Genomic DNA, 107,636 nt, shown 5'->3' with positions numbered 1-107,636 from the left:
TTTAACTGCTGGCTCCGATGAACTACACCCTGTTAAAACAAGCGTCAAAAACAATAGAAATCGAGACATTATTGTACTCCCCCAGCAGGTATTGGGTCAGGTGTCTTCTCACTGGTAAATATTAATGAGTTAGGTTTCTCATTTAACTGCCTTAACACAGGTTGAAGCTCTGCCATGACATGCTCAAACTGGGCTAATGCCTGCTCTAGATTTTGATAGGGCTGAGCATCAGGTCCAAAGCCATTTAAGGTTTTCTGGATTTGCTCTAAACTATGACGAATATCGCCTGGTATTGCTTGAGTATCTTTTTGCGCGAGTAAGCCCGTTAGTTCTTTTGCTACGCCTTCCGCTGCTGCCAACGTTTTCTGAGAGGTGCTTAATGTCGCATTTAAACTCTTTAATGTGTCCTCAACCGGTAGCTCATTTACCTTATTCAAAATCGCCATAATTTGCTTCTGTATTTGAGCAAAGCCACCCGCTTTCGTTGGGAATAAATCATAACCGCTATATTGCCTTGTATTTGGCATTTTCTCATCGGGGTATTGTTCTAAATCGATAAGTAGCGCCCCCGTTAGAATATTCCCCGTCTTTAAAGACGCCCTTAAACCAGCGCCAAACTCTTTCTCTAGGTTTAACTTCAATTCATCCAACGAGCCATAATTGATGTGTTGAAGTACCCGGCCAAGTTCAATACGCACTAAGACTGGAATTTGCTTATTCGTGAAACCTTCTTCCATCGTTGATAAGCTGAGAGGCACTTTCTGCACCGTACCCACTCGAATACCACGGTATTCAATTGGTGCACCTTCATTTAGCCCCCTCACCGACTCATCAAAAAACATGACATACTCAAGATACTCATCGAAAAACCGCTCTTTGACTTGCTTGAGGTTGTTATAAAGTCGAAATTTTGAAAGCTCAGCGGTAATTAGCTTGCCGGGATCTCTGCCTTTAGGTACACGGAAACTGACCCCCCCTGTAATAAGAGATTCTATCGAACCAATTTTTAAGTTAAACCCTTCAGCCGACATATTAAGATCAACCCCTGACGTTAGCCAAAAGCGACTTCTCTTACGAATCAAACCGTTATACGGTTCAAAAATAAATAATTGGTAGTGCGCTTTCTTTGTATCTGGGTCAAATGTTGCTTTCTCTACTCGCCCAACGGTAAAGCCTTCATATAAAACCGGGTCGCCAACGCCCAACTTTCCGGCCTCATTATGGGTTAGAATTAATCTAATACCTTTCGCATCAGGTGGGGCAACTGGCGGTATTTCTAACACAGTAAAGTCTCGCTGCTCTTTTCCACTTCGTCCCGGCCTTAACTGGATATAGGCACCAGAAAGTAATGTTTCTAAGCCCGATACACCTTCTTTCCCTATTCGTGGTTTAACCACCCAGAATAGTGTGTCGTCTTTCAGCATTCGGGCTGCATCTTTGTCCATTTGAACAATCACCTGAATAGCGCTGTAATCATCATTCAACGTGACGTCTTTAACGATACCCACTTTGACATTCAGCGCTTTAATTTCGGTTTTCCCAACCTCAATACCCTCAGCGGTATCCATCGTTAAAGTAATTTCAGGTCCTTGGCTCGTGATAAATTGATAAAACATCCATATCCCAATCCCAATAGCGACAAGTGGTACAAGCCATATCGAAGAAACTTGCTTCACCGATTCTTTACTCGCCTTAGGCGATTGTTGTTCACTCATGAGCATTGTTCTCATTGTTGTTATTGGTCATTATTTCTGTTCTTTCCGTCTTATTAGTTTCTTCTCCCTGCGCCCAAAATATACGAGGATCAAATGTCATTGCCGACAACATGGTTAGCAACACAACACAGGCAAATGAAAGTGCAGCAGGTCCGGGGAAAATAGCCATTAAGTTTTGCAATTGAACAAGAGCAACTAATATGGCGACAACAAAAATATCAATCATTGACCACCGGCCAATAAACTCTGTCACTCGATAAAGCTTTAATTGCTTAATAGCTTCACGTTCACCTTCAGAGGTATTACGGTGCGCATGAAAATAGAGCCACGTTAAAGCAAACATCTTGGCTAATGGAATCACAACACTCGCAATAAAAATGACCGCAGCAATGGGGTATGATTTCAATTGCCACAGCAACACTACCCCACCTAAAATGGTAGAGCCTTCAGTATTACCAAGACTTACCGTATACATCATTGGATACAGGTTTGCTGGTACAAAAAACACAGCAGCTGCAATTAATAATGCCCATGAGCGCTGCAGCATTTGTGCAGGGTTGTAAGGATGAAGCGAAGCATGGCAACGAAAACAAAGAGCACTGTTATGATTTGTAGATATTGGGTTTATTTGCGCGCAAATATGGCAATTAATATGGTTATTTGAATGGTGACTATCGCCCGCAACAATGCCTTTTATGGGTACAAGCGGAAGGAACTGCATCCACAGCCAAGTTCGGTCAACCATTGAAACGCATTTAACAACAAGTACGGTGTAAATACAAAAAGCCCAAAATGACATCCCTAAACCGACATCAGCCAATGCCGCTATTTTAATCAAACTGACTAACACCCCGATCAAAAACACATCAACCATTAGCCATGGTTCAATGCGTATCATCGCTCTGCATAATCGCTTTTCCATCGTAGAAATAAGTTTCTTACAACCCGCGACACTTTGTCCTGCACGAACATATAAATACAATAAGACGCTCAGATATATAGCAGGCAATATCACGACGGTGGCTAATAGCAGAAGCGCCAATAAGCTATTTTCGTATTCACTCAACATTTTGACAGAATGCATCAGCGTAATTTCTTGGCTAATACCTTGTACACTGAATGACATAAAAGGGAAACTGACGCTAGCAACGAGCATCACTAAACTCGCAACCCCATAAGAAAGAGGCCGCTGAAATGGCTGTGCCACACGTTTAGCTAAAGTATGGTGGCAGCGTGGACATGATGCTTTCTCTCCATCATCTAACGATGGCAGCTCAACAACAAGCCCACATTCTTCACAACTAACAAGCGTTTGTAATGACAGTGATTTAGACATTTCCTTTCCAAAAAACTCACCTTGGTTCAAGTATAGGAAGGATTTGTCTTAAAGTGCCCTGAATATAATCACTCTGTATAAATAACCGTTTTTTACCAATCAATTAGGGTAAACGTAAGGCTAATGGATTTACGGATGAATATTAATACAATAGATCTGTTTTAGCCGCGCAAATGAAGTCGTTTTTGTGCAAGCCTTTAGCTGAATGGCTCCACCATCGAACGGTTACCTTCCCCCACTCTAACGTAATCTCCGGATGATGAAACTCTTGTTCAGCCAACTCGGCAACGCGATCAGTAAATACCCATGCATGTTTGAAATTTTTAAAGCTAAAGATACGCTCTAACTGCATAGTGCCACCAACATCTATTACACCCCATTCAGGCACTTGAGTTAAAAGCTCTGTGACATCTTCCTCTGCTACTTTTGGTGCTCCTGCTTGGCAAGCCTCGCACTTTAATTCATGTAAATCTGCCATTGGCTATTATCCTACTCTTCTGATTATTAAGATTATTGAAACAATGCATTAAGCAACAATTTAAACGGCATACTTAAAGATAGGCGAATGCATTCCCTTTTTTCGAGCCTCATTTACATATTTCATAATATCTTGCTGTGCGAGCTCATAAAGCTGCTGTATATCATCCAATATAAAATAGATTGGCTGCATAATATCGATACGGTATGGGGTTCGCATGATCTCAACAGGATCAAACTTCGCGTACCTTGGGTGTTCTTGAGCACTCATACGTGCTTGCTGACCGCCTGTAAGTGCATAATGCGTTTCACCAGGGGATGATAATATTCCACCACCATAAATGCGTATTTCACCCTGCTGGCGTAATAAACCAAACTCAACGGTAAACCAATATAGCCGCGCCAAATACACCCGATCTTCGGGTGTTGCCGCCAATCCTAACTTTCCATATGCATGCGTAAACTCTGCAAATGCAGGATTGGTTAACATTGCACAGTGGCCGAATATTTCATGGAAGAAGTCGGGCTCTTGCAAGTAATCGAACTCTTCTCGGCGCCGTATAAACGTTGCAACAGGAAATTGTTTATTTGCCAACAATGAAAAAAAGCGATCGAAATTAATCAGCGCTGGCACTGCTGCACATTCCCAACCTGTTCTGCTGCCGAGTACACGATTAACTTCCGCTAGTTGCGGTACATGCTCTTTGGGTAAGTTCAGTAGTGTCAAACCATACAAGTATTCATTGCACGCCCGACCATCTAAACAACTTAATTGCCGCGTGACTAAATCTTGCCAGACGCGGTCTTCTGTCTCACTCCAATCAACGTGGCCATCATCGCCAAGTTTTTTCGATGTATACTTAGTCGCACTACCCATAATTAGTCACCGATCTACCGTCACTGCCTCTCCGTGGCACAAATTCAAAAATCTGCATTTCAATATTTTCTTATTTAAGGGTAGATGCCTTACTCAACTCACCGCCTTCATGACTCGATAATTAAGCCCTGCCCAGCGTAACAATAAATTTACATTTAAATGTTTTATTCACCTTACCTATTCGACTTCCATTTATCTCTGCACTTTGTGTTATTACAACAACATGTAAAGTCTTCAAGACATATCATCCCATTTTGCCATCAGGGCAAAAAGTTGCTTGTTCTCGCTTGTTAAGCCAGAGTTAACACATTCCTTAACTAAATAGAATCCACACTTGAAACGTATCTAGCTCATCATTTTAGGTACAACATGGCTGTTAACTACCGTTAAAAACAGGAGTTCTTATGCGGCAATGGTTTCAATTTCCTATCACGGAAGGAAAAGCCTCTAAACAAGCGCATTGCGACCTTCCGGAAGGTACATATGAAAGAGAGTGTGGAAAAGAAGGCTTCTTTGGCCCAGCAAGCCACATGTATCATGCTCACCCCCCTACAGGTTGGATTGAATGGGAAGGCACGCTACGACCTCGGGCCATAAACACCAACGCGATAAATGCATCGACAGCAACACCTTGGAGTGCGCCACTCTTATTGTTTAACAGCAACCTCAAGCTTCGAGTTTGGCAAACCAATACCGCAATGGATCACCTCGTCCGCAACGGCGATGGCGATGAAGTGCTTTTCGTCCATCATGGTTGTGGTGATCTTTACTGTGACTATGGGCACCTAAGCTATAAAGATGGCGATTATATCGTCTTACCCAGAGCAACCAGCTGGCGAATTACCCCCCATGCTTCGACGACTATACTACTGATTGAAGCAACCAATAGCGGTTTTCAAATGGCAGATCGAGGATTAGTGGGTCAACATGCTATTTATGATCCTGCGGTACTTGAATACGCTAAAATTAACGACCAATTTCTTGCACAGCAGTCGTTTCATCAAGTTAAAACAGCAGAGGGCTATAAGCATTGGCAAGTATACCTAAAGGCCAGAAACAGCCTTAATACGATTACTTACCCGTTTAACCCGCTCGACGCACAGGGCTGGAAAGGCAACCTAACCGCATTCAAATTAAACTGGCGCCATATTCGCCCTCTCATGAGCCACCGTTACCATTTGCCGCCATCCGCCCACACCACATTTGTTGCCGACGCATTTGTGATATGTACTTTTGTGCCAAGGCCAATCGAGACCGATCCTGATGCATTAAAAGTCCCTTTTTTTCATAACAATGATGATTATGATGAAGTGCTATTTTATCACCGAGGTAATTTTTTCAGCCGCGATAACATTGAAGCAGGCATGATTACCCACCACCCATGCGGTTTCTCTCATGGACCTCACCCTAAAGCACTGGCAGCAAGTAAATCACAACCGAAAAAAGACACCGATGAAGTTGCAGTCATGATCGATGCCCGTTACCCACTTGAAATTGCAGAACTACCTGAAGGGGCAGAAAACACCGACTATGTTTACTCATGGCAAGAGAATAAATAATCATTCGGGCTAAAGGCCGTCAATTTACATTGTAAACAAGGAGCCAAACGTGAAACTCGCATCTCTTAATCATGGCCGTGATGGTCAACTCATTGTGGTATCACGTGACTTAAAGGTTGCTGTTCATGCTCACGATATTGCGCCCACCCTACAGTTTGCCTTAGATAATTGGGATCAAGTCGAAGCCGACCTTCAACATATTTACCACAACCTCAATAACGGTGATATATCCAATAGTTTTACTTTCAACCCGATGTTTTGTGCCTCCCCGTTACCTCGCGCTTACCAATGGGCTGACGGCAGTGCTTATGTCAATCACGTCGAATTAGTAAGAAAAGCAAGAGGGGCTAAAATGCCTGAAAGCTTTTGGAGCGATCCTCTGATATATCAAGGTATGTCAGATGGTTTTCTAGCGCCAAATCAAGATATCAGTATTGAAGATGAAAGCTGGGGCATTGATTTTGAAGGTGAAATAGCCATTATCACTGATGATGTACCTATGGGAACTCGGACAGAAGAAGTGCATGGCCACATTAAGTTACTCATGCTGGTAAATGATGTATCACTGAGAAACCTTATTCCTAATGAACTCGGAAAAGGGTTTGGTTTTTTCCAATCTAAACCTTCATCTTCGTTTTCACCCGTTGCGGTTACACCCGACGAGTTAGGTGATAGTTGGCATGATTTTAAGCTACATCACCGTTTACACGTACATTTAAACAATAGCCTCTTTGGTCAGCCTCACGCAGGGGTTGATATGACATTTAACTTCTCTGAATTGGTACAACATGTCGCTAAAAGTCGCCATATCGCGGCGGGTACGATTATTGGGTCAGGCACAGTATCAAACAAAGACAGAAGCAGTGGCTCTTGCTGTATTGCAGAAAAACGTATGTTAGAAGTCCTTGAATCTGGCGAAGCTAAAACACCATTTTTGCAATTTGGTGATACGGTGCGCATTGAAATGTTCGATAACAACAATGCTTCAATATTTGGCGCTATCGAGCAGAAAGTCGTTAAATATCAACATAAATACTGCGATGACGACCTTAATCACCACAAGCCACATTAGTTGGATTTATTCATTCGGGGTATAAAGGATTAAATGATGAAGCTTTACGACTACTACCGTTCATCGGCTGCTTACCGAGTTCGCATCGCTTTAAACATAAAACAATTGTCTTATGAACAGTTACCCATATCATTAATAGACAATGAACATAATAGCGACGGCTATACCTCCGTGAACCCACATGCGTTAGTACCTGGATTACAGCTTGAAAGGTCGGGAGATACCAGCGTACTAGGTCAATCAATTGCGATTATTGAGTACCTTGACGAATGCTACCCTGAGCCACCTTTACTGCCTGCCCTCCCCCTAGAAAAAGCACGATGTCGTGAAATATCACTTGCCATTGCATGTGATATCCACCCTTTAAATAACTTAAGAATATTGAACTACCTCAATACCGAACTGGGTGTTAATCAGAATGAAAAAATGGTGTGGTATCACCATTGGTTAAGCCGTGGGTTCCAAACGCTTGAACGACTAATTTCACACCAGAACACTTCTTTTTGTTGTAGTGAACACCCAACAATGGCTGATTTATGCCTAATTCCACAGCTCTATAATGCCAAACGATTTGGTTTTGATACTAGCTCTTACCCTGCGCTACTCAATATTGAAAGACGGTGCTTCACATTAACCCCGTTTATTCAAGCCCACCCCGATAATCAATCAATATAAACCAACAATAAAAGCGAAACGCTATCAATCGAGCATTCAACATATTAAGCCGCTAAATAGTTAAAGGAAGAGGTTATGCGAACACAACAAGCACATAGCACTCACAATGAATCGACAATGTTATGGATGCCGGATAAAGATAGGCTGCAAAAAAGCAAATTATACCAATTCATGGTTGAGTTAAGTGAACAGCAAGATATGTTGTTTCATGATTACAACCAGCTACACCGTTGGAGTGTTGATAATAACGAGCACTTTTGGGAGTTGGTATGGCAATTCTGTGGCGTAGTCGGCGATAAGCTACCACCTGTTACTTTTTGCCCTCCTCATTCAACGAATCAGCCGAAGGAAACTCAATGGTTTCCACTTTCTACACTTAATTATGCTGAGAATCTGCTAAGAAATTGGCATACACATGCCGCAGCTGATGCCATCATTTTTCATAGCGAAGGCGAGTTCACGAGAAAGCAGCATTTAAGCTGGCAGCAATTATATCGCCAGACCTCGCAAGTCGCAGCTTTCCTAAAAAGTTACGGTGTGTCGGAAGGAGACGTTGTGGCAGGTTATCTACCCAACCTACCGCAAACCATCGTTGCAATGCTCGCAACAACATCACTAGGGGCGATCTGGACATCAACCTCCCCCGACTTTGGATCCGAAAGTGTCATTGAGCGGTTTAATCAAACAAAACCTAAAGTCTTATTCTGTGCAGATGGTTATTTTTATAATGGTAAGTCAATTTGCTACAACGATAAAATTAACCAAGTTGTGTCGAATTTACCAAGCTTAGAGTGCGTCGTTGTTATTCCCTACATTGAGGGTGAACACGAGCCATTGTCTCCTTCAATTGAAACGATAGCGGTAACTCACTGGGATTCTATCCTCAAAACATTTGAACCGAATGAAATCACCTTTCAGCCTGTCCCTTTTAATCATCCGCTCTACATTTTGTATTCATCAGGCACTACAGGCCAGCCTAAGTGCATCACCCACAGCGTTGGCGGTACACTTCTCAACCACCTAAAAGAGCATCAATTACAATGTGATATTAAACCTCGCGACAAGGTATTTTACTTCACAACGTGTGGCTGGATGATGTGGAACTGGATGGTGAGTGCACTGGCATCAGAGGCTTCGTTGGTAATATATGATGGTTCGCCTTTCTACCCTTCTGGAAACGTACTCTGGGATATGGCTGAGCAGGAAGAAATAACGCATTTTGGCACTTCCGCTAAATATCTTGAAGCGCTCCAAAAGCAGAATTACTCACCCAAAGAAAACTACCCATTAAAATCTCTAAGAACCCTATTTTCAACGGGTTCAGTTCTTGCCCCTGAGCAATTCGATTTTATCTACCAACACATCAATAATGATATTCAGCTTGCCTCGATATCGGGAGGAACCGATATTTGCGGGTGTTTTGCCATTGGTAATTCTATAAGCCCTGTACTTCGCGGCGAGTGCCAAGGCCGAGCATTAGGTATGGATGTCCGGGTATTTAACCACCATGGTGAGCCTATTATTGACCAGCAAGGTGAGCTGGTGTGCTGTAACAGCTTTCCCAACCAGCCCTGTGGTTTTTGGAACGATGACGACGGAAGCCGATATCATGATGCCTATTGGAATACCTACTCTAACGTATGGCATCACGGTGATTTTGTTGAGCTAGCCTCGACTGGTGGAATGATATTTTTCGGCCGTTCAGACGCAGTATTAAATCCAGGGGGCATCCGTATCGGTACCGCTGAAATATACCGTCAAGTTAACCCCATGGACGAGATTGTTGACTCATTGGTAATCAGCCAAAATGTCGGGAGTGATAGTCGCATTGTACTCTTTGTACAATTAGTCGACACTGCGAAGCTTGATGATGTACTTATTTCAAACATAAAACAGGCCATAAAAACACAATGCTCACCAAAACATGTGCCTGAAATCATTCTTGAGGTAAGTGACATTCCGCGAACAAAGTCAGGCAAGCTGGTTGAACTTGCGGTTAAAAATATTGTCCACAATTTACCAGTTAAAAATGTCAGCGCGCTTGCTAATCCACAAGCATTAGAAGCGTTTAAAAACCGGCCAGAACTCAAACAATAAGCCAGTAACAACACTCAATTTCGACTAATTTACCAAGATATTATCAATTGGGTGATATGATAATGCCACCAAAAAGGAGAGTGACACTGAGTATGAAGCGCATTCCAACAAATATCATTACCGGCTTTCTTGGCGCAGGTAAAACAACCTCTATTTTGTCACTATTGGCGCGTAAGCCTGAAAATGAAAAATGGGCCATTCTAATTAATGAGTTCGGTAACGTCGGCGTCGACGGTGCAATTTTGGACCAACAAGGCGCGATCGTTAAAGAAGTACCAGGTGGCTGTATGTGCTGCGTGGCTGGTTTACCCATGTCGGTCGGCATCAATGCCCTTCTTGCTCAAAAACCAGATCGCTTAATTCTAGAGCCAACAGGTTTAGGCCACCCAAAAGAAATGATCAACAAGATGATCTCTGATACATACAGCGATTACATTGATTTAAAAGCGACTATCACCTTGGTTGACCCTCGCCATGTGTCTGATCCGCTCTACACTGATAACCATAACTTCCAAGATCAAATCGCGTTGGCTGATATTGTCGTTGCCAATAAAGTCGATGAATGTACCGACTACGATTTGTTAGCCTTCGACGCATATGTCAATCAAGCGGAGCCCAAAAAAGCCGCTATTGCTAAAGTAACTCAAGGTGAGCTTGCGCTTGATTTACTCGACCTAGAGCGTATTGAACGTGAAGCTGAACATAGTCACCACCATCATCATGGTGACGGTGACGATATCGCCCCGCTGCCGGGGTTCGAGTTAGCACCTGGGCAGTTATTTATTCGTAAAGAAAATAGCGGCCAGGGCTATCACAGCTGCGGTTGGTTCTTTGCGGTAGAGCAAGAGTTCGATTTTTCAAAAATGTTCTCTCTGCTATCGAACATCAATGCTCAACGCGTTAAAGCCGTTGTTAATACCGAACAAGGCTGCTTTGCATTTAACGTGGTTAACCAAGTCGTTTCGGTTAACGAGTTGTCATTAGAAGGCTTTGAGTCTCGTATTGAAATTATCGATAAAGACAGACTACCTTGGGATGAACTCGAAGAGATTTTATGCTCTCTTGCGAGTGAAAAATAACTCAATAAGCCGGTATGTATATTTAAAAATCGCTATAACCTGCTAATAATTAAACCAATGTAGGCAAATTTTTGATGAAACTTTGCCTAGGTTGGTATAACGATAACAACTGATCAACGTTTTCACTGAATGACTTTGGGGAAACAAGACTGACGTACCATTTTGGTTATGCCCACGCAGCACCAAATTGCTATCACGCAAGGAGCAACTATGCTAAACCCTGCTACTGCACAAACGGTTATCGATCACGCACTTTTTCTTGGTGCGGATTTTGCCGAATTGTTTGTTGAACATCATCAATCAAGCTCCGTAGAGCTGATCTCTGGTGATGTTGATAAAGTAAACTCTGGTATCGACTTTGGTATCGGTGTACGCCTCTTCTTTGGTCATAAAGTACTTTATGGTTACACCAATAGTACCGATGAAGAAGAATTAAAGCGCGTGACTAGCCTACTTGCCGCAAAGGATAAACGCGATCAAATCACTTCCGCTGGTTCACTGAATTTAAGCCGTTATACCAATAAACACCAATGCCAACTTCCTTTGGCTCAAGGTGCAAATTTAGAGGCTAAAATTGCCTTCTTACGTCAAACCAATGATGCTGCGCGTCATGAAGACGATAAGATATCGCAGTTTATTGGCCGTATCCTCCAGCGTGAACAACAAGTTGAAATCTTCAATTCAACGGGCTTGCACATTGCCGATACACGTCATTATACCCGTGTTGCTGCAACTGCAATTGCACAAAATGGCAATGAGCAATCTACTGGCTTTGAAGCGCCTGGCGCATTAACCGGTTGGGAGTTTAACTCACAGCTCAATGCACAAGAGCTAGGTCAAAAAGTGGCCAAACAAGCCATGGTCAAATTGTATGCTGAACATTGCCCTTCTGGCGAAATGCCCGTCATTATCGGTAATGGCTTTGGTGGCGTCATTTTCCACGAAGCATGTGGACATTTACTAGAGACCACATCTGTCGCTAAAAAAGCATCTGTCTTCCATGACAAAATGGGCGAGATGATTGCCAACCCTGTCGTAAATGCGGTTGATGATGGCACTATGAGCAACGAATGGGGCTCTATCAATATTGATGATGAAGGCATGGAAACCCAGCGAACTCAACTTATCAAAGACGGTAAGCTGACTAGTTTTATGGTTGACCATATGGGCTCATTAAAGACAGGTTTTGCACCAACAGGTTCTGGCCGTCGTGAATCATACAAATATGCACCAACTTCGCGTATGCGTAACACATTTATCGAAGCGGGTGATAGCTCTCTTGAAGCAATGATAAGTAGTGTGGAACGTGGTATCTATGCCAAGAAAATGGGTGGTGGCTCTGTTCAACCAGGTACGGGTGAATTTAACTTCGCAGTACAAGAAGCTTATCTGGTTGAAAATGGACAAATCACTAAACCTCTCAAGTCAGCAACATTGATCAGCACTGGGCCTAAAGTGCTCAAAGAAATTTCAATGGTTGGCAGCGATTTCGAACTGGCTGCCGGTATGTGTGGCTCGGTCAGTGGCTCGGTCCCTACTACGGTGGGACAGCCAGCTCTGAAAGTCGATAACATTCTTGTGGGAGGTGGTAACTAATGGCCGATCAACAACAACTTCAAAGTGCAATTGATCACGTCCTTGAACGTGTAACGGCATCTGGCGCTGAAGCCGATGTTATTGCCAGCGGCAGTAACAATTTTTCACTTAAAGCGAATGCTGGTGAGTTGGATGAATATAAAGTCACATCAGGCCAAGTAATTGGCGTGCGAATCATAAAAGATCAGCATGTCGCCACCAGCTACTCTGAATCTATTGAGCCAGCAAGCCTTGATATGATGGTTGAACAGGCATTACAAAATGCACTGTTCACCAAAAAAGATGAGCATCAAACCATCAGTTGCGTAAATAGCCAACTGACGACGAACAACCCAGAAATTTATCAACAAGATAATGCCTCAGTCGATGATAAAATCGCACTGGCCTTGGCACTCGAAAGTGGCGTCGTCGCTAAGCCTAATGCGACGTCTGCACCTTATAATGGTTTTGGTGAATCAGACAGCCAAGTGATCTTAGCCAATACACAAGGTACCCGCTGCTATCACCAAGAACGTTCAAGCTATTGCTACGCGTATACCTTGTATGAGCAAAAAGGTAAACAAGCTATGCATGGTGGTATGTCGTCAGGTCGTCGTTTCGATGAACTAGACCCAAGCTACTGTATTGAGCATGGCTATGAGATGGCCAAAGCTCTGCTTGACGGCGCACCGATTAAAACAGGCAATTACAGCGTCATTTTCGACCTAAGTTGCTTAAGTAATCTCTTTGGTGCATTCGGTATGTGTCTATCTGGCCAGTCTGCCATGAAAGGCATTAACCCATGGCGTGACTCCATAAACCAAACTGTCGCAAGTTCACTGCTGACTGTTTCTGATGTTGCTTATATTGAAGGCGGCTCTGCAATTAAAGCATTCGATAGTGAAGGCTTTACAACATGCGACACCATTTTAATTGGCGAGGGTCAATTACAGAGTTTGCTGCATAACAGCCATACCGCTAGCTTCTTTGGTATTGAAAATACAGCCAACGGTTCTCGCTCGGCAAAAGGCGGGTTAGGTGTGTCTTCACGTCATACTGTCATCGCAACGGGTACAAGCTCTGAAGCCGAAACGACTGCAGGTGAGTACCTAGAATTAGTTGAGTTGCAAGGCGTGCACTCTGGCGCTGATGCGGTAAGTGGTGATTTCTCATTTGGTGCGAGTGGCTTCCTTTGCCGCGATGGCAAGCGAGTTCAGCCTGTTCGAGGCATTACGGTAGCAGGTAACTTCTATCAAATGATCAAAGAGATTGATGCCGTTGGCAATACACTAACACACGATTATGAACGTGATTTTTACGCGCCTACTATACGTTTCAATAAACTGAGTATTGCGGGTAAGTAAGATAATCCTCAATCGTAAAACCTAAAAATGGGTGGTTAATAAGCTCTTACTCGTTAAGAGCATATAGCCACCCTTTTTTTACTCATTCTACTTTGATATTTAGCCAATCGCATTGTCAGGGTCAACTTGGCAATAAGTACTGTTACTTGCTCCCCCCAGCTCAGGTTCAAGAAAATCACGAATGGCATCGATAGATTCAGCTTCCCACATGCTTTGGCAAAGTGTATGTCTTTCTACGACAAAGGTTGAATGTAAACGCATGCCAGAAGGCGGATGCGTTAACGCCCCACCCGCTTTTTGCCAGAACAATTCGGGGTTGGTAATGTCGTGCTGTATAACAATAAACATGGCCTACCTCTATCTTGAACAACTTGTCTGAGAGAACACCTGACGATAGTAAGTATAGCCATAACAATCGTTATCAGGTTTAGGTCAACTCTCTAAATGCACGTAAGTACGCTTTTTCAGACTCAATGTATTCTAATGCTTTTTTGGCCCTATTCCATTCAGGGTAAAGCTCTCGGCGCTGTTGATTCAGGTGTTCGATGTATTTCTTTTGTTCACTCGTTGCAGGTGATTTTGTTTGAACCCTCTCCACTTCAAACATCACATGAGCTTCATTCACAATGAGATCAGCATAACGTTTAAATTTAAATTTGGTTAATGAGGGCCAAATTTCATAGTGTGCACTCAGCAATGATTGCTCAATGGGCTGTATTTCATCATTGAGTACCTGATACCAAGCATATGCCTGCCCCAACCTTTCATACATTACTCGCTCACGCTCAGTATAATAAAGCGGGGTTGTTTTCTCACTAATCACAGCTGAGATACCAGACATTTTTGTCGTATTGGATACTTGAGAGTTACTCAGAATAGCATCATGCTTTTGATTGCTGTTCACATCTGTTCTGCCATCAGTCTCAGGGATAACTAATCATAATAAGATTTTATGACTAATTTATTGCACTACCCTATATTCTAACGCCAGCTCTGGCTGTAACGCGATAATCCGCTGCTTAACTGTTTCACTCACCCCCGCTTTGCAATTGTTCTTAAAATCGAACATCACACCTTCTGCCTTACCTATTGTTGAAATTTTGCCTAATTTTTTGCTCACAATAAGGTATTCCATTTCAATGCGATCTTCTTTGATTTCAACAACGCGGCTACCGACAAGTAGTGTGTCAGGGTATGTGATAGGCAGCTTATAACGACAACTAGTCTCACTCAATACAGGGCCAACCTGCGTTTTGGCCAACTCTTCCATTAGGCCAATATGTGAGAAGTACTCCAATCGTGCCGTTTCAAAATAACGAAAGTAGACTACGTTGTTAACATGATTAAGTGCATCCATTTCTCCCCACGCAACAGGGATCGTTGTAATCACAGGGTAGTCATCCAATAGTGCTTTCATACTGCCATCCTTGAACGTGCATTGGTTTTAAAAAATTAAACAGCCGTTTACCTTAGAGTAATTAACCTAGACCGCCTTCAACAAATTTGCAACATTCGTTATCAAAAGCGAGATCTAACCAGTCCTATTGTACAAAGTTCTAGCACGTTAACTGGGTAGTTACATTGTAAGTTGAACAACATTTCTCCAGTTGTGACAACGCCGTGTAAAATTTCGGCGGGGAAGAGCTAAATGCCTTAATTTATAAGGGTTGAGCGGTAATTATAAGGTATGCTTAGCCACCTTTTTTTATAGAGCGGGCAACCAACGCGGTATGCTAATTGCCGTCTCTTATCTGGGTTTACCACCCACCGAAAGATGATAACTTATGCTTTACAATGACAATCTTCCAGTTCGCTACCCAAAGGGAACATTTGCAATGTGGTCGGTGTACAGTTTTACTGGCGCCTCTATTCTTGCTTCCATTATCTTTTCACTTCTGCTGTTCTTATCGATCGATGAAGATCCCGTCATGCAGATTTTATTTGGCGGGCTTGCGGTTATTTTTGAACTAGGCAAGTTTTTTGCGTGGTATGAATTTGGCGAACGCCGAGCACGCCGTAACTATACGGGCGCATTTTCAGCATTTGGGTTCTATGCTGTGTTAGCTGCAATATCAATTGGTGGCTCTGTTGGGGGGATCAACAGCGCAACTAACCAAGCACAAAGTCATGTGAACGTTCAGCAAAGCCGAGTTAATACCTACAATATGCAAATCGAAGCAATTGATAAGCAAATTGAGCTCAATAATGTTGCCGCTGAAAAGTATATCCAAATGGAGCGTATCGCCACAGGCGTAACACGTATTCAGCGGGAAAATGAACAATTACGTCAGCAGCAGCAGGCACTCGCAGCTGAACGTGACAACTTGCCAGTTGTAAACCAAGGTTCGGTTATTGGCTTAATTGACAGTTTAGCGAAATCGATGCAGATTCAAACACAAACGGCTCAATTGGGTTTGGTGATTTTCCTATCGGTATTACTCGACTTTTTTGCTGCTTTCTTTGTTGGCCTTATTGGTGAAGAGTTACGTTTTCGAAATCAATTCCGTCGCTTAAACCCTATTACTATTGATTCGTTTAGAAATAATAGTGAACCCAAAGAGCCGGAGTTTTTAACGCATCAGCAGCAGGCCGAAGGAGCCACCATACAAATGGAGGAGAATAAAGAGCCAGTAACTCCTGCTGAACCAGAAAAACCAAAAACACTTTATGAGCAGGCCATCGAAGCACTTACCAATAATCAGGTGAACTGCACCAAACGCGCTGTGACACGTCATTTGAAGGTTGGCAGCGATGAGGTTGATGATATTTTCAAACAGTTTATGGAAGAAGGCATCGTAAGTAAAAAGCCTAACAATCACTATCAATGGCACGGTGTCGCTGAAAGTTAATCACGTTAACGTGTATGCAAAAAAGCCCGAGTAGCAAACTATATCAGTTAAACTGCTCGGGCTTTTTTCTGTTTGTATATACCCAAGTTACTTCGGTATATATCGTTTTTCTTTAGCCTTGCTGACGATGGAAGGCCATCGCTTGTTGCAACACCTCTTGTGCAACTGGAGCTTCTTCATATCCCTGCACTTCCATGCCGCCATTTGCGCCTTTATAGTTGCTAAACCAAAGCTGAATAATGTCAGAGACACCGCTAAATTCACGGTCTAGCTGCTTCATTGACGTAACGTCCTGAAAGGGTGAGTCATTCGCAATAACAGCAATCAGCTTATCGTCTTGCTCACCGTCATCTAGCATTTTCAGCACTCCAATCAAGCGAGCTTGCACCACTTCTCCACGAGGTACAGCTTGACCAAGAACAATGACATCTAATGGGTCACCATCACCACCAAATTCTTTTGGTAATGCGGTTTGAGGAATCGTGCCATAGTTACCAGGGTAACCTAAGTAGTTCACAACTCTTGGCTTGCCTTTTTTAAACTCCCAAATCACTTGATTAGTATTGTCTTTATTTAGCTCCCACTTTGCAGATGTCCCCGTAGGGATCTCAACAATGGCATTTATTGTACCTTCCGCGCTCATTGCAGGAAGTGCCATTAAGTCATGACTCGCCTCGATACTAAATTCATCTGGCGATAACAATGCTTTACTGTGGTTTACCGCTTTATCATAAGCCAAGCCATTTGACGTGGATGCTGTTTTATAACGTAACATGTAATCTAATTTGCTATTACGTTTGCTCGCCTTCGCTAGCCCTTTATCATTGAAAACATCAAACTGCCCCATTTCAGTAACCGACTTACCTGAACCACCTAAATTGGTATCGGTTAAAGCCAAAATAGCCTTACTGTTTGCTTCAATAGCTGCCAGGTAGCCTGCTTGAGATTGCAAGTCAAATTGGTCTAAATCAATATTCTCGCGTAATGCTTTTGTCCAATAGAATTCTAAAAATGGTACAGGGGCTTTAGGCTTATCCCAGCCAACACCACGAGAGAAATACATTAATGCCCTGTACTGGTCATTCGAAAAATTCTGTAAGCCTAACGATGTAGGTAAAACATCGGTACCGATGGCTTCACCATCTTGGTTGAATAACCAAGTATTTTTATCCACTTCCATCTGCTGCCAAAATGCATCCATTGTTTCAAGCGCTCGGTAGTCTTGATCAACAACAACATTCACTTTAAAGGCTGCACCACCTCCTTCCATATGCCAAAAAGTATTGAAGGTATGATGGCCATCCGTTAGATACAAGTTGTTATCTGGCGCAATAACCACTGTTTTCATGTCACCCTTTTCTTTACCAACGGATGATTCACATAAGAAAGAGCTTGGAATATTAGGGTGTGATTGTGAATTAAAATCAGTAAGTCCCTTCTGACCATTCGCTTCACACACCTCATCAAACTGCTTTTTAACGTCATATTGAAAACGCCCCAGTTTATAATAAACCTGATCGTAGCCAACTGAGGGTTGAGTGGGTTTTAACTGATGTAAAGTAGCACCTATTACGTCCCCCTGCTTGACACCCTCATAGTCTTCAGCAAAAAGTGGAAAAGAAAGTAATATGGCTACAGAGGAGAGTCCAATTTTATTCAACACATTCATTTTTTAGTTATTAATCCATCAATTAAAGTTATACAAAATATACGAGCACTTTTTGACAGATTGATGAAACAATTGTCAACAAGTGCTTGGCACATTAAACTCTTGTTAATAATGGAATGAAGTTAACTATAAATTTATGACAAACCCGATTATGGCGATTCTTACATCGCTGCTGTTAATATCAAGTGGTGTACTTACTGGTTGCAGCACCTCTACTAACATTAAAGCGGTTGAAAAGGCATCAAGTTATTCCATTCCAATGGCAGACAACACCAAACTGGCTTCAATTGCTTCCCCTTTCGTAAGCAGTAACCCAGATCTTACTGGATTTTACCCTCTCGATGACGGTCAAGAAGCATTAATGGCGCGACTTGCCATTATTCACGCAGCAGAAATAAGTGTTGACCTGCAGTACTATATTTATCGTAACGACGATACCAGCTCTTTACTCACATATGCTTTATATCAAGCCGCCGAGCGTGGGGTAAGAGTTAGAATTCTCTTGGATGACATGCAATCTCGAAATGATAATGCGATGGCATCTTTGTCTAGTCATCCAAATATTGATATTCGACTGTTTAATCCTTTTGAAAACCGAGATTTTAAACTGTTTGGATTTATCGGTGATTTTGATCGTTTAAACCGCCGTATGCATAACAAAGCGTTAATCGCCGATGGTACTTTTGCCATCACTGGCGGACGGAATGTTGGTGATGAATACTTCTCAGCAAATGGCGCTATTGATTTTGGTGACTTTGACATCCTAACCTTAGGTGAGGTTGTTCCAGACATCGCAGTACAATTTGATCTTTATTGGAATAGTGCTCCCTCTATACCCGTTGAAGCATTAGTCAGTAATATCACACCACCATCGAGTAACGATGTCGAACAATGGGAAGCAACACTAAGGGATACCTTCGAAGGTTCAAGTTACACCGAAGCACTTGCCGAGTTGCCTTTAGTTAAGCGAATCCTCAATCAGGCAATTGACTTCTACTGGGGAGAAGCTGAACTCTATTATGATACACCCTCTAAAGTGTATGCTCCCGAAGAAAGCACCTTCTTAATGCATGAGCTTGGTAATGTTATAGATCGTGTTGAGTCTGAGTTTTTACTCATCTCTCCCTATTTTGTTCCAACAGAAAAAGGAACTGCAACACTTATTCGTGCAGCAGAGAATGACATTAGCGTCACCATCATTACCAACTCACTCGCATCAAATGATGTCTTTGCTGTACACGGCTGGTATTCTAAATACCGAGAACAATTGCTTCGTTCTGGGGTAAAAATATATGAAGTGAAAATTGATCCTAGTGTAAAAAAGAATCACTCTTGGCTCGGTAGTTCTCGTACTAGCCTGCACGCAAAAACATTCATCATTGATAGAAAAGAAGTGTTTGTTGGTTCATTCAACTTCGACCCCCGCTCTGCATACATCAATACTGAAATGGGCATTCTATTACAGTCACCAGAATTTTCAGCCGAAGTGTATAAAGATGCAGATCTCAGCCTAAGTAAGAGCACATACCGATTGGCACTCGATGAAAATGGTGATATTAAGTGGCACAACGACTTTCTAGGGACAAGTTATAAAACTGAACCAGATGCGAGTATCTGGCTACGAATGGGGGCTTGGCTATCTAGTATTCTTCCAATAGAAGATCAGCTCTAAAATGCTTACTAAAAGCCATTATGAGCACAATAAAGCAAGCCTGTTAACCAATGATTTCTCACACAATCGCGGGTATTTTTACATTTAAATGAAAGAATTGTAAACGATGCCTTACCCGATTAAACTTATCAATTAATAAAATAGGTTAACGCTAATTACATATGGGTTCCAAGTTTAAAGTTTTTATTGCCTTGCTGTTTGTGCTAACTATTGGCGCTATTCTCGGTTGCAACAAGCCTACAGCTTCATTAAAAACGGTCAGCCAATCAATACCATTTAACAAAGATACGGAGCTTGCTTCTCAAGCATTGCCCTATCTTAAAGCGAACCCAGAACTCACGGGGTTTTACCCTTTAGTTGATGGGCAAGAAGCCTTATGGGCTCGTTTAGCTCTTATCGATTCAGCACAACAAAGTATCGATCTTCAGTACTATATATACAGCGATGACAATACCAGTTCGCTACTGACATATACACTCTACCAAGCGGCTGAACGAGGGGTTAGAGTTAGGTTGTTACTGGATGATATGCAGTCACGTAATGATAAAATTCTTGCCTCACTCTCTCGTCATCCGAATATTGAGGTTCGACTGTTCAATGCATTCAATCAACGCTTTTTCCGGATTTTTGGGCTCAAAGATTTTGATCGCCTAAACCGTCGAATGCATAATAAAGCATTGATAGCCGATGGGGCGTTTGCCATTACTGGTGGGCGAAACATAGGCGACGAATACTTTTCTGCTAATGGGTCGATTGATTTCGGTGACTTTGATATTCTGACTCTTGGCCCGATCGTTCCTGATATTTCAGCCCAATTTGATCTTTATTGGAACAGTGAACCAGCTTCCCCTATTGAGTCGATTATTAAAAATATTGATCCCCTTTCGCCAAACGATGTCGTTCGTTGGGAGCGTGCATTAAAAGCTGCATTTAAGGGGTCTGACTATATAGAAAAATTTTCTGACTCTCCTCTAGCACAACACGTTAAAAATCAAACTATCAACTTCCATTGGGGCGAGGCGAGGCTCTACTATGATTTACCATCAAAAGTCTACGCGCCTGATGAAACCAATTTAATGCTTCATGAGCTGGGTGAGACACTAAAAAATGTCAACTCTAAGCTTCTGCTGATATCGCCATATTTTGTGCCAACAGAAGTAGGGACAGCCTCATTAATTAAAGCCGCTGAACAGGGCATTGAGATCACTATTATTACCAATTCATTGGCATCTAATGATGTATTTGCCGTACATGGTTGGTACGCGAAATACCGTAAAGATTTACTCGCTGCAGGTATCAAACTCTATGAAGTAAAAGTTGACCCCAGCCTAAAGAAAAAACGATCATGGCTCGGTAGTTCACGTACAAGTTTACATGCTAAAACCTTTATCATGGATAACCGGAAAATCTTTGTAGGATCATCAAACCTTGACCCTCGCTCTGCCTATTTGAATACCGAGATGGGTGTACTCATTGATGCTCCGGGCTTTACCCGGTTGCTCTACCGTGGTTTTGAGTCGGCATTGAAAAAAGGCACCTATCGACTTTCACTCAATCAAAACAACGATATTGTATGGCATAACGACCTGTCAGGTGCCTCTTTTAATTCAGAACCTGACGCCAGTATCTGGCTTCGAATAGGTGCTTGGATGGCTGGAGTCTTGCCGATAGAAGATCAACTTTAAGGCATTCGAGAAGTATATTATTTAGAGACTTTTTCTCTAACCATTTTTACGAAAAAAAACCATAAAAAAGCCCTGAATGCTTACGCTATCAGGGCTTTCAAGTCATCACAGTTAAAGCCCTATTAACAAGAAGATCCTTTGACTGATGCCATTGCCCCTTTACCTACACCTTCATAGGCGAGTACATCTAACGTTTTACCGTCAGCGACTAAAGGTGCAACCTGCTCGGCAATATAATGCGCAAGTAGCTCTACTGTTGTATCGGTATCAAGCATTTCAACCTCTGCGCGTGAAATTGCTAACTGGAACTCTCCCTGAGGAGCGGTATAGCGAAAGCCGAAATGCTCGCTGTCAGAAACGTCTTTCGCTGCAGGACTTAAAGCAAGTGCGCTAACAGCACATTGGTCTTCAGCACTGCCAAGGTAAATATCCGTCCAGCGTTCAGCCCAAAGCTGCTCAAGTTGGCTATCGCGCTTGCCCTCAACAATCAGTTCGATAGGTGAGCGATGACCATGCGCAATGCGCTGACAGTTTCCATCATGCTTTTTCAAACCATGCGAGTAATGGTAAAGAGCACCATCGATATTCTCATGGCGAAGGGTTATTTCTAAGCCCTGAACATTTTCGGGTAATTTACCCTTGAGTACCTTGTACACATGCTCAGTCACTGACTCGATAGTCACATCGGCTGCATCAATAAAACAATACGCTTCATCGGGGCAATTTAAGTACATGCTTTTGTCACCGCGAAGTAAATCAACCGTTGAATAACCAGCCTTACTTTGGGCGACACTAACGGCCTGATTCAAGCTTGGGACAATTAAACGATGATCAATATACTCATCCACAATCTGCTTGATCTGCTTCTTAACCCGACTGAAATCAAGCACCATGCTCATTTCATTTAATTCGCCCGACATCACCACATCGAGAATCCAACTCTCCCCCACCATACCTCGCTGTTCACACAAATAAGAGGCATCGATGACGGTAAGATCTCTAACAAATAGCTTCAACGTGAAGTCCTTACTGATAATGGTTGTCGTTAAACTAGCAGGGCATTATACGCAGCTAAACATGGGAGTAAACAGCCAGTTAAAAACGATAGTTTGCGCCTAAATAAGCAGATGTTAGTGTTTTAAGCTGAGATTCGACTTTCGCACTATTACCTTGCCCATCACTAAAGGTCCATGAGCGTCGGTCTGAAGGTAAAGCGGTATGCTTAACCCCCATCTCAAAATCCAGCCCTTCAGTAACTTGCCAAGCGACGCCAGCTTGAACACCAAACGCATAACCACTCACATCGTTACTTTGACCAGAGTTTGATTTAGACTCTGCAGATGCATAGCCAATATGTAAACCAGCAAAGGGTTTAATCTTTTTATCATGGCGATAAATGTAGTCGGCATTTAATAAATGCAAAGAGAGATCTGTTTCTAGCTGGTCTTGCTGATTAAATTTAGAGGTTGATTCATGATGTTCATAGCTGTAATACACCCTGTTCTTGCTGTTCTTTGTGTACAAGCCGACATCAACTGCAACAAACGCCTCGAAATCAGAGTCTCCGGCATCTACCGTGTTACCACTTAGCGTTATGCTATCAGAGTTCCCCATCAAGCTCGCACCACTTCGAAGTCCAATAAAGTACTTTGATGTTGGGGCAATAGTATCCACATCCATTGGGTTTGCTTCTGCTGACTCATTACACATTGCTGTTAATGGCAAAAATGAAAGCAACACACCAGCAGCTGTCATCCTTTTTATCATGTATTTTACACCTATTGGGTGGCTGCATAGCGATACCTTCAAAAATGATACGTTAAGGTATTAACACGCTATGCCCTATCAAAAATAATAGGGCAATTTTAATTCAGATTAATAATCAATACCATATAATCCCAAGTAAATTATTCACGAAGCCAAGCGATAGCATCGAGTGGCTCTTCGAAAAACTTCACCTCTCCCGTTACAAACCACCCACCGACTTTACTCATAACTTCTTGCCAATCTTGATTGCCATAGATTGCAACTTTGTGGAATTTTTTACCATGCTTCAAACCAAGCTTGAGATCATCCCAAGCAGCATGTAACTGCCAACCTTCAAAGTCTGTACCATCGATGTAAACGTCAACAATCGGGTTATCTATACCATCTAACGCTTTATCAATAAGCGGGGTTATTTTTTCATAATCTTGATGCGTCAACGTCCCTACGGCTTTGAACTCCATAAACACCTTGTCATCTACTGTATCAATCTCTGCATAAATACCATGTACATAACTCATCGACGAACCTCACTAAAATGATTCGAGCATACACTCTCAGCTATGACACAAGTGTAGCCGTTCTCTCACAACAGCAAGTATATGTAAGCAAAGCAGCATAAGGTGATTGAAGAAAGGTTAATTTTATCAAGGAGAAAAGGGAGGAATAGCCCCGTAAAATACAAATTACTCTTACGGGGGGGAAACTTGCTTAGTGTATAACCATCGCCTCAATGGATATTAGTTTTTCCTTGCCAGTATCTTGATACTCTTGATGACTGCTGAAAGCCACGACAATAACTTCGATTTCACCGGGCAACTGCTCAATTAATCGGTATATTTCATCAAGTTGCTCATCGGGAATAAGGGAAGACAACCTCACTTCAGTCTGAATAATTTCACTTAATTGATAGCCATTTCTATGGAGTTCTAGCTTCAATGAATTAATTTCATCCTGCACTTGTGAAGCTAAGTCACATGTTTCCTTGGAGTTGGAAGGTCTGCTACTCGGACGAATAACAGTCACCTCATCGGTTTGAGCAAACAGACAGGCTAGCGGCCATTTTAAAAGCGGGAAAAMTTCATTCGAACGCCCTAGTTTCATTAGCTGCTCCTTCTTAAATAATTRAACCCATAGCTCTAATAAAAATAGTATTAAAATCCTAATTTGTAACTTTTTTGCTGCTGATATATTTAACACCAACGCCTTACCTGCTGACAATACGCGCGATAATCATCACCAAACATAGCTTCCAATACCGCTTCTTCAGGCTCAATTTGGAAACTGTTGATAAAAAACACAAAGACTATAATCATAAATAAAGCTGAAAGCGCCGACAGATAGAAAAAAGCAGCAAGTAATAAGCACAGCAATCCTAGGTACATAGGATTACGTGTATATTGATAAATCCCCGTCGTTACAAGTGTTGAGGCTTTGTGTGGGTGCCTGGGGTCAACGGTTGTTTTCACTTTTGCGAAAGACATTATTGCCGCTAAACCAATGACCGTACCGAATAGAAGAAAGAGGAATATAATTGCCCTTTGCCCTATAAAATTAAATTCTACCAACGGCCAGTAAATCGAAAGCATATACATTGCCCCCAACGTAAAGACTAACACTAACGGTGGTGGTAATCGCAAACTCATAGCGCCTCCCATGCGTCACTTCCGATTATTTAGATATAGCAGATACTCAACTAACCTCAAGATGCTCAAGTCACAGTTTTGATTGCGTGTTTGATAACAGGCAGATAAAATCAGCACCATACCGTTACCGCCAAAGCCTTTTCTCACTATGTCTACGCAACACTTAAAGTACCTTCAGGGTTACCCTTCACCACTATTGGATCAAATTGATCATTTAATTAAAAATGACAAATTGAAAGATTACTTACTTAAAAAGTACCCAACTGGGCACAGCATTCAGTCAGAAAAAGCACTCTATAACTATGTTATTGAACTAAAAAATGCATACCTTAAGAAGTCATCACCTTTAAGCAAAGTTGCTTATGACAGTAAAATCCATGTTGTTAATCACGCACTCGGTCTGCATACCTTTATATCACGCGCTCATGGCGGAAAGTTGAAGGCTAAAAATGAGATTCGTATCTCTGCCATTTTTAAGCATGCCCCACTCCCTCTGTTAAAAATGATTGCTGTGCATGAGTTAGCGCATATCAAAGAAAAAGACCACAACAAAGCTTTTTATAAGCTCTGCTGCCACATGGAGCCTGACTATCACCAGCTGGAGCTAGACACTCGACTGCTGCTTACCCAGCTTGATCTTGATGGTCCTATTTATGCCAGCTCCTAACGATTGCACTCATAAGTAAGCAATGCTGAGCTGCGTGATACATAAATGGAGAAGCTTAGGGTATATGACTGAAAAAATCTGACATTTGCCAGAGTTTTCCCTACAATAGTGTGCTAATAAGATATTTAGGTGTTTACATGAAAATTTGTGCTGTTGAGCTACGAAGCAATGAGGCGATTATTTGCCTTCTAACAAAAGAAAATGGTCTATTCGACATCCCTGAATGCCGTTCTCAAAAGTTCATCATGCAAGATATGCTAGATAATGAGCAAATGCGTAAATTCCAAGCGACGTTTGCTAAATTACTAGAAGACTACCAAGTCGATCGCGTTGTTATTCGTACTCGTGAAACTCGTGGCAAATTCGCGGGTAGTGCAATTGGTTTTAAACTTGAAGCTGCAATTCAGCTTATTGATGGTGTTGAAGTTGATTTCATGACCAATCAAGACATCAAACAAAAAATGAAGCGCAATCCTCTATCAATTGAGTTCCGTGCAACCGGCCTACGCCAGTTCCAAGAAGCGGCATTCACAACAGGTTACGCTTACCTTAGCTAATCAGCTGTTTAGGCTCAATTAAGCGCTGCGGTTAGTAACCTATACCCTCTTTTCTTTCTGGAAAGAGGGTATTTTTTATCCCGCGACCTGTTGCCCCTTATCTAAATACGCTTTGTATAAAATCAGAGTAACTTACGTAAATATACTTTAGCCTTTTATCGCCCCTGCCGTTAAGTCAGAAAATCTAAACAATAAAAAATACCGTTCAATTCACAAAACCAAATAAACATTAAATTTCAACAATCAGAACAAAAAGATACAACCTTTTTAATATCAATAAGATAAAGCAATAAAACAGAATTCGATAAATCTCGCTAATCACACGTATTCATAATAGTAATTATATTAATCCCACAAATACATGATAAAAAACACTGTATATTTATCGGGTAACTTGAAGCTGCTCGTATAAATTAACCCATACTTTTTAAATGGTGAATTAATATGAAAAAAATCTCCACCTTCATTATGATTGCGTTGCTAGCAGGTTGTAATTCATCGAGCAACAACACTGACGATAAAACACTACCACCAAGTACACACCTGCCAGAGATTGAGGTACCAGAAAAACCGCAACCTCAATTGCCGCCAGCGCATTTACCCGATGGTGATATGTCACCCGATCGTCCAATGCCAGATACTTGGTATCCCGAAGCCTCTGCTCGTTACGGCATGAGCATTGCTTCACTACACCAAGCTTGTAGCTTTGAAGGTAACCACCCACAGATTTCAGTAACAACGGCTTGTTACTGGCAGAATGAAACACTGACGATTACTTATAACGCCGTGAAAGAAACAGCGGATGATGACCCCGGCCACAGTAGCACAGATTTCAAGCATCAGTTTAAATGGGTTATTGATCAGAATCATATTGATGCAGGGCGAATTTGGCCTCAATCTAGTCACCTTGCAACAGGGCTTGCTGGAAGTGACACCTATGTTAAGTACGGTGATACGTGGTATTCCCTCGGTTTTTGCCAGACAGAGAGTTGTCAAGAAGATGAATTTGATTTCATTGTTCACCCACTAAACATCATTGTTAATGACAATCATATTGGTTCTGATGGCACACCACTTGATGGTGGCAACACTGAGTTTTCGATGGATTCATATAAGAATACGGAAAGGCTGTTCTTTGTTGTTAACTTTACGCATTCGAATAGCGGCAAAGAAGAAGACAGTTTCTTGATGATGGAGCCAAGCTATCCCGCAATCATTTATGATGTATTAAGCCCTGCCTTTGGATACTAAATAAACGCGAAGCCATTTCTCTATAAAATATTAAAGCGTTTACAACCATCGCAGCTACAGTACTGAAAAAGCCAGAACAGTGATACTGTTCTGGCTTTATTACATCGACCGTGAATCTAATTTAGTCCATTGTCGGCATCACAAAACTGCTGCTGTGTTGCTCTAGGCGAACACTTGTCGGCCAACGGCTGGTTACTGTTTTCATTCTAGTGTAGAAACGTACTCCATCGTTACCGTGTACATTCAACGGCCCAAATACTGAACGTTTCCAACCACCAAAACTATGGAACGCCATTGGTACAGGAATTGGTACGTTAATCCCTACCATGCCCGCCAGTACATCTTCGCTGAACTGGCGTGCAGTTTCGCCATCTCGAGTAAAAATAGCCGTACCATTGCCGTACTCATGGCGGTTGATTAACTCAAGACCAGTCTGATAATCAGGCACGCGCACAACGGCTAATACCGGACCAAAGATCTCTTCTTGGTAGATTGTCATTTCTGGCGAGACACTATCAAACAATGTAGGGCCAACGAAGAAGCCATTTTCATGACCATCGATACGAATATCACGACCATCGACAACTAACGAAGCGCCCTGCTCTACACCAGAGTTGATGTAATCACAGATCTTCTCTTTATGCTGAGCAGAAATCACTGGACCCATATCATTTTCAGGCCCTTCAATTACACCTGGCCCAACATTCATAGCACCGATTTGGCTTGTTAATTTGGCGATTAGTTCATCTGCTGTTTCATCGCCGACAGCAACAACAACAGATAACGCCATACATCTCTCACCAGCGGCACCATAAGCCGCCCCCATAATCGCATTCGTCGCCATATCTAAATCAGCGTCAGGCATGGCAATACAATGGTTTTTCGCCCCACCCAATGCCTGACAACGCTTGCCATGGGCTGATGCGGTTGAATAAATGTATTCTGCGATTGGTGTCGAGCCTACAAAGCTCACGGCCTGAACTCGAGAGTCGGTAAGAAGCACATCTACCGCTTCTTTATCACCATTAACAACGTTAAATACCCCATCAGGCAAGCCTGCTTCTTTCAGTAATTTGGCCATCATAATCGCCATCGACGGATCTTTTTCCGATGGTTTCAGTATAAAAGTATTACCCGTTGCCAACGCGATAGGGAACATCCACATTGGCACCATCGCAGGGAAGTTAAATGGTGTAATCCCAGCGCAAACACCTAGCGGCTGCATTAATGAATGGCTATCAACGCCAGTACCAACATTGGCTGAATGCTCACCTTTTTGTAAGTGCGGAATACCGCAAGCAAACTCAACCACTTCTAAACCACGGGTTACTTCGCCCACTGCATCTGAATAGACTTTACCGTGCTCATTAGAAATTAACCGTGCCAGCTCATCCATGTTTTGTTCAAGTAACGCTTTAAACTTAAACATCACACGAGCACGCTTTAGTGGTGATGCTTTTGCCCATGCAGGAAAAGCTTTATCGGCTGCTGCAATAGCTTCGGCAGTTTCTGCAGCAGAACTCAGCACAACCTGACGGGTTTGCTCGCCTGTCGCAGGGTTATAAATTGGTGCAAATCGCTGGCTATGGCTTTCGCTGATCTGACCGTGGATGAAATTTTGTACAGTTTCCATTTTTCGCTCCTGAAATTATTTTTGTTCTTGGCCGATTAATAACCCAGCTTCGCCAGCAAGTTGTTGTAAATTATTGAAGCCTAAAGAGGCATAAGTCATAGGGTGAGCGATGGCTGGGTCTTGCTCTGCCTCAACCACTAACCAACCTTGGTAATTCGCTTTTTTTAACGGTTCGAAAACCGCAGGGTAATTTACGCAACCATCACCCGGTACCGTAAACACACCATCCAATACTGCATCTAAAAAGCTGGTTTTGCGGTTTATCACATCCGCTAGCACATCTGCGCGTACGTCTTTGGTATGCACATGATTAATACGGTGGGCCCAGCGAGTAGCGACCACCACTGGGTCAGCTCCTGCAAATGTTAGGTGTCCAGTATCAAGCAGCAAACCAACATCTTCTGTGGTGTAGTCCATCAGGTTATCGATGTCCTCTGCACTTTCGATCACCGTTCCCATGTGGTGGTGATACGCAACCTGTACCCCTTGGCTCTTGGTGTATTTGGCAAATTCACTCAGCTTTTTACCGTACTCTTGCCATTGTTCTGCTGGGAATTGAGGGCGTAGTCGCACAGGGGTATCCTGTTGACCATGAATGCAATCGGTCACTTCAGCAAAAACCATCACGGTTGCACCTAATTCGCGCAATAAGATCAAATGAGATTGCACAGCTTCGATTTCTTCCTCTACCGAACGCGTCAGCAATTCACCCGAATACCAACCCGAAACCAGCTTTACATCATGGTTAGCCAAAATAGGGCCAAGTACACTCGCATCGCGTGGGAATTTATTTCCCAGCTCGAATCCTGTAAAGCCAGCTTGTCGCCCTTCGCTCAAGCAAGTCTCAAGTGGTGTTTCAGCACCAAGAGATGGCAGATCGTCATTAGTCCATGTCAGCGGGTTAATACCTAGTTGAACAGTCATACTACTTCTCCTTAAATTACTTGCTGCTGCTTGGCGAGTTCGTAACGCTTTCTGGCTTGGCGAACTTGTTCACGCTCAGATACTTCTGGCACAGCAACTTCCCACCATGAACCGCCTGATTCCGTCGTACTTAACGGGTCAGTATCTAGGGTGATCACATAAGTCGACGCTGCTTGCTTGGCACGAACCAGTGCTTGTTCCAATTCAGCAATATTCCCGACTTTTTCTGCTTGTGCACCCAGTGATCGAGCATGGGCGGCAAAATCAGTTTTCGGCGCACCTTCTTCGACAGTATTGCAATCTTTCAGCAGGTTATTAAACCCTGCACCACCACAAGCATGCTGTAAGCGGTTAATACACCCGTAACCTCGGTTATCAAGCACCACAAGCACCAGCTTTTGCCCAAGCATTACTGATGTTGAAATTTCTGAGTTCAACATCAGGTATGAACCATCACCCACCATGACAAAGACTTCAGAGTCTGGCTTTGCCATTTTGACCCCTAAGCCACCAGCAATTTCATACCCCATGCATGAAAAGCCATATTCAAGGTGATAACCCTTGTCATAACGCGTACGCCAAAGCTTATGAAGCTCACCTGGTAAACCACCTGCGGCGCAAACAACAATGTCTTTCTCGTTAGCAGCACGGTTAACCGCACCGATCACTTCTGCATCAGTTGGCAAATCAGTTTTACGATCTGTCATGGCAATAGACACTGTTTCGTTCCACTGCTGACGCAGCGATTCTGCTTTCGCCTGCCAGCTAGAGCTCACCTGCCAATCTGCTAACTTCGATGTTAATTGAGGCAGCGTGACTTTGGCATCTGCCACCAGCGGCGTACCATAATGTTTTGTCGCATCGAAACCATTGATATTCAAAGACACAATCTTTGCATCAGGCTTAAACAGTGCGCGCGAGCTAGAGGTAAAGTCTTGCAAACGGCTACCCACAGCAATAACTACATCGGCTTCTGCTGCTAATGTATTTACCGCAGCCGATCCCGTTACCCCAATAGAGCCAAGGTTAGAAGCGTGATCCCATGGTAACGCCCCTTTCCCTGCTTGTGTTTCACCCACCGGTATCTGGTAAGTTTCAACAAACTCTCGGAACTGCGTTAATGCACCTGAGTAATGAATACCGCCACCTGCAATCACTAGAGGCTGCTTGGCTTCTTTAATTAATTCAATAACTTCTGCCAGCTCATGCTCATCAGCCCCTGGGCGGCGAACACGGTGGACTTTCTCTTTAAAAAAGGGCAATGGATAGTCAAACGCCATCGTCTGGACATCTTGTGGAATAGCAATAGTCGCAGGGCCACACTCAACCGGATCTGTCAGTACGCGCATCGCTTGCGGTAAACTATTAAGTAATTGCTCTGGGCGAGTAATACGGTCAAAGAATCGACTGACTGGTTTGAAACAATCATTCGGGGTAATTGTCGCATCACTCCAGTCTTCGACTTGCTGTAACACCGGATCGGGTTCACGGGTCGCAAAGGTATCTCCCGGTAACAGCAGTACTGGAAGCCGATTTACATGGGCTAAAGCCGCCGCTGTTACCATATTCAGTGCACCGGGCCCTACAGAGGTTGTCGCTGCCATCATTTGCTGACGGTTATTTGCTTTGGCAAATGCAATAGCACTGTGTGCCATCGCTTGTTCATTGTGGGCACGATACGTTGGCAAAGTTGCATTAGCGTGATAAAGTGCTTCGCCGAGCCCTGCCACGTTGCCATGCCCAAAAATAGCGAATACGCCAGCGAACATTGGTTGAATTTCACCATCGATTTCAACTTTTTGAGCCTGAAGGTACTTTACCAGTGCCTGAGCCATCGTCAGGCGAATAGTGTGAACAGTCATGATTTTTCTCCTAGCCGCGCTGACGCCATAGCGTGATGAGGTTATGGTAATTTTGCTTGATTTGCTCAATCAGCCCCGCATCATCAATCTCGTTGGCAAGCCATAACCGAGATGGCTGACCAAAGATGGTACGCCCAACCGCAAACCCCTTAACAACATCGTTATTTGCAGCAGCATTGAAGCCAGCTTTCAACTCATCTTCCGGCGCATCAAGGCCAAGTAACACTACACCACGACAATGGTTATCCCGCGCTTGGATCAAGGCATCAACCGTATTCCATGATTCAGACGTCATCGGTGGTAGTTTCCACCAATCAGGTTTCACCCCTAAGTTGTAGAAACGCTGCATGGCACGAATGTATAACTCATCATTTCGCTCCATATCTGCAGGTAAAATCACTTCAAGCAGTAATTCATGCCCAGTCTTACAACATGCTTGGTATACTTCACGTACCTGTTTTTCTTGCTCTAAACGCAATGCGTGATGGTCATCTGGATGGAAGAAGACTAGGCACTTCACAACATGATCTAAAGGCCAGTCAATTAACTGAGATCCTATATTGCCGTGCTCTAACTCAAGCGGGCGTGAACCTGGTAGCTCGACAGGGCGGCCAATCCACCAGCCTTCTCCTGTTATCTCATTCAGTACATCTTGACCAAATGTACTGTCACAGAGTAAACCCGCTTTGCCAGCCAAACCTGCTTCTAGTGCAACTTCACAGCTTGCTTGAAGAATCAACTGTTTCAGTGGCTTAATACGAGCAATATCGGCATTCGCTTCGCGGGCCATATCAACAAACTGAATGCGGTGGTCGAAGGCTAATACGCAGAGCTCATCCCAGTCTTTATCTCTCGTCGTTACACGATGAAGGTGATTTAATCGCTCATCAAGATCTGGTCGTGGAACCTCATTGGCACGAATCAAGTAATCATCCAATTCTTCTTTAGATGGCATGGCAGGTGCGCAGCCATGACGAGAAACAACTAACGCACCGCAGGCATTCGCATAGGAACAGGCTTTCTCCCAGCCCTCTTCATTGAGGTAGCCACGTAATAGACCCGACATAAAGGCATCGCCTGCACCGAGCACATTAAGCACGTCGACACGCACCCCCTGTACGGTAATACCATCATCTAAGTCATTTGGAATATTATCAGTAAATACAGAACAGCCTAATGGACCACGCTTGCACACTAATTCAGCTTGGCTAACCGCTCTAACAGCCTTCAATGCATCAAGGGTGTCTGTCGAACCACCTGCAATATGAAATTCTTCTTCCGTACCAACAATGAGATCAAATAAGCCCAGTACTTCTTGAAGTTGAGCTGTCACTTTCTCAGATTCAACAAAACGCGACTCACCGTCTCCCAGCGAAGTTAACCCCCACAAAACAGGCCGATAATCAATATCAATCGCGGTTTTGACACCGTGTTTACGTGCATAACTTAACGCGGTTAATACTGCTTCTCGAGTATTGGGGTGTGATAGGTGAGTACCCGTAATAGCAAGGCAACGAGCAGATGCGATATAATCTTCATCAATGTCATCAGCTGTTATTGCCATATCTGCGCAATTGTCACGATAGAAGATGAGTGGAAAAGTATCTTCATCTTTAATACCCAAAATAACCAAAGCAGTTAGGCGATCTTTATCAGTAATAAGATTACTTGTATCGACCCCTACTCGCTGCAGCTCTTCACGAAGAAAGCGCCCCATATGCTCGTCACCGACTCGTGCAAGCATGGATGACTTAAGCCCTTGCCTTGCTGTACCGTAGGCTACGTTACCTGATGATCCACCAAGGTATTTAGAGAAAGTGCCCATATCTTCAAGGCGGGCACCTATCTGTTGTCCATATAAGTCAACAGCCACTCTCCCCATACAAATAAGATCTAATTCCTTATTGTTGGTTTTCATCCTTTCCACTCCCTCTATAACTACCTTAACTAGCTAAGAACCCAACCGGATAATGACTAAATTGATTATCTGCGACTGTGTTGATTAAAAATCAAAACACACATCGTTTCGATACAACCACTATACGAAATATTCATTTCATTTCAAATGAAATGCGAAATGAATGAGTTTATTTGTGACCTAGGTAGCCTTTTTATTTCCAGTCGAAAAATCAGTAACAACTAATATCAACCCTTGCGAGACGAAAAATATTTTTCATAAGTGCACAACACTTATTTCACATTGCAACCACGAGCAAGCAAAGCAATAAAGATCAATGACTTAGCGATAAAGCAATCAATTCCCAATATTTATACCAATAAAAACAATAATTTATAAATATTTCAAAATGTGTTTGCGTGATTTCAGTGAGACGTAGTTAACAGATTTGTTATTTTGATGTCTTTTGGGGTGGTCATTTTTCAAGCTCAGACTTATAGTCGTTAACATAAAAACAATAAATTTATTTCAATTTACGCGAATAGGCTTTCTGAACAAAATTTTCGTTTAAGAAAGTTGATTGCACAATAACACCGTACTTTGTGAAATGAACATTTCACAAAATAAGATGGTGTAGTTACCAATAACAAGGAGGCAATAATGCCATCACAGAAGCATGGATTTACTTCTCTACTCACACTTTGTATTTCAACAACAAAAAAACTATCCAAAGGATTTATACGTAAACTTGCTTTAGTCGGCACCGTTGCCCTACTTGCTGCTTGTGGTGGGGAAGAAGTAGACAGTAACGTTAAGCGTATTGGTGTTGCTATTCCGAATTTTGATGACACTTTCTTGGTGACCATGAAAGATTCAATGGAAGAATATGCAAAAGAGTATGATGATGTAGAGCTTATTTTCGTAGACGCCAAAGAAGATACGGTAAAGCAACTTGGTCAAATTCAAAACTTCATTATCCAACAAGTTGACGGCATTATTCTTGTGCCAGTAAATACCGATGCAACACAACCGATGACTGACAATATTCAAAAAGCGGGTATTGATTTAGTGTACCTAAACCGCCGTCCTTCTTACCTACCAGATGGCGTTTCTTATGTTGGTTCAGAAGAACTTCGCTTTGGTGAAGAGCAAGCAAAGTATGCTGCCGATAATACTGAAGGCGGAAACATTGGCATTATCATGGGAATGATGACAGTTGAAGCGGCAATTATGCGAACTCAAGGTGTTGAAGACTTTTTCAAAGATAAGCCTGAGTACAACATTATTCGCAAGCAAACTGGCCTTTGGCAGCGCTCTCAAGGCATGATCGTGATGGAAAACTGGATCAACTCTGGTGATCCACTCGATATCATCATTTCTAACAATGACGACATGGCGCTAGGCGCAATCCAAGCATTACGCGCTGCAGGTAAACTAGACGAAACAATCGTAATTGGTGTTGACGCCACACCAGACGGCATCATGGCAATTAAAAACGGTGCACTTGATGCAACTGTTTTCCAAGATGGCGCAGGCCAAGCTCGTGGTGCTCTTGATGCTGCAATTAACGGTATAAACAAAACTCCCCGCGAAAAAATCACTTGGATCCCTGCTGAGCTCGTGACTAAGGATAACCTTGCAGCGTTCGAAGCTAAGCAAGGTTAATAACCCCCCGCCCGCACTGACATGGTCTATGTGCTGAATCATTAGCACACAGACCATCCTAAAAGGAGCATAAAGCATGCACAACGTTGTATTAGAAATGCGTGGAATTACCAAAACATTTCCCGGCGTTAAAGCACTTGATAATGTGCAACTAACTTTGAAAGAAGGCCGAGTTATGGCTTTGATGGGAGAGAATGGCGCAGGTAAGTCCACTCTAATGAAAGTACTATTTGGTATTTATCAACGTGACTGTGGCACAATTCGTTATCTTGGGGAACAAGTTAATTACAATGGCGCAAAAGAAGCCCTTGAAGCTGGTATCTCAATGATCCATCAAGAATTATCCCCCATTCTCCACCGTAGTATTGCAGAAAATATTTGGTTAGGTCGTGAGCCCGTTAAAGGGCCATTGAAGCTCATCGACCACAAAAAAATGTACAGTGATACCTCAGAATTATTAAAACAATTAGACTTACACCTCGATCCTCGCACGCCAATGAGTGAGCTTACGGTTGCAACCATGCAAATGATCGAAATTTCTAAAGCGATTTCCTACAATTCAAAAATTATTATTATGGATGAACCAACTTCAGCCTTAACAGGAAAAGAAGTTGATCACTTATTTGAAATTATCGAAAAGTTAAAAGAGCAAGGTGTATCAATTGTATATATCAGCCACAAGATGGATGAAATATTCCGCATTTGTGATGATATTACCGTCTTCCGTGATGGCAGTTACATTGGTGAGCGTGAAGCTAAAGATACGAATAACGATGAACTTGTTCATATGATGGTTGGTCGTGATCTTGGTGATGTATTCCCTCCTGCAACGGCAAAACCTGGAAAAACACGATTAGAAGTTAAAAATCTTTCAGTTGATGGTGTTTTTGAGAATATCAACTTCAAACTCCATGAAGGTGAAATTCTTGGTATAGCCGGTCTTGTTGGGGCCGGACGAACAGAACTGATAGAAACCTTATTTGGTGTTAGGCAACATAATGTCGGTGAAATTTGGATTAACGGCGAGAATGTCGAAATAAAAACACCGCAAGATGCTATCAATCATAAAATGGCTTTTCTTACCGAAGATCGACGCCATTCAGGTCTTTATTTAATGCTCGATATTTTTGCAAATACATCCATTGCTCACCTCGATGCCTATCGAAATAAAGTGGTTAACGTGCTCGATGTACGTTCGATGCAAAAAGACTGTGAAAGCCAATGCACCAAGTTAAAAGTAAAAACACCAGGCATGTCTGAAACCATTGATAACCTTAGCGGGGGCAATCAACAAAAAGTCCTCCTTGCGCGCTGGATGCTCACAAAACCCGATATTTTATTTTTAGACGAGCCGACCCGCGGTATAGACGTCGGTGCTAAATCTGAAATCTATAAGCTTATGCGCCTGCTTACAGGCATGGGGAAAAGCTTGGTCATGATCTCATCTGAACTGCCTGAAGTTATTGGTATGAGTGATCGAATCTTGGTCATGCACGAAGGTCAATTAAAAGGTGAGCTAGACGGTAGTGAAGCCACCCAACAACAAGTTATGTCAATGGCTTTCAACTAAAGTAGCCATTAGCTAAACCAGAACAAATCAAGGAATGTTGTTATGATAGCTAAAATTCTTCAAGCGACGTCGGATCAACCGAAAGTCACGAGTACAAAGCGCTTTTTATCAAAGTACGCCATTTATTTTGTTTTTATCGCCATGTGTGTGGTGATGTCTATTTTGTCCCCTGTTTTCTTAACAGTCGCCAACCTTCTTAACGTAATGACACAAATGGCCAGTATTGGTCTACTTGCTCTTGGCGTGACCATTATCATTATTACTCGAGGCATCGACCTGTCATCTGGCTCTGTTCTTGCCGTTGCAGCGGTAGTCTCAGCAAGTACTGCACAAACATTGGATTGGGGGATGAGAATGTATCCTGCAATGCCAGAGTTACCTGTCATTGTGCCAATCCTTGTCGCACTTGCTGTTGGTGCATTATGCGGTCTTATTAATGGTGCTTTAATTGCTTACACTGGTATCCCTCCATTTATTGCAACCCTAGGTATGATGATCATCGCTCGCGGTGCTGCACTTCTCTATTCTGACGGTCGCCCTGTAAGTAGCCTAATTGATTCATATCAATGGATTGGACAAGGTACAATCGCAAATATTCCAGTACCTGTCGTGATATTCCTCGTTATGGCACTGATCACGTACATTTTGCTTAACTATACCCGCTTTGGTAAATACGCTTACGCGATTGGTGGTAACGAAACAGCTGCATATGTATCCGGTATTAACGTCAAAAAATACAAAATTTTAGTCTACGTATATGCTGGCTTACTTGCTGGTATTGCAGCGCTTATTCTAACTGCACGTATTAACTCGGGCCAACCAGGGCTCGGCGTGATGTACGAATTAGACGCCATTGCAGCAGCAACCGTTGGTGGTGTAAGCCACGCCGGTGGTATAGGTACGATACAAGGTACAATTGTCGGCACCATGATTATGGGTGTACTACAAAACGGCCTCGACTTATTAAATGTCTCTGCTTATTGGCAACAAGTCGTTAAAGGGTTGGTCATTGTGGTTGCTGTTGTTTTCGATATGAAACGACAAAAGAAAAGTAAATAATTAAATCAATCCCCCCCAGACATAGCTTTACTGTAGGACTTCACGTTGAAGCGCCACACTCCCCCAGGGTGTGGCTTTTTTTCGGTTGGAATATTCATTCCAGATAGGCATATAAAACAGTGATTATGAAAAAAATGTTTCATAGTTGAATTCAAAACCTTACAATAGATAATAGAATCAGCTTAGGAGTTAAACATGTCTGCCGCTACCAACCTTACTGAATTACAAGATCAAATTCGCACTCGTTATGGTGATTTGAGTAAGCGTTTACAACAAGTTGCTCGTTATGTATTAGACAATACTAATAGCGTTGCATTCGATACTGTTGCCGTTATCGCTAGCGAAGCAGAGGTGCCTCCATCGACGCTAATCCGCTTCGCTAATGCGTTTGGTTTTAGTGGTTTTAATGACATGAAACAACTATTCAGACGTAATCTTGTTGAAGAAACCACTAGCTATACCGAACGGGCTAAGTTATTCAAAGAACTTGAAGTTGAAGAGAGCTCGGCAGAAAAGCCGGCAATGATTCTACAGGAATTTGCCCGAGCGAATACACAAGCAATGAACCACCTGGTCGCTCAAACTCCTGAAGATAAGCTAGAAGAAGCAGTCGAAATCCTAAGTAAAGCTGACAATATCTACCTAATCGGCCTCAGACGCTCATTCAGCGTTGCATCATACCTAACCTATGCCCTGCGTCATCTTGAGCGACGCGCCTTTCTTATTGATGGTTTAGGCGGCATGTTTAAAGAACAGCTCTCAATGATTGGACCAAAAGATGCCGTGTTGTCCATTAGCTTTTCACCTTACGCTCAAGAAACTGTCACCCTTAGCGAAGTCGCTTCTAAAGCGGGTGCGAAGCAGATCGTCATTACCGATAGCCAAGTCAGCCCACTAGCGGCATTTAGCGATGTTTGCTTCGTTGTTAAAGAAGCACAAGTCGATGCCTTCCGATCACAATCTGCTTCTCTGTGTTTAGCACAAACTCTTGCTGTATCCCTCGCCTACAAACAAGATTCAAACAGAGATGTACCACTGGCACCAGACAGCTAAGCCTCAAATAACGCAACGCCATAACGTATATGTTCAACTAAAAAAGCCTCGCAGATGCGAGGCTTTTCAGAAAGAATGATAAGAAAATTAATGATTGTTCTGGGGGTACATTCCAATTCAAATTTTACTATCACTCAGGAACACGTTCACGTTAAAGCTTAATTGTTTTGCCGAGTTTCATTGACTCAAGCGCAGCATCAGCAAGCACAAGTGCAAACTCACCATCAGCACCACTACATTCAGGCTCTACGCCTTCCAGAACTTCAACAAAGTGTTGCCACTCTGCCACATAAGCAGCTTGGTAGCGCTCTAGAAAGAAGTACTGCGGCTTAGCTGCAATACATCCGTCTTCGCCCCAATGCTGCACCAAGTTTTCCTTTGCATTATGCGCTTGTAGCAAGCCCTTCGAGCCATGTAGTTCAAGGCGTTGATCATAGCCATAACCCGAACGACGGCTGTTATTGATGGTTGCAATTGCACCAGATGGAAAGCTCAAGACTAAAACGGCAGTATCAATATCGCCTGCTTCACCAATCGCAGGATCAACCATGCAGCTACCGTGCGCGGTGATCGACACCGGATCTTCGCCCATGATAAAGCGTGCCATGTCCAAGTCATGAACGGTCATGTCTCGGAACATACCGCCCGATACTTTAGTATATTCTGCTGGTGGTGGTGACGGGTCTCGCGATGTAATCACTAACGATTCTGGCTGACCAATCACACCTGCATTTAGCTGGTTTTTCAACGTGCGGAATTGTGGATCATAACGGCGGTTAAACCCAAGTAGCATTGGTACATCATACTGCTTAACTGTCGCTAAACAATCTCTAACGCGACTGATATCTAAATCAATAGGCTTTTCACAGAAAATAACCTTGCCATGTTTGGCTGCAAGCTCCATTAAATCGGCATGCGTGTCAGTTGCAGAACAAATACAAACCGCATCAACTGCTGGGTCTTCCATTGCTTGTTCAATACTTTGCACCATTGCATCGTATTCTTGTGCCAATTTATTTGCCCCTTCAACATAAGGGTCAATAATAGAATACAAACGCGTTTTAGGGTGACTCGCAATATTTACTGCATGTACCTGGCCAATCCTGCCAGCTCCAAATAGAGCTATATTAAACATGACTTACTCCTTAGCCGGAAATTAATTATTGGTGTTTTCTTGCATATTGATCTTCATTAATCCATTGATGATCATCTTCCCAAGTGAACAACCATTTACGCGTTGGCCCCGCCATTACATTTAGGTAATAACTGTCATAACCAGCGATGGTAGCCACAGGGTGATAACCTTTTGGTACTTGGACAACATCTTTGTTATACACCGCCATGCATTCATCCAATGAACGATCATCGGTATATACACGCTGCATACAGAAGCCTTGCTCAGGGTTCAAGCGATGATAATAAGTCTCTTCGAGGTAGGTTTCATTTGGCTCTGAATCTTGATCGTGCTTATGGCTCGGGTACGAACTTGTACAGCCTTCGTCGGTGTACACTTCAACCACCAGCAAGCTATCTGCATCTTTATAGTCAGGCAAAATGTTATGAACATAACGTTTGTTATTACCCACACCACGCTGTTCAGCATCAATATCATCAGGCTTTATTAAGCGAGTCGGATAATTACCTTTACCCGGAGCCTGACAAACCGCGATTTCCAATGCTGTATTTGCTACGACCGAAATTGACTCACCTTTGGCAACATAAACTGCATACGGTTTTTTTCGCTCAAACGGCCCCATTCGATCGCCAATGTTCTCAAATGTGTCATTCGCGGTTGTCACTGTGGCAAAACCACCAACCAATACAACGCATACTTCATTGTCACTGGCAGGCAATTCAAGTTTTTGTCCGGTTTTAAGCTCATACGCCTGAAAACCTACATAGCCCCACTCTGCCGATTCAGGGGTAATGGTTTGGGTATTGCCATGCTGGTCTGGCGTTTGATATTTGGAAAGCAATTTTGACATGATCCGTCCTCGCCGTCTGACATGGTATGGAATTTATTTTCCAAAAATCATAATCGAACGAAAAAATCTTTTCAAAGCAAATTTGAAATAAATAGTTCATTTTGTGGGCGAGGTAACACGCTGAAAACTTCATCAATTCCGCGTAAATAATTGGCATAAAAAATGGCTCTTCTGATATAGAAGAGCCATTTTTTTAAATGATTTCGAGTAACTAAGTTGGCTTATCTTGGGTAATATCCCACCGCAACTAACTTGTTATCTAGAATACGGTAGTAAGTGTGTTTACTTTCCACTTTTCCCGATGTCGGATTAAGCCAAGGATAGTTAATTTCGCCGCGGCCAGTTTCTTCAGCCAATTTCAGCATCTCCTCTATCATCGGCTTTCCCTTAATATTAAACACCTTGCCGACTAAATTTGGTGTCGCGCCATGAGCAAGAAAAACCCCTGTCCGTTTATCTAACACAAAAACGTATAAGTCATTTTTTACGAACTGACTATCATGATGATTAAACTCGGCCAAGGCATCTTGCTCATCATTGATTAACGCTTTAGTTGCTTCATCCAAGAACCCCCTTGCCTGATAGTCCGTTGAACGAGATGGGTAGTAACCTACAGCCACAATAGCATCTCCGATCCGCTTGAACATCGTTCGCTTAGGTTCACCTCGACTATCAACAGGATTAGTCCAATAATACTCGACAGTACCACCTCCCTCTTGCTTAGCGATTTCTATCATGTCTCGAAAGAAAAGCTTTCCATGCATGTCTGCCGTATTTGTTACATTGTCACCTACAAGCACCGCTGACGAGCCGCCACTAGAAAGAAACACGCCATCGATATCGAGGCTGAATACATACAACTCTTTATCGGTAAATCGGGATTGGTTAGAAAAATCTGATATCGCCCCTGCCCCTCTGCTCTGAACATGTGATATAGCCTTATCTAACAACTTCTGAGCTCGTCGTGCATCTTCAGTAGTAATTGGTGGAGAAACTACCTGTGTACTCTTCTTTGATACTTCCTCTACATCCAATGCTACAGCTCGACCAATAAACACAATGGACATTACAATAATGACTAAACTACTTACTTTATTCATAAACCTACACCAAGCAATTAATAACCAACCAAAGACGGTAACCAGAGGCTAAGTTGGGGGAAGAATGCAATCAGGAACACTCCGATAACAGATGCAATTACAAACGGGTGGATCCGTGAGGTAATTTGTTCAACCGTCGAGCCGCCAATGCCCGAGGCGACAAATATGTTCTCCCCTAATGGTGGCGTCGCAAAACCAATAGAAAGTGCACACACCACCACAATGCCAACATGCGTTGGATCAGCGCCAAGCATATACATAATGGGCAGCAATACTGGGACAATGATCATTATCGCCGCCAAGGTTTCCATGAACATACCGACAAACAACAACAACATAATGGTGAGCGCCCAAACCATGTACATATTGTCTGTCAGGCTCAATAATGAATCGGCAACGACAACGGGTATTTTCTGTTCAATTAACAGACGACCAAATACCGTGGCTGCAAACAAGATGAGTAATACACGACCAGTAATCCAGGTCGTTGTTGTTAACGACTTGATAATGCTCTTAAACACTAATTCGCGGTGAAGGAAGAAACCAACAAATAGTGAATAGAATATCGCTACAATGGCTGACTCCGTTGGTGTGAACATACCACTGTATATACCACCAAGAATCAAAAAGGGCGCCATAATTGACCATACACCTTTACGTAGTGATCCTCTGATATCGCCAAATGACCAGTCTTCAGTTAATCCTTTATAACCGCGTTTCTTGGCAATGACATAATTAGTAAATATCAACGTAGAGGCCATGATCAACCCAGGTACAACACCTGCCACAAATAACTTTGGAATAGACAATGACGCAAATTGACCATGCTGGGCAACCGCTTCAGGTGGCGGCATTAACCCCATTGCAGAGATACCGAAAATAACAACGGGAATTGATGGCGGAATTATGATCCCTAGCCCGCCAGATGCAGCTGTCACTGCCGAAGCATAACTACGTTCATAGTCTCGTTTCACCATGGCAGGAACCATTAACATCCCCACGGCAGCCGTTGTTGCAGGCCCAGATCCTGAAATTGCACCAAAGAAAAGACATGCTACAACCGTAGCCGCTCCTAAACCGCCTGTTACAGGTCCAGCCAAGCTTTCGGCAATATCGACCAACCGCTTTGAAATTCCAGCTGCCTCCATTAATGCACCCGCCAGTACAAAAGCAGGTAATGCCATCAGTGGGAAATTCCCCACCGAAGTAAACGCAATTTGCACTAATGCTATCGGGTTTTTGTCGAGTATCAGGTATGCCGCCATCGAGGCACCTGCCAACGACACCGTAATTGGCGCACCTAAGATCAGCAAAACTAGAAAGCCGCCGAATAAGATAAGTGTTAGATAATCTTCCATGGTTAATCCCTAGCCTTGGTTTATGCCGCTGATTTTTGGACTTGGAGCTTCTGCATTTTCTTCAGCTCTTCTGCTTCGGGATCAATCGCTTCAACGCCTTTGAACAAACGTTCGTAGTTATTCCACAAAATGCGGATCGACATTAAAGTAAATGCAATTGGTAAAATCATATAGAAGTACTTCATTGGGATACCTGTTGTTTGAGACTTCCAAAACAGGTTCATTTTATTGAAGACARAATCGTAACTGAGGTATACAAAATAAGCGTTAAACGCAACCCATAACATGTCTGCAATGGTTTCGCTGATGGTTTTTACGATAGGAGGAAAGAACTTAAAATGGAAACTCACTCTATTATGGGCTGACATTTTGGCGGCAACTACAGCCCCTAAATAGGCAAACCACACAAACATATACGTCGCGACTTCATCTCCCCACGGAATAGAATACTGAAAAAATTGTCGTAATAAAATTTGGGCGAATAATAGCAAAACAAAAACAGCAAGGAGCAAACAGCAGGTATATTCTTCAACATTATTTAAATGCTTTCGGATACTTTGCATGACAGTCATGTAGCCTCCAATCGACTTCAATTCCCAACTTAGTTATTTTTAGTACTTCCATATTTCGATTAAGTTAGGGGGCTAAGTGGCTCCATGCTTTATTCAAATGCCAGCCACTCGAATAAAGCATGTCATTAATGGTGAAATGTGAAATTAGCGGCCCAGTAAGGCCAGTGTTTCATCCAGTTTATCCTTGCCACCAATGCTGGCATAAAACTTCGGCCACACTGAGGCTGTCACTTTTTCGATCCATTCTTTTTCATCATTAGCAGGGTCGGTAAATACCATGCCTTTTGCTTCTAAATCTTTACGTATTTTGCCTTCTGTCTGTTGCAAGTAAGCAAAACTGTGTTCTGTTGCTTCTTTACTGGCTTCAAGAATCGCGGCTTGCATTTCAGGTGTTTGCTGCTGGAAGATTGATTCACTAATAATGAGAGGCTCTAGTGAGAAGATATAGCGAATATTGGTAACGTACTTCTGTACCTCATTGAATTTCATCGCATAAACTGTGATGTACGGGTTATCTTGTCCATCAACAACGCCTTGCTGTAAGCCTGTAAATGTTTCTGACCATGCCATTGGGGTTGGGTTTACGCCCCAAGCCTGATATGACGAAATCATAATTTCATTACGCGGTACTCGGATCACCAAGCCTTTTAAATCTTCAGGAGTCGCTACAGGACGTTTTGAATTTGTTAGCACACGAAAGCCAGAATAAGCCCAGCCGATAATCCGAACACCAGCATCACGTAGTGTATTATCCACCAGCTCCTGACCGACTTCGCCTTGAGTCAGTAATTTCGCTTCATCGGCACTTTGGATAACATAAGGCATGGTTAATAAACCAACCGTTGGCGAGAAAGGTGTGACGTTATTAATGGCTAAGATTGAAAAATCAAGTAAGCCTATTGCGGCATTATTCACGGTATCTTGTTCATTACCTAACTGACCGTTGGGAAACAAATCGACCTTCACTTTACCATCAGTTTTTTCTTCCAAAAGTTCGGTAAACTTAGTGCCGAGCTCCCATTGCGTGCCACCAGCGGCATCACCGATTGCCATTTTAAAGTTTTTAGCCATCACAACAGGTGATGAGACGGCAAGACTGACAGCAGTAATAAAGGGTAAGAGTTTGCTTTTCGTGAACATAATAGTCGTAACCTTTTCTATTTTATCGCGTTAATTGCGAAGTATTTAAAGGTGACCGCGGAACAACGTACATAGACATCCAGGTCATTATTGTTTTATGTGTATTACGTACAGCAGGGTATTTCTTTTTAGAGTTACAGCACTTCATCTTGTAAGTGATACCAGCGATATAAGAATCGCTGACCAAATCGCCTGAACGGCGCAAAGGCTTCTGATTCAACAACCTCTCTCACGTTAGGGAAAGGTAATTTGGACTGAAAAATAGGTAAGTCGAGATCTTTGCCATCACCCGCAATCCATTGTGCAAGACGCTTTCCGGCTTGTGCCGAGTACATAACGCCATTGCCACCATAGCCAAGAGCATAATAGATAGACTCTTTAGCGTCTGGCTGGTAAATACGTGGCATCATATCGTGGCTAACATCTACCCAGCCCCACCACGAATAATCCACATCAATACCAGCAAGTGATGGAAACTTTCGTGCAAGATCTGCCCGTAGCATTTGCTCATATTTTGCTTCTGGTGCTGCGCTTCCTGTAATTGCACTTCGTGTACCGATTTGGACCCGGTTATCCGGCAATAAGCGATAGTAATGACGCAAAACTCGGGTGTCGGTAATCACTTGATTTGTTTTAAAGTTACACGCGGCCAACTCCGATTCGGATAACGGGCGGGTAACAAGTGAATTAGATAAAATAGGCAGTAAACGGTTTTTTAGTTGTGAATGCAGCCCTTGAGAAGTGTAACCTCCTGTCGCTACCCCCACCGCTCTTGCTCGAACGATCCCACCAGGGGTTTTCAAGTGATGAACGCCATTTTTGGTTTCCCAGCCAATAACGGGACTTGCAGGGTGAACGGTTGCCCCAAGCGCTCTCGCTTTCTTCACATAACCGAAGGCTAGCTTTCCTGCATGAATACCTATTCCTTCGGGTTCATGCATTGCACCTGCCGCTTCTTCATCACCTACGTAGATCTTCTTAACGGTATCAGCATCTAAGATCTGTGCATCGTAATTGAAGGTGTTGCGAAGTAGTTTTGCTTCTTTTTCCAGTGTTGGCATCACCTTGGCACGGTGTGCGACATATAAATGGCCACCATGCTGCGGTTCACAATCAATGTCTTTAATTAAACCTTTAAAGGTTTCCATGCCATCGAGACACTCTTCATGCATTTTTAATGCAGTGTCTACCCCCCAGCGCTGTATCCATTGTGAACGCTTTAATCGACCCGATGCACACTGTGCCTGTCCACCATTTCGAGTGCTACAGCCCCAACTTGCTCTATTTGCTTCCAATACAGTCGCTTTTATACCGTACTGCTCTGCCAGGTGTATTGCAGTGGTTAAACCGGTATAGCCAGAACCGATGATCACAACATCAACATCAACGTCGTTGGTGATAGGGCCATCATCAGCAGGCGGCTCACCCGCAGTATCTACCCAGTAAGTCGGGGCATAATCGGCACCGTGACCTGGCGTTTTTTTGGTCAGAGGATCATAAGTAGGATCATATTTATTTCGCGCTTGCGTTACCCTTTGCTTCTCTTCCTGTTGCTGCTCCTTATTAGGAGAACGCAATTTTTCAGCGAGAGTGTTCATATAAAGCTCCTTAGTGTCAACGTACTAACTTCGGTATCTACATAAGTGCTCAATTATTTTCAAAAAAGGCAGGGCGATCCTTACGGAATGCATTTTTTACTTTGATTTTGCCGTCTTCCAGAGTGAAAACATCCACCATACGGGCTTCAATTCGACTACCATCAGGCTTCGTCGCACAAAATGTTGACTCCGAAACCGCGCGATCACCACTAATGAAATGATCACCATCAAGCCAAGCAGCATCTGGGAAATTACGCCATACCTGTTGAAAGCTTTCACGTACAGCTTCTCGGCCGGAAAAAGTATTACCTTGCAGATCAGCGCCTGCAGCGGTGTGGAAGATACAATCATCTGTTACGAAACTCATTAATGCATCAATATCATGGTTGTTCCACGCATCACTGAATGCCTGTAAAAAATCAACATTGACTTCATTTTGGGTGCTTACAACAGACTGAGTATTCATTTTTCTATCCTTATAAAAGTAATTGTTACTATGACCTTTCAACTAACCACTGCAATATAAATGTTAAATTTTGGTTAATTTATATCCCTGTAAAAATGACGTCAATTAGACTTATTGATAAACGAGACATCGGGTATTACTTTCCCAACAATGAAGTAATGACACCTAAAGCAGCACAAGATCATGAGCCTAGACATAAATATTCCGTCTTAATCCACACTCTCTTGCTACCCCATCACCAACAAAGCTGGCACTTTCTCGAACCGCGATTACCAATAACTGGAACAAAATATCTCTTTAACATAAATTTAACTTAACACTAGGCGTAAAAATTTTAACCGTCAACAAAAAACACTTAAATGAAACAATTTATTCCAAAAAATGATAGTGGGAGCAATATTCCGGGGAGAATTTAAAGAACAAGGAAGGATGAAAACTCAGAAATTAACGAACAGTAGCTCCAATCTGATAGTGCTATTGCTACTTCAGCCAGAACCTCTGTCAGCTGGCATGAAGCAGCTATCAAACATTACGCGGTTTCTTTCTCTATTGGGCCATGTGCATAAAGTTCGCAAATGATCATGTCGGCGCACTTCTCGCCTATCATGATGGCTGGAGCGTTCGTATTGCCTGAAGTAATAATCGGCATAATAGATGCATCAGCAACTCTTAACCCATCGATACCAAACACTTTCAATTCATTATCAACGACAGAAAAATCATCATTACCCATTTTGCAGGTACCTACTGGATGATAAATTGTTTGGCTATATTTTCGAGCGGCGACAAGTAACTCTTCATCCGTTTCATATTGATTGCCAGGCACATATTCATCACTAATCACTGAGCTTAATGATTCAGCTTTAGCAATACGACGGGCAGTCTTTATAGCATCAACGACTACGCGCTGATCTTCCTTTGCTGATAAGTAATTAGTTTGGATTGATGGATATACAGCAGTGTCTGGGCTAGTAATTCTCACTCTCCCCCTGCTTTCTGGGCGCAACTGACAAACTGAGGCTGTAAAGGCTGAGAATGGGTGAACACCATCTCCAGGCTTATCAGCACTTAATGGCTGCATATGAAACTGAATATCTGGACGAGATAAACCTTCACGAGATTGTGTAAATATACAAACTTGACTTGCAGCTAAGGTCAGCGGCCCTGTTCGTGATATTGCGTAACGAACCCCCACCGCAAGTTTATCTAGCGAATGCCTCACCTCATCATTTAACGTTTTACAGCTTGTTTTAAAAACTAACCGTACCTGTAAATGATCTTGCAAGTTTTCACCAACGCCTGGAAGGTGCTTAACACACTCAACACCAACGGACTCTAAATGTTCACGATCTCCAATACCTGACGCTTGGAGAATTTGTGGTGAACCAATCGCCCCTGCACTCAGAACAATTTCTTTACGGACAAAAGCCTGTTTTAGTTTCCCTTTATGCTTGAATATAACCGATTGTGCGCGATCGCCGAGAACACCTACTTTGGTAGTATGTGCATGTGTAAGTATCGTTAAGTTAGCCCGCTTTTTCGCAGGGTTCAAAAAAGCTTTAGCCGAGCTACAACGCAAACCTCTGTGAGCCGTTTGCTGAAAATACCCCACACCTTCTTGCTGTGCACCATTAAAATCTCTATTTTCAGGAATACCTACTTCTTGCGCCGCACTAACAAATCGCTCCGCTATTTCACGACGTAGCCGAAGATCAGATACCTTTAGAGGGCCGTCACCGCCATGGTACGCATCAGCCCCACGAGACTGGCATTCGGATTTTTTAAAATAAGGTAAGACTTCATCGTAAGACCAGCCGTCATTTCCAAGAGCTGCCCAATCATCATAATCTTCACGTTGACCCCTAATATAAAGCAAGCCATTTAACGAACTAGATCCACCTAAAACTTTACCTCTGGGCCATTGTAAACGCCGATTATTGATACCTGCATCCTCATCTGTTTTATAACACCAATCAGTCGATGGATTATGCATTGTCTTGAAATAACCTACAGGTATATGTATCCAAGGATTCCAATCACGACCACCAGCTTCTAGTAATAAGACTGAAACGCTGGGGTTCTCACTTAACCGATTTGCTAAAACGCAACCAGCTGAGCCAGCCCCAATAACGACATAATCAAATTCATCAAATAGCAATACATTTTCACCCATCGACATAGTTAAACTCCACTTTATGAGACAAGACGTCTCAAAAAAGCTAGATCACTTTTTTGAAATTTACAATATTGATTATAAAAAAATCATTTTTTCATGATCAAACACCCACAGTTAACACTTTAACCTTCACCTTTAACATAATTGCAACAACAATAAATCCGCAGTTATTGACAGGTCTTATGCACATATATAAGGAAATGAAAATGGGTAGCAAACTAGATAAAGCGGTTTCACGTCGTGACTTTTTTAATATCTCAGGGCGATTTGGCCTTACATCTACTTTAATTGCAGCATCTGGTTTAGGAGCTAGTATGACTTTAAGTGGTCTCGCCAATGCTGCAGAAAATGAACAAAAAAGGCGGACGAAAACAAAGCCAAAAGTCGTATTAAAGTTTGGTGCTTCTGGGTTTAATGAACAGAATTTAGATATTCAAAAGTCGGGGCAATTATTTTTTGCACGTGATTTGGAAGAGCGGACTAATGGTGCGATAAGAGTAGAGTTTCTTGGGTCAAATCAAGTTTGTGGGCAACTGGATTGTGTTAAAAAAACACAACAAGGTATCGTCGATATTTTTTCTGGCTCAACCCAAAACGCGTCAGCCGCAGCGCCATACTTAAACGTGCTTGATTTCGCTTATATGTTCCCTACTCGCGCATCCATGTTTCACTTTTTCTATGACAACCGAAGTGAAAAAGTATTCAGGGAACCTCTAAGAAAAAAACACAACATTCAATTCTTGTTTACACACTGTGACTTACGCGGCGTAATGCTCGGCTCAAAGTGGAAAGATAAACCATTAGTCACTTCTCTAGACGATCTAGCTGGAACTAAAAACCGTGTAACAGGCACTCAGCTTGGTCGTATTGCTATGCAGTTACTAAAACTAAACCCTGTTCCTGTCGCGTGGGAAGAAACACTCGATGGCTTACGTCAAGGTTTATTAGACGGCGCTGAAACATGGATGAGTGCCGCTGCATACTCAGGGATGTCACCTGTTATTTCACAAGCTGTTGACCTTCGCATGTTTGCCGGAACAGAAAGTACTGCAATGAACCTAGATGTATTTGAAAAACTTGATTCTAACTTACAAGAGCAGGTTATGGAGTCAGCTTATTGTGCTCAAATATTTACTCAAGGCATGAATGAAGGTGCCCAAGTCGAAGTTGTTGGGGCCTACCCCAACCCAGCTAAAGAGACTATTTTCGGCCAACATAACATCCGGGTAGCCACCTTATCAGATGAAGAACGTGCTAGAGCTGAAAAAATGTGCTCACCTGAATTTAACCCTGAACCATGGGAAAAATGGCGCAACCGCTTAAATAATTGGGCTGGGGGTATTGATGTGTATAAAGAAATACATGGTATTGCCCGTGAGATCCCTAAAGGCATGGCCGTAGTTAATGTAAAACCAAAACGCTGGTGGCTTAGCTAAAACATCTAAACCAATCATTAAACATTGCTGTTTTACATGCTTTGTTTAATGGCATAATGTAAGGAAGAAACATGAACAAGGCTTATGAACTACCCGCCCCTGAAGATCATAACAATACCATCAAACTAATAAAGAGCGCACTATCTTGGTTAAATGGAAATATTGAAAAAACGGTGATCATCTTATGTTATTCAATGATGACAACAATTATTTTCACCGAAATTATACGGCGATTTGTCTTCAGTGTTCAGTCACCATGGAGCACCAGTATTCCGGTATTGCTTTTTCTATGGCTGACTTGGGTTGGCGCTGCACTTAATGTCAAAAAAAGAACTCACTTATCGTTAAACGAATTACGTATGCGGTTACCTTACACAGCCCAATTTGCCTGCATTATACTGGATGCGATTCTTTGGATTGTTTTTGCCGTTATCGTAATATTCTTCTCCTATGAGCAGGTCTATATTGCCTATGATAATTACGCCATTGTACAAGGTACTGATGATGTTATGCAGTGGTGGTTTTATCTAGCAACTCCTTTAGGCTGGAGCCTAATTATATTTAGGGTATTACAAAACCTCCGCGAAGATTACTTGAGGTTTAAACGTAAAGAAAGCTTCCTACTACAAACCTCAGTCATGGACTAACGGGTATTACTATGTCAGATAATTTATTAATTATGATTACTACTTTGACGGTCAGTGTCTTATTTCTTCTTGGTGTTCCTATTTTTTTGGTTATTGGCTTATGGGTAGTAGGTACGAGCATTATAATTGACTTTACACTGGCTAACATTGGCGTCACATTATTTGAAGGATTAAACTTTTTCGGTTTATTGGCTTTACCACTCTTTATTCTTACAGGCGATTTAATTAATGCTGCAGGTATTGCAAAGCGACTTTCAGATTTCGCTTACTCTAGCCTTGGCTTTATACGAGGGGGGATGGGAATGGCTGCAATAGGTGCCTGTGGGATGTTTGCCGCCATTTCTGGCTCAAATGCTGGTACTACTGCCACAATAGGATCGATCATGGCACCCGAAATGAAGCAAAACGGCTATGATGACCGTTTTGCTGCTGCCACAGCAGCATCGGGCGGGACAGTTGGTATCATTATACCACCTAGCATTATCTTCATTGTCTATGGGTTTATGATGAACTTATCCATCAGTGACTTGTTTATCGCTGGTATGCTACCAGGGACATTAATGGTTATCGCGATGATGTTTACCTGCCATATCATGGCTAAGAAAAATGGCTGGGGAACCGTTATTCCATTCAGAGCTAAAACCAGTATTAAAGCCGCAGGTAAGGCTTACTTAGGCTTTATTACCATTGGCGTTGTAATATATGGTATCTATTCAGGTAAATTTTCACCTACTGAGGCTGCTGCTTTCACAGTCGGCTTCACCATTATCGCGGGCGCTATTTTAACCAAAGAGCTAAGCCTTAAGTCGATACCAAAAATCATGTTAAGATCGGGACAGATCACTGGGATGCTGGCTCCATTAATTGCAATTTCAGTGGTAATGCAACAAATATTGTCATTACTTGGTGTTGGTGAAGCTCTTGATACCTTGTTGAATAATGTCGGGGGTTATTTCCCAATATTATTTGCATGTATGGGTATTGTTTTGTTTGCAGGAATGATTCTTGAGAGCCTCCCCGTCACCATTATACTCGCACCAATATTAGCTCCAATAGCGCAAGGAATTGGAATCGATCCAATTCATTTTGCCGTGATTTTTCTGGTGGGCGCTGCAATCGGCTTTATCACCCCGCCCTTTGGACTGAATTTATATGTAGCAAGTAGTGTGACAGGCATTCCATATATTAAACTTGTTCGCTATGTCATTCCATATTTTATGGCTTTACTCTTGAGTTGGATTTTGATTGCATTGCTACCAAACATTTCATTGTTTTTGGTTCAGTTTGGCTCAGCATAAATGACAAATAGGAATTAGTTACACTAACTCCTATATAAAAGTAATAAATACCGTTACTTTACAATCCTATCCTAACAACAACATTTTGAAGCCCAGCTCATACTTATAAGTGGCGGTTCAGTATCAATGCTCAGCCACTTATCGCTACTCACAAGTCAACAAACACTCCACTAGAATTATTCTAACACCGTGTATAAAAAGAATCGTTTACCCAATGTAATCACTTTTAGTGCCGCAATTTCTATAACAAGAATAAACAGACCAAAAAAGCAACATTTACACAACGTAAGCAACATGTAATGATAAGTTATTGTTTGTAGGAGGTAATACATGAGCATAACATCCAGTAATACAAATTCCACACTGTTGCGTGCTCTCAGCATTATTGATGTAATGCTTAAAGACAATAGGCCTATTACCGCAGCAGATATATGCCAGCAACTAGACATTCCAAAAGCAACAATACACCGAATTATCAGCCAACTTGAGCAAGAAGGTGTGATTCAAAAGGAACCTCAAGGCCGTTACTTATCGCCAGGGCCTAAACTGAGAAAAATGGCTATAGACGTCATATCACAGTCTGATGTAGGTGCTCCTCGTCGCGCGATATTACAAAAGCTGAGCCAAGACATTAAAGAAACATGTAATATCACTCTTCTCGATGGCCATGAAATACTTTACTTTGAACGAGTCGAGGCGAATTGGCCTGTGATGGTACAATTAAAACCAGGCTCACGATTACCTTTGCACTGTACAGCAAGTGGTAAGTTGTTCTTATCCCTTATGCCAAGTCATAAACGTCGCGCTATTCTAGCTAACATTCAATTAGAAGCTTGCACAAAAAATTCAATTACGAATATAGGCAAACTTGAAAAAGAGCTAGAAAAAATAGCTGATCAACAAATAAGCACTGATAACGAAGAGTTAATAGATGGTATGGTAGCTATTGCAGTACCGATTTATAATTCAGTTGGACAACTACAAGCAACGGTAGCAGTTCATGCACCAACAATCAGACAATCACTTTCTAGCCTTCTAACCCTTGCCCCAAAAGTCCGTGTTGCTGCTCAGAAGCTTGAATCAGCACTCGAACTTTAAGGAAGATAAAATCATTAACGATTGTATTTACCAACGAATACACGACGTCGCCTCAACAAGAATAGTACCTGTTGAGGCGACGCTGCGTTTAGGGCCTTAATTTATTAGTTTACGAGCACTAATCAAAGTCAAAGTCTTTGGTATAGGTATGACGGTATTGCTGAAAGCCATCAACAGTCTCACGCCGTGTTAACTGCTGCAGAGATCCATTTGCTAATACGCTTTCTGATGGTGAACGCTGATAATCGAATAAATTTGATGTTAGTAACAAGTCAGTTGAATCGTCACCACCAGCACTCAATTCAATATCCGTTTCTGGTGGTTGCTCAAACAATTTGTTGATATGTAAACATAACCCCGTTAAATCCGGATAAATAAGCCTTTCATTAACACCGCATTTATCAAGATCTTTCAATAATTGCTCTTTCATTTCAGGCAAAATTGGAATTTCATACATTTCATCATTGTTCGTAATTTCATTTTCGAAAGGAGTAAAACGCTGACCACTAGCATGATCATTTAATGATGGATGTATACTGTACCAATTACTTTGCGCCTTCACCCTTGGGAATGAAACAGGCGGTAGAAACACTTTCGTTTCTGTTTGTTCAAAAGGGTCACTCGCAAAATCGACTTTCTGGCGCTCATCAGCCTTAAGCACGTAAACATGTGGTTGGAAACCGGGTGTTTGGCATGCAAACCATAGTGCAACCAAAGGGTTACTACTCCAGTCGAGTAATCGTGTTTTTAAGCCATGATGGTGCGCTTCCGATAATAGGCCCCAATAGTCCATCTCTTGCGTTTCAAACTTGTTTCGCCCTAGACGATACAAATAATCAAGCATTTCTTTTTCTTTTGATATTGAATTTACATTTTCACTTTCTCTCGCAATAGACGGTAATAATGATTTCCGCTTATTTGGTTGCCCTCGAAATAACACCAATTCACCACTTTGGCTTATTTCATCAATAACCGTTAAGTATTTAGTTAATGAACCTATATGAGGTAAAGAATTCATACTCCCTCCTGAGTATTAATGCTTAACAACGTTTAAGAAATAAAACGCGACAGATAAACAACAGCCAACATATACATGGCAATAAACACAGCATTTCCGAGTAACAAAATAATTGGTTTCCAGCCGAGCTCTGATAGCTTTTCAAAAGAAGTTTTAACACCCAGTGCGGCAATAGAAATGACTAGGCACCACTTAGAAATATCGGAGCTGAGCGTGACAGCTTCAGGTGGGATCCACCCCATACTATTTACGGTCACCAACCCAATAAATACAACTAAAAAGAAAGGCACAATAGGCTGTTTAGATACAGCGTCTTCACCGCTCGCTTCCCTTGCCGAACGAAAGGCAAATGCAAACAGCACCACCACAGGCATTAACATGGCAACCCTAAACATTTTCGCTAACGTTGCAGAGTCACCAACCTCAGATGAAATCATGAACCCAGCACCAACAACCTGTGCAACGTCATGAATTGAGCCGCCGAGAAACAAGCCAGCTTCCGCATTTGTTAGCCCTAACACTGACACCACTAACGGATATAACACCATAGCAACGGTCGAGAAGCTGGCGACCCCAATGGCGGTCAGTAATGTGAAGTGTTCATTATCACGATTTTGCGGCAGAGTAGATGAAATGGCCATCGCCGCTGATATTCCGCAGATCCCCGTTGCGCCCCCCGACAACAAACCCAACATCGACGGTAATTTCAGTAAACGAGCTAACAACAAACTGAAACCAATAGTAAGTACTACTGCCCCCGCCAACGCAACCACACCGACAGCACCAATCGCGTTCACATCGCTGATTGCAATTCTGACGCCGAGTAACGCCACACCAATACGTACTAATTTCTTGGCTGACATCTCTATGCCAGGAATACATTTATGGTTATCAGATAAAAAATGAAAAGCGATACCGATTAATAAGGCATATAGAAAAGTGGGTCCGCCATATTGACCCGCGACAAATGATGCTGCCGCAGCTATCACACTACAAAGTAAAAAGCCGGGTAAAACGACACTCATATCACTAAATATGAGTTTAGGCCCTTTTGAGGGGCCGATATTCGACGCTCTGGTTGTCATTGCCACTGCCTCGCTTCATGTATAAAGGAGCCTGACCCAATAGCAGTCAGGCTCATCGAGTTACGCGTAATTAAACGTAATCTTTATACTTATCTAAGAAGCGTACCGGCGTAGATAGTGCGTCACGACGGAACGGGTCGCCAAGCTCTTGTGTACACATGATTTCAATGACAGTTGTTTTGCCTTCATTCATTTGCATGTCTACCGCTTTCTGTAGTGCAGGACCGACATCTTCAAGGCGGTCAACCGTGATCCCTTCTGCGCCCATCGCCGTCGCAATTTCAGCGAAGCTTTGGTTATCTAACTCTCCAGCAACAAATCGACGGTTATAGAAATCAACCTGGTTCTTCTTCTCTGCACCCCATTGGCGATTATGGAAGACAACCGCTGTTACTGGAATGTTGTGACGTACACACGTCATTGTTTCCATTAGGCTCATTCCCCAAGCACCGTCACCCGCATACGAAATCGCTGGGCGATGTGGTGCCGCCGCTTTTGCGCCAATAATGGTCGGGAATGCGTAGCCACAGTTACCAAAGCTCATTGCAGCAAAGAAGCTACGTGGTTTTTCAAAACGGAGGTAGCTATTAGCAATTGAGTTGATATTACCAATGTCCGTTGAAACCATTACATCTTCTGGCATCGCTTTTTCTAATTCACGCAATACCTGACGTGGGTGCAGGTACTCACCACCAGAAAACGGCTTTTCCTGAGCATTCTGTTCAATCATATCAAGGCTGAACTGGTCACGTTCATGTGTCCATTCATCCAGCTCTTTCTCCCAAATCTCTTTCTCTGCCTGTACCTTATTAAAACGATCATCTTTCGTTGCATCACACGCAAGTGTTCTGCCTTCAAGACGCTCACCCAATGCAACAGCCGAAGCCTTAGCATCACCACAAATACCAACAGAAATCTTCTTCACCAAGCCCAGCATCTTGTGGTCGGCATCAATTTGGATGATCTTGGCATCTTTCGGCCAATATTCCATACCATGCTGAGGCAATGTACCGAATGGACCTAAGCGCGAACCTAGTGCAATAACAACATCAGCTTGCGAGATCAGTTTCATTGCCGCTTTAGAGCCTTGATAACCCAATGGACCACACCATAGTGGATGGCTTGCAGGGAATGAGTCGTTATGTAGGTAACTATTCACAACTGGCGCCCCTAGACGTTCTGCCAGTGCTTTACACTCTTCGATTGCACCCGACATGACGACACCGCCCCCAGAAATAATCACTGGGAACTTAGCCTCTGCCAATAAGTCAGCAGCGTCATTAAGGCTCTGATCACCACCAGGCCCACGATCAAGACGAGCAGGTTTTGGAATTTCGCACGTCACTTCACCATAGAAGTAGTCACGAGGAATATTCAGCTGCGTTGGCCCCATTTCACTCATCGCGCGGTCAAAACAGCGGCCTGTGTATTCAGCCATACGAGACGGGTGTGTTACATGCCCCTGATATTTAGTGAACTCTTGGAACATAGGTAACTGGTTACACTCCTGAAAGCCCCCTAACCCCATTGTTGTCGTGCCCGTTTCAGGTGTTATAACAACCACAGGGCTATGAGCCCAATACGCTGCTGCAACCGCAGTTACGCAGTTACTAATACCAGGGCCGTTTTGACCAATCACCACGCCATGATTTCCTGACACACGAGAATAACCATCAGCCATATGAGCTGCGCCCTGCTCATGTACAACTGGAATTAGACGAATGCCTGCTGGTGCAAAAATGTCCATCGCATCCATAAATGCGGAACCCATAATCCCGAACATATCGGTCACACCATTGGCAACCATGGTTTCAACAAATGCTTCAGAAGGGGTCATTTTAGTCGGGCCACTTACAACAGTACGTGCATCTAGTTCGTTCATTATCTGTATCTCCTTGGTGATGGATTCCATATCCATAAAGTGGAACTTATCGTTTCAATATTTCGAATTCAAAATAACCCTAGTCGGTCATTTTTTATTCGTCAACAAAAAACACATAATTGATACAAATTATTCCGAAAAGTGATACGAGGTCACCATTTTTACTATTTTGATATTCCGCTTTACCGCTAAGTGGGAAAGAATGCATTGTCGAGAAATCAGAAAAGCTGTCGATGTATCGACTCTCAATTAGATAATTAAGGAAGAGAGATGACAGATATCGCGATGTGTAGACCCGATCAAATGGTGTCAGTTAGGCAATTATTTGGAATTGATACCGATCTACAGGTGCCGGCTTTTAGCTCTCGAGATGATCATGTGCCTGAAATTGATCATGCTTATCGTTTCAACCCCGAAGTCACATTAGCCATTCTGGCTGGCTTTGCTCAAGATCGCCGTACCATGATCCAAGGTATGCACGGCACAGGTAAATCGACGCACATCGAGCAAGTTGCAGCTCGGCTGAATTGGCCTTGTGTTCGCGTCAACTTAGACGGCCACCTAAGCCGGCTTGATCTCGTGGGTAAAGATGCAATTGTCATTCGCGATGGTAAGCAAGTCACTGAATTTCAGGAAGGCATTGTCCCTTGGTCATTACAACGCCCTGTTGCGCTGATCTTTGATGAGTATGATGCTGGTCGACCTGATGTGATGTTTGTTATTCAACGAATACTTGAGCGTGACGGCAAATTCACACTACTTGACCAAAATAAAGTCATTCACCCTCACAGTGCGTTTCGCTTATTTGCAACGTCAAATACTGTTGGCCTCGGTAACCTATCTGGGCTTTACCATGGCACTCAAGTCTTGAACCACGCCCAGATTGATCGTTGGAACATCGTTGCCAGCCTTAATTATCTTCCTCCACAGGAAGAAGCGGCGATCGTATTAGCCAGAGTACCCAGCAAAGACACAACGCAAGGCAGAAAGTTAATACAACGCATGGTCGCATTGGCCGACTTAACACGTAAAGGCTTTGCTGCAGGCGATTTATCAACCTTGATGTCACCACGAACGGTGATCACTTGGGCTGAAAATTGCGAGATATTTAATAGCCCCTCGCAGGCTTTTCGCCTGTCGTTCTTAAATAAGTGCGATGAATTTGAACGCCCTCTCGTCGCTGAGTATTACCAACGTTGCTTTGATGAAGAGTTAGAAGAATCGTGGGTAATTCAAGCTGGAGAACTAAAGTGAAACCAATGGATCGCCAATATCAGAAAAGCCAAAATTTATGTGCCGCAGCAGCAAGAGCGTTGAGTAACGAGCCAAGGCTCCACTTTCGTGGTGACAAGCTTTACCGCGATCAGGAACTCGTTCCTATACACGCAGCACACCTTAGAGATAATACTTCCAGCACTGAATATGGAATCCTTCCATTTAGTCATAAACGGGGAAAAGTTGATTCAGTCTCGCTACGATTACTCCACTGCAATGAAGACTTACACCAACAGTTATGCCCAAAAGAACCAGTAGCGAGGCTCATATTCGAAATACTTGAGCAGTTTCGTTGCGAGACACATGCCCCAGAAGCAATGCCAGGCATGAAGGTCAATATCGAGGGAAATTTCCAGTCTTGGAGTAAAGAATTCTATGCATCTGGCTTAACAGAAAGCCACTTGGGGATCTTACTGTTTACCGTCGTACAAATCGTTCGCTCCCGACTATACAGTAAACCCATTAACCCGCAGATAGAAGATCACATAGAAGCAACCCGTGCAGGTATCGTTCCGCTAGTCGGTATAGCTTTAGCCGGATTACGCCAATATCGCGTCAATCAGCAAGCTTATGCTGAACACGCTCTTTATATCGCTTCAGTCATCAATGAAATGATTGAAGATGAACGAGCGTTGCACGCAGTTGAAGACAAGAATGATACCGATGAGACTATCTCAGCATTTTCATTGCTATTAGACTTTGATAATGAAGAAAGTGTAGCAATGGCGACTGTGGCTAGCGGAAGAAGCTCCACCTTTCATGATAGCCATACAGATTACCAAGTATTTACCTCTCAATATGATCGCGAAATACACGCAACCAAACTCGTTCGCAAAGCACTCTTAACAGAGCTTCGTCAGCAACTTGATGAGCGTATTCAGCAGCAAGGGGTGAATGTTAAGTTACTCTCTCGTCAACTAGCCGCGATCTTAAATAAACCTGAGCGTGATGGCTGGCTGTACGGCGAAGAAGAAGGCTACATCGATGGACGTAGGCTCAGCCAGCTCATCAGCTCCCCCAGTGAAACTCGTGTTTTCTGCACTGAATACTATCGTCAGCGGCCAAACAGTGTTGTCAGTTTTTTAATTGATTGCTCTGGCTCGATGCGCGAACATATTAACCATATCACTATGTTAGTGGACGTCATGATCAAAGCACTCGGTCTAGCTGGGATCAGCAGTGAAGTACTTGGTTTCACCACAAATAGCTGGAATGGTGGTAAAGCCTATACTGATTGGCTAAAACAAGGTCGCCCTTCTCTGCCTGGGCGATTGAATGAATGTTGCCATTTGATCTTTAAGGATGCCGAGAGCAACTGGCGACACACACGCAAAGATATTGCCGCATTATTAAAAGCAGATTTATTCAAAGAAGGTATAGATGGTGAAGCTGTACATTGGGCATGCCAACGACTTTACCAACGTTCAGAACAAAGGAAGCTGCTCTTTGTTATTTCAGATGGCTGCCCAATGGACACAGCAACAAACCTCACTAATGATAAGTACTACCTCGATAACCACCTTAAAGACATCGTTCAGCGTTACGAAGCAAGCAACGAAGTAGAAATATACGGACTTGGCGTCGGGTTAGATCTTAGCCCTTACTACCGCCACAACCTTGCTCTCGATATTGGCGAATCGATTACTCAGGAGCAACTCAATGAAATAGTGACACTTATTGCCCAACGTAAGTAAAAATAGCGTTGAGAATAAAGATTGCTAGATAAAGAAAGAACAAGCTGCTTAATACACTAACTACTGTGACTCAGTAAGTACTATTGATATCTGGCAAGCCATTTCATAACACGCGCTTTATCACGCTTTTCATATACCTCAATTGCTGACAATAGTGCTGAATCGAAATTTTTTTCGTTATTATTGCCAATTGCGGTTAGAAGCATTGTATACCATGCTGTGACTCCCCCCCGAGGCGGTGATTTGAATATAGGAAAATCAAGAGTAATGTCCTCCCCCTTTATCCACGCATTGGGGAGTTCAGGGCGAAGTATTAAGGCTCGCCCTAACCCAACTAAGTTGACAACTCCCGAGTGTAAGGTATCTACGACTTGCTCCCGTGTTTTAAAGCCTCCCGTAACGATCAAAGGAATATTCGTTAAATGCCTAGCTTTTTCTGCAAAATTAACAAAATATGGGCCACTCGAAGCGCTATCAGAACTCGACTCAGCACCTGGAAAATAAGAGCCTCCGCTTAACTCTATCAAGTCGATTGAAGTCTGATCTAAAATGCGAACGACTTTTAAAGCATCTTCCTGAGTCAATCCACCGTCTAATAAATCAGACGTGTTCATTTTAATGCCTATTGGAAAAGTACAGCCTACAGCACATCGCACTCTTTCAATGATCTCGACAACAATTTGGCTACGAGCTTTTATTGAACCCCCATATTGGTCTTTACGACGATTAAATAATGGCGACAAAAACTGGCTTAGCAAAAAACCATGACCAGCATGAATTTGAACACCTGTAAAACCGGCCTCTTTTGCTATTATCGCAGCCTTGGCATATATGTCTGGAAGCTGTGCCACCTCTTTCTCTGTCATTCCGGAACATTGAAACTCACCAACCTTAAGGGCTGATGGACCCTTTGGCTGGCTAAGTGGCTGGTATGCTAATCCACCAGCATGACCTAACTGAGGCCATATGTGAGCATTATTAATTGAAGCTCGGGAAGTTAATACCCGCAGCGCTTTTAAGTTCGATTTTTCATCTAACACGAGGTTTCCCGGCTTTTCAGGAAACCTAGGATCCACTTGCACTTCACCAACAACCGATAACCCAATACCGCCTTCTGCCCATCGTTCATAAAGTCGAATTTGAGCCTCCGTAGGGTTACCTTCTCCATCGGCAAGTGAATCTGACATCGCAGATTTCATCAGGCGGTTTTTAATGATTACACCACAAGGAAGCGCTAATGAACGCCCAAGTAAATCACTGTTGTTAAATTGTTTTGTCATATCTATCTCTTAGAGGGCCGACGCTTTAAGCAATGGCCGTTAATTTTATTAGAGACATTATTGATGACTTTTACTAAACTAAAAACGTACTAATAATACAAACACTATTAAATAAAAGTTAATAATGAACACATCAGATTTAAAGCTATTCATTCGAATCGTTGAAACAGGCAGCATTACAGAAACCGCAAATCAACTGAATATCACGCCTGCGGCGGTCAGTTCTGCTTTAAAGAGACTAGAGAAACAACTCGATATACAACTACTTATCAGGACGACAAGACAGTTAAGAATCACACCACAAGGCGAGCAATTCTTGTTTCACTGTCGCCAAGCATTAGATTGTTTAGAGCAAGGTCGTATATCAGCACATCAATCACAAGGTAAGGTAAGTGGTAAGATCCGGCTAGCCGTATCATCAGACTTCGGTCGAAATATTCTTCTCCTCTGGATTGAAGAGTTACTTGAAGAGCATCCTTTATTGTCAATTGACCTAATAGTCGGTGATTCAATTTCAGATTTCTTCCTTGACCACGTTGATATAGCACTTCGTTATGGGAAACCCGAGGACTCGTCTATGGTCTCATTTCATATTGCCACCATGAGTAGAATCACCTGCGCGTCCCCAGCCTATATATCGAAATACGGTGAACCACAAACCCCGGAAGATCTACGTAACCACAACTGCCTGCTTCATCGTCGAGCAAGCCGCCTTTTAGACAATTGGGAGTACATGGACAACTCAGCTACGTACAAAATAAAAGTAAACAGCAATAGGGTTAGCAATGATACAGACATAGTAAGACGATGGGCAGTTAGTGGGAAAGGCATTGCATACCGATCCCATATAGATGTTTATTCAGACTTACGTAGCGGTCAGCTTATAGCGCTTTTACCTGATTATGAATCACCGCCTGTTGAGCTGCATTTAATCAGCCCGAACAGAAAACAGGTCAGCCCCGCAGTGATTGCATTTAGGGAGCTAGTTAGGGATAAAGTCCACAATTTAATCACCCAATTTGCCCCAGATTAAGCAACTCAGGCCTCTTAATAGAAACTTGAGCAAGAGTGGCACAAACTTCATTAACATAGCCTTGTCTTAATTAATAACTGATTAAATCCATTACTTGTATAAGCTGAATTCGAATTTCGTTACTGGTTTGACTGTGCCAAAAACCACTAGCAAAAGCTAATAATGGGATCCCAAACATAATAATAAATACTGTAATCATTAACTGTTTGCTTGAAAGTTGCCAACCATTGCGAGCTTTAAAACCTAATGCTTCTTTTTTAGGGCAAGCCGAAACACAACGCATACAAGCTTGGCACTCATCTGTTCGAATTTGTGTTGCGGTGTGAATGATGATGTTAGAGGGGCAGGCACGAGTACATTTGTCGCAATTCATATCACCGCACCCATTCAAGCAGTGGTTCTTTTCTCTACGAATTTTAAATGGGCTGACAAAACTCACTAACCCTAAAAGTGCACCATAAGGACAAAAATAGCGACAGAATGCTCTATTACGCCAAGCCGATATAAATAGAATGACGCCAAGCACTACCAATGTAATAGTGCCCGGTGCAACAAATAACCATGCCGTTTTTACATCTGCAATTTTGTGATAATTACCATTAAGGTAATATGGAATATTATCAGGGTGCATACCAAGTGAAATGAAAGTAAAAAAAGCCAACAATAGGTACTTAATCATCCTCAAAGGCCAATCTAACCATATTGGTACTCGATAAACTTTTTTAATTAAATTTACCCGCCAATTATAGATGTACTCACCTGCAAGGCCTAATGGGCATATCCAACCACAAAACGCTCGTTTACAAAAAAAACCAGTAATCAGTACGGTTAATAACATTACTGCACCAGCAGGATGAGTTTGGTCCCAAAAGCCAAGGCTAACAATTGCTTTTAGTTCAATGGCGGCGGCAATAGGTAAAAAGGCATCAATCACATCAGGGCGCAAAAAATTCGGAGAAATTTGCGTAGCTAATAGTGCTGTATGAATGACATATTGAATTGCGACAAAAAAGAAAGATAATGCCATTGTATGTTGGCAAACATTACGAAGAATATTTGGCCTTTGGTTTGCTTGTGCAGCTTCAGGATAAACTTTATGGAAACCTGTGATAATAATAACAGCTAGGGTTAATGCTAATAATAGTGGCCAGTATAATGTGGCTAAGGTTGCACTGAACACAATAGTTGCCGCAACTGCAGCCCCCAATTTTTGTCCACTGCTATAAAGTAAGCTTACACTATACATTAAGGCAAACATTAAAGTCATTGATTCAATAAAAGTCAAAGCAGCACCATATGAAATTTTTTCTGCATTATAAGCACTTATTAACAACAGGTGTGATGGTAAAACTAACATCTAAACTTTCATTGATACGCATTAACTTTAAGATAAAATAGAGTACTACTTTAGAGTCAAATACAAATATACCCAAAGAGAAAACTTAACAAAAAAATGCGATATTCCACAAAGAATACAATTCATGCTATGTGATATGCCAATCTATTTCGTTTATGATAACGCACTATGAATTTAGAAGAGTAAAAAGGTAATTATGGCAGTTTTAGATATTCTCACCGCTCCAGATCCAAGGCTTAAAGTTGTTGCTGATAAAGTGTGCAACATAGACTCCATACAAACATTAATCGACGATATGTTGGAAACGCTTTACGCTACTGAGAATGGAATTGGCTTAGCGGCTACGCAGGTTGGTCGCAAAGAAGCTGTCGTAGTCATCGATCTTTCTGATAATCGAGATGAACCACTCATTTTGGTCAATCCTGAGGTTGTCAGCGGTAGCAATAAAGCGTTAGGCCAAGAAGGATGTTTATCCGTTCCAGATTATTATGCGGATGTAGAACGTTTTTCTTCAGTAGTGGTGTCTGCTTTAGATCGTAAAGGTAAACCAATCACAATTGAAAGCGGTGAGTTTCTAGCAATAGTAATGCAGCATGAAATAGACCATCTCTCGGGTAACTTATTCATTGACTACCTATCGCCATTAAAGCGTCAAATGGCAATGAAGAAAGTAAAGAAATACATTAAAGCAAACTCTCAAGTGCGCTAATAACAAAAAGCTGCCATCAAATTACCCTTCTTTCACCTGAACTAGTCGATGTAGGTTGCCATAGGCGACACGGTGTTCTTCGCAGAGCACTGTCGACTAGTGTTCACTATCAATAATTGGTATCGTGCCCCTCGCGTATATTATTAACCTGAGACCTTCATGCAACCCCAACTTGACCAAGAAAACAGTGCCACCAATGGACCTATTCTCACCACATTTTTAAAGTACCTAGTGCCCTCCATCGTAGGGATGCTGGCGATGAGTTCAGCCTCAATTGTCGATGGTATATTTATCGGCAATTTTGTCGGTGTATCAGCACTGGCTGCAGTTAATCTGATCATTCCAATATTGTCAGTATTATTTGGCGTTGGTTTAATGCTATCCATTGGTGGGTCGGTGAGGGCTGGCAAGTACCTTGGAGAAGAGAACACGACAGCAGCTTCGGCCATATTTAGTAAAATTCTGATAACAGTCGTTTTATATGCCATCTTCATCATCACTATAGGTCTACTTTTCGAACCTTTCTTGTTCAGGCTACTCGGTGCAGGCGAAGATTTGATCCCGTTAATGAGCCAATATTATCGTGTGATTATGCCGTTCCTTTTAGCACAGTTAATTACCATTGTGCTGTACTTTTTTGTCAGGCTTGATGGCTTCCCTACCCTCGCGGCTACCGCATTAGTCATTGGCTCGGTACTTAATATCGCACTTGATTACCTATTAATCGCCGTGTTGGACTGGGGACTAACAGGTGCCGCTTGGGCTACCGGTTTATCACAGCTGTTTCCACTGCTCACCCTATTAACCTATTTCTGTAGCTCCAAGCGGAAACTGCATTTCTCATTGCGTCAGAGAAAATGGTCGGAAGTGTTTCAATCGGCCTACAATGGCCTATCAGAATTCATTAATGAAATTTCTGGCGGGATTATTGCGCTTATTTTTAATTTGATGCTCATTTCTCGTGCGGGTGTTGAAGGCGTCGCTGCCATCACGGTGTTAAACTATTTGTTGATGATTGGGTTCATGATCTTTTTCTCCATTTCCGATACAGCACAAGTCATGCTTAGTCAGAACTTTGGGGCAAAAAACATCCAGCGACTAAAACAGTTTTTAAACATCACTTTTGCGATGAGTTCCTTAGTCAGCGCATTGTTTATTTTCATTTTACTGTTTTTTAATGAATCACTGATTTATATGTTCCTTGATGTTCAAGGTACTGAAACCACCGTCACGATGGCGACTGAATTCCTGTATTACATTTGGCCAGTTTTTGTGTTCGCTGGCATTAATATGACTATATCCGGTTACCTAACAGCGGTTCACTTGCCTTTCCAATCCGGTGTAGTTTCATTATGCCGTAGCCTTATCTTCCCTGCGTCACTGTTGATCGTGTTATTTATAGTCCTTGACGACAACCGATTCGTGATTGCATTGCCGATTGGTGAAGGACTCACTTTCTTACTTGCAACTTCCCTTTTTCTTCGCCATAAACCAGAGCGGGTTATTGCCGAAGATAATGTGCAACCACAACTAAATTTAGAGACCCATTAACTAACTAGGAGTTAGATATGATTGAGATTGAACGTAAATTTTTAGTYAGTAGTAATGAGTTTAAGCAACAAGCGATGGCGCAAACGCGAATTATCCAAGGTTATCTTTGTTCAGTGCCAGAGCGTACTGTCCGTGTGCGAATCAAAGGCGATCAAGGCTTCATGACCGTAAAAGGAATTGGTAGTGAATCGGGTGCAAGCCGATTTGAGTGGGAGCATGAAATTTCAGTAGAAGAAGCTCAGGCGTTACTGGAAATTTGCGAAACAGGCATAATTGATAAAACACGCTATCTGGTCGCTTGTGGTAAGCATACTTACGAAGTAGATGAATTCTACGGTGATAACCATGGGCTGGTAGTTGCAGAAATTGAGTTGAGCTCAGAGGATGAACAGTTTGAAAAACCTTCATGGTTAGCTGAGGAAGTGACAGGAAAGCGTTGTTACTACAACTCGATGTTGATGAAGGTTCCTTTTAAAAAATGGAAAACGGAATCCATCTAATTCCATAGTTATTCTGCCTGATACAAACAAGCCCGCCTTCGGGCTTGTTTTAATAAACACGGCAGAGTAACTTGCAGATGCCCACAATTATCAAACCAGCATTGTTTGTATTGCCGACACTGTTAAGTAAAGGCCGATAACCATCAGCAAACTAAACACCATACGTCGCATTGTTTCAGCGCTAAATGGCGGTGGAAAGCGGCGGCCAAGATAAGTTGTCAGGCTCACAACAGGTAACGCAATGGCTGATAGCAACAATATTTCAGTATTCAACTGGCCTTGCACACCAATGAAGACACTACGTGATGCAGAGGTGCATGCGAAAACGACCAAGAGCATATTACGGATAATATGAATATCAAATGGCTGACGGTAGAACTGATAAACAAGTGGCGGCCCAGCCATACCAAAGAGGCCTCCAGTCAAACCAGAGCCAAACCCACTAACAAAAAAGCTGGTGTTACCCGAACGCTCTGTTTGCTGTTTTGGCCGCAGCATAAAATTAATGCCACTGTAAACAATCATAATCCCGACTAAACACTGCAATACACTCGCCGCTGAATAGCTCAAAAATTCTAGCAACAGCACGCCAGCAACCACACCTGGCAGTACCCCTATAACGACAGCCCGAACGGCTTTCCAATCAACCGTCCGTGTAGCACCAGGCAAAGCAAAAGCGCAATTTGCTAGCGTGATCAAGCTGACCACTGCCGCCATTATCGCAACTGTCGTTAACTCAAAAGCCGTTGTCGCCCCTATTGCAATGATCCCCAGCCCAAAACCTGTCACGGTTTGAAAATAGGTACCAACCATAATAATCGTTAGTAATAGTAAAAGGTTGTCTATCGTCATTCGCTGTCAGCTCTTAAATGGGTACTAATTCAGGTTCCAATTGTATTCCAACTGTTTCTTGCTGTGCCTGCACTACAGTCACAGCTATCACATGGTATATATCATCGACACTACAGCCCCGGGACAAATCATTCGCAGGCTTAGCTAACCCTTGCAGTAATGGACCAATCGCAATCGCACCACCTACTCTTTCAGCTAATTTATAACCTATATTGCCCGCCTCTAAATTGGGAAAAACCAATACATTCGACTGCCCTTTCACTTTAGAATCCGGCAATTTGCGCTGGGCAATTTCAGCGACAATGGCTGCATCTAATTGGACATCATTATCAATCGCTAATTCTGGCTGCTGCTGTTTTACATACCGTGATGCTTCAACAACCTTATCAACCGCCATATGCTTTGCGCTTCCGTTGGTTGAAAACGACAGCATGGCAACTTTTGGCTCTTCCATCAGCAAACTTTCAGCGCTTTGCGCAGCAGATAACGCAATGTTTGCGAGTTGCTCGGCATCAGGATCAACCACTAAACCGCAATCAGAGAAAATCATTCCTCCTTTTAAGTGGTGGAAAGGTTGGCACAACATCATCAAAAAGAAACTAGATACCAGTTTACTATCAGGTTTCATCCCAATAACCTGAATCGCATTTCTAACTACATCACCCGTTGTATGTACCGCGCCCGATACCGAGCCATCAGCCAACCCTTGCCTAACCAGCAAATTAGCAAAACAAAGTGGTTTCATTACTTCTTGTTCTGCTTGTTGCCGTGTCATTCCTTTTTTGCAACGAAGTTCGAATAAGGTGTCAGCCAAAGTACTCGTTAATACTGAATCAGCAGGATCGATAATCTCGGCCCCGCTGATATCTATTTTATTCGCTTTAAGTTGCTGTTGAATGTTACTTCTGTTACCAACCAAAATAACTTTCGCAATGCCTTCAGAAGCCACTTTCTGGGCGGCGAATAAAACTCTTTTGTCCTCAACTTCGCATAACACAATCCGTTTTGGGTGCTTTTGTGCTTGTTCGATGATTCGATTGATTGCTTTCACTTTGCCTGCCTTAATCGGCCTCACAATACAAACAACAAATAATGAGACAAATAATTCCAATTATTGATGTAAGATTAAATATTAATCACTATATCGCAAATCGTCAACGCAAATTCAAATAAACGGTATAATTAGTAGTATTATGTAGAAAGGAATCAAACAGATATGATAATGACAGCACAAGTGAAAAAGATACCAGAGCAAACTCGTGTCGAAGGAGACACACCAACATTACGCCTTTTTTCTTTACTGGAAGTCATCGCAGCGAAGGATGAGTTTTTCTCGCTGCAAGGGTTAGTTGAGGAAACAGGGTTGCCTAAACCGACTCTGCATCGGATGCTACAACAGCTTGAAAGTGCAGGTATTATTCAACGTGATGGTGATGACCGCCACTATAGTTCAGGGATTAGGTTACGTAACCTTGCAGAAAAACTACTACTTAACAGTACAACGCATAGCGCCCGCCACACAGTGCTTTCACAACTAAAGGAAGAAGTTGGAGAAAGCTGTAATTTAACCGCGCTATCCGGCGGTGAGATCATTTATGTTGATCGTGTAGAAACCGAAGCACCATTGCGTTTTTACTTGCATCCAGGTTCAAGAGTGCCTGTACACTGCTCGGCAACCGGAAAGCTATTCTTAGCCAGTATGAGCCCATCGCAGCGTCGCCGCTTACTCAACAATGTTCCACTCACGCAGTATACGGAAAAAACCATTATCGATTTTGACGAGCTTGAAGCTGAGCTTGAAAACGTAAAAGCAAATGGTTATGCCATCGATAATGAAGAGTTCTTACCCGGCCTATTCTGTGTTGCCGTACTCGTTCCAGCTAAAAATGGGCGTTCAAACTTAGGCATTGCAATTCAAGCGCCGATTATGCGCCTAAAACCCGAACAAGCTTTACACTTTCTGCCTGCATTACAACGAGCCGCAGCAGCCTTAGCCAAAATTGAAGAAGAAAGCTGGCCAAATTAGTAGGCTGGAAATGCTCATTAAACGAAGAAAATCTCGCTATAAGCTTGGGCTGATAAATTAAAAAGGATCTAGTTCACTAGATCCTTTTTTTCATTTCACCGTCAATTACTTAAACTATAAGTTAATTAAGCTTGTGGTGGTGTACCTTCACCGTTAGATACAACGGCATCAATTTGCACTAAAGCGTCCATCTCAATTTGTGAAACACCAACAACAGTACGAGCTGGAAGATCGCTTTGGAAGAACGTCGTATAAACTTCATTCACAGTATCCAGATCTGCAATATCTTTAAGCTGGATATTAATTTTAACGATATCGTCCATCACGTGGTTAATGCTTTCCACGATTGCTTGGATGTTTTTCATGCACTGTTCAGCCTGCTCTTTGGCGCCGCCAGCAACGATTGCATTTGTTTTCACGTCAACTGGAAGTTGAGCGGCAATGTGGTTGTAATGAGAGAAAGCAACTGTTTGCGTGTGTAGTGCGCTTTGTGGTGCATTTTCAGTATTGTTTGCAATGATGACGATGCCGTGACGATCTTCAACTTCTTGTGGTGGTGTACCGTCACCGTGTGATACTGATGCATCGATTTGTACTAAAGCACCCATAGGCAGTGCGTCAGCAGCAATTGTTGTGCGTGCAGGTACGTAAGCTACTGTACGAGCGATAGCTGAATCTGGGAAGAATGTTGAATAGACTTCATTTACTGCGTCAACATCTGACAGATCGCTTAGGTACATATTGATTTTAACGATGTCATCGAAAGGTACGTCGATGCTTTCTAGGATTGCCTTAATGTTTTTTAGACACTGAGCTGTTTGCTCTTTTACGCCACCTTCTACTAGCGCACCTGTTTTAGGGTCTACTGGTAGTTGAGCAGAAATGTTGTTGTAGTGAGAGAAAGCAACCGTTTGGGTAGATACAGCACTTTGTGGTGCACTTTCAGTGTTACGTGAAAGCTTGATAAGCGCACAAGGATCTTGTGGGGCTGTACCTTCACCGTTTGAGATAAGCGCATCCATCTGAACTAAAGCATCGCTCATTGGTAAAGCTGCAACTTGCACCGTGGTACGTGTTGGAAGTAGGTTTTCAAAGAAAGTTGCGTAAACTTCATCTACCGCTTCAACGTCATCGATGTTCTTAAGAAACACGTTAATTTTTACAACGTCATCCATCACGTGATCGATACTTTCTACGATTGCTTTAATGTTCGTTAAACACTGTTTTACCTGCTCTTTCACATCACCAATGACGATTTCACCTGTTTTAGGGTCTACAGGTAATTGGGCAGAGAAATTATTGTAGTGAGAGAAAGCAACTGTTTGTGAAGATACAGAGCTTTGAGGTGCATTTTCAGTGTTTCGAGAAACTTTAATGATAGCGCCAGTCATATCGAATATTGTCCTTTGATGTAGTACAGAAATAGCTATTAATCTTTAATAGTTATCATTGGAATGAATAATTTAAGTGAAGCAATGGTAAATTATATTATTTAGGGTAAATGTGAGATACATCTAAATCTCATTCCACTAGACTACCGGATAAATAGGATAAATAGTCACTTTATGACTAATTATCCACAATTCTTTTAATAACCTGACTGTAATAACAAATTATTTTTGTGAGTAATTCGTAGATAGTGAATATAATCTCAGTAAGCTAAATGTACAATTCGATGAATTTAGTCTAATTATGATAAGTTGTTCACAATAAACTCATTAAAATTAATACACGTACTCCTTTCTTGCGCCGTTTATGTCATTTACAATGCATAAAATCCCTAAATAGCCTACTGAGTGCAATTTGCTGTATCAGCACTTACTCTCATACAATATGAAGCAATTGCACAATTTTAATTACAGTATCAAAAAAGACGGTCATCGATACCGCCTTTCACTGTGGTTTATTGAGCCATTATTTTCTATTCCTAAATATTAACTTTGGATGTTATATTTCTGTTACGATACAGTGGAATCTGTAGCGTATATAGCTTTAAATTTTCAGCATTACCTCCGTTAAATAAAGTATGAACATCCATGATTTACACTAATTAATAACGATAAATATACAGTTAATAATCTACTGTTAAGTTAATAGGTGTTACTGGTTCGGTATCATATTCGAGCACAAGTTCATAAATGCACTCTGATTCATTAACCTCTTTACACCCAATAACAGAAAGTAGAACAGCGACTAAAAGAGACGCCTTGAGTATATTCATGACATACCTCTAGATAACTTCGTGAACAACTTTATTTCACTATCAAATTAGAAGTACCATTTTACGCCGAACTCAAGAGTTACATCACCGTCTCCTTCGATTCGAGAACCGTTGGGCAAGGTAATATCCGTTTCGTTATAAGCTAACTTGGTCACAAACCACTGACCATAGTTATTTTTAATTGGAGATTGGAAAACAAAATTTAGCGATTTAGATTCCAATTCTACATTATCACCACTCACGTCAAAGTATTCTGGCCAAAGTAGTAGAAAAGAGCCATTATCACCTATTGGTGTGGAAACGAATAGATTCGCTAAATAGCCATCTGCTGTTTCACCAAACACCTCACCAACGGAATAAGCAACATTTGGGAACACTTGGAAACCGGGTGTAAAACTGCCATCTATAGCAGCTACAATACCTGCTGAAAACAGTGAGGTATCATCAAGACCTCGATTTTTCTGATGAATTAGATCTGTAGAAAAACCAATACGAGGAATATAGGAATTGCCTGTAGCATGCACTTGAAAGTATTGAGCACGACCGCCTAAATAATCACCATCAAAGCTATCATCACCATAACGGTCACCGAAAATACCTTCCGCAAAACCTGCAAAATCGACATTTTCATTCCATTTTCCCGAAAACATCCCCGAAACCCGGATATTAGCATCTGAAGTAACATATAACGCTGCTTGTGGATTTACTTTCGTCACATCTTGTAGATCATCTGGGTTGATAACTGAATCAACGTCTTCGTGGGAGAATACCATCGGACTAGTGCAAATTAATGTTGATATTACCAATTTATTTAACCTATTAGCCATTATGTATTCCTCAACTTCACTTAATGTTTGTTTGTATTCCGAACTGGATGGCTAATACTTTACAGGCGACAAATCAAACAAAAAAATCACATTTGGATGGCTTTGCCATCCAAATTGATTATTGAAGACATCTGAGGATGAATTTAATCACTGAAGAAGCGTCGGATGAAATTAATAATTGAGGTAAATGGCTCTTCTTGATCTTTCTCGTATAGGTGAAAAGCATTTAGTAAGAAAGAAAACTCCTTTCCGATCTCTATTACATTCAATTCAACGATTTTATCTCTGGGTTCTAAAGCCTCCATATATGATTTTGGCATAAACCCCCAACCGGAATTTTTTAACAATTCGAACATTAAATCATTATTACTAACTACGATTGAATTAGGGCTCGCGCGAAAACCGTCAATACTTGCCCCTAACTCTACTTGCGATTCAGTTAATAAGTGAATATCTAGAAATAAATCCTCAATAGTAGGGTTGGTTTCCTTTGCCAATTTTGAACTCTTCCCTGTATATACCCCAAATTTAACCGAGCCTAATGCACGCCACGTTACGTTCTCGACCGAGAATATCTTCCCATGTGAAGGTAAAATCGCTATATCAAAGTCACCACTACTCAAACCTTGTAGTGATTGTTCTCTATTTCTGTTCAACCAATGAATATTAATTTCAGGCCACTTTTCTCGAATATAGCTATTTGTTTCAGCTATCAACTGTGTAGGAGTGAACGTATCAATACAAATTGTGATATCAGAAATAGCATTATCAAAAAGGTTTAGTCCATGCTCATGAAGGGAGCGGTGTTGTCTCGCAAGAAGTCTCGCTCGTTTGATAAGCCGTTTTGCATTATGAGTTGGAGTCGCTTTTTTCCCCTCAATAGAAAACAACTCATACCCCAAAATATCTTCATAAGTATGAATATGTTCCCTAATTGTTGCTCTAGATTTTCCAAGATCCTTCGCTGAACTGCTATATGACCCATGGTCGAAAACTGAAACGAAAGCTAGAACCTGATCAATTGTGTGCATACGACCCCTTAAATGTATGGGAAACCCAAACATATACGATTTTATCTGGTAAGTATTTTTTGCAAAAGTATGACACATCTCGTATATCATGCCTACATAAGGAAACTAACTGATGAAAAGACTCTGCTTAGTGCTGTCCCTTACTCTTTCCCCTGTCGTTTTTGCTGCACCCGACTTAATCTTGTATAACGCTCATGTCTTGCCGATCACCGGTGAAAATGACACCGCAGAAGCTATCGCAATCAAAGATGGATTAATTTATAAGGTCGGCACAAACAATGAAGTGTTAAAAACTAGAGCAGGAGATACTGAAATAAGAGACATGAATCTTAAAATTATTGCTCCAGGATTTATCGACTCTCATGCTCATTTCGCCCAATACCTGCCATTTATTGAAAGTCCATTCCTCTACCCTTCCCCAATGGGTAATGTGAATAACTTTTCTGAGCTAAAAAGAGAGATAGCCAACTATTTTGACTCTGAAGAGCGTGGCAAGGATATTCTTCATGTCGCTTGGGGCTACGATGATGCCGAGCTTGAAGAAAAAGCTCACCCAACGCGTGAGGAACTGGACAGTTACACCACTGGCTATAAATTTTGCGCCATTCACATTTCTGGGCACTTAAGCAGTTGTAATACGGAAGCATTTGAACTCATTGGCTACACCAATAATAGCAAAAACCCTAGTGGCGGTGTGATCCGACGCGATGAAAACGGCATACCAACTGGAGTTCTTGAAGAGTCAGCGGTATACCCCATTCTTAATTACTTGCCTGAGATGACAGGCGAGGACGTAATAAGGAAGTTCAATAAAGTCCAAGATATGTTTGCTGGATATGGCATTACGACCACACAAGAAGGGGTTGCTACGATTCCAGCGATAAAAATGTTAAAGCACATGGCGGAACAAGAACAGCTGAAAATTGATGTTTTGGCTTATGCTAAGTGGGTTAACCTACATGAAGCTCACAAAATAGTACCGATGAGAACAAGTGTAGGCAATTTCAAAATGGCAGGAGTGAAGCTTGTTGGAGATGGCTCTCCTCAGGGGAAAACAGCTTATTTATCAACACCATATTATGTAGCACCCCATAGCCATTCATATGACTATCATGGCTACCCTGTACTTTCTCAAGAAGAAATGGATCACTACGTTCAAGAAGCCTATAAGTTAAATGCTCAGATTTTAAGTCATAGTAACGGCGACGCATCGACTGATATTCTATTGAATGCTATTGAAAAAGCAGATGAAAAATTTGGTAAGGAAGATCGACGCTCGGTGGTGATTCACGCCCAAACCGCACGACTCGACCAAATTAAAAGAATGAAAGAAAATAATATGATTCCTTCTTTCTTCCCTGCTCATACCTTTTTCTGGGGTGACTGGCACCGAGAGTCAGTTCTAGGTAAATGGCGTGCTTCCAATATTTCTCCAACAGGGTGGGCTCTATCTAACGACCTCGACTTCACTATACACATGGATGCACCGGTACTGTTCCCTGACATGATGACCAATATGTGGACTGCAATAAACAGAACAACAAGAAGTGGAATTACGCTAGGTGAGCAACATAAGCTAACCCCATATCAAGCATTAGAAGCCGTCACTATCAAAGGCGCATTGCAAAATTTTGAAGAAAATTCCAAAGGCAGTATTGAAGTTGGGAAACGCGCAGATCTAGTTGTACTCGCGGAGAACCCACTTACTGTCGAACCTATGAGTATCAACAAAATAGCGATTCTTGAAACCATTAAAGATGGTGAAACTATTTTTATTAAATAACAACATGTCGTTAATAAAAAGTAATAGCCTCTCCACCGGGTGAGGCTATTTCCCACATATTAAATTATCCCTAAGTTTTTAATAGGCGTTAAATAAATGAAACAGCTATTTTTAGGTTGCATACTACTATGTATTCATTTTTCTTCCTTTGCGTTTAACAAATCTAACTTATCAGGAGAGTTATCAATAAACACAGGGTTATCTCTGAGTAATTCTAATTTAAATTCAAACGGGAAAAACCAACAGGAAAAGTTATCACAGCAATCATCCTATGATGACAGTGTATTTATTGTTCCTTTTGGTCGTTTAAATTACACATTAGACGACAGCCAAGAACAAAGCATTTATATCGGTACCTCACGTGACGACTTGACTATAGGTACACTCGCATTTGAAATTGGTTATCACCGTAGGCTTCATATGGGGACAAAATTAGACATTGCCTACCTTCCAAGCATCATTTCTGGTGAAGTATGGGAAGACCCATACCAAATGGGCCATAGAAAGGAGACCGATATGGAGAGGGATGCCTACCGACTAAAGTTATCTCACATCTTAGGCTCTAACTTCTCGGTTGATTTAAGGTTTGCTACATCAAAAGTTGATAAAGAGGCTATTCATTATAATGAGCTTCATAGAGACTCTGACGCATATTTTGTTAAAGGCCAATACTTAACAATGTTGAAACCGAATTCGGGGTTAGTGTCTTCGCTCGCATACACAAATAATGATGCTATAGGTAATGCTGCTTCTTTTGATAACTACAAATTAGAAGCAACCTATTTTTCCCAGTTTAACAATCATAATCTAGCGATAACAAGCAGTGTTTCCTATCAAACATATGGAGCAGAGAACCCGATATTTAATAAAAAACAGGAGGACTATATATATAAACTTACCATTGCATATGAATATTCAAACATACCAAACTGGGAAAACTGGAGCATCACTTCAATTAACATTATAGAGAACAACCAATCTAACATTGGCTTTTATAAAGAAAAAAACTCACTTTCTCTTATAGGTATTAATTATAAATTCTAGATTACCTCTTCATCCTAAATAATCAACCTATGATTTGATAAACTAAGTTAATAAGAGAAATTTTATTATCACTTTATTGAATGCATTGACAAACGTTTGAAATTTTTAGTAATAACATTACTACCACGGTATATAAACAGTGATAGTAATATTAAGAAACAGCCAGCCACTTTATGAGCAGGCATCGATTCACTATACCAAAGCACACTCAGAATAACTGTCCACACTGGCTCGAGGATCATAATAATGGCGGCATTCGCAGCCGTGGTATTTTTTTGCCCTGCGGTTTGCATTACATATCGAATGCTGGTTGCAACAACCACACTAAGGAAAAACCATCCCCAAATACTGCTTGCTATAACTTCCGGCCGAGTTTCAAAGATTACAGAAACAATCAGCCCCATACACCCTGTGACGAATAGCTGCAAACAAGTCAGTAATAAGGTTGGAATGCGACGAGCATATTTGCTGTTAAAGTTAAAATGAATCGCTAACATCACCGCACAAAGCACAAACCATATTTGGCTTGTCGACTGCTGCCACCCTCCGCCTCCACCAAGAGAAAGCATCATTAAACCAACAATAGCGATAGGTAAAGATAACCAGAATATACGTGGTGGCCGCAGTTTAAATAGAGGCCAAGCAACAAGGGGGACAAACAGCATAGAGAGGCTCATAATAAAAGCTCCCTCGCCTAGCGTCTCACTAATCGATATTGCATATATCCATAACAATAATGCAGCAGAAAGTAGACAGCCTACGCCCATCGCTTTGATGAGATCACTTTTAGTGACTTGCTTAAATGAACGAATACAAAAAGGGAGTAACAGTAACGATGCTAGGACAAATCGCAAACCTATAAAACCAAACGGCGGTAACCCTTGGATCGTTTCTTTTGAAAATATCCAACCTGCCGCTGCAAGCATGGTGGTTACAACCAAGATTAAATCGGCCCGGCGTTCAAGTTTCATATTTGTCCTATTAAAAAAGCAGGAATATTTATTGTATGACAATTATTTATTGAGCTATTATATCTTACTTATAAATAGAATGGTTAAAAAAGGTCATAAAGTGACAAACTGTAGGTATATTTATAATAATACAGGTATAAAAAAACTGGCCTTAGCCAGTTTTTGTTTAAAACGCTTTACGCTATACAGCTTCTCGACACATTAAACTAACCGCTAAGGTTTGAGCGAGATACATGGAGCTACTGAGCGACCGGAAGCCCATCACTTCACCTTCAAGAACTTCAAAGCAAACGTCCATTTTACTACCGTTCGCAGTCATCTGATTATCAGTAATGGCAACGACAGGTACACCTTTTTCATGCGCGCTGTTAATCAATTCACTGGTTTCTGGCGCGTAAGGTGTAAACGTAACGGTCAACAATACGTCATTTTTGTTCATTCGACGTGTCATTGGAGTCAGCATTCCACCATGGTCATCAAGTAAAATGACGTTATTGTCTGATTTCATCAAGGCATACCACAGATAAAACGCCACAGGGTAAGCACGGCGCATACCTTGAATGTAGATCGTTTCTGCACCATCAAGTAACGATACTGCGCGATCAAGTTTTTGCGGTGACACCGTGATCTGAAGCTGCTCTATCGCTTCAATATTTGCTGTACCAAAATCTTGAAAAATAGCCGTTGGTGACTCAGGTTGAAATTCTTCTGTCTCACGAGCTTTGCGTACACGCTCTTTGTAATCACGAGGACGGTTCAAATACTGATCACGGAACAGTGCCTGCATTGAACTAAATCCATCAAAGCCCATTGCATTGGAGAAACGGCTTAATGTGGAAAGTGGCACATTTGCTTGTTCAGCAATCGTTGCCATGGTTTCGACAGCAACGAGCATAGGCTGAGCCATGACAAAATCAGCGACCTGCTGCAAACGCTGACTTAAACTATCATAGCGTTTAACAATTAACTCTCGTAATGTGTCTAAATCGACGGGTACGTGTTCTACAACGTCCATACTTAACCGCCCTCCCATGATAATGCAATAATAACAATATATTATACCCCAGCCTTTACTTGACTGAGGTATGTTTTTTACGACAATAACTTAAAGTTACGAATCGCTTCTTCTTTCACATAAGGCATTGCTTTTTGCATAAAGTAGATACGATCAAACTTCTGTGGTTCATCGTTCATAAAGTCACGCAAATTATGACCTAATGCTTGTCGTAAACATGTACCGATGTTGAATTTTGATACGCGGCTCTGCTTCAACTTATGCATGTCTTCATCACGAATACCACTTGCACCGTGGATAACCAATGGAATCGACACTTCATTCGCAATTTGATCGAGCAAACCAAAGTCAATGGTACACGTTGGCTCGGTAAGACGGTGTACATTACCTACCGAAATCGCCACACAATCAGCACCACTCTCCTCAGCAAAACGGGCAGCATCTGCAGGGCTTGTATCAATTGTCTTGATATGATCACGACCTTCTTCATAAGGCACCGAACCAATTTCACCTTCCACTGAAGCACCAAGTGCATGAGCAACATCAGCCACTTTACGTGTTCTTGCGATGTTCTCTTCCAGCGGCAGCTGAGAGCCATCAAACATCACTGAACTAAAACCCGCTTTTAACGCGCGAAATACAATATCTTCTTCATAAGTATGGTCGAGGTGCAAGCACACTGGCACACTACTGTTATGAGCGAGGTTCAGAAACATTGCCGCAGCAGTTTCAACGCCGTAGAAATCAACCACATCTTTATTGCAAGCTAGAATGACAGGCTTATTTACTTCTTCTGCCGCTTCAACGACTGCACGGGCATCTTCAAAGCCAAAGACATTAAAACAAGGAACTGAGTAGTCAGACGCGGCTGCTTGTGGCAATAAATCATTTAAATTTACGAGCATAGTCTTCGCTCTCCTTATTATTTAAATTTGGCAATCATATCCTTGATGCCTGGAATGGTTTCCACTTGATACTCATGGTGTGGGTCGAAGTGTTGAACTAGTGATTTTGATGTTTTGCCCACGATAATCGTGAAGTAATACATTTCGTAACCTGGCGCAGCAACACTTGGGTGGTAGCCTTTATCAATCGCGATAACTGAACCCGTACGTACATGGTAAACAGGGCCGAAATCATCTTCATGCTCGTATAGGAATTGTGCACCGAAGCCAAAATCTGGATTAAAACGGAACTGGTATACTTCTTCGTACAAGGTTTCTTTGCTGCCATCTTCTTTAACACGGTCTTCATCGTGCTTGTGCGGAGGGAAGCCAGACCAACCACCTGCACCAACTGTAAACAACTCACTTACCAGTAATCGGCCGCGCTTATCTGCATTTGACTGGCCTAGTACATGTTTAATTTTGCGGTGTGTTTTGGTCTCATCAGAGCCATATTGAACAAACTCAACATCTTCTTGACGGCTGCAAAACGGTTCCAGCGATTCTTCAAATTTACCACCAGCAATCATTACGTCGGCATTGTCGCTGACACATTCAATTTCAGCGGTATAACCAAGTGGTACATACACCGACTCAGGATCACCGTCCCATACCGATTTACGCTTACCGATATTGTCGAATACTTCGGTCTTTTCGCCATTGGTGACTGTGATAGAGCACGTACCGCCAGCCAGTACAATCACTGACTCGTAACCGTCTACACTGTGTTTGTGTGACTCACCCTGCTTTAAGCAAACCTGATTGAAGTAACACAGTGGAGTGACTTCATCATTTACATCAACGATTGGCTGGTTCTTATTATCAAATGGTGGGATATGCTTACCCATAGTTCTCTCTCCTCACTGCCCTGTTTATAATACGTTTGTCGTTAAGCGCAGCGTTGTAATATTTAAATTTAGTATTTTGATTTTTCGATAAAAAAGCCGGACCTCGATGGTTTGCATGTCACTTCTAAACGTGTTTAGGCGATGAATGCTGGTCCGGCTGACCGTAATGACCTATTATCACACCGTCCGAAGACGAGTTTTAAAGGCCCTGTTCTCTAGTCTCAATAAAATCAAACAGTTGCTCTTTGGTTGGCATAGCTTCAGTGCAGCTATTACCACTTACATTTATTGCTGCAGCCGCTGAGCCATGTTTCACGCCATCTTCAAGCTCTCCACCATTGACCAGTGTCCAAATTAGGCCACCTGCAAATGAATCGCCTGAACCAAATGGCTTTTGAACCTCAACACGGAAGATACCTTGCTGGAATTTGTAACCATCTCGGCAGTACACTTTTGAGCCAAACTCACCCGCTTTAATAACGACAACTTGTGTATTTGCACGTAGAAAGCGCTCTGCTGTCGCATCGTCATCGGCATTACCCGGAGCTAACACAGTTTCCATCATGTCGAACTCTTCACGGTTACCAATAACGATGTCTGAAAGACTCGCGGCAATACCGTAATAAATAGAAGCATCGACATCAGTGCGCCATGAGTACGGGCGGTAATCAACATCCAACACGACCAGTGTGTTACTACGGCGAGCATGCTCCATCGCAATCAGCGTTGCTTCTCGGCTAGGGCTTTCAGACAGTGCTGTGCCTGTTACTACGAGTACTTTTGAACTGGCGATGTAAGCTGGGTCAACCTGCTCTGGCTTAATCGTTAAATCTGACGCTTTATTACGGTAAATCAATACCGTACAGTCACTTGGCTTCATTTCAGTAAATGCGACAGACGTTCGTGAGCCAGAATCGTCTGTCATCATGCCATCTAAGTTAATTCCTTGGCCTGACATGTACTGTTTTACGTAGCCGCCGAATGCATCATCAGCAACGCAGCCGATGAATCCGACGTTACCACCGAGCTTGCTGACAGCAACAGCGATGTTAGCTGCAGAGCCACCAACGAACTTGTTAAACCCTGAAATATCAGCCATGTCCGTATTGGATTCACGAGCGTATAAATCAACGCCCGCACGACCTAACACTATGGCATCCAAAGGACGGTCTTGCTGAAGTGCAATCTTTGTCATGGTGTTATCCTTTACTTGTATTCAACCCAAGCTGCGTTTTGGTCTGCTGACTCTACGCACTTTTCACACAGGCGTACGCCTTCAATACCCGCATCAATACCTGGGAACCAGATACCTGCTAGCGCTTCTTGATCATCTCGATTCGCGGCATCAAACGCCATGGCAAAACGATGGTAGAGGTTTGCCCAAGACTCAAAGTAGCCTTCTGCGTGACCACCACCAACACGGTTAGCAGCAACACCCGGTGCATCTTGGTGTAAGTAGCCCATACCACGCTCTAGTACTCGAGCAGGCTCACCTTGTACTTCATAGCGAAGTTGGTTCGGTTGCTCATCCCACCATTCGATAGATGCTTTTGAGCCGACAATACGGATTTTCTGCTGGTGCATCGCGCCAGAGTTAACCGCTGATGCCCAAAGCGTGCCAACTGCTCCGCCTTTAAATTCCATCATCACGTGTGCATTATCTTCTAATGGCGTACGAGATTTGATGAAGCTTTGACGCATGCAAGATAGACGGTCAACTTCCAGATCGGTCATTACTTCACACAGATAGAACGCGTGTGTACCAATATCACCCAACACATATGTTGGACCAGATACTTCAGGGCTTACACGCCACTTCAAACCTGGATCGTTTAACTCGTACTCTTCGTTATGGAAGCCATGCGCGAACTGCATGTTGATAACACGGATTTCACCAAGGTCGCCACGTTTCACCATTTCACGTGCTTGCTGCACCATTGGGAAGCCGCTATAGCCATACATCACACCGATGACACGGTTGTTTTTCGCTGCGATTTCTTTTAATTCCTCAGCTTCTTCCGTGGTGAAGGTAATCGGCTTTTCACACACGACATGTAGGCTTGCTTCTAGCGCTGCTTTACAAATTTCATAGTGGGTCGAGTTTGGTGTGGCGATAGATACAGCCTGAATACCGTCTTCACGTTGTGCTTCTTGCTCAAACATCTCTTTGTAGTTTGCATAACAACGATCGCTGTCTAGGCCAAGGTTGATACCAAAATCGCGACAACGGTCAGCATTTAAATCGAAGGCGCCCGCAACCAATTTGAACAAACCATCACGCTGTGCTGCATTACGGTGCGAATAACCAATTTGGCTACCACGACCACCACCGACCATTGCCCAACGGATTGGTTGTTCAAAATGCGTTTCTTCATTAAACATAGCTTTGCTCCTTTGCAGGTATCACGACCACTTTAAGCTGTGCTTTTCAGTGATACCTGCGTATAGATATTGGAAAATGAAAAATAATAACTTTTTAACTAAATTCGGTAGCGCTTATACACCGCGGCGCTGTGCTGAACGGCCTTCTTCCCAGTCAGAGACTTTTTGCGCCGTTTCATCGTTGCGCGTCACTTCTGGTAAACCCACTTCCCACCAACAGTCACACTTCGACCATGCAGCTGGTGATACAGGATCGATATCAACCACTATCACATAAGTACGGTCAGCTTCTTTAGCGCGGGCAAAGGCAGCATCAAACTCGTCCACAGAGGTCAATTTTTCACTGATAGCGCCTTGCGCTTCTGCATGCTTAGCAAAATCCACACGTGCTAGCTCACCATCAGGGCGACGACAGTCTTCAAGCAGGTTATTGAAGGACTCATTACCTGTGTTGTTCTGTAGCTTGTTGATAACCGCGAAACCGCCGTTGTCACACACAACCACAATCATCTTGTGACCAGTTAACACTGAAGAGTAAATGTCAGAGTTTTGGATTAGGTATGAACCATCACCGACTAGTACAACAACATCGTTGTCAGGGTTGGCGATTTTCGCCCCCCAGCCACCGGCAATTTCATAACCCATGCACGAGTAACCAAAGTCGATATCAAACTTACCAATTTGGTAGTTCTGCCAGTTCATTGACAGCTCGGCTGGTAGGCCACCCGCAGCCGTCAGAACCGTATCGCCTTTTTCCATTGATACATTCAGTTTGCCAATCACCTCTGCGTAAGAAGAGGTACCCGGAAGCAAATCACCTTCTTTCGGGTGTGTACGACGCTGTACTAATGCTTTCCACTCATCAGCTTCTGTTTTTGCCTTATCAGACCATTCATCGCCTGAACGCCAATCACCTAACAGTGCTGATAATTTGGTCATTGAGGATTTTGCGTCACCCAGTACTGGGTAAGACATGTGTTTAATGGCATCGAACTTAGCAACGTTAATGCTGACCAGCTTCATATCAGGGTTTTTGAATACCGTCCAAGAGCCTGTTGTGAAATCTTGTAGACGGGTACCGATAGCAAGAACCACATCAGCATCGTTCGCCATATGGTTGGCTGAATCTGAGCCCGTAACACCGATAGGACCTGCATTTAATGGGTTGTCTTGCAGCATAGTGGCACGGCCAGCAATGGTTTCTACCACTGGGATATTGTGCTTGCCTGCAAAATCTGCCAGCTCATCAGTTGCCAATGAGTAATGCACGCCACCACCTGAAATAATTAGCGGCTTTTTCGCTTGCAGTAGAATTTCTTTCGCTTCTTCCAGCACGATCATTTCTGGCTCTGGGCGGCGAATACGGTGTACTTTTTCAGCAAAAAACACTTCAGGGAAATCGTATGCCACACCTTGTATGTCTTGCGGTAAGCCAAGGAATACCGGGCCACACGTTGCAGGGTCAAGCATAGTATCAAGAGCTTGTGGTAACGTGTGCATCAGCTGAGGAGCTGATAGAATGCGATCCCAGTAACGTGTCAATGGCTTGAAAGCATCATTTGAGGTAACAGACGGATCCTCAAAGTTTTCCGGTTGTTGCAATACAGGATCTGGTAGGCGGCTAACATAAGCATCGCCAGAAATAAGTAATAGAGGTAGACGGTTTGTATGCGCAATACCTGCAGCCGTGACCATATTGGTTGCGCCAGGGCCAATTGAACTAGTTGCAATACCAATACGACGACGTTGATTAGCCTTAGCATAAGCAATAGCAGCTGTTGCCATTGACTGCTCGTTCTGACCACGCCATGTCGGAATTTTATCTTCGATATTTTTTAGTTGCTGGCCAAAACAAGTAACATTACCGTGGCCAAAAATGGCGAAAGCAGCACCGAAAAGTTGTTCTTTCTTTCCATCAATTTCAATCATTTGTGCTGCAAGGTACTTAGCAAGTGCTTCAGCAACAGTCAGGCGTACAGTATTCATCTTCTTCCTCGTTTTTCGTTATCCGAAAAATAGCGTCCTTAATCTGACTGCGTATTTTTTTCATCTCTATTGCAATCAGTGTGTTTTAAGGGGGCATCTAACCGCGCCCCCTTTCTTAGCTTTTAAATTTACAAGCCGTACTTTGTTGCGTAACCAGTGATGTTTTCGTAAGCGGTTTTAGCGTACTGAAGAGGGTTAGCTTTTGCTGGATCTTGCTCAGCTTCAACTAATAACCAACCTTTATATTCACGCTCTTTTAATGCAGCGAATACGTCGTCATAATCCACATCGCCAGTACCAGGAACGGTAAATACACCATCAAGAACTGCATTAAGGAATGATTTATCTGCATCGCGAGCGGCCTTCATTACGTCTAGGCGAAGATCTTTAAAATGCATGTGGCCAATACGGTGACCCCAACGCTTGATCATGGTGACTGGGTTACCACCACCATATGTGATGTGACCAGTATCCAGTGTTAGGTAAACAGAATCGCCCGTTAGCTCCATCATTAGGTTGATGTCATCTTCTGTTTCACAGATTGTGCCCACATGGTGGTGGAAGGACAGCTTGATGCCATGCTCATTAAGTAGGTAATCAGCGACTGTAGTCAGTTTCTCGCAGTAAACTTTCCACTCATCCATCGTTAGGATAACGCGCTGTGACAGTGGCGTATTAATGTCGCCATGAACAGTGTTGCTAACTTCACCAAACACCATTGCGCCACAACCTGCGGCTTTTAGTAATTTAATGTGTACTTGCATGGCTGCAATTTCTTCTTCAGCGGTTAGCGTCATTAGGTTGCCGCTGTACCAACCAGAAGCCAATACCAAACCGTGTTTTTCTAGAAGAGGAATTAATACTTCAGGCTCACGTGGGTATTTTGTACCTAGCTCTGTTCCCGTGAAACCTGACTCTGCCATCTCGCTCAAACATGTTTCCAATGGGATATCGCCGCCAAGTTCAGGCATATCATCATTAGTCCAAGTCAGTGGGCTGATTCCATATTGCACATTGCTCATGTTTGTTCTCCAACAATTTCTTCATTAAATAATTAATTTGATGAGATAGCTTTATTGTTCTTTGGATTATGTCTTTTCCACAACCGGATAAAGAACGTTTCAATCTTCACCATTTGCTTCGTTGAAATTACTATACCCAAAAAAACACAAATGAAAAATATTTTTCGACCATGAAAATGATTTTCAAAAATAATTATCAACATTGAAAAAACCCAGTGAACACGCGGCCTGCGGCGATTTTATGAGCAAGATCACACATGAAAAAACCACAATAAAAACAATGAGTTAAATAAAATAAGAGAGTTGAAAAATATTTTTCGCAATTTGAGCCAGCTAACACTTTTGATGAAAACACCCTTTCACCTGTAGCCGGATGCGGATTGAAAGCATATGATTTGATTCACCGCCAAATGGAAAAAAATTTCCACAAAGCAAAATATAACCTCTAAATATAAATGGCGGAACCAATAACCGATACATACATACCCTACAGTAATAAAAGTATCGGACGACTACCCAACTCAAACTTATTCGATGGTTGAGTATGAGAAGGGAATCTCAACAAGGAGTAGAACATGTCACCCACAATTGGGGCTGAGTCCCATAAACATAATATTGCCTACATTGTACGAATTTGCTGTATCGCGGCCCTGGGGGGAATTTTATTAGGCTACGATACCGCGGTAATTTCAGGGGCGATTGGCCCGATTAGAGAGCACTTTGGCCTAACATCAGCGCAAACTGGTTGGGCAGTATCAAGTGTTGTATTAGGTAGTATCATTGGTGCAGTTAGCGCCGGGTGGTCAGCCCTTAAATATGGACGCCGAAAGACCCTCTTTATTGCTGCAATCCTCTTCATGATTTCCGCCATTGGCTCTGCCCTTGCCAGTACCTTCACTATTTATGTTTTATTCCGTATTATCGGTGGTGTTGCAGTCGGCTTAGCCTGTGTTGTTTCACCAATGTACATGTCTGAGGTTGCTCCAAAAGACTTCCGTGGCCGCGCTGTTAGTATGTTCCAGCAATCCGCTGTTATCGGTCAAACGGGTGTGTTCTATGTTAACTATCTGATTGCAAAAGGTATGTCAGAAGCTTGGTTGGTTGACTTAGGTTGGCGTTGGATGCTTGGCTCAGAAATTATCCCAGCCGCACTCTTTGCAGGATTACTCTTCCTAATTCCAGAATCACCACGTTGGTTAGTACTAAAAGGCCAAGTGGATAAAGCAAAAGAAACCCTTTCTCGCATTTCTAATCCTGCGCATGCTGATCGCCTAATTACTGAAATTCAAGATTCATTGGTTGATTCTCGCTCATCAAATAAAAGCAAAGTCAGCCTGCGCTCTCCACTACTGTTTTCTATCTTGATCATTGGTACATTCGTTGCTGCTGCACAGCAGTTAACTGGTATCAACGTTATTATGTACTACACCCCTGAAATTCTACGACCAATTGCAGGTGGTACTGAAAACGCCTTGTTCCAAACAACCTTTGTTGGTGTTGTCTTTATCTTAGGTAATGCACTAGGTATGTACTTAATTGATAAAGTGGGCCGTTTGCCACTAATGAAATATGGTACGTTAGGATGTGCATTAGGTATGACTATCGTCGGGTATGTTCTGTATACCGGCACTGAAGGTTATGCTGCACTATTTGCTCTATGTCTATATGTTGTTGCATACGCAACGTCATGGGGCTGTGCATGTTGGACTATGATTTCTGAAATATTCCCGAACAGCATCCGTTCACGAGCAATGGCTATAGCAGTCGGTGCGCAATGGTTCACGGGTTTCATCGTAACTCAGAGCTTCCCGATGCTTAACGACAACGCATTCTTGAACGAGCATTTCAACGGTGCATTCAGTTTCTGGATTTTCGCTGCCCTATCTCTAATCTGTATGGTTGTTGTAGTGAAATTTGTTCCTGAAACGAAAGGTGTTAGCCTTGAGGATATGGAAAGTGTCATGGCAGAAAAATTAGGTAAGAAAGCCCCAGTAAAAACTGCAGAGGCAACTGCTTAATTTAACGTATAGCTAAACCATAGCAGGCTCCCCTTGGGTAGCCTGCTTTTCGCATTAAACGGCATTTTAAAAGGGAGACACAATGCTAGATAAAATGGCCTTCTTTGTTTATGTCATCCGCACTGGATCTATTTCTGCAGCGGCGCGTAAATTCAATATATCGGTATCTGCAGGTAGCCGTTGGCTGCAAGATCTTGAACAAAGTTTTGGCATTACCTTATGCCGTCGTACCAATCGCTTGTTAACGGCGACGCCTGCGGGGCAAAAGCTGGTTGATGAGTTCTCCCCTTTAGTGGATAACGCAGAGCAACTGTGTCGAACCATGCAAGACTATCAAGATCACGATAAAGGCCACATTAATATCGCTTGCACACCTGTTTATGCCAATAACTACTTAATGGATAAGATTAGCCGCTACTTAATTGACCACCCAGAAGTCACATTCAATGTGAATGTGACACCTTGGGCACTCGACCATGCCAGCGATGCTGATTTGGTGATCAGTGCCAATGCTTGCTACCAGGGGTATAGAGAGAAAGATCTCCACCTTGTTCGACGTGAACTGATGCAAAGTCCATTTTCAATTGTTGCTTCACCGTCTTATCTTGCGCGCAAACCTGTTTTGTCACAACCAAGTGAGCTTGCACAACATCAATGTTTATTTGCGACAACTCTAACGGGTAGTAACGATTGGATTTTCAAAAAACAAGGCGAGACTCAAATGGTCAAGGTTCCTAAATCGCTTGAGGTGAATGACAGCGATTTACTATTACAAAGTGCCATAAATGGCGCAGGTATTGCCTACCTACCAGCATTCATCGTTGAAAAAGATTTATCATCCGGAAAGCTGATTTCATTGCTAAACGATTATGAAACCAGTATTTGGAGCTTGAATCTGTACTATCACCCACCAGCAAAAGCTTCTGCTGTTGCTAGTCATTTTAAGGCTTTTTTACTTGAGAATTAGTCAATGGCCGTTAATCAGGGTTAACATTTAGCGTGAGCAACACTTACGCTTTTTTAGATAATAGCAGACGCTTAAATCTTTCCATGTTGACAGGGCTGCTATGAAGATAGCCCTGACTATAATCTACCTGTAAACTTGATAAGTAAGTAAGTTGCTCTTCTGTTTCAACGCCTTCGGCAACAATTTTCAATTCTAATAGTTTGGCAACACTGACAATATTCTCGACCAACTTCTGCCTTATTGACTCCCTTTCTGCTTCCCAAATAAAGCTTTTATCAATTTTAAGGCCATCTATTTGTAATTCCCTCAGTCCCTCAAAATTCGAAAAACCCGTACCGAAGTCGTCAATAACAACGCTAAAACCAACAGTGCGCAAATGGCGAACACCTTTGCACAAAGCAGGTAGATCATGAATTTTTTGTTCCGTTATCTCAATAGTAAACATAGAGTAATATTTAAGGGGCAATAACCGACTAAATACCTGGAGAATATGATTTGAGGCAATGTCATCAGGAAAAGCATTTATCGATATACGGCACCGCCCAAGTAAGTTTTCCTGTTTTAATTCAGCCACGCACTTTCTAATAACTGCCTCGGTGAGCTCTCGAGTCTGCCGATTACTTTCAATATATTGAATGAATTTTTCAGTCGGTATCCATTGATTATCAACCGTTTTCCAACGAGATAACACTTCAGAGCCAATAACCGTATTGGACGTTAACTCAACAATTGGCTGATACTTGAGGTGTAGCTGTTGTTCATTAATACCATGGTATACCTGACGTGGTAGGCTATACATTGAGGTATAAAGACGCCCACCTAATAACGTAACCAACCCATACACTAAGATAAAAAAGAACACCAAGAAAATAACAGCGGCAGGCTCACTTTTAAAATAAGCAATAAGGTCGACACCGATGACTTTGCATTCTGAACTTCCACGACACTCACTATAGAGCCAATGGCCGTCTTCGTACCACTGCTGTCCAGAGGTCAATTCAACAAATTGTTCAGGTGAAAAATTATTACTACCGTAACTATAAGAGACCTTCCCATCAACAATCCCGAAGCTAATATATTTCAACCACAAAATTGTTGAGCGACTCTGTACTTGCTGATAATCAAGAAAAGCTAGAAAATCACCTTCAAGTACTGCTATCCCTGTTTCTTTGCCAGCAAATAACGGGATTGGCTGCGCTAGAATCACACTGATTCCTTCAGCCGTCACCCAGTCAGGAGTAAGTATGGGAATCGGCTCTGCTAACAAACCACTGTCAGACGTACAGACAATTTCCCCATCTCGTGTATAAGCGATAGTGGTTAAATATTTGGCATAATAATCAAGCTTCTTCATATTATGAACTAAGCCATCAGTACAACTTATATCTTCAGGAAACAAGTCCTCAAGCTCAACTATACTGGCAGAAATGTCATTATTAAAACCATCAGTCAGCCTGTCTAGCTGCTCGATCAAGGTGTTTTTATGATCCTCCCACCCATTAATCAACACAAAAGCAGTAAAAGGTAAAAGAATTAAAGACGCAAACACCCATAAAACGATCAATAGCTGGTATTTCTTAAGGTAGGTGGGTGCTTGTTTCATTGTTATAATTGTGCCGATAGCATATAAAGCGAAGCATATTACTGCAACAGGCCGTATCATTCACATGCTTTATATCAAAAAAACTGTCGTACAGTGTAAATAAACAAAGACAGCAGAAAAAAGAGCTATTCAGCCATCAATTGAGCCAAAATCTTCACCCCTTGTGTGATTTCATCTTCAGTAAAACCACAAAAACCGAGCAATAACCCCTGTTGCGACTGCCGTTGGTCGGCATAAAAAGGAGATAATGCGGAAACGCCTAACCCACACTGCAGTGCATGGCGTTCTATCTGCTTATCACTTTTATCAATTGAGAAGTGAAATGTCAGTTGCATACCAGCTTGATGGTCTTTGATATAACCACACCACGATAAATGCTCATCAAGCAAATTCATAAGATGTCGCCGACGCTTTGCATATATTCTCCTCGCTCGGCGCAAGTATCGATAAAAATCACCATTATTCATAAAATCAGCCAATGGCTGCTGAGGCATAATGGGCGCCCGAGAAAATAGCGGTTTATTCACAGATCTAAAGGCAGGCACAAGTGACTTGGGAATCACGACGTACCCAAGGCGAAATTGGCTCGAAAACAGCTTACTGAAACTCCCCACGTATAAGGTTCGTTGTTGTAGGTCCAAGCTCGCTAAGGCCGGGATTGGGGAACCAAAGTAACGAAACTCACTGTCGTAATCATCCTCAACGATCCAACACTCATTTTTACTCGCCCATTGAAGTAGCTGCTGCCGTCTGTCTGCCGCCATTGCCCCACCCAATGGATATTGGTATGACGGGGTAACAAGTATTAGCTGAGGATTGCAATTCGGTAATGTTGCCCCTTTATCATCAATGTCTAAATCAGCAATAACATAACCTTGTTGCTGGATAAATTGCCGTGTGGGTAAGTACCCCGGATTTTCCAAGCCAATGGTGTCACCTTTTGCAGTCAGAGCATTAATACACCGTTCCAATGCATCCGTTGAACCCGATGTCACCACCACCTGCTCAGGCTCTGTATTCATCCCCCGCCACTGATGAAGGTGATCGCAAATCGCCCACCTTAGATCTGCATTCCCGTTGGGGTCATCGCAAAGCAACAAAGCTTCGGGGTGATGACGACATACCTTCGCAACAGTTTTAGCCCATAGTTTGTAAGGGAACAAACGCATATCAGCAACACCGGGCTGCAGCAACTTTTGTCGTTGTTCACCAGCCGTAGGGGGTAACGCTTTCTTACCCGGAGTTATGTGTCGTAACGCTCCATTCGGTTGTGCTGCCGCATCTTCGGTATAATTGACTCGATAACCTGAACCTTTAATGCCTTCTATATAGCCTTCTGCAACCAACTGCTCATAAGCCATCACTACCGTTGAACGGGAAACCCCTAACTCTGCAGCAAGCGTTCTTGTTGCTGGTAATTTTTGCCCTCGTTCCCAATTAACACCGTGCACTTGTTGACGAACATAACGGCAAATTTGCTCAAATAATGGCAACGACGACGATTTATCTAAAGCAAAAGAAATACTACAGTTTTGTTGGGGTCGCATAATATTGGACTGGTTAAAAATACCTTTATTGGACGTTAACAACAATCCAAAATAAGTACAAGATACACATAAGGTAAGTAAACTATTCAATAAAGGAAAATGAAATGACCACGCGATTGAACCGCCTAAATCAACCTATCGGCCAAGCCCTACCGGATTGGAGCGGTGCACAGCAAACATCCCCAATGACTCTAAATGGCAATTATTGCCAATTAGCCCCCCTTAACTGTCAGCTGCATGGCGATGACCTTTATGACGCATTCTTACTAGATAGTGAAAACCGTACTTGGACCTATTTATTCATGGGGCCGTTTGGCAATAAAGCTGACTTCAAGCAATGGTTAAATGATATCGAGAACATGCCAGACCCACTCTTCTTTGCCATTATTAATCCCACTACCCAGCGGGCTGTCGGCCTTGTTTCATACATGCGTATCGATCCTAAAAATGGGGTGATAGAAGTGGGTAACTTAGTATTCTCTCCGCAACTAAAGCAAACACCATTATCAACAGAAGCACTGCACTTATTAATAAAGCATGCTTTCGAAAAGTTAGGCTACCGACGTTGCGAATGGAAGTGTGACTCGCTTAATGAACCGTCACGCCGTGCTGCTGAGCGCTTGGGGTTTAAGTATGAAGGGCTATTCCGACAAGCTATTGTGTATAACGGACGAAACCGAGACACCACATGGTACTCAATAATTGATAGTGAATGGCCTCAGCTATCCCAAGCGCATCAAGCTTGGTTATCACCTTCGAATTTCGATTGTAATGGAATACAAAAACAGCGCTTAGGTGATTTCATCCCTCATATTTCGCCTTGTTCAAACGGTATTGCCTAACGCTGTTGCTTTCATTTAACATACAGCCTTGCCGTAACAGCCTAATAAAATTGCAATTTTTAGGGATATATAGTGAAAGTTTTTCAGATCACCGACACTCACTTAGCTAAGACAGCCGGAGAGCATGACGCTAACTTGGAGAAACTGTTAAATATTGTTGACCAAGATCCGGAAGAGAGCATTCTTCTACTTACTGGAGACTTAGCAAATGATGCAGTACCTGCTGCCTATAATCGGCTTAAGTCGAGTATTGAAAAAAGAGCCAATATCTCCCATTGTTTTGCACTAGCAGGTAATCATGATGACTTGAACTGTATGAAAGCGTGCTTTAAGGACAGTAAAATCCAAATAAAGCAAACAGCGAATATTGATGGGATCCCCTTTCATTTCCTTGATACAAGTAAAAAGCCTCTAGGTACAGAGCTTGCCTTGGGGGCTGGAAGAGTCGCAAGAAAAGAGATGGCAGCGTTGAAGAAAACGATAAGAAAAAAGCAGGCTGTCATTGTTTGCCATCACCCTATTCTCGATGTCAGCAACCAATGGTTTAAACAAATTGGTATTGAAAACCAAAACCAGCTTATTCATGCTTTTAAAACCAAGCAAATGATCATCAGTGGCCATGCTCATCATTACTTTGAAATACAACAAGGTAACATCCAACAATTTGTTGGTATTTCATCATCTTACGGATTTGAGCATGATATCGTACAACCCAAAAGAACAGCTAAGGTAGGAATGACCGTCTACAAGGTTCAAAGAATGCAAAAGCATATTCATGTTTCCCTTTTTGATAACCACTACCTTAGCTAAAGAGTTATTGCGGATTAAATAACGTCATTCACATAAACAGTCTGCCCTGCTTTTAAGGTTTCCAGAATAGTAATATCAGCAATTTTACTCCTCTCGACAGTCAATGGATTATCCGAGAGGATGACCAGATCGGCGAGTTTTCCTGGAGTAATCGAGCCTTTACTGGCTTCTTCGTGGTTCTGATATGCTGCATTAATTGTTATCGAAGCTAGCGCCTCATAAGGCGTCGCCTGCTGATCTTTGCCAAGGATTTTTCCACTACGTGTAACGCGGTTAACGGTATTGAACATTAATCGCAGCATATCGGGGTCAACCACAGGGGCATCGTTATGGGTAGTATACGGAATGCCCAGCTTTGTCGCTGATTTCGTCGGGCTAATACGCTGTGCTCTTTGTTCACCAAATACTACATCGTTATGCCAGTCCCCCCAAAAATAGGTATGAGCAGAAAAAAATGAAGGGATCATTTCAAGCTTTGCCATTTTTACTAATTGGTCATCACGGGTCGTCTGTGAATGAATCGACACCGGACGAATAATACCTAAATCAGTGCTTTCATCCGTTACCGCTTCCAATGCATCCAAATACATATCAACCGACGCATCACCGTTAGTATGTACAATGAACTGGTACCCCTTATCGACATAACGACCGAGCTTACTTATTAAGAAATCTCGCTCTAGAGTCGGGTAACCAACATAACTATTAGCACTGCCTTTTGGGGGTGTTTTATAAGGTTGGGTCATAAATGCGGTTCGTCCCTGCGGAGAACCATCTAATACCAACTTAATACCGGCAATCCTAAAGTTATTTTCATAGTTTTTACTAGGTTTATACCCCTTACGCTCCAACATCGCAAAGGCATCCCAGGTCGGATAAGCTGCGATATCAAGATAAAGAGTATTATTTTTAGCGAGCTCTTCATAACTTTTGACTGTGTTATAACTAGCAGCTCCATCCTGAGCGGTCGTAATACCAAAGCTAGCGTAATAGTGTTGAGTTTCTTTATAACTCTCAATCAACTTTTCAACATTGGCTTCTGGGGTCATGATCATTCCCAACGGCTTTTTCATTGCCGTCTCTTCAAGTACACCATTTGGCATGCGACTACTTGGTTCTCTAACAATCTTCCCACCGGTTGGATCTGGGGTGCTTTCATCAAAACCGAGCAACTCTAGGCCTTTTGTATTTACTACCGCCAAATGGTACGAAGCGTGAATGATAACTACTGGCTGGGTTGAACTGATTTTATCGAGATCATGGCGAGTTGGGTGGACTTTTTCAGCAAGCAAAGAGTCATCATAACCAGTCCCAATAAGCCACTCACGACCGTTTACTGATCTCTTCTGCCAAAAACGTTTCATTTCATTGATAAGTTCGGGGATAGAGTCACTGGAGCCAACCGGAGAAGGAGAAACATTGGCATAATTAATGGTCTGCGCCACAATACTAAAATGACCATGGCTATCAATAAAACCCGGCACTATCGTTTTACCTTCTACATCAATAACTTTAGTGCTACCTCCTTTTAATTGACTGACTTCCTTATCGCTGCCAACTAATACAATTTTGCCATCTTTAATCGCAATACTCTCAGCCTCAGCCTGTTGCGAGTCCATTGTAATGACCTTGGCGTTACTATATATCGTATCTGCTGTTTTAAACTCACCCGCAGTGAGCGCGGCAGAAGCCAATATAAAAGACGTAGCTAAAGGGATGGTTTTCGCTTTCATATAACTTAAGTCCTTTCAAGTAAATTGAATGTCTTAACTCATAGGCTGACAACCCAAAAAGTGGCACAGCAGCTTGCTATGACAATGGCAGACCTCTGGTCGTTAGTAGGAATTACTTCGAATCACTTTGACTGGCCATTAATAGAATTTATAACTCTACGCTGTAGTAATAAAGTGATTACTAGAGACAACATAGGTTAATTATTTCGATTATGCGAACAGGATGTTCCATAAAGTTGAATTTGATCGCTGAGTTACAGTGAATTACTCACCCTAAGGAGTCGTTTTGTACTTGCGGAGTATTCTAATTATTTGATATTTGTTGCGAGCTAAGTGAGAAATTAAGCGATTTAAATAAGTTTAGACGTAAGCACGACAGCCAACAGAAGACCAATAATAAAACCTGTTATACAAACAGGCTTTATTACGATAAGTATTAAAACGGCGACCGGCTATTCACTTCAGTAAACTGTTGATAGAGCCCTGCAACCTCAACTGGATTAAAAGCTTCGGTATACGTCAGTTCACTTAAGCGGTGAGTGATATTTTGCAAATCGTGTGAGCGTTGCTGGGCACGTAATTGGTAGCGCTGAAATGCAGCAGGCACATCATAAAAGTTCGAAGCTAAGCTCTGAGCAAGAATAAATGCGTTCTCAATACCCAAGCTAAAACCAATCCCCATCGTCGGTAAAACCGCACAACACGAATCACCCAATAACACCGCATTATCACGAGACCAGTTATCAAAAGGTGCCACATCAGCAAGTGGTGATGGCATAATTTGCTCTTCCGGTGTTTGCTTAATCATTTCCAATAAGTACGGTGAGTAGCCGCTAAACTGTTCGAGGATCGTTGCTTTATCTAAGGTTTCACCTTGCTCAACAGCACAAGCAGCAAACCAATATTTAGCATGAGTTTCACGATCGTAAGTGTAGGTAACAATACGTGAGTGCATACCAGCGAATACATAACATTCATCATCACTGAGCTCGTCAGTATCAAAGTTTACAATACCGCGGCAACAATAGACGCTAGGATTGCGAACAGAGATGTCAGGGGCGACAAATTGACGAACTTTAGAGAAAATACCATCAGCACCGACAATTACATCGGCAATTAACGGCTCGCCATTCACCATTACGGTATCATTCTCAACACTACATCGCTGACCTGTTCGAATATTTTCCTGACCATAAGTATCTAGCAATAGCTGATACAGATCACTGCGGTGGAACAAACCAACCTCTGCATTTACCTTGCTGCCCGCTTCACGCATAGAAAGCCGGTTTATTATCTCAGATGAAGCTGTTGCAGTGGTGAGCACATCGACCGTATTACCCAAGGCTTTTACTTTAGCGGCATCGGTTAATGCAGCAAGCACCTGCATCCCCTCAGGCCACATAATAATACCGGTGCCATCAATGCGCGGTTTATCTGACTTTTCATAAACTGTCGCTTCAATACCAAACATCCTCAGCGACAATGCTAGCGCTAACCCATTTAGCCCTGCCCCAACAATTGCCACATTTAGAGACTGTTTATCCATTACCTTCACCATATGTTATTAGTATTTTGCGATAAGGTAGCAATAAGTCGTGCAATTTAATACAGTAATGTCTAACTTTTCGGTCAGTATTATATTTGAAATAATTCTCTATAAAATTCATCGACTAACGCTTGCACTTTCACATGACTAGGTTTTAGCTATAATCTGTATTCTTCCAGCAGTACTCTTCGCAGGCATTCCCCAAGCCGCTAACACCGCGCCTCCCATCAGCGTTGCCAACAACCAGTACAAATGAGTAAAGGCGCCTGTCGTTCCATAAATAGTCGCGATAAGCCCATACGCTGCAGGGCCCGTGCTGAAACTGAGCATATACTTAAGCGCATACATTCTCGAGCGCCACTGATTAGCCGCATACTTACCTATTAGCCAATCGTTGATTGGAATTTGAGCGTACATACTAAAGACTAAACCTGTTAAGCATAAAACTAGCCCCCAGCCCGAAGCGACAGAAGACAACAGAAGAAAAACTGTTTGAGCTGCAACAGAAACCAATAGTAAAGATCGTGCTGAAAGCCGATCTAACAACTCTCCGATAATGAGCTGTGAAACAGCCGCTACGAGAAAAATACCCGTTGCCAGTAGTCCAATCGCAGACAGCGAAGTGTCGAACGTGCTTTGCAAAATTTTGGGCAGCACCGTAGTGATACTTTGAAAAACTAACCCGCCAAATGTCGCAATAACGGCAATCGTGACAAAGAGCCTAATTAAACTGGCTTTTATATCCTCTATTTGAGTCCTTGAGTGATGTTTAGATTGCTGGGGATACTCAATGGCTTTTACCGTAAAGCTATAAGCGACACCAACGAGTAAACAAAAAATACTGGGGATTAAAAAAGCCACCTGCCAACCAAACATTTGAGAGAGATAAGATGTTACAACGGCAGCACAGGCTAAACCAATATTTCCAGCAAGACCATTTATAGCAATAGCCCGCCCAGTTTTATTTGCTGTACTGTAAATAATGGCTAGCCCTACGGGATGGTATATCGAAGCAAAGAGCCCAATTGCAGTAACCCCTAACGCAAGTTGTGTCGGCGTTTGAGCAAAAGCGGTAAAAATACCAGCCCCCCCCATACCGTAGAAGAAGATGTGCATCATCGCTTTTTTGCTCCAACGATCACCCAACCAGCCTGAAGGCAATGCCCCTAGGCCATACGCGAGTACACCAAACATACCTAGCTTCAATAACTCTGCGTAGCCAATGTCCCATTGATCTTGTAATCCCAACACCGCTGTAGGAAAAATTAAAATAAAGAAATGATTAAGTGCATGACCTAAGTTCATAACTTGAAAATGTCGTCGCTGAATATTCATCATTGTTCCCGTTTATTCCATGATGAAAACAGTTTACAGCGCCAGTATTTGTCTCATAGACTCCATTAAGCCAACTTATTGCCCGAATGAGACATTATGAGTAACGCTATTTTGAATACTGGAATACCACATGCGGCCATTGTTATCCCTCAGTCTTATCCAGACAGCCACATAATTGACTGGCATCATCATAACTTCTCCCAATTAGTTTTTGCCTGCAGTGGCGTCATGATCGTGGAAACCCATGAGAACCTTTGGGTTATTCCATCTCAAAGAGCCGTATGGATACCAGCAGGTACATTGCATAAAGTATCAATGCACGGGCATGCTGAAATGCGTAATTTCTATGTACAAGCTGAATATGGCAACGACAAAGAGCTACCAAAGCAAAGCTTTGTATTGAATGTAACCCCGTTGATGCGAGAATTACTCCTGCATCTAGCAACCATAGATCTGGAAACCGCAGATAAGCACGAAGTAGAAAGGCTAATCAAAGTTGTTCTTGATCAACTGCGTTCAGCCCATCAAATAACCTTCTATTTACCTGTTGCCACAGACACAAGGTTAGTAACCATTTGTGAAGCTTTAATCGCTGCCCCTTCTAATCACGACTCTCTTAACGAATGGGCATCACGTATCAATACCAGCAGCCGTACATTAAGCCGTTTATTTCGCAAAGAATTAGGCATGTCTTTTATTGATTATCGCCAACAAGTAAGACTGTTTGAAGCCTTAAAACAACTAGCTAAAGGAAAGTCTGTAACCATAGTCGCTATGGAAGCTGGGTTTTCAAGCCAAAGTGCATTTAACCGGTTATTCAAAAGGAGTTTTGGGGTTACACCTGGCAATTTTTTCAGCCAAAAGTAAGTCATTTTCATGCCAAATCTCACCCCCAAACGTGAAAATTCAGCTGAAATTTAATGGCAATCAGGATGTTCACCACCTTCCTCTACAATGTAACCTATTAATAACTTATTATTGTTTGTTTCATTTACTCAATAAGAAAATCTAAATCAAGATTAGCTAACCATACCCTTTAGCAACCTCTATAAGCTGAATCCCACTTATTAAGCATAAAATGGAAACACATTAAGAGTGATTTTTACAAAGCCTAACTCTTTCTTTACTATAGCTTTATATGTAACCTATCATCAATCCAGTTCTGATTCGTACACTCCCCTTCTAAAAAGTCATCACTCCACGCGAAATTGTAATCATATATTGCAAATCTTTAATATAAAAAAATATGATTTACACATATAATGCCATCAATTTTTCTTATTACAGCATCGATTGATACTTTGCCTACCTCACTTAAGCAAGAAGCTTAAGTGGAAAATGGTAAACCCCGAAGGGGAAAAGATGTGCAGAACTTGGGGTAAGCATGAGTAACGGGGATTCCAACAACAATCAGCTGTTTTCGCCAATGGAAATGATGGCGGAAGCGGAAAAATTCGCACTAAGTAAGGCTAAGAAAACCAGTGGCATGACACTGGGACTAGCGACCATGGCAGGTGCGTTTATCGGTTTAGCTTTCGTGTTTTATATTACTGTAACAACAGGGAGTGCCACTTCAGGGTGGGGACTTAGCCGTTTAGTCGGCGGTATTGTTTTCAGTATGGGGCTGATTTTAATTGTTTTGTGTGGAGGGGAACTGTTCACCAGTTCTGTGTTATCAAGTATTTCTTGGGCTAATCGCCAAATCTCATTTAAAAAAATGTTGTCTATATGGGCCAAGGTATACATTGGTAACTTCATCGGTGCCATGTTTATGCTTTTGCTGATCAGCGCTGCCGGGCTATTTCTATTGAATCAAGGCCAGTGGGGACTCAATGCACTGAATATCGCCCAACATAAAATTCACCATACGCCAGTACAAGCTTTCTCTTTAGGTGTGCTATGTAACCTATTGGTTTGTTTGGCAATTTGGATGACATTCAGCTCTGCAAATGCCTTAACAAAGGCCGTACTCATGATTCTGCCCGTCGCTATGTTCGTTTCTAGCGGGTTTGAACACTCCGTCGCAAATATGTTTATGGTGCCGCTTGGTATCGTTATTCAAAATTTCGCCCCTGAGCAATTTTGGCAGATGGTTGCAGCAGAACCGCAGCAGTACAGTGATCTGACAATATCAACCTTCCTTATGGCGAATTTACTTCCAGTGACGCTTGGCAATATTTTTGGCGGAGCGGTATTGGTTGGGCTCACTAATTGGTGTATCTTCCGCCGCCCACAGCTAAAAGCAACGAACATCCGGTCAATCACTCAGCGTTTAGACATCGTATCAGTCAAGGAGGCAGATATGCTCTCTCACGTAACAATAAAAGACATCACAAACACACAGCCACTTACATTAACAGCCGATATGCTTGTGCCAAATGCGGTTGATAAAATGATTGAGGGCAATGTTTCAGGTGCACCAGTTTGTGATGTAAATGGTCGCTTAGTCGGATTCCTTTCAATGTACGATTTAATGAAGGAGCTTTGGTACCAAGACTACCAGCCCAACCAGGGAACTAAAGTCGTCGACCTGATGAATTGTGAGGTAGTGGCCGTTGATGTGAAAGATCGCTTGGTAGATGTTGTTGAATATCTCTGTATCGATAAAGATCAGCTTTATCCGACCTCAGCAATGGGAATAGCAACCAGCATGACTTCTCTACCATTAGAGGAGCGTGTAAAAGCCATGAAAGTAAGCAAACCGCGCATACTACCAGTGCTACAAGATGGTGACTTTATCGGTACGATCACTCGTGATAGCGTCATGGCAAAGTTACGACATGTCTACCCAAAGCACGCCACTGAAAAAGTGTCCCGACTAGAAATTGCATAATTAAAGAAAAAGGGATCAGCATGGAAAGCTTAATGGTGATGTCATCTGCGATATTGTGGACTATTGGACGTTATTATATTTGTACCCCTGCACAGTGGCAGGCCAAGCATTGGTTTATCAAAGGGCTTGCTATAACATTGGCACTCTTTCCGACGGTGTTATTTTTCCATTGGGACAAATTAATGACGTCTGCGATGATATCTTCAAAAAATCAGGTCATCTACTGCGAAATATCGCTACGTCTATTTTTAATTGTTATCGCAATCCAAGGCGTTATGGGAGTGACTTTTATCGTTAGCTCCTTAAAAAGTAGAGCGTAGTCTTTATTTTTTTAAGGCATTCGAAAAGCACTTAATCTCATTATGCTTAGGCCATCAAATAAGCCCCTAACGGGGCTTTTAAATTCAGCGAATGCAGAGCTAAATAAGTCCATCAATAAAGAGTTTCAGCCCTGAGATAAATAGGAATACATAACATAATCGATACACCCACTCTTGGCTAACACGGTGCAATAACCACACACCTAAGTACACGCCCACAGGTGCCAATGGAATTAATAGTAAAGCTGTCATCAAATTAGTTGAATCAAATTCACCTAACAAGGTATAGGGAACCAACTTGAATAAATTGATGATAGAAAAAAGCACCGCCATTGTCGCTATCAAGGTGATTTTTTCAAGCTTAAGCGGTAGCAAGTAAATACTCGCAGGGCCGCCACCAGCATGGATCGCAGTACTGGAAAAACCACTTAAGCTGCTCCACCACCACGCACTAAATGCACCAGACGGTTTAGTCTGTTCACTTTGTTTCAGTACATACTGGGCACAAAATAATAAAGATAAGCCACCAATTAATAACTTCAGTCCAGCTTCCGGCGTTACACTCAAGAATACACCCGCTAAAAATACTCCCAACAGTGAGCCTGGCAGCATTTTTTTTAATATCGGGTAATCTGCATTTTTATAATGCTGCTTAACGGCAAAAGCATCCATTACACACAGAATTGGCAGTAAAATAGCAGCAGCTTGAGTGGGCGATACAACTAATGCCATTAACGGCACCGCGATAATACCAAGCGCCCCACCCAAGCCACCTTTACCGATCCCATAAATCAACACTGCAGGTATAGCTGTTACGTAAAACCAAGGGTCGGTAACAATCACGAATTTACACTCCAAGTCCTGCTAAATAATTACGACTCTTAATAAGATCGGCTTTTACTGTAGCGGCCTGCATTACAGGTCGCTCTTGCTCAACCACTATCCAACCATCGTAATTAATATCTTCAAGCGCTTGAAAAACTTCCGAATAGTGAACATCACCGTCCCCCAATGGACGAGTAAGTCCAAGCGTATAGGCTTGACTAATTCCGCACCGGTCACGAAGTGACTTGTGGAGACGCTGTCCATCAATATCTTTCACATGGAGGTGTTCAAGCCGATTTCCGTAACGCTTAATATATTCTTCGGGCTTCATGCCATCAATGTATAAATGCCCCACATCAAGACACAAACCAAGCAGATTCGCTGGGATATGATTCATCACAGCAGCAATTTCATCAGAAAATGCCACATACCCACCAGAACTCGGATGAAGTAGAACTCGAAGCTCTTGCTCTTTCGCTAGTGATGCAACAGCAGCTATCGTTTCAATCATATCTTGTTGCTGCTTATACGATAACCGAGGAGCAATTACACCATGTCCAATATAAGCATCACGTTCCGTATTAGCTTGATCCATGATGATCAGCTTATCAACTCCAATTGCTTTTAATTGCATGATGACCTGATCTGCGGTTTCAATAATCTCTGCTTTTTTGGATGGGTTGCTGAACTCACCATGTAAATTACCGGCACACACTTGTATACCCCGGATTTTTAATGCACCGCGTAACACCTCTGTTTCAGATGGGAAAAAACCAACAGGCCCCAACTCAATACCTTGGTAACCCGCAGATTGTGCCTCAACTAAAATTTTTCCCCAACTTGGATTTTGTTCAAGTTGTGCTTGCTCAACTCCCCAACAGCATGGGGCACACGCCACTTTCATTGTCATAATTACATCCCTTCACGACAAACTACTAAAATTCAGCTTAACTCTACGAGTACCAATTACAGCGCAAAACCGTTATCAAGTAGATACTGACGGCTCTTTTTAATATCAGGCAAGGTAGTATCTGCGTTACGTGGATCGCGTTCTTGTTCAATGGTGATCCAACCGTTATAACCAATGATTTCCAATGCACGCGCAACTTGTTCGTAGTCAACAGCCCCTTCGCCAATAGGACACATAACCCCATCAGCACAAGCTTGCCAAAATCCAACTTGCTTCATTATGGCTTTTTCTAATCGCGCTTTATTTACATCTTTAAAGTGGACATACTCAAGACGCTCTGCATACTCAATTAAACTCTGAGCGGGATCCATTCCAGCATAATAGAGGTGACCCGTATCAAGACATAAACCAGCATCATCAACAGAGATATCATTTAACATCCTATTAAGTTCATCCTGATACTCGATATAGCCCCCAGCATGCGGATGAACGACAGCACGCACCTGATATTTTTTTGCAATCTCGCTGATCATTCTTATTGTTGTCATCATGACATGCCAACGCTGATCATCTAACCGCGGTGCTTGCTCTGATATACCCGCATAATGACTACGAATATCGTTTACACAATCAATAACAACCAGTTTGGTTGTGCCAATTTTTTGTAATAACCCACACAACCGTTCGGTCTTCGCCAAAATATCAGTTCGCATTTCAAGTTCAGATAGCGGTTCAAAAATGGTTCCCGCACATACTTCCAAACCTTTCAAATACAATGCAGTATTCACCGTATCGGCATCTAGTGGTAAGAATCCATATGGGCCGAGTTCAAGGCCAACAAAACCCGCTAACTTTGATTCTGATAACACTGTCATCCAATTCGGATTATGCGGATTAGAGTCAGACTCAACTCCCCAGCAGCAAGGGGCACACGCAAGTAAATTACCCATTTTTAAAACCTCTACAAATACATTCAATGTCAATTTAATAAGCTATTGGGAATACAGCTTATAGATAAACACTCGCTAATTTCGTGATACCTCCCCCATCCTATCTTTGCATTTACGCAAATCAGATTTGAATCTTTGGCTATAACACCTCCCTGCTCGCTCCTCGTACACTGAAAGCATGTTGTTAAGTTAGTCATAGGAATTAAGCAGTATGGAACCTATTTATATCGTTGCGGCAAAGCGTACCCCCATTGGTAGTTTTAACGGTGCTTTAGCCCCTGTTTCAGCCCCTCAACTTGGTGCAGCGGCTATTAAAGGAGCGCTAAACCAATGTCATCTTGATCCGAGTTTTATTGATGAAGTGATTGTAGGTAACGTACTCAGTGCAGGAATGGGGATGGGGCCAGGTCGCCAAGCCGCTATTGCGGCAGGTATCCCTGAAACAGTCCCAGCTTATACGCTTAACATGATCTGCGGCAGCGGTATGAAAACAGTGATGGATGGCACCAGTCATATTCGATCTGGTGATGCAGAGATCGTATTAGCTTGCGGTATTGAAAGCATGTCTCAAGCACCTTTTGTTAGTTCTTACCAGCTAAGAAACGGTGTAAGAATGGGGCACCAAAGCCTTGAAGATACGATTATAAAAGATGGCCTAACGGATGTTTTTAACCAATACCACATGGGGCTTACCGCTGAAAATATCGCAGAGCAGTTGAATATTAGCCGAGAAGAACAAGATGCTTTTGCCCTAGCTAGTCAACAAAAAGCGGTTGTAGCAATTGAAGCGCATGGTTTTAGCAGTGAAATAGAGCCTGTTTGTGTCACCCACCATCGTAAAGAATATTATGTCAGCACCGATGAATACCCAAAATCAGATGCGACCTTGGATAAATTACAGTCGCTACGCCCTGCATTCAAAAAAGACGGTACGGTGACAGCTGGTAATGCCTCTGGTATTAATGATGGCGCTTCTGCGATTATTCTTGCCTCTAAATCAGCGATTGAACGTTATCAACTTGAGCCGCTTGCCGAGATCATTGCCTGTGGTCAGGCAGGTATGTCACCGAAAGTGATGGGGTTGGGCCCAGTACCTGCCATTGCGAACGCATTGGATAAAGCGAAACTTTCACTCACCGACATTGACTATTTCGAACTTAATGAAGCTTTCGCCGCTCAAGCGCTTGGCGTGATAAGAAGCCTTTCTGAGCAACATAATGTGGAAGCCGAATGGATTCAGTCTCGCACTAACCACAATGGTGGGGCTATCGCTCTAGGTCACCCACTAGGGGCGTCAGGCAACCGCATACTAACCACTCTGATTTATGAGCTAGAACGTAAACAACTTAATTACGGGTTAGCCTCTTTATGTATTGGTGGTGGCATGGGTACAGCAGTCATTATTCGTCGCTGTACAGCCTAAAAAGGAATCAATAATGAAAAAACATATAAATGAAGCAACGATTGCTGCGCTACTGCATGATGGAATGACCATTATGATAGGTGGGTTCATGGCGAATGGTGCCCCTGAAGGCTTAATTGATATCATTTTAAAAAGTAATATCAAAAATATCACCCTTATCACTACCGATACCGGCACACCAACAACAGGCTCCGGTCGTTTAATTAGCGCTAAACGTGTTAGCAAACTCTTTGCCTCGCACATTGGTACTAACCCAGAAACTGGCGCACAAATGAATAGCGGTGAGCTAGATGTCGAGCTTGTTCCTCAAGGGACACTAGCCGAACGTATTCGCGCTGCAGGTGCAGGACTTGGTGGTGTGTTAACACCAACAGGGTTAGGTACTGTTATTGCAGAGGGAAAGGAAGTCATTAATATCGATGGTAACGACTTTTTACTAGAGAAACCATTACATGCAGATTTAGCTCTAATTCGTGGCTCTGTAGTCGATACAAAAGGAAATGTTTTCTACAAACGCACTACTCAAAATTTCAACCCCCTAATGGCAACAGCGGCTAAAACCGTAATTGTCGAAGCTGTGACGCTCGTTGAGACTGGTGGAATTGAACCTGAATCTGTACATACTCCTAGCCTATTTGTTAATCATATCTACCAAGGAGCAACAGCATGACTGTTCAACGAGAAAGACATCAAATTCGCAGAATGATTGCATGGCGAGTTGCTCAAGAACTCAAAGATGGTGATGTGGTTAATTTAGGCATTGGTCTTCCTTCACTCGTTGCCAATGAAACCAATAGCGATATCGAAATTTTACTTCAAGCAGAAAATGGTTTGATCGGTATCGGAGAAATGCCAGATGACGAAAATATAGACCCAGATCTAGTCAATGCTGGTGGGCAACCTATTACAGCTACAGCGGGCGCTTGTTATTTTAATAGCGCAGACTCTTTCGCTATTATTCGCGGGGGACATGTGGACGCAACGGTACTTGGCGCGCTCCAAGTGGATGAGCATGGCAACCTTGCCAATTGGATCATTCCGGGGAAAATGGTGCCAGGAATGGGGGGGGCAATGGATCTCGTGGTCGGTGCAAAGAAAGTTATTGTTGCAATGGAGCACACTGTTAAGGGTAAACCTAAACTTCTCAAACATTGCTCTTTGCCATTAACAGCTGCGAATCAGGTAAACCTTATTATTACCGAGATGGGTGTAATTGAGTTAAATGATAAAGGCATGGAGCTCAAAGAAATTGCACCGAACGTAACCGTTGAAGAAATTCAAGCAATGACTGAAGCAACACTGCATATCTCACCAAATTTAATTGAAATGCCCATTCCTACTAATTTATAGTTTCAACGTTAATAGGGTAAGTGAATCATTTACCCTACTCCCTCTATGACTTAGGGTCGAGACTTCTATTAATTATTAGTTTCAACCTCTAATTACTACCTCAACAATCACTATAGATTGTGTTTCACTTGAGTATATAAGGCTCATTCTTTATTTGTATTATTG

At 42.5% G+C, this 107,636-nt stretch carries 92 protein-coding genes; 40 read left to right on the top strand and 52 right to left on the bottom strand.

Annotation, left to right across the window (positions count from 1 at the left end; translation table 11 throughout):
• Window positions 1–68: 68 nt before the first annotated feature.
• The 4 genes from pqiB to phhA form a co-directional block, all read right to left on the bottom strand.
• Entirely contained in the window at window positions 69–1,715 is a 1,647-nt protein-coding gene (gene pqiB, locus L4D09_RS11370; protein ID WP_428457626.1) for an intermembrane transport protein PqiB, read from the bottom strand.
• Window positions 1,708–3,051 carry a PqiA/YebS family transporter subunit gene (locus L4D09_RS11365; RefSeq protein WP_428457625.1) on the bottom strand — a complete coding sequence of 448 codons (1,344 nt, stop codon included), beginning with the start codon at window positions 3,049–3,051 and terminating at the stop codon, window positions 1,708–1,710. The genes pqiB and L4D09_RS11365 overlap by 8 nt, the downstream gene beginning before the upstream one ends.
• A 142-nt stretch (window positions 3,052–3,193) precedes the next feature.
• A complete protein-coding gene (locus L4D09_RS11360) occupies window positions 3,194–3,529 on the bottom strand; it encodes a 4a-hydroxytetrahydrobiopterin dehydratase (RefSeq protein ID WP_428457624.1) in 336 nt (111 codons plus the stop codon).
• A gap of 60 nt (window positions 3,530–3,589) precedes the next feature.
• Window positions 3,590–4,405, bottom strand: a complete 816-nt coding sequence (gene phhA / locus L4D09_RS11355; RefSeq protein WP_428457623.1) for a phenylalanine 4-monooxygenase — start codon at window positions 4,403–4,405, stop codon at window positions 3,590–3,592.
• Window positions 4,406–4,809: 404 nt separating this feature from the next.
• Here phhA and L4D09_RS11350 point away from each other — a divergent pair, with 404 nt between their 5' ends.
• From L4D09_RS11350 to L4D09_RS11320, 7 genes are all read left to right on the top strand, one after another.
• Window positions 4,810–5,964 carry a homogentisate 1,2-dioxygenase gene (locus tag L4D09_RS11350; RefSeq protein ID WP_428457622.1) on the top strand — a complete coding sequence of 385 codons (1,155 nt, stop codon included), beginning with the start codon at window positions 4,810–4,812 and terminating at the stop codon, window positions 5,962–5,964.
• 49 nt (window positions 5,965–6,013) lie between these two features.
• Window positions 6,014–7,036, top strand: coding sequence for a fumarylacetoacetate hydrolase family protein (locus tag L4D09_RS11345; protein WP_428457621.1), 1,023 nt, complete (start codon window positions 6,014–6,016; stop codon window positions 7,034–7,036).
• 36 nt (window positions 7,037–7,072) lie between these two features.
• Entirely contained in the window at window positions 7,073–7,711 is a 639-nt protein-coding gene (gene maiA, locus L4D09_RS11340; RefSeq protein WP_428457632.1) for a maleylacetoacetate isomerase, read from the top strand.
• A 75-nt stretch (window positions 7,712–7,786) separates the two neighbouring features.
• Entirely contained in the window at window positions 7,787–9,808 is a 2,022-nt protein-coding gene (locus L4D09_RS11335; protein ID WP_428457620.1) for an acetoacetate--CoA ligase, read from the top strand.
• A 92-nt stretch (window positions 9,809–9,900) separates the two neighbouring features.
• On the top strand, window positions 9,901–10,887 hold the full coding sequence (locus L4D09_RS11330) for a CobW family GTP-binding protein (RefSeq protein ID WP_428457619.1): 987 nt from the start codon (window positions 9,901–9,903) through the stop codon (window positions 10,885–10,887).
• A gap of 210 nt (window positions 10,888–11,097) precedes the next feature.
• Complete coding sequence (locus L4D09_RS11325; protein ID WP_428457618.1) at window positions 11,098–12,483, top strand: TldD/PmbA family protein; 1,386 nt, start codon at window positions 11,098–11,100, stop codon at window positions 12,481–12,483.
• Window positions 12,483–13,826: a TldD/PmbA family protein gene (locus L4D09_RS11320; protein ID WP_428457617.1), complete on the top strand. Its 1,344-nt coding sequence runs from the start codon at window positions 12,483–12,485 to the stop codon at window positions 13,824–13,826. Before L4D09_RS11325 ends, L4D09_RS11320 begins: the two co-directional genes overlap by 1 nt.
• Before the next feature lie 99 nt (window positions 13,827–13,925).
• Here L4D09_RS11320 and L4D09_RS11315 read toward each other — a convergent pair whose 3' ends face one another.
• The 3 genes from L4D09_RS11315 to L4D09_RS11305 all read right to left on the bottom strand — a co-directional run bounded on the left by L4D09_RS11315 (window position 13,926) and on the right by L4D09_RS11305 (window position 15,243).
• Window positions 13,926–14,174 (bottom strand): hypothetical protein, encoded by a 249-nt coding sequence (locus tag L4D09_RS11315; protein ID WP_428457616.1) that lies wholly within the window; start codon window positions 14,172–14,174, stop codon window positions 13,926–13,928.
• A 79-nt stretch (window positions 14,175–14,253) separates the two neighbouring features.
• Window positions 14,254–14,730 carry a hypothetical protein gene (locus L4D09_RS11310; protein WP_428457615.1) on the bottom strand — a complete coding sequence of 159 codons (477 nt, stop codon included), beginning with the start codon at window positions 14,728–14,730 and terminating at the stop codon, window positions 14,254–14,256.
• A gap of 57 nt (window positions 14,731–14,787) precedes the next feature.
• The gene (locus tag L4D09_RS11305; RefSeq protein ID WP_428457614.1) at window positions 14,788–15,243 is read right to left on the bottom strand and encodes an acyl-CoA thioesterase; all 456 of its coding nucleotides are present in this window, start codon (window positions 15,241–15,243) and stop codon (window positions 14,788–14,790) included.
• A 367-nt stretch (window positions 15,244–15,610) separates the two neighbouring features.
• Between L4D09_RS11305 and L4D09_RS11300 the strand changes: the two genes are divergently transcribed.
• Complete coding sequence (locus tag L4D09_RS11300; protein WP_428457613.1) at window positions 15,611–16,675, top strand: Preprotein translocase subunit SecY; 1,065 nt, start codon at window positions 15,611–15,613, stop codon at window positions 16,673–16,675.
• Window positions 16,676–16,787: 112 nt separating this feature from the next.
• Here the strand turns inward: L4D09_RS11300 and L4D09_RS11295 are convergent, their stop codons facing one another.
• Window positions 16,788–18,338 carry an inorganic diphosphatase gene (locus L4D09_RS11295; RefSeq protein ID WP_428457612.1) on the bottom strand — a complete coding sequence of 517 codons (1,551 nt, stop codon included), beginning with the start codon at window positions 18,336–18,338 and terminating at the stop codon, window positions 16,788–16,790.
• Between the two features lie 142 nt (window positions 18,339–18,480).
• On the opposite strand from L4D09_RS11295, the gene L4D09_RS11290 reads away from it, so the two are divergent.
• Together L4D09_RS11290 and L4D09_RS11285 are read left to right on the top strand one after the other, a co-directional pair.
• Complete coding sequence (locus L4D09_RS11290; RefSeq protein ID WP_428457611.1) at window positions 18,481–20,016, top strand: phospholipase D family protein; 1,536 nt, start codon at window positions 18,481–18,483, stop codon at window positions 20,014–20,016.
• Window positions 20,017–20,177: 161 nt separating this feature from the next.
• Entirely contained in the window at window positions 20,178–21,701 is a 1,524-nt protein-coding gene (locus L4D09_RS11285) for a phospholipase D family protein (RefSeq protein WP_428457610.1), read from the top strand.
• A 122-nt stretch (window positions 21,702–21,823) separates the two neighbouring features.
• On the opposite strand, the gene L4D09_RS11280 is transcribed toward L4D09_RS11285, so the two are convergent.
• From L4D09_RS11280 to L4D09_RS11260, 5 genes are all read right to left on the bottom strand, one after another.
• On the bottom strand, window positions 21,824–22,717 hold the full coding sequence (locus tag L4D09_RS11280; protein WP_428457609.1) for a 6-pyruvoyl trahydropterin synthase family protein: 894 nt from the start codon (window positions 22,715–22,717) through the stop codon (window positions 21,824–21,826).
• A 79-nt stretch (window positions 22,718–22,796) separates the two neighbouring features.
• On the bottom strand, window positions 22,797–23,468 hold the full coding sequence (locus L4D09_RS11275) for an opacity family porin (protein ID WP_428457608.1): 672 nt from the start codon (window positions 23,466–23,468) through the stop codon (window positions 22,797–22,799).
• A 140-nt stretch (window positions 23,469–23,608) separates the two neighbouring features.
• Window positions 23,609–23,986 carry a SpoIIAA family protein gene (locus L4D09_RS11270; RefSeq protein WP_428457607.1) on the bottom strand — a complete coding sequence of 126 codons (378 nt, stop codon included), beginning with the start codon at window positions 23,984–23,986 and terminating at the stop codon, window positions 23,609–23,611.
• 190 nt (window positions 23,987–24,176) lie between these two features.
• Window positions 24,177–24,569 (bottom strand): hypothetical protein, encoded by a 393-nt coding sequence (locus tag L4D09_RS11265; RefSeq protein WP_428457606.1) that lies wholly within the window; start codon window positions 24,567–24,569, stop codon window positions 24,177–24,179.
• Window positions 24,570–24,658: 89 nt separating this feature from the next.
• Window positions 24,659–25,111 (bottom strand): methyltransferase family protein, encoded by a 453-nt coding sequence (locus L4D09_RS11260; protein WP_428457605.1) that lies wholly within the window; start codon window positions 25,109–25,111, stop codon window positions 24,659–24,661.
• 148 nt (window positions 25,112–25,259) lie between these two features.
• On the opposite strand from L4D09_RS11260, the gene L4D09_RS11255 reads away from it, so the two are divergent.
• The 3 genes from L4D09_RS11255 to L4D09_RS11245 all read left to right on the top strand — a co-directional run bounded on the left by L4D09_RS11255 (window position 25,260) and on the right by L4D09_RS11245 (window position 27,586).
• A complete protein-coding gene (locus L4D09_RS11255) occupies window positions 25,260–25,778 on the top strand; it encodes a YgjP-like metallopeptidase domain-containing protein (RefSeq protein ID WP_428457604.1) in 519 nt (172 codons plus the stop codon).
• 137 nt (window positions 25,779–25,915) lie between these two features.
• Window positions 25,916–26,335, top strand: a complete 420-nt coding sequence (locus tag L4D09_RS11250) for a DUF3010 family protein (protein ID WP_428457603.1) — start codon at window positions 25,916–25,918, stop codon at window positions 26,333–26,335.
• Between the two features lie 444 nt (window positions 26,336–26,779).
• Window positions 26,780–27,586 carry a hypothetical protein gene (locus L4D09_RS11245; protein ID WP_428457602.1) on the top strand — a complete coding sequence of 269 codons (807 nt, stop codon included), beginning with the start codon at window positions 26,780–26,782 and terminating at the stop codon, window positions 27,584–27,586.
• A gap of 121 nt (window positions 27,587–27,707) precedes the next feature.
• On the opposite strand, the gene L4D09_RS11240 is transcribed toward L4D09_RS11245, so the two are convergent.
• From L4D09_RS11240 to L4D09_RS11225, 4 genes are read right to left on the bottom strand one after another with little or no spacing between them, the layout of a single operon-like run.
• Complete coding sequence (locus L4D09_RS11240; RefSeq protein ID WP_428457601.1) at window positions 27,708–29,219, bottom strand: CoA-acylating methylmalonate-semialdehyde dehydrogenase; 1,512 nt, start codon at window positions 29,217–29,219, stop codon at window positions 27,708–27,710.
• Between the two features lie 15 nt (window positions 29,220–29,234).
• Window positions 29,235–30,143 (bottom strand): myo-inosose-2 dehydratase, encoded by a 909-nt coding sequence (gene iolE / locus L4D09_RS11235; protein WP_428457600.1) that lies wholly within the window; start codon window positions 30,141–30,143, stop codon window positions 29,235–29,237.
• An 11-nt stretch (window positions 30,144–30,154) separates the two neighbouring features.
• The gene (gene iolD, locus L4D09_RS11230) at window positions 30,155–32,005 is read right to left on the bottom strand and encodes a 3D-(3,5/4)-trihydroxycyclohexane-1,2-dione acylhydrolase (decyclizing) (protein ID WP_428457599.1); all 1,851 of its coding nucleotides are present in this window, start codon (window positions 32,003–32,005) and stop codon (window positions 30,155–30,157) included.
• Window positions 32,006–32,015: 10 nt separating this feature from the next.
• Window positions 32,016–33,923, bottom strand: a complete 1,908-nt coding sequence (locus tag L4D09_RS11225; RefSeq protein WP_428457598.1) for a bifunctional 5-dehydro-2-deoxygluconokinase/5-dehydro-2-deoxyphosphogluconate aldolase — start codon at window positions 33,921–33,923, stop codon at window positions 32,016–32,018.
• 639 nt (window positions 33,924–34,562) lie between these two features.
• Here L4D09_RS11225 and L4D09_RS11220 point away from each other — a divergent pair.
• The 4 genes from L4D09_RS11220 to L4D09_RS11205 all read left to right on the top strand — a co-directional run bounded on the left by L4D09_RS11220 (window position 34,563) and on the right by L4D09_RS11205 (window position 39,249).
• Window positions 34,563–35,567 (top strand): sugar ABC transporter substrate-binding protein, encoded by a 1,005-nt coding sequence (locus tag L4D09_RS11220; protein ID WP_428457597.1) that lies wholly within the window; start codon window positions 34,563–34,565, stop codon window positions 35,565–35,567.
• A 76-nt stretch (window positions 35,568–35,643) separates the two neighbouring features.
• A complete protein-coding gene (locus L4D09_RS11215) occupies window positions 35,644–37,137 on the top strand; it encodes a sugar ABC transporter ATP-binding protein (protein WP_428457596.1) in 1,494 nt (497 codons plus the stop codon).
• A gap of 42 nt (window positions 37,138–37,179) precedes the next feature.
• Window positions 37,180–38,196 (top strand): ABC transporter permease, encoded by a 1,017-nt coding sequence (locus tag L4D09_RS11210; protein ID WP_428457595.1) that lies wholly within the window; start codon window positions 37,180–37,182, stop codon window positions 38,194–38,196.
• A 195-nt stretch (window positions 38,197–38,391) separates the two neighbouring features.
• Window positions 38,392–39,249, top strand: a complete 858-nt coding sequence (locus L4D09_RS11205) for a MurR/RpiR family transcriptional regulator (protein ID WP_428457594.1) — start codon at window positions 38,392–38,394, stop codon at window positions 39,247–39,249.
• 151 nt (window positions 39,250–39,400) lie between these two features.
• On the opposite strand, the gene iolG is transcribed toward L4D09_RS11205, so the two are convergent.
• From iolG to L4D09_RS11160, 9 genes are all read right to left on the bottom strand, one after another.
• Window positions 39,401–40,384, bottom strand: a complete 984-nt coding sequence (gene iolG / locus L4D09_RS11200; RefSeq protein WP_428457593.1) for an inositol 2-dehydrogenase — start codon at window positions 40,382–40,384, stop codon at window positions 39,401–39,403.
• A 25-nt stretch (window positions 40,385–40,409) separates the two neighbouring features.
• Window positions 40,410–41,234, bottom strand: coding sequence for a 5-deoxy-glucuronate isomerase (iolB, locus tag L4D09_RS11195; protein WP_428457592.1), 825 nt, complete (start codon window positions 41,232–41,234; stop codon window positions 40,410–40,412).
• Window positions 41,235–41,455: 221 nt separating this feature from the next.
• Entirely contained in the window at window positions 41,456–42,334 is an 879-nt protein-coding gene (locus L4D09_RS11190; protein ID WP_428457591.1) for a cache domain-containing protein, read from the bottom strand.
• Window positions 42,335–42,351: 17 nt separating this feature from the next.
• Window positions 42,352–43,692, bottom strand: coding sequence for a TRAP transporter large permease (locus L4D09_RS11185; protein WP_428457590.1), 1,341 nt, complete (start codon window positions 43,690–43,692; stop codon window positions 42,352–42,354).
• 20 nt (window positions 43,693–43,712) lie between these two features.
• Complete coding sequence (locus L4D09_RS11180; RefSeq protein WP_428457589.1) at window positions 43,713–44,264, bottom strand: TRAP transporter small permease; 552 nt, start codon at window positions 44,262–44,264, stop codon at window positions 43,713–43,715.
• 144 nt (window positions 44,265–44,408) lie between these two features.
• Window positions 44,409–45,335: a TRAP transporter substrate-binding protein gene (locus L4D09_RS11175; protein ID WP_428457631.1), complete on the bottom strand. Its 927-nt coding sequence runs from the start codon at window positions 45,333–45,335 to the stop codon at window positions 44,409–44,411.
• 203 nt (window positions 45,336–45,538) lie between these two features.
• Window positions 45,539–47,002: an NAD(P)/FAD-dependent oxidoreductase gene (locus L4D09_RS11170; protein ID WP_428457588.1), complete on the bottom strand. Its 1,464-nt coding sequence runs from the start codon at window positions 47,000–47,002 to the stop codon at window positions 45,539–45,541.
• A 49-nt stretch (window positions 47,003–47,051) separates the two neighbouring features.
• A complete protein-coding gene (locus L4D09_RS11165) occupies window positions 47,052–47,468 on the bottom strand; it encodes a nuclear transport factor 2 family protein (RefSeq protein ID WP_428457587.1) in 417 nt (138 codons plus the stop codon).
• Between the two features lie 529 nt (window positions 47,469–47,997).
• Window positions 47,998–49,626 (bottom strand): GMC family oxidoreductase, encoded by a 1,629-nt coding sequence (locus L4D09_RS11160; protein ID WP_428457586.1) that lies wholly within the window; start codon window positions 49,624–49,626, stop codon window positions 47,998–48,000.
• 224 nt (window positions 49,627–49,850) lie between these two features.
• On the opposite strand from L4D09_RS11160, the gene L4D09_RS11155 reads away from it, so the two are divergent.
• The 4 genes from L4D09_RS11155 (at window position 49,851) to L4D09_RS11140 (ending at window position 54,123) form a co-directional block, all read left to right on the top strand.
• A complete protein-coding gene (locus L4D09_RS11155; protein ID WP_428457585.1) occupies window positions 49,851–51,080 on the top strand; it encodes a TRAP transporter substrate-binding protein in 1,230 nt (409 codons plus the stop codon).
• Between the two features lie 71 nt (window positions 51,081–51,151).
• Window positions 51,152–51,727: a TRAP transporter small permease gene (locus tag L4D09_RS11150; protein WP_428457584.1), complete on the top strand. Its 576-nt coding sequence runs from the start codon at window positions 51,152–51,154 to the stop codon at window positions 51,725–51,727.
• Window positions 51,728–51,738: 11 nt separating this feature from the next.
• The gene (locus L4D09_RS11145) at window positions 51,739–53,025 is read left to right on the top strand and encodes a TRAP transporter large permease (RefSeq protein WP_428457583.1); all 1,287 of its coding nucleotides are present in this window, start codon (window positions 51,739–51,741) and stop codon (window positions 53,023–53,025) included.
• Between the two features lie 330 nt (window positions 53,026–53,355).
• Window positions 53,356–54,123, top strand: a complete 768-nt coding sequence (locus tag L4D09_RS11140) for an IclR family transcriptional regulator (RefSeq protein ID WP_428457582.1) — start codon at window positions 53,356–53,358, stop codon at window positions 54,121–54,123.
• A gap of 118 nt (window positions 54,124–54,241) precedes the next feature.
• Here the strand turns inward: L4D09_RS11140 and L4D09_RS11135 are convergent, their stop codons facing one another.
• The 3 genes from L4D09_RS11135 to xsc all read right to left on the bottom strand — a co-directional run bounded on the left by L4D09_RS11135 (window position 54,242) and on the right by xsc (window position 58,108).
• Window positions 54,242–55,141, bottom strand: coding sequence for an FRG domain-containing protein (locus tag L4D09_RS11135; RefSeq protein WP_428457581.1), 900 nt, complete (start codon window positions 55,139–55,141; stop codon window positions 54,242–54,244).
• A gap of 32 nt (window positions 55,142–55,173) precedes the next feature.
• Window positions 55,174–56,226: a YeiH family protein gene (locus L4D09_RS11130; protein ID WP_428457580.1), complete on the bottom strand. Its 1,053-nt coding sequence runs from the start codon at window positions 56,224–56,226 to the stop codon at window positions 55,174–55,176.
• A 70-nt stretch (window positions 56,227–56,296) separates the two neighbouring features.
• Window positions 56,297–58,108 (bottom strand): sulfoacetaldehyde acetyltransferase, encoded by a 1,812-nt coding sequence (xsc, locus tag L4D09_RS11125; protein WP_428457579.1) that lies wholly within the window; start codon window positions 58,106–58,108, stop codon window positions 56,297–56,299.
• Between the two features lie 270 nt (window positions 58,109–58,378).
• Here xsc and L4D09_RS11120 point away from each other — a divergent pair, with 270 nt between their 5' ends.
• Window positions 58,379–59,362, top strand: coding sequence for an AAA family ATPase (locus L4D09_RS11120; protein WP_428457578.1), 984 nt, complete (start codon window positions 58,379–58,381; stop codon window positions 59,360–59,362).
• 5 nt (window positions 59,363–59,367) lie between these two features.
• Window positions 59,368–61,077: a cobaltochelatase CobT-related protein gene (locus L4D09_RS11115; protein ID WP_428457630.1), complete on the top strand. Its 1,710-nt coding sequence runs from the start codon at window positions 59,368–59,370 to the stop codon at window positions 61,075–61,077.
• An 80-nt stretch (window positions 61,078–61,157) separates the two neighbouring features.
• On the opposite strand, the gene L4D09_RS11110 is transcribed toward L4D09_RS11115, so the two are convergent.
• Window positions 61,158–62,357 (bottom strand): NADH:flavin oxidoreductase/NADH oxidase family protein, encoded by a 1,200-nt coding sequence (locus L4D09_RS11110; RefSeq protein ID WP_428457577.1) that lies wholly within the window; start codon window positions 62,355–62,357, stop codon window positions 61,158–61,160.
• A 124-nt stretch (window positions 62,358–62,481) separates the two neighbouring features.
• Between L4D09_RS11110 and L4D09_RS11105 the strand changes: the two genes are divergently transcribed.
• Entirely contained in the window at window positions 62,482–63,390 is a 909-nt protein-coding gene (locus L4D09_RS11105) for a LysR family transcriptional regulator (protein ID WP_428457576.1), read from the top strand.
• A 70-nt stretch (window positions 63,391–63,460) separates the two neighbouring features.
• On the opposite strand, the gene L4D09_RS11100 is transcribed toward L4D09_RS11105, so the two are convergent.
• Complete coding sequence (locus L4D09_RS11100) at window positions 63,461–64,675, bottom strand: 4Fe-4S binding protein (protein ID WP_428457629.1); 1,215 nt, start codon at window positions 64,673–64,675, stop codon at window positions 63,461–63,463.
• Between the two features lie 268 nt (window positions 64,676–64,943).
• Between L4D09_RS11100 and def the strand changes: the two genes are divergently transcribed.
• The 3 genes from def (at window position 64,944) to L4D09_RS11085 (ending at window position 67,507) form a co-directional block, all read left to right on the top strand.
• Entirely contained in the window at window positions 64,944–65,456 is a 513-nt protein-coding gene (gene def, locus L4D09_RS11095) for a peptide deformylase (RefSeq protein WP_428457575.1), read from the top strand.
• 159 nt (window positions 65,457–65,615) lie between these two features.
• A complete protein-coding gene (locus tag L4D09_RS11090) occupies window positions 65,616–67,007 on the top strand; it encodes an MATE family efflux transporter (protein WP_428457574.1) in 1,392 nt (463 codons plus the stop codon).
• Window positions 67,008–67,024: 17 nt separating this feature from the next.
• Window positions 67,025–67,507: a CYTH domain-containing protein gene (locus L4D09_RS11085; RefSeq protein WP_428457573.1), complete on the top strand. Its 483-nt coding sequence runs from the start codon at window positions 67,025–67,027 to the stop codon at window positions 67,505–67,507.
• A gap of 90 nt (window positions 67,508–67,597) precedes the next feature.
• Here the strand turns inward: L4D09_RS11085 and L4D09_RS11080 are convergent, their stop codons facing one another.
• Window positions 67,598–68,359: a sulfite exporter TauE/SafE family protein gene (locus L4D09_RS11080; protein ID WP_428457572.1), complete on the bottom strand. Its 762-nt coding sequence runs from the start codon at window positions 68,357–68,359 to the stop codon at window positions 67,598–67,600.
• A gap of 13 nt (window positions 68,360–68,372) precedes the next feature.
• On the bottom strand, window positions 68,373–69,410 hold the full coding sequence (gene pta, locus L4D09_RS11075; protein WP_428457571.1) for a phosphate acetyltransferase: 1,038 nt from the start codon (window positions 69,408–69,410) through the stop codon (window positions 68,373–68,375).
• 171 nt (window positions 69,411–69,581) lie between these two features.
• On the opposite strand from pta, the gene L4D09_RS11070 reads away from it, so the two are divergent.
• Window positions 69,582–70,385 carry an IclR family transcriptional regulator gene (locus L4D09_RS11070; protein WP_428457628.1) on the top strand — a complete coding sequence of 268 codons (804 nt, stop codon included), beginning with the start codon at window positions 69,582–69,584 and terminating at the stop codon, window positions 70,383–70,385.
• 125 nt (window positions 70,386–70,510) lie between these two features.
• Here the strand turns inward: L4D09_RS11070 and L4D09_RS11065 are convergent, their stop codons facing one another.
• The 3 genes from L4D09_RS11065 to L4D09_RS11055 form a co-directional block, all read right to left on the bottom strand.
• The gene (locus L4D09_RS11065; protein WP_428457570.1) at window positions 70,511–71,776 is read right to left on the bottom strand and encodes a Rid family hydrolase; all 1,266 of its coding nucleotides are present in this window, start codon (window positions 71,774–71,776) and stop codon (window positions 70,511–70,513) included.
• Between the two features lie 877 nt (window positions 71,777–72,653).
• Window positions 72,654–73,433, bottom strand: a complete 780-nt coding sequence (locus tag L4D09_RS11060) for a hypothetical protein (RefSeq protein ID WP_428457569.1) — start codon at window positions 73,431–73,433, stop codon at window positions 72,654–72,656.
• 143 nt (window positions 73,434–73,576) lie between these two features.
• Entirely contained in the window at window positions 73,577–74,464 is an 888-nt protein-coding gene (locus L4D09_RS11055) for a LysR family transcriptional regulator (protein ID WP_428457568.1), read from the bottom strand.
• Window positions 74,465–74,576: 112 nt separating this feature from the next.
• Between L4D09_RS11055 and L4D09_RS11050 the strand changes: the two genes are divergently transcribed.
• Both L4D09_RS11050 and L4D09_RS11045 read left to right on the top strand, forming a co-directional pair.
• Window positions 74,577–76,247, top strand: coding sequence for an amidohydrolase (locus L4D09_RS11050; RefSeq protein WP_428457567.1), 1,671 nt, complete (start codon window positions 74,577–74,579; stop codon window positions 76,245–76,247).
• Between the two features lie 96 nt (window positions 76,248–76,343).
• Entirely contained in the window at window positions 76,344–77,291 is a 948-nt protein-coding gene (locus tag L4D09_RS11045) for a DUF2860 family protein (protein ID WP_428457566.1), read from the top strand.
• 68 nt (window positions 77,292–77,359) lie between these two features.
• Here the strand turns inward: L4D09_RS11045 and L4D09_RS11040 are convergent, their stop codons facing one another.
• The 8 genes from L4D09_RS11040 to iolE (L4D09_RS11005) all read right to left on the bottom strand — a co-directional run bounded on the left by L4D09_RS11040 (window position 77,360) and on the right by iolE (L4D09_RS11005) (window position 86,459).
• Window positions 77,360–78,262 (bottom strand): DMT family transporter, encoded by a 903-nt coding sequence (locus L4D09_RS11040; RefSeq protein WP_428457565.1) that lies wholly within the window; start codon window positions 78,260–78,262, stop codon window positions 77,360–77,362.
• A gap of 181 nt (window positions 78,263–78,443) precedes the next feature.
• Window positions 78,444–79,277, bottom strand: a complete 834-nt coding sequence (locus tag L4D09_RS11035) for a MurR/RpiR family transcriptional regulator (RefSeq protein ID WP_428457564.1) — start codon at window positions 79,275–79,277, stop codon at window positions 78,444–78,446.
• 77 nt (window positions 79,278–79,354) lie between these two features.
• Window positions 79,355–80,182, bottom strand: a complete 828-nt coding sequence (locus L4D09_RS11030) for a class II fructose-bisphosphate aldolase (protein WP_428457563.1) — start codon at window positions 80,180–80,182, stop codon at window positions 79,355–79,357.
• Between the two features lie 17 nt (window positions 80,183–80,199).
• On the bottom strand, window positions 80,200–81,069 hold the full coding sequence (locus tag L4D09_RS11025; RefSeq protein WP_428457562.1) for a 5-deoxy-glucuronate isomerase: 870 nt from the start codon (window positions 81,067–81,069) through the stop codon (window positions 80,200–80,202).
• Between the two features lie 199 nt (window positions 81,070–81,268).
• Window positions 81,269–82,264 carry a 5-dehydro-2-deoxygluconokinase gene (iolC, locus tag L4D09_RS11020; RefSeq protein WP_428457561.1) on the bottom strand — a complete coding sequence of 332 codons (996 nt, stop codon included), beginning with the start codon at window positions 82,262–82,264 and terminating at the stop codon, window positions 81,269–81,271.
• Between the two features lie 11 nt (window positions 82,265–82,275).
• A complete protein-coding gene (locus L4D09_RS11015) occupies window positions 82,276–83,451 on the bottom strand; it encodes a Gfo/Idh/MocA family protein (RefSeq protein WP_428457560.1) in 1,176 nt (391 codons plus the stop codon).
• Window positions 83,452–83,565: 114 nt separating this feature from the next.
• On the bottom strand, window positions 83,566–85,437 hold the full coding sequence (iolD, locus tag L4D09_RS11010) for a 3D-(3,5/4)-trihydroxycyclohexane-1,2-dione acylhydrolase (decyclizing) (protein WP_428457559.1): 1,872 nt from the start codon (window positions 85,435–85,437) through the stop codon (window positions 83,566–83,568).
• 128 nt (window positions 85,438–85,565) lie between these two features.
• On the bottom strand, window positions 85,566–86,459 hold the full coding sequence (iolE, locus tag L4D09_RS11005) for a myo-inosose-2 dehydratase (RefSeq protein ID WP_428457558.1): 894 nt from the start codon (window positions 86,457–86,459) through the stop codon (window positions 85,566–85,568).
• A gap of 575 nt (window positions 86,460–87,034) precedes the next feature.
• Here iolE (L4D09_RS11005) and L4D09_RS11000 point away from each other — a divergent pair.
• Entirely contained in the window at window positions 87,035–88,477 is a 1,443-nt protein-coding gene (locus L4D09_RS11000) for a sugar porter family MFS transporter (protein ID WP_428457557.1), read from the top strand.
• 82 nt (window positions 88,478–88,559) lie between these two features.
• Window positions 88,560–89,444: a LysR family transcriptional regulator gene (locus tag L4D09_RS10995; RefSeq protein ID WP_428457556.1), complete on the top strand. Its 885-nt coding sequence runs from the start codon at window positions 88,560–88,562 to the stop codon at window positions 89,442–89,444.
• A gap of 43 nt (window positions 89,445–89,487) precedes the next feature.
• Here L4D09_RS10995 and L4D09_RS10990 read toward each other — a convergent pair whose 3' ends face one another.
• Both L4D09_RS10990 and pdxR read right to left on the bottom strand, forming a co-directional pair.
• Window positions 89,488–91,047, bottom strand: coding sequence for an EAL domain-containing protein (locus tag L4D09_RS10990; protein ID WP_428457555.1), 1,560 nt, complete (start codon window positions 91,045–91,047; stop codon window positions 89,488–89,490).
• Between the two features lie 125 nt (window positions 91,048–91,172).
• The gene (pdxR, locus tag L4D09_RS10985) at window positions 91,173–92,594 is read right to left on the bottom strand and encodes a MocR-like pyridoxine biosynthesis transcription factor PdxR (RefSeq protein WP_428457554.1); all 1,422 of its coding nucleotides are present in this window, start codon (window positions 92,592–92,594) and stop codon (window positions 91,173–91,175) included.
• 104 nt (window positions 92,595–92,698) lie between these two features.
• Between pdxR and L4D09_RS10980 the strand changes: the two genes are divergently transcribed.
• Window positions 92,699–93,436 carry a GNAT family N-acetyltransferase gene (locus L4D09_RS10980; RefSeq protein WP_428457553.1) on the top strand — a complete coding sequence of 246 codons (738 nt, stop codon included), beginning with the start codon at window positions 92,699–92,701 and terminating at the stop codon, window positions 93,434–93,436.
• A gap of 72 nt (window positions 93,437–93,508) precedes the next feature.
• Window positions 93,509–94,246, top strand: coding sequence for a metallophosphoesterase family protein (locus tag L4D09_RS10975; protein ID WP_428457552.1), 738 nt, complete (start codon window positions 93,509–93,511; stop codon window positions 94,244–94,246).
• 14 nt (window positions 94,247–94,260) lie between these two features.
• Here L4D09_RS10975 and L4D09_RS10970 read toward each other — a convergent pair whose 3' ends face one another.
• From L4D09_RS10970 to L4D09_RS10960, 3 genes are all read right to left on the bottom strand, one after another.
• Window positions 94,261–95,979 carry an amidohydrolase gene (locus L4D09_RS10970; RefSeq protein WP_428457551.1) on the bottom strand — a complete coding sequence of 573 codons (1,719 nt, stop codon included), beginning with the start codon at window positions 95,977–95,979 and terminating at the stop codon, window positions 94,261–94,263.
• 436 nt (window positions 95,980–96,415) lie between these two features.
• Entirely contained in the window at window positions 96,416–97,525 is a 1,110-nt protein-coding gene (locus L4D09_RS10965) for an FAD-dependent monooxygenase (RefSeq protein WP_428457550.1), read from the bottom strand.
• A 147-nt stretch (window positions 97,526–97,672) separates the two neighbouring features.
• On the bottom strand, window positions 97,673–98,860 hold the full coding sequence (locus tag L4D09_RS10960) for an MFS transporter (RefSeq protein ID WP_428457549.1): 1,188 nt from the start codon (window positions 98,858–98,860) through the stop codon (window positions 97,673–97,675).
• 96 nt (window positions 98,861–98,956) lie between these two features.
• Between L4D09_RS10960 and L4D09_RS10955 the strand changes: the two genes are divergently transcribed.
• From L4D09_RS10955 to L4D09_RS10945, 3 genes are all read left to right on the top strand, one after another.
• Window positions 98,957–99,727, top strand: coding sequence for an AraC family transcriptional regulator (locus L4D09_RS10955; protein WP_428457548.1), 771 nt, complete (start codon window positions 98,957–98,959; stop codon window positions 99,725–99,727).
• A gap of 517 nt (window positions 99,728–100,244) precedes the next feature.
• A complete protein-coding gene (focA, locus tag L4D09_RS10950) occupies window positions 100,245–101,693 on the top strand; it encodes a formate transporter FocA (protein ID WP_428457547.1) in 1,449 nt (482 codons plus the stop codon).
• Window positions 101,694–101,713: 20 nt separating this feature from the next.
• Window positions 101,714–102,013, top strand: coding sequence for a hypothetical protein (locus L4D09_RS10945; RefSeq protein ID WP_428457546.1), 300 nt, complete (start codon window positions 101,714–101,716; stop codon window positions 102,011–102,013).
• Between the two features lie 99 nt (window positions 102,014–102,112).
• Here the strand turns inward: L4D09_RS10945 and L4D09_RS10940 are convergent, their stop codons facing one another.
• The 3 genes from L4D09_RS10940 to L4D09_RS10930 are packed head-to-tail and all read right to left on the bottom strand — an operon-like array spanning window position 102,113 to window position 104,698.
• A complete protein-coding gene (locus L4D09_RS10940) occupies window positions 102,113–102,853 on the bottom strand; it encodes a sulfite exporter TauE/SafE family protein (protein WP_428457627.1) in 741 nt (246 codons plus the stop codon).
• A gap of 7 nt (window positions 102,854–102,860) precedes the next feature.
• On the bottom strand, window positions 102,861–103,748 hold the full coding sequence (locus tag L4D09_RS10935; protein WP_428457545.1) for a sugar phosphate isomerase/epimerase family protein: 888 nt from the start codon (window positions 103,746–103,748) through the stop codon (window positions 102,861–102,863).
• A gap of 56 nt (window positions 103,749–103,804) precedes the next feature.
• Window positions 103,805–104,698 carry a TIM barrel protein gene (locus L4D09_RS10930; RefSeq protein WP_428457544.1) on the bottom strand — a complete coding sequence of 298 codons (894 nt, stop codon included), beginning with the start codon at window positions 104,696–104,698 and terminating at the stop codon, window positions 103,805–103,807.
• 211 nt (window positions 104,699–104,909) lie between these two features.
• Here L4D09_RS10930 and L4D09_RS10925 point away from each other — a divergent pair, with 211 nt between their 5' ends.
• Genes L4D09_RS10925 through L4D09_RS10915 form a run of 3 tightly spaced genes read left to right on the top strand, consistent with a single transcriptional unit; the run spans window position 104,910 to window position 107,471 of the window.
• Window positions 104,910–106,121, top strand: coding sequence for an acetyl-CoA C-acetyltransferase (locus L4D09_RS10925; protein WP_428457543.1), 1,212 nt, complete (start codon window positions 104,910–104,912; stop codon window positions 106,119–106,121).
• Window positions 106,122–106,134: 13 nt separating this feature from the next.
• A complete protein-coding gene (locus L4D09_RS10920) occupies window positions 106,135–106,791 on the top strand; it encodes a CoA transferase subunit A (protein WP_428457542.1) in 657 nt (218 codons plus the stop codon).
• Window positions 106,788–107,471, top strand: a complete 684-nt coding sequence (locus tag L4D09_RS10915; RefSeq protein ID WP_428457541.1) for a 3-oxoacid CoA-transferase subunit B — start codon at window positions 106,788–106,790, stop codon at window positions 107,469–107,471. The genes L4D09_RS10920 and L4D09_RS10915 overlap by 4 nt, the downstream gene beginning before the upstream one ends.
• The last annotated feature ends 165 nt before the right edge of the window (window positions 107,472–107,636 follow it).

This window comes from Photobacterium makurazakiensis (genome assembly GCF_050336715.1).
GTDB classification, from domain to species: Bacteria; Pseudomonadota; Gammaproteobacteria; order Enterobacterales; family Vibrionaceae; genus Photobacterium; species Photobacterium makurazakiensis.
Note: the sequence above shows the minus strand (reverse complement) of the source record. Positions and strands in the feature narration are given on the sequence as shown.

Coding starts and splice junctions, on each gene's coding strand:
- iolB (WP_428457592.1), bottom strand. CDS start 41,234: ATGTCAAAATTGCTTTCCAAATATCAAACGCCAGACCAGCATGGCAAT.
- L4D09_RS11025 (WP_428457562.1), bottom strand. CDS start 81,069: ATGGGTAAGCATATCCCACCATTTGATAATAAGAACCAGCCAATCGTT.
- L4D09_RS11120 (WP_428457578.1), top strand. CDS start 58,379: ATGACAGATATCGCGATGTGTAGACCCGATCAAATGGTGTCAGTTAGG.
- L4D09_RS11305 (WP_428457614.1), bottom strand. CDS start 15,243: ATGAAAGCACTATTGGATGACTACCCTGTGATTACAACGATCCCTGTT.
- L4D09_RS11240 (WP_428457601.1), bottom strand. CDS start 29,219: ATGGAAACTGTACAAAATTTCATCCACGGTCAGATCAGCGAAAGCCAT.
- L4D09_RS11155 (WP_428457585.1), top strand. CDS start 49,851: ATGGGTAGCAAACTAGATAAAGCGGTTTCACGTCGTGACTTTTTTAAT.
- L4D09_RS10930 (WP_428457544.1), bottom strand. CDS start 104,698: ATGGGTAATTTACTTGCGTGTGCCCCTTGCTGCTGGGGAGTTGAGTCT.
- L4D09_RS11325 (WP_428457618.1), top strand. CDS start 11,098: ATGCTAAACCCTGCTACTGCACAAACGGTTATCGATCACGCACTTTTT.
- L4D09_RS10995 (WP_428457556.1), top strand. CDS start 88,560: ATGCTAGATAAAATGGCCTTCTTTGTTTATGTCATCCGCACTGGATCT.
- L4D09_RS11210 (WP_428457595.1), top strand. CDS start 37,180: ATGATAGCTAAAATTCTTCAAGCGACGTCGGATCAACCGAAAGTCACG.
- L4D09_RS11135 (WP_428457581.1), bottom strand. CDS start 55,141: ATGAATTCTTTACCTCATATAGGTTCATTAACTAAATACTTAACGGTT.
- def (WP_428457575.1), top strand. CDS start 64,944: ATGGCAGTTTTAGATATTCTCACCGCTCCAGATCCAAGGCTTAAAGTT.
- L4D09_RS11260 (WP_428457605.1), bottom strand. CDS start 25,111: ATGAGTTTGCGATTACCACCACCGTTAGTGTTAGTCTTTACGTTGGGG.
- L4D09_RS11170 (WP_428457588.1), bottom strand. CDS start 47,002: ATGAACACTCTCGCTGAAAAATTGCGTTCTCCTAATAAGGAGCAGCAA.
- L4D09_RS11330 (WP_428457619.1), top strand. CDS start 9,901: ATGAAGCGCATTCCAACAAATATCATTACCGGCTTTCTTGGCGCAGGT.
- L4D09_RS11190 (WP_428457591.1), bottom strand. CDS start 42,334: ATGAATAAAGTAAGTAGTTTAGTCATTATTGTAATGTCCATTGTGTTT.
- L4D09_RS11205 (WP_428457594.1), top strand. CDS start 38,392: ATGTCTGCCGCTACCAACCTTACTGAATTACAAGATCAAATTCGCACT.
- L4D09_RS10920 (WP_428457542.1), top strand. CDS start 106,135: ATGAAAAAACATATAAATGAAGCAACGATTGCTGCGCTACTGCATGAT.
- L4D09_RS11185 (WP_428457590.1), bottom strand. CDS start 43,692: ATGGAAGATTATCTAACACTTATCTTATTCGGCGGCTTTCTAGTTTTG.
- L4D09_RS11145 (WP_428457583.1), top strand. CDS start 51,739: ATGTCAGATAATTTATTAATTATGATTACTACTTTGACGGTCAGTGTC.
- L4D09_RS11140 (WP_428457582.1), top strand. CDS start 53,356: ATGAGCATAACATCCAGTAATACAAATTCCACACTGTTGCGTGCTCTC.
- L4D09_RS10980 (WP_428457553.1), top strand. CDS start 92,699: ATGACCACGCGATTGAACCGCCTAAATCAACCTATCGGCCAAGCCCTA.
- L4D09_RS11070 (WP_428457628.1), top strand. CDS start 69,582: ATGACAGCACAAGTGAAAAAGATACCAGAGCAAACTCGTGTCGAAGGA.
- L4D09_RS11250 (WP_428457603.1), top strand. CDS start 25,916: ATGAAAATTTGTGCTGTTGAGCTACGAAGCAATGAGGCGATTATTTGC.
- L4D09_RS11255 (WP_428457604.1), top strand. CDS start 25,260: ATGTCTACGCAACACTTAAAGTACCTTCAGGGTTACCCTTCACCACTA.
- L4D09_RS11150 (WP_428457584.1), top strand. CDS start 51,152: ATGAACAAGGCTTATGAACTACCCGCCCCTGAAGATCATAACAATACC.
- L4D09_RS11365 (WP_428457625.1), bottom strand. CDS start 3,051: ATGTCTAAATCACTGTCATTACAAACGCTTGTTAGTTGTGAAGAATGT.
- L4D09_RS10990 (WP_428457555.1), bottom strand. CDS start 91,047: ATGAAACAAGCACCCACCTACCTTAAGAAATACCAGCTATTGATCGTT.
- L4D09_RS11290 (WP_428457611.1), top strand. CDS start 18,481: ATGACAAACCCGATTATGGCGATTCTTACATCGCTGCTGTTAATATCA.
- pdxR (WP_428457554.1), bottom strand. CDS start 92,594: ATGCGACCCCAACAAAACTGTAGTATTTCTTTTGCTTTAGATAAATCG.
- L4D09_RS11245 (WP_428457602.1), top strand. CDS start 26,780: ATGAAAAAAATCTCCACCTTCATTATGATTGCGTTGCTAGCAGGTTGT.
- L4D09_RS11000 (WP_428457557.1), top strand. CDS start 87,035: ATGTCACCCACAATTGGGGCTGAGTCCCATAAACATAATATTGCCTAC.
- xsc (WP_428457579.1), bottom strand. CDS start 58,108: ATGAACGAACTAGATGCACGTACTGTTGTAAGTGGCCCGACTAAAATG.
- phhA (WP_428457623.1), bottom strand. CDS start 4,405: ATGGGTAGTGCGACTAAGTATACATCGAAAAAACTTGGCGATGATGGC.
- iolD (WP_428457599.1), bottom strand. CDS start 32,005: ATGACTGTTCACACTATTCGCCTGACGATGGCTCAGGCACTGGTAAAG.
- L4D09_RS10965 (WP_428457550.1), bottom strand. CDS start 97,525: ATGGATAAACAGTCTCTAAATGTGGCAATTGTTGGGGCAGGGCTAAAT.
- L4D09_RS10915 (WP_428457541.1), top strand. CDS start 106,788: ATGACTGTTCAACGAGAAAGACATCAAATTCGCAGAATGATTGCATGG.
- L4D09_RS10935 (WP_428457545.1), bottom strand. CDS start 103,748: ATGACAATGAAAGTGGCGTGTGCCCCATGCTGTTGGGGAGTTGAGCAA.
- L4D09_RS10960 (WP_428457549.1), bottom strand. CDS start 98,860: ATGAATATTCAGCGACGACATTTTCAAGTTATGAACTTAGGTCATGCA.
- maiA (WP_428457632.1), top strand. CDS start 7,073: ATGAAGCTTTACGACTACTACCGTTCATCGGCTGCTTACCGAGTTCGC.
- L4D09_RS11115 (WP_428457630.1), top strand. CDS start 59,368: ATGGATCGCCAATATCAGAAAAGCCAAAATTTATGTGCCGCAGCAGCA.
- L4D09_RS11090 (WP_428457574.1), top strand. CDS start 65,616: ATGCAACCCCAACTTGACCAAGAAAACAGTGCCACCAATGGACCTATT.
- L4D09_RS11050 (WP_428457567.1), top strand. CDS start 74,577: ATGAAAAGACTCTGCTTAGTGCTGTCCCTTACTCTTTCCCCTGTCGTT.
- iolG (WP_428457593.1), bottom strand. CDS start 40,384: ATGTTTAATATAGCTCTATTTGGAGCTGGCAGGATTGGCCAGGTACAT.
- L4D09_RS11335 (WP_428457620.1), top strand. CDS start 7,787: ATGCGAACACAACAAGCACATAGCACTCACAATGAATCGACAATGTTA.
- L4D09_RS11270 (WP_428457607.1), bottom strand. CDS start 23,986: ATGAGTTATGTACATGGTATTTATGCAGAGATTGATACAGTAGATGAC.
- L4D09_RS11320 (WP_428457617.1), top strand. CDS start 12,483: ATGGCCGATCAACAACAACTTCAAAGTGCAATTGATCACGTCCTTGAA.
- L4D09_RS11060 (WP_428457569.1), bottom strand. CDS start 73,433: ATGGCTAATAGGTTAAATAAATTGGTAATATCAACATTAATTTGCACT.
- focA (WP_428457547.1), top strand. CDS start 100,245: ATGAGTAACGGGGATTCCAACAACAATCAGCTGTTTTCGCCAATGGAA.
- L4D09_RS11350 (WP_428457622.1), top strand. CDS start 4,810: ATGCGGCAATGGTTTCAATTTCCTATCACGGAAGGAAAAGCCTCTAAA.
- L4D09_RS11045 (WP_428457566.1), top strand. CDS start 76,344: ATGAAACAGCTATTTTTAGGTTGCATACTACTATGTATTCATTTTTCT.
- L4D09_RS11035 (WP_428457564.1), bottom strand. CDS start 79,277: ATGGACGTTGTAGAACACGTACCCGTCGATTTAGACACATTACGAGAG.
- iolD (WP_428457559.1), bottom strand. CDS start 85,437: ATGAATACTGTACGCCTGACTGTTGCTGAAGCACTTGCTAAGTACCTT.
- L4D09_RS11165 (WP_428457587.1), bottom strand. CDS start 47,468: ATGAATACTCAGTCTGTTGTAAGCACCCAAAATGAAGTCAATGTTGAT.
- L4D09_RS11175 (WP_428457631.1), bottom strand. CDS start 45,335: ATGGCTAAAAACTTTAAAATGGCAATCGGTGATGCCGCTGGTGGCACG.
- L4D09_RS11315 (WP_428457616.1), bottom strand. CDS start 14,174: ATGTTTATTGTTATACAGCACGACATTACCAACCCCGAATTGTTCTGG.
- L4D09_RS11015 (WP_428457560.1), bottom strand. CDS start 83,451: ATGTTTAATGAAGAAACGCATTTTGAACAACCAATCCGTTGGGCAATG.
- L4D09_RS11300 (WP_428457613.1), top strand. CDS start 15,611: ATGCTTTACAATGACAATCTTCCAGTTCGCTACCCAAAGGGAACATTT.
- L4D09_RS11220 (WP_428457597.1), top strand. CDS start 34,563: ATGCCATCACAGAAGCATGGATTTACTTCTCTACTCACACTTTGTATT.
- L4D09_RS11105 (WP_428457576.1), top strand. CDS start 62,482: ATGAACACATCAGATTTAAAGCTATTCATTCGAATCGTTGAAACAGGC.
- iolE (WP_428457600.1), bottom strand. CDS start 30,143: ATGACTGTTCAACTAGGTATTAACCCGCTGACATGGACTAATGACGAT.
- L4D09_RS11360 (WP_428457624.1), bottom strand. CDS start 3,529: ATGGCAGATTTACATGAATTAAAGTGCGAGGCTTGCCAAGCAGGAGCA.
- iolE (WP_428457558.1), bottom strand. CDS start 86,459: ATGAGCAATGTGCAATATGGAATCAGCCCACTGACTTGGACTAATGAT.
- L4D09_RS11110 (WP_428457577.1), bottom strand. CDS start 62,357: ATGACAAAACAATTTAACAACAGTGATTTACTTGGGCGTTCATTAGCG.
- L4D09_RS10945 (WP_428457546.1), top strand. CDS start 101,714: ATGGAAAGCTTAATGGTGATGTCATCTGCGATATTGTGGACTATTGGA.
- L4D09_RS11215 (WP_428457596.1), top strand. CDS start 35,644: ATGCACAACGTTGTATTAGAAATGCGTGGAATTACCAAAACATTTCCC.
- L4D09_RS10970 (WP_428457551.1), bottom strand. CDS start 95,979: ATGAAAGCGAAAACCATCCCTTTAGCTACGTCTTTTATATTGGCTTCT.
- L4D09_RS11285 (WP_428457610.1), top strand. CDS start 20,178: ATGGGTTCCAAGTTTAAAGTTTTTATTGCCTTGCTGTTTGTGCTAACT.
- L4D09_RS11225 (WP_428457598.1), bottom strand. CDS start 33,923: ATGAAAACCAACAATAAGGAATTAGATCTTATTTGTATGGGGAGAGTG.
- L4D09_RS11080 (WP_428457572.1), bottom strand. CDS start 68,359: ATGACGATAGACAACCTTTTACTATTACTAACGATTATTATGGTTGGT.
- iolC (WP_428457561.1), bottom strand. CDS start 82,264: ATGACAAAGATTGCACTTCAGCAAGACCGTCCTTTGGATGCCATAGTG.
- L4D09_RS10925 (WP_428457543.1), top strand. CDS start 104,910: ATGGAACCTATTTATATCGTTGCGGCAAAGCGTACCCCCATTGGTAGT.
- L4D09_RS11055 (WP_428457568.1), bottom strand. CDS start 74,464: ATGCACACAATTGATCAGGTTCTAGCTTTCGTTTCAGTTTTCGACCAT.
- L4D09_RS11130 (WP_428457580.1), bottom strand. CDS start 56,226: ATGACAACCAGAGCGTCGAATATCGGCCCCTCAAAAGGGCCTAAACTC.
- pqiB (WP_428457626.1), bottom strand. CDS start 1,715: ATGAGTGAACAACAATCGCCTAAGGCGAGTAAAGAATCGGTGAAGCAA.
- L4D09_RS11030 (WP_428457563.1), bottom strand. CDS start 80,182: ATGCTCGTAAATTTAAATGATTTATTGCCACAAGCAGCCGCGTCTGAC.
- L4D09_RS10955 (WP_428457548.1), top strand. CDS start 98,957: ATGAGTAACGCTATTTTGAATACTGGAATACCACATGCGGCCATTGTT.
- L4D09_RS11065 (WP_428457570.1), bottom strand. CDS start 71,776: ATGACTGGCGCTATCATTAAAGTTTCTCGAAACACTGAAAATGCACCT.
- L4D09_RS11040 (WP_428457565.1), bottom strand. CDS start 78,262: ATGAAACTTGAACGCCGGGCCGATTTAATCTTGGTTGTAACCACCATG.
- L4D09_RS11275 (WP_428457608.1), bottom strand. CDS start 23,468: ATGATAAAAAGGATGACAGCTGCTGGTGTGTTGCTTTCATTTTTGCCA.